Consider the following 111,947-nt stretch of genomic DNA (forward strand, 5'->3'; position numbering starts at 1 on the left):
CGGCCGCGGTGCTCGTCCCCGAGGGCCTGCTGCGCGACGACATGCCGGTGGCCGAAGAGGCGGTCCAGGGACGCGGACTGGCCCCGGCGGCGGCGCTGATCCCGCATCAGCGGCTGGACGGAGCCGGAGCGTGACGCCGTACTCACAAGTAGGGCTTCTCCGCCCGATCTTCACAAGAATGTACTGCGATCGCAGTACGCGTGGGGCTGGTGGGACGGTTAGGGTCGGTTGACGTTTCAAGCGTCAGGCGCCCACCACCCAGGGCGCCCCGGGCCGCCCCCGCGTGCCCGACGCTCCCCGTCAAATGCACTTCTGGAAGGGGACACTTCCGTGTCCGAATCCCCCACCCCCGCCACCCATCGTGGAAAGCGCTCGCTCTCCCGGCGCGGCGTGATAGCCGCCGGTGGTGCGGTGGCCGCCGGTGCCGCGGTGACGCCGATGGTGTTCGCGTCCACCGACTCCGGAGAAACGAACAACTCGACCGCCGGCTCCGGCGATTCCGGTACGACGCCGGAGAAGTTCCCCGCCACCCGCACCGAGGCCGCCACCGGCACCGGCGAGGCCACCACCGCCTTCGCCGCCTCCTATGTCGGTGTGCGCTGGTCCGGTGCGAAGCAGGGCGCCGCCATCCGGATAGCGGACGGCGACTGGCAGCCCCTCGCGAGCGGCTGCGCGATCGTCGAGGACGGCGGCACAGCCCTGATCGCCGCCCAGAACGCCACCGCGTACGAGGTGAAGGCTTCGAGCGACATCGACGGCGTGCACTCGCTGGCCATCGACACCACCGACGGTCCCGCCCGCACCTTCCGCGTGCCGAGCGAGCCCACGCGCGTGCGTGGCGTGCGCTACCTCTCGCGGCCGGCCTGGGGCGCCGACGAGTCCAAGCGGTTCAAGCCGGACGGCTCGGTCAACTCGCCCGAGAAGTACTACCCGCTGCAGATCATCACGGTCCACCACACGGCCACGCCGAACAACGACCCCGACCCGGCCGCGACGGTGCGCGCGATCTACGAGATGCACGCGATCACCAACGACTGGGGCGACATCGGCTACCACTTCCTCATCGACGAGGCCGGCAACGTCTACGAGGGCCGCTACTCCGGCGACGACGGCATCCCCGCCTTCAACCCGGACGGCGACCTCGTCACCGGCTTCCACTCCGTGGGCTACAACTCCGGCGCCCTCGGCATCGCCCTGCTCGGCACCCTCTCGGAGCAGGGCCCGACGGAGGCGGCCAAGGCCTCCCTGATCCGGCTGATCAAGGTCATCTCGCGCTTCAAGGGCCTGGACCCGCAGGCGCAGGTGACGTACGTCAACCCGGTCAACGGCACGAAGAAGGACACGCACGTGGTCGGCGGCCACCGCGACTACTTCTCCACCGAGTGCCCCGGCAACGTCATGTACGGCCTCCTCGCCGAGGTCCGCGAGGCGGCCGCGCGCCGCTGACACCGGCCACAGTGAAGCGCCCCGGGGATCGGCGTCCCCGGGGCGCACCGCCCGGCTCGATGGACCTCGGTCAGAAGGTCAGCTTCCAGCTGTTGATGTATCCCGTATCCGCGCTGTAGACGTCCTGGACCTTCAGCTGCCAGGTCCCGTTGACGGTCGTCTCACCGGACGCGTTCACCGTGTAGGTGGCGTCCACGTTGTCCGCGGAGTCGGAGGAACTGCTGTTCTTCAGGCGGTAGGTCGAGCCGTCCGGGGCGACGAGATCGATCACCAGGTCACCGCGGTAGGTGTGCACGATGTTGACGTACACCGACAGGTCGCTGGGCGCGCTGCCGGTGAGGCCGCTGACGGTGACCGGAGAGTAGACGGCCGAGCCCGCGTCCGGGATCGAGACGTCGGTGGTCGACTCGAAGCTGGAGCCGGTGTCGCCGCCCCCGCCGTCGCCGTCACCGGCCGGAGTGATCTGGAGCAGCAGGTTGGGGCTGCCGGTTCCGACGCTGGTCAGCGTGCCGGAGGAGGCCGCCGAGGTCAGCGCCGAGGCGACCGCGGAGGGCGAGGCGCTCGGGTTCTCGCCGAGGTGGACGGCCGCCGCTCCGGCGACGTGCGGGGACGCCATCGACGTACCCGAGTAGGTCGCGGTGCCGGAGTCGGAGGCGTTGGAGGCGGAGGTGATGCTCGACCCCGGCGCGAACAGGTCGAGTACAGACCCGTAGTTGGAGAACGACGACCGGGCGTCGGCGCTGGTCGAGGCGCCCACCGTGAGCGCCGCCGAGACGCGGGCCGGGGAGTTGGTGGAGGCGTTGACGTTGTCGTTGCCGGCCGCGACCGCGTAGGTGATGCCGGCCGCGATGGAGTTCTCGACCGCCTCGTCGAGCACCGAGTCGGCGTCGCCGCCCAGCGACATGTTGGCGACGGCCGGGAACCGGGCGTTCTGGGTCACCCAGTCGATGCCCGCGACCACGCCGTCGGTCGTGCCGGAGCCGTCGTCGTCGAGGACGCGTACGGCGACGATGTCCGCGTTCTTGGCGATGCCGTACGTCGATCCCGCGACCGTGCCGGCCACGTGTGTGCCGTGCCCGTTGCCGTCCTGCGCGGTGGAGTCGCCGTCGACGGCGTCGTAGCCGTAGGAGGCGCGGCCGCCGAACTCGCTGTGGGTGATGCGGACGCCGGTGTCGATGATGTACGCCGTCACGCCGCTGCCCGCGCTGTCCGGGTAGGTGTACGACGAGTCGAGCGGCAGGTCGGCCTGGTCGACGCGGTCCAGGCCCCAGGTCGGGTTGGTCTGGGTGGCGTTGATGCGGACCGTCTTGTTCTGGACGACCTTCTCGACGGCCGGGTCGGCGGCGAGCCGCTTGGCCTCGGTCTCCGTCATCTCGGTCGCGTAGCCGTTGAGGGCCTGCTTGTAGGTGCGCTCGACCTCGGCGCCGTACCGGGTGGCGAGCGCCCTGCCCTTGGCGGAGGCGGCGCGGAATCCGGCGTTGTCCTTGAGGGTGACGATGTAGCTGTCCTTGATGGCGCCGGGGGCGTCGGCGCCCTGGATGACGCCCTCGGCGGGGGCGGCCGACGCGGGGGCGGTGGTGGCGGCGCCGACGGCGAACAGGGCCGCGGCCGAGACGAGCGCGGCAAGGGCGGCGCGTCTGCGGCGGGGCGTGGGGGAGTGCTGCACGAACGACATGGGGGTGGGACCCCTTCTCGGGAGACGTGCGCGGACTGGGCGGTGGGGGGTGGCCGGTCCTGTGCGGATACGGTGGCGTTTTTGATGAGGGCACGTCAATTAGGGGAATCCCTACGCACGGGTAAGGGGGTGGGGGTGGTGTGGGCCAAGGAGTGAGGGAGGCGCGCGGCGATGGCTGCCGGTGCGCCCGACTAGGCTGGGAGGCTGACCCACGCGGCGGAGCCGCATGTCGACACAGCCCCCGGGCAGGAGAGAAATGGCCGTCAACCTGGTCAATGTCGAGAACGTCAGCAAGGTGTACGGCACCCGTGCCCTGCTCGACGGTGTCTCACTCGGCGTCTCCGAGGGCGATCGCATCGGCGTCGTCGGCCGCAACGGCGACGGCAAGACGACCCTGATCCGCATGCTGGCCAAGGTGGAGGAGGCCGACACCGGCCGGGTCACCCACTCCGGCGGACTGCGACTCGGCGTGCTCACGCAGCACGACTCGCTCGACCCCGAGGCGACCGTCCGGCACGAGGTCATCCGGGACATGGCCGACCACGAGTGGGCCGGCAACGCCAAGATCCGCGACGTGCTCACCGGCCTGTTCGGCGGACTCGACCTGCCCGGTTTCCCGCAGGGCCTCGACACCGTCATCGCCCCCCTCTCCGGCGGTGAGCGCCGCCGTATCGCGCTCGCCAAGCTGCTCATCGAGGAGCAGGACCTGATCGTCCTCGACGAGCCCACCAACCACCTCGACGTCGAGGGCATCGCCTGGCTCGCCCAGCACCTGCGCGAGCGCCGCTCGGCGCTCGTGTGCGTCACCCACGACCGCTGGTTCCTCGACCAGGTCTGCACCCGCATGTGGGACGTCCAGCGCGGAGACGTCTACGAGTACGAGGGCGGCTACTCCGACTACGTCTTCGCCCGCGCCGAGCGCGAGCGCATCGCGGCCACCGAGGAGGTCAAGCGGCAGAACCTCGTCCGCAAGGAGCTGGCCTGGCTGCGCCGCGGCGCCCCCGCCCGCACCTCCAAGCCGCGCTTCAGGGTCGAGGCCGCCAACGAGCTCATCAAGGACGTCCCCCCGCCCCGGGACAGCAGCGAGCTGATGAAGTTCGCCTCGTCCAGGCTCGGCAAGACGGTCTTCGACCTGGAGGACGTGACCGTCCAGGCCGGTCCCAAGATGCTGCTCAAGCATGTGACCTGGCAGCTCGGCCCCGGCGACCGCATCGGCCTCGTCGGCGTCAACGGCGCCGGGAAGACCTCGCTGCTGCGGGCAATGGCCGACGCGGCGCGCACCGAGGGCGAGGCACAGCCGGCCGGGGGTCGCATCGCCGTCGGAAAGACCGTCAAGCTCGCCTACCTCTCCCAGGAGGTCGCCGAGCTCGACCCGAACTGGCGGGTCCTGGAGGCAGTTCAGGCGGTGCGGGAGCGCGTGGACCTCGGCAAGGGGCGCGAGATGACCGCCGGGCAGCTGTGCGAGACGTTCGGCTTCGGCAAGGAGAAGCAGTGGACGCCGGTCGGAGACCTCTCGGGCGGTGAGCGCCGCCGCCTCCAGCTGCTGCGCCTGCTCATGGACGAACCCAACGTCCTCTTCCTCGACGAGCCCACCAACGACCTCGACATCGAGACCCTGACCCAGCTGGAGGACCTCCTCGACGGCTGGCCCGGCTCGATGATCGTCATCTCCCACGACCGGTTCTTCGTCGAGCGGACGACCGACCGCGTGTTCGCGCTCCTCGGTGACGCCACGCTCCGGATGCTGCCGCGCGGCATCGACGAGTACCTGGAGCGCCGCCACCGCATGGAGGCGGCGGTCGCCGCCGCTGCCGCGCCCGCTCCGGCCGCCGGCACGGCCGTACCGGAGAAGAGCGCCGCCGACCTGCGCGCCGCCAAGAAGGAACTGCAGAAGATCGAGCGGCAGCTCGACAAGATCTCCGAGAAGGAGACCAAGCTGCACGCCGAGATCGCCGAACACGCCACCGACTTCGGGAAGGTCGCCGAACTCGACGCGGAACTGCGCGACTTGGCCGGTCAGCGGGACGAACTGGAGCTGCGCTGGCTGGAGCTCGCCGAGGACGCGTAGCGCGAGAGGCCCGGGAAAGCGGGCCAACGCGACCCGGTGCCTCGTGCGCGGCGAGTGATAGAAAGGCTTGCTCGGCAACGGGCCGGGAACCGCCGGTGTGGCGCAAACGCGACGGCAGCGCAGGAGCGGCGACACAACAGTTCGCGAGGGGAGAGCCGCGTATGACCCAGCCACCGCAGCAGGGTGGCTACGGTGCGCCCCACACGCCACCACGGCCTCCCCGGCCCCCCGTGCCGCCCATGCCGCCAGGCCATGGCAGTCCCGTCGGGCCCGGCCCGGAGCTCGACCCGTATGAGCGGCTGCGGATTCCGTATGACTGGAACTCTGATCACGGCGTCCCGCAGGCATCCCCGCCCCCGCCCTTGCACTACCCGCCCGCCGGGCCGGGTGGCGGCGGGCGGCGGTCCAACGCCTGGTGGGCCGTCGTCGTCGCGGTGGTCGTGGCGGCCGCGCTGATCGCCGGCGGTGGTGTCCTGTACGTCTCCGGTGCCGAGGGCGCCAAGGACGACGCGGCGGGCTCCGCCGGCGGTACCGGCGGCCAGGTCGAGGCGGGCGGCGCCACGACGCCCAAGGGCAGCGAGAAGGTACCCGCCCGCACCGCCGCAAGGCTCCTCTTCCAGATCCCGTCGCCCAAGGACAAGGCCAAGGACAAGGCCGAGGCCGCCGCCGGCGCCGTCGTGCCCGGCTCATGGCTGACCGGGAAGGCGTACGTCAGGACGGGCCTTGCCGACATCACCGGCTACGACCCGGACAAGGGCACCAGGCTGTGGACGATCCCGCTGCCCGGCCCGGTGTGCGCGGTCACCGGCCACATCACCAAGGACCACCTGACCGCCATCGTCCACGAGCCCGCGATGCCGACCAGGGCCAGGCCGACGCACGGCTGCACCCAGGTCTCGGCCCTCGACCTCGACGCCGGCCGGAAGCTGTGGACCGGGTCCGCCCTGCGCGGCGACGCACCGATCCGGTTCGACAACATCACCGTCGGCGCGAGCACGGTCGCCGTCGGCGGCGCGGGCGGCGGCGCCGGGTTCGACATCGCCTCGGGCACGGCGCTGTGGACGCCGAAGGCCAACGACAGCTGTCACGACGCCGGGTACGGCGGCGGCCCGAAGCTGGTGGCGCTGCGCGAGTGCCGGTCCGACGGCCGCCTCCAACTGGACGTCCAGACCATCGACCCGCAGTCCGGGCAGGTGATCGCGGCGTACCGGATGACCGACGGCAGCGAGAACACCGGCAGCGAGAACACCGGCTCCGAGAACACCGGCTCCGAGAACACCGGCTCCGAGAACACCGGCATCGAGAACGTCGGCATCGTCTCGACCGACCCGCTGGTCGTCGCCGCGCACACGGGTGCGGCGGCGGGTGACGGCACCGCCATCACGGACTTCCTCTCCATCGACGGCAGGACCGGCAAGCTGCGCACGCGGATCTCGGCGCCCGGCGAGCGATACGCGGCCGAGTGCGACGTCATCGGCGGGATCGCGCGGTGCCCACAGGTGGCCGTCGGCAAGGACCGGCTGTACCTGCCGACGAAGGAGCATGACGGCGGCGCCGGGTCCGGGCCGACCAACGAGATCGCCGCGTTCGACCTGACCACCGGCAGGCGGACCGCACAGCGGGCGGACGCGGGCGACGGGTATGTGATCTCGCCCCTGCGGATGGACGGCGGCAATGTGCTCGCGTACAAGCGGTCGCCGCACGCCGCCGGGGGCGGGCAGGTCGTCAGCATCGACGGCCTCACCTTCGAGCAGACCAGGCTCCTGGAGAACCCGGCCACGGCGGCCGGCTCCGCGGTCGAGGCCGGCGTCCTTCCGCAGCGCGCCGAGTACCTCTACTCGCAGGGGCGTCTGTACGTCTCGGCGGCGGACCAGGTGATCGCGTACGGCACCGGCTGACCGACGTGAGGCGTACCGGCCGACGCCGTCGAATGCACGGAAAGCCAGAAATTCCGCCGTTCCGGGGCACTTCTCACCGGTAGGGGGAGCGCAATGTCGAACAAGCGTGTAGCTTCCGGGGGCATGAAGGGCGGGGGAGCCGGGAGGGGGCTTCCTTCCGCGCGGACCAGTGGGCATCCATAGTTGGGGCGTCCGGGCTGGCGCGACTGGTGCGGCCGGTCCTGGGTATTGATGGGGATCCATTGGGGGGACTGGGGGGTTGTCCGATGGGAGTGCGGCTCATGGTGGTCGACGACCACCGATTGCTCGCCGAGGCGCTGGCCTCGGCACTGAAACTGCGGGGGCACCGGGTGCTCGCCGCGGCGGCGCCCGCCGCGGGGGCGGCGGAGCTGGTGATCACGCGGGCGCCGGAGGTGTGCCTGCTGGGGACGGCGACGCCGGCGGAGCCGGGCATATTCGACCCGGTGGTGAAGATCAAGCGGGAGCGCCCGCAGGTGGCGGTCCTCGTGCTGGGCCCGGTGCCGAGCCCGCGCGGCATAGCGGCGGCGTTCGCGGCGGGGGCCTCCGGCTATGTACGGCACGACGAGCGCATAGAGGGCGTCGAGCGGGCGATCATGAAGGCGCGGGGAGGTGAGGCGGCGGTGGCGCCGCAACTGCTCCAGGGCGCGTTCAGCGAACTCCTCAACCCGGCCGCCCAACCGGACGACGAGGGGCAACGCCTGCTCCAGATGCTCACGCCCCGCGAGGTCGAGGTCCTGGTCCGGGTCGCCGACGGCGAGGACACCCGGCTGATCGCGGCGGGGATGGGCATCGCGCCGTCGACGGCTCGTACCCATGTGCAGCGGGTGCTGATGAAACTGGGGGTCGGCTCGAGGCTGGAGGCGGCGGCACTGGCGGCTCGGACGGGGTTGCTGGATCGGGCGGGTCCTGTGCCGCATTCACCTCCGGGGGCGGGAGCGGGGGAGGAGCCCTGACCCTGCCGGCGCAGCCGGGCGTCGGCATCGGTAGCAGGGCCCGGGACCGGAACGAGTGAGCGGGCCTCCCGGTTGTTCCGGTGGGAGGCCCGCCCGCGCGTGGGGATCAGTTCGGTCGGCTGTCTTCGTGTGACATGCGGCGGTCTTCGCGCGACATGCCTTGGATGAGGAAGCCGAGGGCGGAGACCAGGAGTCCCGCCGCGGCTGTCCACACGCGCCAGCTGCCGGGGTCCGGGACGAGGAGCAGGGCGGTCAGGCAGCCGAGGGCGACCGTCCAGCCCGCGAGGACCGACACCGACGCCGTGACGAGCCAGCCCGCGCCGAGGTCCAGCGCCCGGACTCGCCGCTGGGGGTCGGGATGGGCGGGCACGGTCAGCTGGGCCTCGGTGATCCGCTCGGTCACCGCAGCCGGGACCGCGCCGGGCAACTGCCAGCCGTCGTCGCCGACGAGGTCGGCCGGAACGTCCCGGCCCCGGCGCCGTCGGGGATTCCACAGCAGCCAGCCGTGCGTACCGAAGAGCACGGCTCCGGCGGCCTCGCTGGACATCTGGGAGTGGAAGGGGACCTCCGTGCCGTGGCCCTGGAGCACCAGGCCCTTCAACCGCCGGGTGTTCTCCCGCTGCTTGCGCTCGTCGGCCGGCGAAGTGCCCTCGGCCGGCGGTGCGTCGACGTGCTCGCCCGCCCCGGTGACGGTGATCCGCAGGGCCTGCCAGTCGGGGCCGACGGTACGGGCGCGGCGGCGGGTGCTGCCGGTCATCCACCAGCCGGTGAGCGGGCCGAGGGTCGCCAGGGCCCACAGCCCTGCGATCACCCACACGGTGCTGACCTCCACTTCCCGCCCGTCGAGCTGGCGCTCCACGTCCTCGCGCTGATCGTCACCGATGGCCCCCAGGCCGGGCCGGTCGGGGACGTACGCCACGTACAGGTCGTTGCCAACAGCCTCGCGCTGGTTGGTGGTCGCCTCGAAGGTCGCGGGCACCGGGTCGCCTCCGCCCGGCGAGGGCAGCAGGACGGTGAAGTCGGCCGTGGCGTCGGCGCGGCGGCTGCTGCCCTCCGCCACCTCGTTCTCGATCTCGGCGATCGGGAGCTGCCTGATCACCGCGCCCGCGTCGGCCAGTGCGGTACTCGTGCTCGAACCCCGCCCGTCGGCGGCGCCGAGCGTCGCCCAAAGGGCCACCAGCGCGGGAACGGCGACCAGCACGCCCACCATCCGGGCCGACTGCCGGCCCGCCCCGCCCAGCCGCGACGGCACCGTGCCCTCGCCGCGGCCCGGGGTCGCCGACGCGGCCCGCACGGCCTGGCCGTAGGTCTCCCGACGGGACCGGCCTCCCTCGCGGACCACCGCCGCGCCCAAGACCACCAGGCACACGGTGAGCAGTGCAAGGGAACCCCACTGGACTGCGTCGCGCACCGGCGTGGCCCCCAGGAAGAGCCACGCGGCGGTCAGCGCCACGAGGGCGAGGGGAGCCGCCACGGCGACGAATCTCCCGCAGTGGACAAAGCCCTGGCCACCGGTCGCCTGGCCGGCGCCGCCCCGAGTCTCGTCCACGGTCCACTCACTGCTCACCAGAACGCTCCGTACTCTCCTGGAGATGTTGCCGCGTTCCCCATGGACCTCTGCCCCCTCGGGCTGTCGCCCTGCCCGCTAATGGGCCTGCCCCGCCCCGCCGTTGAGGTCGGCCAGCGCGTTCACCAGCGTCCCCCAGCCGGCGACGGGGAAGCAGACTCTCAGCCAGGACCCGTCGTCGAAGCCGATGTCATGGGTGCCGTGCTTCTTGCCGTTCCGTCTCCGGATCCACGCCACACGCGTGAGGGGGACACCCCATCCGTACCGGCTCCCTGGCCCCGCCTTGCGGCCGTCCGGGGACTTCTGGACGTGGACCAGGTGCAGGCCGCGATCCCCGAGGAGGAGGACCGACAGGGCATGGCATCCCTCACGGGGTTGCAGTGCACAGGCCAACTGTCCCGCGATGCTTGGCCAGTCCCCGGACAGCGCCTGCTCGCTGCCCCGGTTGTCGAACGCGTCCACCGCCGCGTTCACCGGGTTCAGACGGTCCAGGAGCCGCTCGGCCCGGCCGGCTCGCGCCAGCAGGCGATCGGCGGTCGATCCGGCCTCCCGGAAAGGATCCGGCCTCAGGCGGTGCGGAGGCGTTGGCACTCCTTCGCCGATCGCCACGACGTGGGAGTCCACCGGTCGTTCCCCGGCGGGAAGAGCGGCCCTGGCCGGCCCGCGGGCCTCGCGGGCGACGGCGTGGTGGTCGGGACCCGAGATCCAGGCCTTGAAGCCCGACCAGGAGAGGACATCCGTGAATTTCACCCGAACACTTCTCTCGCTGATTCCCGGTTCGTCTTTTCCTCCGTCAACTGCCCGATCTTAGCAATGAGATGGTCATGGGCATGCCGTTAGGGTTGTCCATGTGAGGGGAGAGGCAACGAAATGAAGAGTGATTTCCCGGTACCGCAGAGCGTCCCGCTTCGCGCCGGTTCCCGCGCCGTCGACGATCCGCAGACGGGAGCGGTCCTTGTGACGACCTGGCGGCGCGGGTTGGTTCGGCTGGTGGTGTGGACGGTGGTGTGGGCGCTGCTCACCCTGGCCGTGATCGTGATCCGCGATCGCGACCTGGAGACGGTACGGGCTGTTTTCCTGCTCCTGATGTTCGTCAGTCTTCGTCCCTTGGCACTGGCCTCTCTCTCGATGCAGACCGTACGGGCGATCGACACGGCGCTGGGCCACCACTCCTGGGAATACTGCGAATCGGTGCGGAGGGTGCGCGGAACCAGGGTGCGCGGTGGAATTCCCGTGCAGATAAAGGTCGGTGCCGGTGAGGACGACTGGTCGCCGGTGATGAGGGCGCGGGCTCCGTTCCGGTGGCGGCGGTGGACGGCGGAGATGGAGAGCGGTGCGTGGTTCGCGGGTGATGCGGAGCGCGGTGGGGTCGTCGCGCTGCCCGGAGGCCGGGCGCTGACATGGGTGACCGTCGCGGCTCGATGAAGGCCGCTGGGGCCGAGGTGTAGGAGTGGACCTCGGCCCCATCGCGTTGCCGTCCGGCCGTTATTCGTTCGGCCGCTCTCCCGGCGCCACCCCCGACTCGACGTCCGGCGGCGCCGGAGCAATCGGCCGCAGCTTCAGCCACGCCAGGAAGAACAGGCCGAGGAGCAGCATGCCCAGGCCGGTCCACAGGTTGATGTTGACGCCCTCGGCCTTGTCGATCGCGGCGTCGTCGTCGGTGAGGCCGGTGATCGTGACGATGACGCCGTAGATCACGAACAGGCCCCCGATGATGCGCCGGATGTCGAAGAGGCGGGCGGCCGTCGCGGACTTGCCCTCCAGCTCGGTGACTTCCCGCTGGACGTCCTCCTCGGAGTACCGGTGGCGCTCGGAGTGCTCGGAGTTGTCGGTCATGGTCTGTCAGCCTCCGGTCGTCAGAAGGAGAACGGGATGTAGCAGACGGCCGCCAGCACCACCGCGCCCCACCCCAGCAGCGCGGGCTTGCGGTACCAGGCCTCGTCGCCCGGCGCCGGCGGCTCGGCCATGCCGGGGGAGCGGGTGCCGTAGACCAGGCCCTGGAGCTCCTGCTCGGGCTTCGGTGCGGTGAAGAGGGACACGGCCACCATGACGACCGCGCCGGCCACGAAGCCCGCGATCGCGGAGACGAAGTTCGCGCCCTGGTCGGAGGGGATGGAGATGACGTCCTGCTTGTAGAAGACGAAGTAGTTCACCATCGCCGCCGTCGTGCCCGCGAGCAGGCCCCAGAAGCCCGACTTCATCGACGCCCGCTTCCAGAACATGCCGACGATGAAGACCACGAACATCGGCACGTTGAAGAAGGAGAACAGCGTCTGCAGGTAGCTCATGATGTTGGAGAAGGACGACGCCAGGAACGCCGTGCCGATCGACGCCAGCACGCCGATCGCGGTGATCAGGCGGCCGAAGCGGACGTAGTACTCGTCCTCGCGGTCCTTCACCACGTACTTCTGCCAGATGTCCGTGGTGAACACCGTGTTGAAGGACGACACGTTCGCCGCCATGCCCGCCATGAACGCGGCGAGGAGGCCGGTTACGGCGATGCCCAGCACGCCGTTCGGCAGCAGGCCCTCCATCAGGTACGGGATGGCGTCGTTGTACTGGTAGCCCGAGTCCGCGGTGCCGAAGCCGGGGATCAGGGCCGCGGCCGCGAGGCCCGGGATCATCACCAGGAACACGATGAAGATCTTCGGGAACGCCGCGATCAGCGGGGTGCGCTGGGCGGCCGACAGGTTCTTCGCCGACAGGGCGCGCTGGACCTCGGCGAAGTTCGTCGTCCAGTAGCCGAAGGACAGCACGAAGCCGAGGCCGAGCACGATCGTCAGCCAGTTCGCGCCCAGCGGGTTCGCCTCGCCGATGCCCGTCCCGCCCCAGGCCGTGACGAAGTCGTCGCCGTGGGACTTCGTCAGGGTGTCCGTCAGGCCGTCCCAGCCGCCCACCTTCTTCAGGGACAGCACCGTGATCGGGATGAGGGCCGCCAGGATCACGAAGAACTGCAGGACCTCGTTGTAGATGGCGGAGGACAGGCCGCCGAGGGTGATGTACGCGAGCACGAAGAAGCCCGCCACGACGATGGCGACCCACTGCGGCCAGCCCAGCAGCGCCTCGACCACGATCGCCAGGGCGTAGAGGTTCACCCCGGCGATCAGGATCGCGGCGAAGGCGAACAGGATCGAGCTGAGCAGGTGTGCCGATTTGTCGAAGCGCAGGAGCAGGAACTCCGGGACCGAGCGGACCTTGCTGCCGTAGTAGAAGGGCATCATCACCAGGCCCAGGAAGACCATGGCCGGGATGGCGCCGACCCAGTACCAGTGGACGGTGTACGCCCCGTACTGCGCGCTGTTCGCCGCCATGCCCAGGATCTCGGTGGCGGCCAGGTTGGCGGAGATGAAGGCCAGACCCGTGACCCAGGCGGGCAGTGAGCGGCCGGAGAGGAAGAAGTCGAGGCTGGTCTTGACCGAGCGGCGGGCGGCGAAGCCGATGCCCAGTACCACGACGAAGTAGATGCCGAGCAGCGTGTAGTCGAGCCAGTTCGTGGGGAGCCGTAGCTCGGCGGCGAGGTGGATGGGGGATTGTGTGGGGATTTGCGTGGGGGTGTGCATATGTACTCGCTTCGTTTGGCGAACCGATACAGCGCGGAACCTACGCCCCTGTGTTCAGTGATTGAACACGTCGAGTGACGCTCTTTGTTTGATTGTGATGTTGACTGGGGTGGTGAGTTGTGTTTCTCTGTGTTTAGTTATGTTTGATGGGTAGCCCTGGGAGCCCGGCGTGAAGAAGACCTCGACCCGACTGGCCGACGGTCGTGAGCTCATCTACTACGACCTGCGGGACGACACGGTGCGGGACGCGGTCGACCGCCGTCCCCTGGACCGGACCGTCACGACCTCCGAGGTCCGTCACGACGTGCTGCTCGGCGACTCCGTCGCCATCGCCTCGCACCGGCAGGGGCGTACGTACCACCCGCCGGCCGACGAGTGCCCGCTGTGCCCCTCCGAGGGCGACCGCCTGAGCGAGATCCCGGACTCGTCGTACGACGCCGTCGTCTTCGAGAACCGCTTCCCCTCGCTCGCCGGCGACTCCGGGCGCTGCGAGGTCGTCTGCTTCACCTCCGACCACAACGCCTCCTTCGCCGACCTCACCGAGGAGCAGGCCCGCCTCGTCCTGGACGCCTGGACCGACCGGACCTCCGAGCTGTCCTCACTGCCCTCCGTGGAGCAGGTGTTCTGCTTCGAGAACCGGGGCGCCGAGATCGGTGTCACCCTCGGCCACCCGCACGGGCAGATCTACGCCTACCCCTTCACCACCCCGCGCACCGCCCTGATGCTGCGCTCGCTCGCCGCCCACAAGGACGCGACCGGCGGGGAGAACCTCTTCGACGCCGTCCTGGAGCGTGAACTCGCCGACGAGCGGGTCGTCCTCGAGGGTGAACACTGGGTGGCCTTCGTGCCGTACGCCGCGCACTGGCCGTACGAGGTCCACCTGTACCCGAAGCGCCGGGTGCCCGATCTGCTCGCCCTCGACGAGGAGGCGCGCTCAGAGTTCCCCAAGGTTTATCTGGAACTCTTGAGGCGCTTCGACCGGATATTCGGGGACGGAGAGCCTCCGACGCCCTACATCGCCGCCTGGCACCAGGCGCCGTTCGGGCAGCTGGAGGACTTCGAGGGCGTCGTGCGTGAGGACTTCGCGCTTCACCTCGAGCTTTTCACCATCCGCCGCACTTCCGGCAAGCTGAAGTTCCTCGCGGGTTCCGAATCCGGCATGAGCGTGTTCATCAACGACGTGCCGCCGGAGCGCGCGGCCGAGCGACTGCGAGAGGTAGCGAGTTCATGAGCGGGAAGTATCTGGTCACCGGTGGCGCGGGCTACGTCGGCAGCGTGGTCGCGCAGCACCTGATCGAGGCGGGCGAGGAGGTCGTCGTACTCGACAACCTCTCCACCGGCTTCCGTGAGGGTGTGCCGTCCGGGGCGTCCTTCATCGAGGGCGACATCCGCGACGCCGCCAAGTGGCTGGACCCCTCCTTCGACGCCGTGCTGCACTTCGCCGCGTTCTCGCAGGTCGGTGAGTCGGTCGTGAAGCCCGAGAAGTACTGGGACAACAACGTCGGCGGCACCATGGCGCTGCTCGGCGCCATGCGCGAGGCCGGCGTGCGCAAGCTCGTCTTCTCCTCCACGGCCGCCACCTACGGCGAGCCGACCGAGGTGCCGATCGTGGAGTCGGCGCCGACCCAGCCCACGAACCCGTACGGCGCCTCCAAGCTCGCCGTCGACCACATGATCACTGGCGAGGCGGCGGCCCACGGCCTGGGTGCGGTGTCGCTCCGGTACTTCAACGTCGCGGGCGCGTACGGCGAGTACGGCGAGCGCCACGACCCCGAGTCGCACCTCATCCCGCTGGTCCTCCAGGTCGCCCAGGGCAGGCGCGACGCGATCTCCGTCTTCGGCGACGACTACCCGACGCCGGACGGCACCTGCGTGCGCGACTACATCCACGTCGCCGACCTGGCCGAGGCCCACCTGCTGGCGCTGAAGGCCGCCACCCCGGGCGAGCACCTCATCTGCAACCTCGGCAACGGCAACGGCTTCTCCGTCCGCGAGGTCGTCGAGACCGTCCGCCAGGTCACCGGGCACCCGATCCCCGAGGTCGTGGCCCCGCGCCGGGGCGGCGACCCGGCGGTCCTGGTCGCCTCCGCCGACACCGCCCGCGAGCGGCTCGGCTGGAACCCGTCCCGCGCGGACCTCGCGGGGATCGTCGCCGACGCGTGGGAGTTCGCGCAGCGGCGCGCAGGATAAGTTCCACGGCCGCCCGGACGGCCGTAGGTTCTACGACTGTCCGGCCGGTCAACTCACCGGCCGGTTCGGCCGGTTCAGCATGGAAGGTCAGGGTCAGGGGATGAGCGTCGACACGGCAGCCGCGGTCGCCGAGCGGTTCAGGGAGCTGTACGGGGCCGAGCCGGAGGGGGTGTGGGCCGCGCCGGGCCGGGTCAACCTGATCGGCGAGCACACCGACTACAACGACGGCTTCGTCATGCCGTTCGGGCTGCCGCACACCGCGGTAGCGGCGGTCTCGCGTCGTGACGACGGCGTGCTGCGCCTGCACTCGTCGGACGTCGAGGGCGGCGTGGTGGAACTGCGCGTCGACGACCTGACGCCCGAGTCGGACAAGGCCTGGACGGCGTATCCGTCCGGCGTCGTCTGGGCGCTGCGCCAGGCCGGGCACGCCGTGACCGGCGCCGACATCCACCTGGCCTCGACAGTCCCGTCGGGCGCGGGCCTGTCGTCGTCGGCGGCCCTGGAGGTCGTGGTCGCACTCGCGCTCGACGACCTCTACGACCTCGGCCAGAAGGGCTGGCAGCTGGCCCGCCTGTGCCAGCGCGCCGAGAACGTCTACGTCGGCGCCCCGGTCGGCATCATGGACCAGACGGCGTCCGCCTGCTGCGAGGCCGGCCACGCCCTGTTCCTGGACACCCGGGACCTCTCCCAGAAGCAGATCCCCTTCGACCTGGCCGCCGAGGGCATGCGCCTGCTGGTGGTCGACACCCAGGTCAAGCACTCCCACAGCGAGGGCGAGTACGGCAAGCGCCGTGCCGGCTGCGAGAAGGGCGCTGCCCTGCTGGGCGTGGACGCCCTCAGGGACGTCGCCTACGACGAACTGGACGCGGCCCTCGACCGGCTCGGCGACGACGAGGAGGTGCGCCGCCTGGTGCGCCACGTCGTCACCGAGGACCAGCGCGTCGAGCGGGTCGTCGCCCTGCTGGAGTCGGGCGAGACCCGGGCGATCGGGCCGGTCCTGACCGAGGGCCACGCCTCGCTGCGGGACGACTTCCGCATCTCCTGCCCGGAGCTGGACCTGGTCGTGGACACCGCCTTGGCCAACGGCGCCCTGGGCGCCCGCATGACCGGCGGCGGCTTCGGCGGCTCGGCGATCGTGCTCGCGGAGGAGGCCGACGTCGAGACCATCACCAAGGCCGTCGAGGAGGCCTTCGCCTCCGCCGGCTTCACCGCACCGCGCGTGTTCGAGGCGGTGCCGGCGCCGGGGGCGCGGCGGGTGAGCTGACCCGCAGGGGTGCGCCAAGAGGTACGGGGCTGAGGGCGGCGTCTTCAGCCCCGTAGTCGTATTGCTGTTCCTGCCGGAGGTACTCCTGGAGGTCGTTCCAGTCGCCGAAGCCGCCACCCAGCGCGGCGCCTTCCAGGCTGCTGCCGTAGTTGAGCATGGCGGGCTCGAAGTCGCGTCGCGCCGGTGGGTTCAGAACTCTGTACCGCCACCCGCGAAGCGGACGGGCGACACGAGAGCGATGCGGATCAGACCGGGGTCGGGCGGCGGTGCGTCGTAGACGTAGGTGACGGTGAGGGCGGGCCGCGCGTCCGTGCCTTCGAGGCGTGTGGTGTAGAGCTTCATGTCTCCGACGGCGCTGCGGGCTCGCCGCCCGAGCGTCGGGTTCTTTTCCGGTTCGGCGCACAGGGCCTCGACGGCTTCGAGGGCGCCTGAGCCGATGGCCTGGCAGCGGGCGCGGGCCTCTTGCGTGATCTCGGCGATCACCTGGTGGTGCTCGTCAGTCACGGGGCGGTCCCACGGGCCGCGCGGATCTCGGCAACGGCAGCGGCCACTGCGGTGTCGAAGCCGGGATCCTGGCGGGTGACGATCCTGCCGCGGAACTCCTCGACCAGGCGGACGATACCGGTGAGGTCGGCGGGATCGGCGTGGTTGATCTCGCGGGCCAGCTCGGCCTCGAAGTCGTCGGCGTCTCCGGGGAATCCGTAGCCCATGGTGAGGGCGGCGCGGAGTTCGCCGATGGTGCGCATGGGGGGAAGATGCGGCGATCCGGAGTCAGCCGGATGTGTGGTCATGGCGCTTGAGGCTCCCTTTCGCGGTGTCCGTTTCACGGTACCCCGACCCACGTGGTCAGGACCTGGGGTTCTCCGACGCGCTGTTCGGGTCGGGCGATCCCGTACTGCGCGACCCCTAAGCCCTGGGGACCAGGTGTTTGGTCAGCGTGTACTCCGTGATCCCCGGCGGATAGTCCGGGATCACACACACCACGTCGTACCCCTGCTTCTTGTAGAACTCCGGCGCCTGGAAGTCCCACGTCTCCAGGCGTACGGCCGTGCAGCCCCGTTCGAAGCGGGCGACGCGCTCCGCGCGTGCGAGCAATTGCGAACCGATACCGGCACCGCGATGGCGTTCGTCGACCCAGAGGTAGGTGACATGGAGCCAGGTGGTCCAGGTGTGACCGACGAGACCGCCGACCACGGCGTCGCGCGCGTCCAACGCCCAGACCTGGAGCGGAACTTCCCGTTCACCTGGGGTTCCGCGCAGGGCGCGCAGGATCGGGGAGGCCGCGGTGTTGGTGTCCCGCAGCCGGCGGCGAAGCAGATCCTGGCGTGATTTGTCGACTTCTGTCTCCAGACGAAACATGCGGCTCACCATAAACGCGTCGGCCAACCAGTTCTGCGAATTACCTTCCGCTCCTGCCACCCGCCCGTACTCTGATGAGCAGCACCGGTGGGGGCCGGTGCTGATCAGGGGGCGAGACAGGTCGGGTACGACACCCGAAGTGGGGGTAGCAGTTCCTGCACGGCGGCGGCCGTGCGGTCATCCGCGCTTCGGGCGTCGTGCCCGCGACGGTGTTCGTCTCCCGGTGTCGTCCTCATGACGATGGGGTATCCCCTGCTCTTCGAGAGCTTGGGGAAGGGGGTTTCGTGGTTCGCATCCGAGTGCTGGTCGTCGACGACCATCGCATCTTCGCCGAGTCGCTCGCAGCCGCCCTGGCGGCAGAGCCCGACGTCGACGTCTCCGCCGCGGGCAGCGGTCCCGCCGCGCTGCGCAGCCTGGAGCGCGCGGCCGCCGAGGGGCGCCGCTTCGACGTACTGCTCGTCGACGCCGACCTGGGCGGCAACGTGCCGGGCGTCCGGCCGGCCGTGCCCGTCCAGGAGGTGGGCGAGGACGGGCTGGTGGACGGCATCTCGCTGGTCGCCGGGGTCCGCTCCGCGCAGCCCGCCGTACGGATCGTCGTCCTCGCCGAGAAGGACGACCCGCGCCGGGCCGCGCTCGCCCTGCAGGCCGGGGCGTCCGGCTGGGTGGCCAAGGACTGCTCGCTGTCCCGGCTGCTCACGGTCATCCGCGGCGTGCTCCGCGACGAGACCCATCTGCCGCCGGCCCTGCTCACGGGCGTCCTGCGGGAGCTGACGGCCGCGCGCAAGCACCGCACCGAGAGCGAGCGGCTGGTGGAGTCGCTGACGCCCAGGGAGCGGGAGGTGTTGCGCTGCATGGTGGCCGGCCTGGGCAGAAAGGCGGTCGCCGAACGCCTTTACCTCTCCCCGCACACGGTCCGCACCCACATGCAGAACGTCCTGGGCAAACTGGGCGTCCACTCGACACTGGCCGCGGTAGCGCTCGCGCGGCGGGCGGGGGTCGGTCCGGTCGACCTCGGGCCGGCCGGCCGAATCCTGCCGGAGGAAAGCAGCAGCGCCTGATGGACACCGCCGGGCGGCAACGCCCTTGAAGGGGCGCGGGGCTGTGTCGATTTGCGGCTACCGCCTAGCGGGCGCGAAAAGCCACAATGGCGCCGCACAACCGACGACCCATCGCGGCACTACCCACTCGGCACTCCCAGCGGAGCGTCTGACGTTTGCGCCTACCCCGGGATGTTGTCGAACGGAGCGGTCAGCTGGCGCAGCAAACCCGCCAGTTCCCCCCGCTGCGCCCGCGTCAGCTCCGCGAGGATCGCGCGCTCCTGGTCCAGCAGACCGGCGAGCGCCTGATCCGCGCGGTCGCGCCCCTCGTCGGTCAGCCGCACCAGCACACCGCGCCGGTCGCTGGGGTCGGGAAGCCGCTCCACCAGGCCCTTCTTGGCCAGGCGGTCGATGCGGTTCGTCATCGTGCCCGAGGTGACCAGGGTCTGCGTCAGCAACTGCCCCGGCGAGAGCTGGTACGGCGTCCCGGCGCGCCTGAGCGCGGTCAGCACGTCGAACTCCCAGGGCTCCAGGCTGTGCTCGGAGAAGGCCAGCCGGCGTGCGCGGTCCAGATGCCGGGCGAGTCTGCTCACCCGGCTGAGCACCTCGAGCGGTTCCACGTCGAGGTCCGGGCGCTCCCGGCGCCACGCTGCGACCAGCCGATCGACCTCGTCCTCCATGGCGATCAGTGTAGTGGTTGTGTCGACGTGAAGTCTCTTGACGTCAAGATATCTGCGGGGGCAGGCTGGAGAGCGACAGCCGGGAGGAACCGACAGGAGGCCCCGCCATGTCCGCTGCCGCCGCCCCCACCTGGGACCCCGCCCAGTACCTGCGCCACGCCGGCCACCGCGCCCGCCCCTTCACCGACCTCCTCGCCCACGTCCCCGACCTTCCCGGGCAAAGCCCCCGCATCGCCGACCTCGGCTGCGGCCCCGGCAACGTCACCGCCCTGCTCGCCCGGCGCTGGCCCACCGCCCACATCACCGGCTACGACAACTCCGCCGAGATGCTGGACAGGGCCCACGTCGAGCACGAGGGCCCGACCCCGGGCGGCGGCCGCCTCGACTTCGCCCACGCCGACGTGCGGACGTGGGCGCCCGGGGAGCCGTACGACCTGATCGTCAGCAATGCGACCCTGCAGTGGGTGCCGGGGCACGCCGAGCGTTTCGCGGACTGGGTGGGAGGCCTGCGCCCCGGCGGCACCTTCGCCTTCCAGGTCCCCGGCAACTTCGACGCCCCCAGCCACCGCCTGATGCGCGACCTCGCGTCCCGGTACGGCCTCACCGACACCCTCCGCCACGAGGACGCCGTGCTCACCCCGCAGGCCTACCTGGCGCGGCTGGCCGACCTGGGCTGTGCGGCCGACGTCTGGGAGACGACGTACGTCCACCTCCTGACCGGCGAGGATCCGGTGCTGGACTGGGTGAAGGGCACGGGATTGCGACCGCTCCTCACCGCGCTCGCCGACGACCCCGAGCGGCGGGACGCCTTCCTCGACGAGTACCGGGCCGCCCTGCGCGAGGCCTATCCGGCCGGTCCGCACGGCACCCCCTTTCCGTTCCGCCGCATCTTCGCGGTGGCCGGCAAGGGGGTGCGGTGATCGTCCCAGGGGCGGGGTTCAGGAGGTGCGGCCCAGGTGAGTGACGAGGATGTGGATCACCTCGTCGTCGATCACGTACAGGACGCGGTAGTCGCCCACGCGAAGGCGCCGGATGTCGACGCCGTAGGCGACGGAGTTGATGGGGCGCGGCGTCTCGGCGAGTGCGTCCACGGCTTCATAGACCGCGGCGAGTCCGGTCGGGTCGTCCTTGAGGAACCGGACGGCCGCGTTCGTGGCAGCCGGCTCCCAGATGATGCGGTAGGTCACGGGCGCAGCCCCAGAATGCGTCCGACTTCCTCGTGCGGGATGCCCTCGCCGAGCGTGCCCTCCGCCTTGCGCCGCTGATAATCCGCGACGGCCAGGGCGTCTTCGAGATCCTCTATCACCTGCGGCGAGACGAGCAGCGCCGCCACGTGCCCGTGGTCGGTGATGGCGATGGTCTCGCGGCTGTGCGCAGCGCGTCGGACGAGGTCGCCGAGCTGGGAACGGGCCGCGCTGATCGTGATCTCAGTCATGCGCACATGATTCCACAAGATGCACCTTGTGGTCTCCATAGTTCAGCTCTCGTCATACGACCCCGTGGGCAACCGTCTGGAGTTCTGGGAGCCGGTCGCCGCCGCGCCGGGCACCGCTGTTTGAGGCGCGCGGCGCAGGGTCACCCGCTGAAGCACAGCGACGTCGATCCTTGCGAGGAGTGAGGAACGTGGCGAAGGAAGAGAAGGCCAGGGCCAAGAAGGAAGAGGCCAAGGGCAAGGCCAAGGAAGCGATGGGCCGCATGGTCGGCAACGAGGAGTTGACCGCCGAGGGCAAGGCCGAGAAGAGGAAGGGCAGCGCGCGTCAGGCGAAGGAGAAGGGCAAGGACACCTTCAAGGGCTGACCGGCCCTGCCGGGCAAATGACAGCCGGCCCTGCCGGCAAAGGGCAGGCAGGCACGGGCTGCCGGGCGAGGACAGGCATGAGCCCACGGGCAATGACAGGCAACGACGCTCGGGGCGCCGCGCGTGTCAGCTCTTGCGGCGCCCTATCAAGTGCGGCTTCGCCTCCAGCCCGTCCAGCCCGTGCCACGCCAGATTCACCAGATGGGCCGCCACCTCGGCCTTCTTCGGGCGGCGCACGTCCAGCCACCACTGGCCGGTCAGCGCCACCATGCCGACCAGGGCCTGGGCGTACAGCGGGGCCAGCTTCGGGTCGAAGCCGCGGCTCTTGAACTCGCGGCCCAGGATGTCCTCCACCTGGGTCGCGATGTCCGAGATCAGGGAGGCGAAGGAACCCGTCGACTGGGGGATGGGGGAGTCACGGACCAGGATGCGGAAACCGTCCGTGTACTCCTCGATGTAGTCCAGGAGGGCGAACGCCGCCTGCTCGCACAGTTCACGGGGGTGGCCGGCCGTCAGGGAACCGGTCACCATGTCCAGCAGCCGGCGCATCTCACGGTCCACCACGACCGCGTACAGCCCCTCCTTGCCGCCGAAGTGCTCGTACACCACCGGCTTCGAGACGCCCGCCTTCGCCGCGATCTCCTCCACCGACGTGCCCTCGAAGCCCTTCGCGGCGAAGAGGGTGCGACCGATCTCCAGCAGCTGCTGGCGGCGCTCCGCACCGGTCATCCGGGTACGGCGCGCCCGCCGCTGCTTGTCATTGCCGGGGGTACTGCTGGAGTCGGTCGCCACGGCGTCAATCATGCCGCCTTTACGGGTTCCTTCCCGCGCCGGGAGCCGCCTTCCTCGGTGTTCCGGCGCGAATCGATACGCGAGCGTGACGGCCAGCGCACGTCGTAGGCCCAGCCGAGCATCTCGAACCAGCGGATGATCCGCGCCGAGGAGTCGATCTGCCCGCGCTCCACACCGTGCCGCGCGGAGGTCGGGTCGGCGTGGTGCAGGTTGTGCCAGGACTCACCGCACGACAGCACCGCCAGCCACCACACGTTGCCCGAACGGTCACGCGACTTGAACGGCCGCTTGCCCACCGCGTGGCAGATCGAGTTGATCGACCACGTGACGTGGTGCAACAGCGCCACCCGCACCAGCGAGCCCCAGAAGAAGCCCGTGAACGCGCCCCACCAGGACATCGTCACCAGACCGCCGATCAGGGCGGGCAGGGCCAGCGAGAGCATCGTCCAGTAGATGAACTGGCGGGAGATCGCGCGGATCGCCGGGTCCTTGATCAGATCCGGCGCGTACTTGTCCTGCGGCGTCTGCTCCTCGTCGAACATCCATCCGATATGGGCCCACCACAGGCCCTTCATCAGGGCCGGAACGGTCTCACCGAATCGCCACGGGGAGTGCGGGTCGCCCTCCGCGTCCGAGAACTTGTGGTGCTTGCGGTGGTCCGCCACCCAGCGCACGATCGGGCCCTCGACCGCCATCGAACCCGCGATCGCCAGCGCGATCCGCAAGGGACGCTTGGCCTTGAACGAACCGTGGGTGAAATAGCGGTGGAAGCCGATCGTGATGCCGTGACAGCCCAGGAAGTAGAAGAAGACCATCAGGCCGAGGTCGAGCCAGCTCACGCCCCAGCCCCAGGCCAGCGGCACCGCCGCGACCAGCGCGAGGAACGGGACGGTGATGAAGAGAAGGAGCGCGATCTGCTCGATCGACCGCTTCTTCTCGCCGCCCAGGGTGGCGGAAGGAATCGGGGTGTCGTCGTTCGCCTTCGGGGCGTCTTCGATCACATCGGAGCTCGTGGTCATGGGGCGTCCCCTGTGGGGTTCGAGGGTTTTGGCAGGTGCCGGGGTCGCGGGAACTGTTCCCAGGTTCCGTTACGACGGTGCCTACGGTTCCGTAACCTACGGCGTCGTAAGTATGGCAGTGCGTCGCCCGGCGGCAAGAGCCCGAGAGACTGCGCGTCCGCATGGACACCTATCCTTGGAGTCGGTCGGACAGCGCGGTCCGCTCTGATTTCTTCCCGGATGTCAGGAGCCGTATGCGGCACCCCGCCGCGCGACACCTGCGCCGGGTTCCCTCCAGATGAGCTTCAACACTGCAAGGAGCCGCACCTGTGAGCAGTGCCGACGACCAGACCACGACCAGCAGTGAGCTGCGCGCCGACATCCGCCGACTGGGTGACCTGCTCGGCGAGACCCTGGTCCGCCAGGAGGGCCCCGAGCTCCTCGACCTCGTCGAGAAGGTCCGCCGCCTCACCCGCGAGGACGGCGACGCCGCCGCCGAACTGCTGCGTGGCACGGAACTGGACACCGCGGCCAAGCTGGTCCGCGCCTTCTCCACCTACTTCCACCTGGCCAACGTCACCGAGCAGGTCCACCGCGGCCGCGAACTGCGCGCCAAGCGCGCCGCCGAGGGCGGCCTCCTCGCCCGCACGGCCGACCGCCTCAAGGACGCCGACCCCGAGCACCTGCGCCAGACGATCCAGCACCTCAACGTCCGCCCGGTGTTCACGGCACACCCCACCGAGGCCGCACGCCGTTCGGTCCTCAACAAGCTCCGGCGCATCGCCGCACTCCTGGAGACCCCCGTCCTCGAGGGCGACCGCCGCCGCCACGACACCCGACTGGCCGAGAACATCGACCTCGTCTGGCAGACCGACGAACTGCGCGTCGTCCGCCCCGAGCCCGCCGACGAGGCCCGCAACGCCATCTACTACCTCGACGAACTCCACGCCGGCGCCGTCGGCGACGTCCTGGAAGACCTCACCGCCGAACTCGAGCGCGTCGGCCACAAGCTCCCCGACGCCACCCGCCCCCTCACCTTCGGCACCTGGATCGGCGGCGACCGCGACGGCAACCCCAACGTCACCCCCCAGGTGACCTGGGACGTCCTCATCCTCCAGCACGAACACGGCATCAACGACGCCCTGGAGATGATCGACGAGCTCCGCGGCTTCCTGTCCAACTCCATCCGCTACACCGGCGCCACCGAGGAGCTCCTCGAATCCCTCAAGGCCGACCTCGAAGCCCTCCCCGAGATCAGCCCCCGCTACAAGCGCCTCAACGCCGAGGAGCCCTACCGGCTCAAGGCCACCTGCATCCGGCAGAAGCTGGAGAACACCAAGACCCGCCTCGCCAAGGGCATCCCGCACGAGGCGGGCCGCGACTACCTCGGCACCAGCGAACTGCTGCAGGACCTCACCCTGATCCAGACCTCGCTGCGCGAGCACAAGGGCGGCCTCTTCGCCGACGGCCGCATGAACCGCACCATCCGCACCCTGTCCGCGTTCGGCCTCCAGCTCGCCACCATGGACGTCCGCGAACACGCCGACGCCCACCACCACGCCCTCGGCCAGCTCTTCGACCGCCTCGGCGAGGAATCCTGGCGCTACGTCGACATGCCCCGCGACTACCGCGCCAAGCTGCTCGCCAAGGAACTCCGCTCCCGCAGGCCACTGGCCCCCACCCCGGCACCCGTGGACGCCGCCGGCGAGAAGACCCTCGGCGTGTTCCAGACCGTCAAGAAGGCCCTCGAAGTCTTCGGACCCGAGGTCATCGAGTCGTACATCATCTCCATGTGCCAGGGCGCCGACGACGTGTTCGCCGCGACCGTCCTCGCCCGCGAGGCCGGCCTGATCGACCTGCACGCCGGCTGGGCCAAGATCGGCATCGTCCCGCTCCTGGAGACCACCGACGAGCTCAAGGCCGCCGACACCATCCTGGAGGACATGCTCTCCGACCCGTCGTACCGGCGCCTGGTCGCGCTGCGCGGCGACGTCCAGGAAGTCATGCTCGGCTACTCCGACTCCTCCAAGTTCGGCGGCATCACCACCAGCCAGTGGGAGATCCACCGCGCCCAGCGCCGCCTGCGCGACGTCGCCCACCGCTACGGCGTACGGCTGCGCCTCTTCCACGGCCGCGGCGGCACCGTCGGCCGCGGCGGCGGCCCCTCCCACGACGCCATCCTCGCCCAGCCCTGGGGCACCCTCGAAGGCGAGATCAAGGTCACCGAGCAGGGCGAGGTCATCTCCGACAAGTACCTCATCCCGTCCCTGGCCCGGGAGAACCTCGAACTCACCGTGGCGGCCACCCTCCAGGCCTCCGCCCTGCACACCGCGCCCCGCCAGTCCACCGAGGCCCTCGCCCGCTGGGACGCCGCGATGGACGTTGTCTCCGACGCCGCCCACGCCGCCTACCGACGCCTCGTCGAGGACCCCGACCTGCCGACGTATTTCCTCGCGTCGACGCCGGTGGACCAGCTCGCCGACCTGCACCTGGGCTCCCGGCCCTCCCGCCGCCCCGGCTCCGGCGTCTCGCTCGACGGCCTGCGCGCCATCCCCTGGGTCTTCGGCTGGACCCAGTCCCGCCAGATCGTGCCCGGCTGGTTCGGCGTCGGCTCCGGCCTCAAGGCCCTGCGCGAGGCCGGCCTGGACACCGTGCTCGACGAGATGCACGAACAGTGGCACTTCTTCCGCAACTTCATCTCCAACGTCGAGATGACCCTCGCCAAGACCGACCTGCGGATCGCCGCCCACTACGTCGACACCCTCGTCCCCGACGAGCTCAAGCACATCTTCGACACCATCCGCGCCGAACACGAACTCACCGTCGCCGAGGTCCTGAAGGTGACGGGGGAGCGCGAACTCCTCGACGCGGCCCCGGTCCTCAAGCAGACCTTCGCCATCCGCGACGCCTACCTCGACCCCATCTCCTACCTCCAGGTCGCCCTGCTCAAGCGCCAGCGCGACGCGGCGGCAGCGGGCGCCGAACCCGACCCGCTGCTCTCCCGCGCCCTGCTCCTCACCGTGAACGGCGTGGCGGCCGGCCTGCGCAACACCGGCTGACCCCCCCACATACGGCGGTGCCCCCGAGTCACGCACTCGGGGGCACCGTTCGTTCTGGACGCCGACGTACTACGTCGCAGTCCTACGTCAGCTCTGGCCGGCCGCCTTGCGACGGCGGAACACCAGGTACCCGCCCGCCGCCAGCAGCGCGGCCGCGGCACCCGAGATCAGACCGACCGGGGCACCGTTGCCCGTCTCGGCCAGATCGCCCTCGGGAGAGCCGCCACCCGGCGCCGACGGGGACGAGGAGGCGGCCGGAGCGGCGCTGTCGCTCTCAGAGGGCGACGCCTCCGAGGACGGCGTGCCGGACTCCTCCTGCGACGGCTCCTGCGACGGCTCCGAGGACGTGCCGTTGGTCGGGTCCGGAGTGTCGCTCGGCACCGGGCCGTCCTCCGCCGGGCACGTGTGCGACAGGTTGAACAGCTCCAGATCACCGCCGCGCACCTCGGCCACCGCCGAGGTCAGCTCCGCACCCGGCTGCGAGGCCACGTACGCGTGCTTGTCGGACGGCGGACCGAAGTCCGTCACCACCTGCTGCCCACCCGGCTCGAACGTCACGGTCAGCTTCACGAAATCCGTGGAGTTCCCCGGCAGCACGAAGTGCCAGCCGTCCTGCCCCTCCGGGATACCGGGGCACTCGTCCCGGCTCTCCTGCGGAGCGCCACCGTCGTCGGTGGTCGCGGTACGCGGCAGATCCTGCCGCAATTGCACGGTGTACGTGTCGTCACCGGAACCGGTGGCGTGGGCGGCGGCCGGAACACAGAAAACCGCGGCCGCGGCGACGGCGGACAGGGCGCCGACGCGGTTGAGGGTACGCATGAGGCAGTAGTCCATCTTCGAGAAGGAACGGGAAGATGTGGAGGGGGCGGCTCAGCATCCTGCCATGACTTACCCCAGGTCAATCACGAACAGGAAACACACACATCCCCCACAGACAGGGAAACGACGAAAACGTCAGATTGTCACGAAAGCGGCCGTGAGCAGGGCAACCCCCGACCCCGCCAACAGCCACGCCACCCGAGTCCGCCCCAGCCCACCCGCCACGACCACCGACGCCAGCAACAGCGCACCACCCAGCGGAACCCAGGCGTACAGCACACCCGCCGGACCGGACCGCACGACCTCGCCGCTGCCCGGCTTGATCACGACCGTGTACGTCTGCCCCTTGCGCACGGCCACGCTCTTGTCGATGACGACCGACTCACGCGCCTGCGACCCCGCCGACATCGGCGCATACGGCCCACTGCAGGTGTCCGCACCGCACCGCGTCACCTTGATCGTGCCGCTCTCCCGCCCCTTCGTGAGCATCACATGATGAGCCGTGCCCCACGACGCCCACACACCCGCGATCAGAATCAGCACCGCGACCGTACCCATCGCCGCGAGCCGACCGAACCGCAGCGCGGCCACGGCACCCTGACTGGAGACAACGGCAGAAGGCATGGCCGCGATCCTTGGCCATGCCCCTACGCCCGGTCAACCTCGGCCCGTTGACGTGGGCGGACAAGTCACGAGTTGTACGTACTCTGCGCCCGCTCCAAGCCCTCGATCACCAGACACTCCACCGCGTCCGCCGCCCGGTCCACGAAGTAGTCCAGCTCCTTGCGCTCCGCGGAAGCGAAATCCTTCAACACGAAGTCCGCGACCTGCATACGACCCGGCGGCCGCCCGATCCCGAACCGCACCCGGTGATAGTCCGAACCCATCACCTTCGTCATCGACTTCAACCCGTTGTGCCCGTTGTCCCCGCCACCCAGCTTCAGCCGCAACGTGCCGTAGTCGATGTCCAACTCGTCATGGACCGCGACGATGTTCCCCACAGGCACCTTGTAGAAATCGCGCAACGCGTTCACCGGACCCCCGGACAGATTCATGAACGACATCGGCTTCACCAGGACCACCCGCCGGTTCAACGGCCCCGGCGGCCCGATCCGCCCCTCCACCACCTGCGCCTGAGCCTTACCGGCCCGCTTGAACTTCCCCCCGATCCGCTCGGCCAGCAGATCCGCCACCATGAACCCGACATTGTGCCGGTTCATGGCGTACTCGGGGCCGGGGTTGCCGAGGCCGGCGATCAGCCAAGGGGCACTCGGGTCGGTAGTCACGTCCACTTCTCCTTGCTGTGCTTTCCGGGGGATGACCCCCAGACCCCCAGACCCCCAGCAGCCAGCCGCTGCCCCGAACGGGAACAGCGGCTGACGAACCGATGACAGAGCCGAGGATCACACCCCGGCCAGACCCGGGAATCAGGCCTCGGCGACCTCTTCGCCCTCGGCGGCCTCGCCCTCCGGGGCCTCCTCGGCCTGCGCGGCCAGAACCTGGAGGACGACAGCGTCCTCCTCGACGGCCAGCGTGGTGCCCTTCGGCAGCGTGATGTCCTTGGCCAGGATGGAGGCACCGGCCTCCAGACCCTCGACGGACACCGTGACCGACTCGGGGATGTGCGTGGCCTCGGCCTCGACCGGCAGCGCGTTCAGCACGTGCTCCAGCAGGTTGCCACCCGCCGCCAGCTCGCCCTCGGTCTGCACCGGGATCTCGACCGTGACCTTCTCGCCCCGCTTGACCAGCAGCAGGTCCACGTGCTCCAGGAAGCCCTTCAGCGGGTCACGCTGCACAGCCTTCGGGATCGCCAGCTCGTTGGACTTGCCGTCGATGTCCAGGGAGATCAGAACGTTCGGCGTACGCAGCGCCAGCAGCAGGTCGTGACCCGGCAGGGTCAGGTGCAGCGGGTCCGAACCGTGGCCGTACAGCACGACCGGAACCTTGTTGTCACGACGGATACGACGCGCGGCACCCTTACCGAACTCGGTGCGCGTCTCGGCGGTGAGCTTCACCTCGGACATACGGATCACTCCTCGTAGAAGTACAAACGGACGTGGTCACCCGGCCACGAACGGCCTGCTACGAAGAGCGCGTCGATAACGGACCACCGAATCCCGAGAACGGGAACGGCCTCCCTCGCCGAGCAACTGAAGCAGTCTACTCGGACCAGGAGGCCGCACCCAAAAGGATCTCTACTGCTCGTCGAACAGGCTCGTCACCGAACCGTCCTCGAACACCTCACGCACCGCACTCGCGATCGTCGGCGCGATCGACAGCACCGTCAGCTTGTCCAGATCACGGCTCAGCTCACCCGGCGTCGGCAACGTGTTCGTGAACACGAACTCACTCACCCGCGAGTTCTTCAACCGGTCCGCCGCCGGACCGGAAAGCACACCGTGAGTCGCGGTGACGATGACGTCCTCCGCACCGTGCGCGAAGAGCGCGTCAGCGGCCGCACAGATCGTCCCACCCGTGTCGATCATGTCATCGACCAGCACACACACCCGGCCCCTGACCTCACCCACGACCTCATGGACGGTCACCTGGTTCGCCACGTCCTTGTCACGCCGCTTGTGCACGATCGCCAGCGGCGCACCCAGCCGGTCACACCAGCGGTCAGCCACCCGCACACGCCCGGCGTCCGGGGACACGACCGTCAGCTTCTCCTTGTCGACCTTGTCACCCACGTAGTCCGCCAGCAGCGGAAGAGCGAACAGATGGTCGACAGGCCCATCGAAGAACCCCTGGATCTGATCCGTGTGCAGATCCACGGTCAGGATGCGATCCGCACCCGCCGTCTTCATCAGATCCGCGATCAGACGCGCCGAAATCGGTTCACGACCACGGTGCTTCTTGTCCTGCCGCGCGTAACCGTAGAACGGCACGATGACCGTGATGGAGCGCGCCGACGCACGCTTCAGCGCGTCGATCATGATCAACTGCTCCATGATCCACTGATTGATCGGAGCCGTGTGGCTCTGGATCACAAAGCAGTCCGCACCACGCGCCGACTCCTGATAACGCACATAGATCTCGCCGTTGGCGAAGTCGAAGGCCTTCGTCGGGACGACCCCGACCCCCAACTGCTGGGCGACCTCCTCGGCAAGCTCGGGGTGGGCGCGGCCGGAGAAGAACATCAACTTCTTCTCGCCGGTCGTCTTGATCCCGGTCACAGCACTGTCTCCTCAGAGGTGTCTCAGCTGGGTGTCGAGCTGGTGGCGTGCGGGTGTGCACTTATCACGGTACGCCGTGTTTGACGCACCCGTTTCCGGTCAGTCCTCGCTCTCGACCTGCCGCGAAGCCGCCTCGGCCGCCTTCGCGGCCGCACTGCCCGGACGCTTACGAGCCACCCAACCCTCGATATTCCGCTGCTGACCACGGGCCACGGCCAGCGAACCAGGCGGTACGTCCTTCGTGATCACAGACCCGGCAGCGGTGTACGCACCGTCCCCGACCGTGACAGGAGCCACAAACATGTTGTCCGAACCGGTACGGCAGTGAGAGCCGACAGTCGTGTGGTGTTTGTCCTGTCCGTCATAGTTCACGAACACACTCGCGGCACCGATGTTCGTGTACTCACCGATCGTCGCGTCACCGACGTAGGACAGATGCGGGACCTTCGTCCCCTCCCCGATCGAGGCGTTCTTCGTCTCGACGTACGTACCGATCTTGCCCTTCGCGCCGAGCCGTGTCCCAGGCCGCAGATACGCATACGGCCCCACGGACGCGCCCGCCCCCACGACGGCACCGTCGGCCACGGTGTTGTCCACCCGCGCGCCCGCACCGACCCTCGTGTCCTTCAGCCGGCAGTTGGGCCCGACCTCCGCGCCCTCGCCGAGATGCGTCGCGCCCTGCAACTGGGTCCCCGGCTGGACGATCGCGTCCTGCTCGAAGGTGACCGTCACATCGACCCAGGTCGTCGCCGGATCCACGACGGTCACGCCGGCCAGCATGGCGCGCGTCAGCAGCCGGTCGTTGAGAATCCGGCGGGCCTCGGCCAGCTGCACACGGTTGTTGATCCCGGCGATCTCACGGTGATCGGCGGCCACGGAGGCACCGACACGGTGACCGGCCTCGCGCAGAATGCCCAGGACGTCGGTGAGGTACTCCTCGCCCTGACTGTTGTCCGTACGCACCTTGCCGAGCGCGTCGGCGAGCAACTGCCCGTCAAAGGCGAACACACCCGAGTTGATCTCCCGGATCGCCCGCTGCGACTCGCTCGCGTCCTTGTGCTCGACGATGGCCGTGACAGCACCGGAGGCACCGTCGCGCACGATCCGGCCGTAACCGGTCGCGTCCGGGACCTCGGCGGTCAGCACGGTGACGGCGTTGCCGTCGGCGGAGTGGGTGGCGGCGAGGTGGGTGAGGGTCTCGCCGGTGAGGAGGGGGGTGTCACCGCAGACGACGACCACGGTGCCGTCGACAGTGCCGCCGAGCTCTTCGAGGGCCATCCGTACGGCGTGCCCGGTGCCGTTCTGCTCGGCCTGCACGGCGGTGCGGACGCCGGGGTCGATCTCACCGAGATGCGCGGTGACCTTCTCACGGGCGTGCCCGACCACGACGACCAGATTCTCGGGGTCCAACTCACGCGCGGCGGCGAGCACATGCCCCACGAGGCTGCGTCCGCAGATGTCGTGCAGGACCTTGGGTGTGGCCGACTTCATACGGGTGCCCTCACCCGCTGCGAGAACGACGACGGCTGCCGGGCGAATGGCGCTCACGGGATGCCCTTCGGCTGTGGAGGAGGTGGGGTGACATCCGCAGGATACCGGGGTGTTTTGCGGGGGACATGGGAGCGGGCCCTGACTTGGCTGTCAGGGCCCGAACTAAGGTCTTGTGTGCTGTGGCTCCCCCGCAAGGATTCGAACCTTGTCCTGCTAGATCCAAAATCTAGTGTGCTGCCAGTTACACCACGGGGGACAGCGCTTCAGACCTTACCGGAGACGTGACTGAGCCTGGGCCACGATTCCGCTCCACCAGCCCTCGATGCGGTTGTACAAGCCCGCGCTTCTTGCCACCCCGATGACCAGGCAGCCGTGATAGTCGTCCCCGATGTTCTTGCGGACGGTCTTCGGGTTGTGCTTCTTGAGCGTTGGCTTCGCGAAGACAGAGACGTCGACGTCAGCGATCTCTGCCCAGTATCGGTGAGCCGCCTCGACGTCTGCGGACTCGTGGATGAGCACTCGGAAGCCCAGGCGCTCCCGGTCCACGTCCAGGAGGTCGAGCCAAGCCAGGTATACCTGGATTACGCCAGGATCGCTGTTGACGAAAATCGCGCGCTCGCGTCGGTCGTACGGCTTGCTCTTGGAGCCTTCGGCCCAGTACAGGGCTGCACCCGCCATGAACAGATCGCGGTCCGTCATGTCCCCGATCTCCCGGAGGGCCGAGAGCTTGGTCTTCTTGCGCTCCTCGTCTTCTGCGGCACGCCGCCGTGCCAGTCCTTCCCTCATCAGAGCCTGCTGTTCTTCCGGCGTGTAGCGAGGTTCGGGCCTTGGGAGATCTCGTACCCATAGCGACACCGAGCTCCGCGAACACCCGAGCTCCGCCTCGATCTGGTCGTATGTCCAGCCTTGGAGGCGCAGCTCCCGTGCCTTGGCGCGCAGGTCGTCCTTTGCGTTCGGCCGCTTCGTCCACTCCGGCGGCGGCTCCCCCTTCACCAGCTGGTTGAGGATGTCGTTGTTGAAGATCTTCAGCTCGTCCCGGATCTGCCGAAGGCTGTAGCCCTGCCGCCGCAACGCCGCCGCCCGCTCCCGCAGCCCTTCGAAGTCGGCGTATTTGCCGTGCGAATGTGCCATGGGCATACCGTCCGGGCGGAATGATCGCTTCCGGGGTCGAACGGTGTGCGATTCAGCAGTTCGAGGGATATCGGGCGGTTTCGCTTACGTTCGGTCACGGACTGTGGTGTAGGCCAGTCGTGAAAACTCCCCGGAAATCGGCGCCCGGCGGCCCGTAGGCTGGAGGGCATGACCACGACGGGGGAAGACCACGCCGAGGCCCCGCCACCGGGGGCGGGGCCGTGGTGGTGGGGCAGGCTGCGCAGTGCGGTGCTGGATGTCGGTCTGGGCGTCGCGTCCGCGTTGGAGTGCGGTGCCGAGGGGGTTCGGTTCGCGCGGGATGCCGGGGTTCCGGTGGCTTCGGGGGTGGTGTTCGGGGTTCTGGCCGGTTCGGTGCTGGTGCTGCGGCGCCGGTGGCCGATTGCCGTCGTGCTGGTGTCGATCGCGGTGATGCCGGCCCAGATGGGGTTCCTGATGGGCATCGTCGGTCTGTACACCCTCGCCGCTTCCGAGCTGCCGCGGCGGATCATCGCCTCGCTCGCCGGTATGTCGTTCGTCGGGATGCTCATCGTGGCGTTCGTGTGGGCGCGGCAGGGGGCGGCGAACGGCGATGTGACGGTGGGGGACTGGGTTGTTCCGTTCGCGTCTCTCACGACCGCTCTCGGTATGACCGCGCCGCCTCTCCTGCTCGGGTTGTACGTGGGGGCTCGGCGGCGGCTGATGGAGAGTCTTCGGGAGCGGGCGGACAGTCTTGAGCGGGAGCTTCAGCTGCTGGCCGAGCGGGCCGAGGAGCGGGCGGAGTGGGCGCGGAACGAGGAGCGGACCCGGATCGCGCGGGAGATGCATGACGTCGTCGCGCATCGGGTGAGTCTGATGGTCGTGCATGCGGCGGCGTTGCAGGCCGTGGCTCGGAAGGATCCTGAGAAGGCTGTGCGAAATGCCGCGCTGGTGGGGGACATGGGGCGGCAGGCGTTGACCGAGTTGCGGGAGATGCTCGGGGTGCTGCGCAGTGGGGGTGTGCGGGCGGAGCGGGCTCAGCGGGCCGTGGTTCCGCTTGCGGCGGTGGGGGTCGCTGCCGCTGCGGCGGCTGATCGTGGGTTGTCCGGTGGCGGGGACGACGGGGCCGCTGAGGGGCCTTGTCTGTCCGAGTTGGATGAGTTGATCGGGCAGTCGGCGGCGGCGGGGATGGTGGTGGATCTGTCCGTGGAGGGGGAGTCGCGGTCGTATGCGCCGGAGGTCGAGCAGACGGCGTTCCGGGTGGTGCAGGAGGCGTTGACGAACGTCCACAAGCATGCGGCGGGGGCGAAGACGCATGTGCGGCTCGCGCATCGGGTGTCGGAGATCGCGATGCAGGTGGAGAACGAGCCGCCGCCGGAGGTGGGGTCGGCGTCGTCGGCGCGGTTGCCGTCGGGGGGCAATGGCCTGGTGGGGATGAAGGAGCGGGTCGCCGCGTTGGGTGGGGTGTTTGTGTCGGGGCCGACGGATGCGGGGGGTTTTCGGGTGTCGGCGGTGATTCCGGCGGCGTAGTCGCAGGTGCGGTTGCCGGGGGTGCCGTTTCCCGGGGGTGCCGTCGTGGGGGTCAGCCGGCTGTGAGTCGTACGGGTTCTATGCCTGCGACCAGTCCGGCGAGGGCTTGGTCGATGTCGGGGCCGAGGTACCAGTCGCCGGTGTGGTCGAGGGTGTAGACGCGTCCTTCGGTGTCGATGGCGAGGAGGGCCTGGGTGTCGGTCTCGGCGCCGAGGGGGCAGACCTCGGTGTCGAGGGCGCGGCCGAGGTCGCCGAGGGTGCGGGCCATGTGGAGGCCGTGGAGCGGGTCGAAGTGGACGGTGGCGGGGGCGATCTGGCGGCCGGGGCCGGTGGGGGTGAGGTGGAGGCCGCCGAATTCGGCCCAGGCTTCGACGGCGGCGGGGAAGACGGCGTGGCGGTGACCGGCGGGTGAGGTGTGTTCGCGGAGGGTGTCGGCCCAGATCTCGGCCTGCTTGATGTCCCAGCGTCCGGGTTGCCAGCCGGCGGCGCGCAGGGCGGCGTCGACGGGGACGGGGAAGCGGGTGGTGGAGGTGCGGTCGGTGTGCATCTGCCCTTCGTTCGTCGAGTGTGCCGGGGCCGTGGTGGTGCGTGGCCGCCCGGCGGGGTGCGGTCTTACTGGTCTTGCGGGTCTTGCTGCGGGTGTGGCCTTGCGGGTTCTGTTGCTGGTGTGGTCTTGCGGGTTCTGCTGGCGGGGTGTGGGGGTCAGTCGTCTGCCGCTGTCGGGTCGACGATGCGGACGCCGAAGTGGGCGCTGAGCGCGGTGCAGGCGCGGCAGGGGGTGGCGAAGCTGCCGTGGAGGGGGTCGCCGTCCTCGCGGATGCGGCGGGCGGTGAGCTTGGCCTGTTTGAGGGCTTTGCGGGCTTCGCCGTTGGTCATGGGTTTGCGGGCGGCGCGTTTGCTGCGGGCGGCGTCGGCGGTGGCGATGTGGCGTGAGATGAGGATGGTTTCGGCGCAGCGGCCGGTGAAGCGGTCGCGTTGGCCGCTGGTGAGGGTGTCGAGGAAGTCCTGGACGAGGTGGTGCAGGGGTGGGGGCTGGTCGCCGCGGGCGGCGGTGCCGGTGAGGGTGGCGCCGCGGACGGAGAGGGCGGCGGCGACGGTGGGGAGTATGCCGTCGCGGCGGTGGCGGAGGGTGGGCGCGTTGGGGGTTGCGGTGGCGCTCCAGCCGATGCGGGGGTCGCCGGACCTCGCTGCGTCGGGTCCCGTCTGCGTGGTGTTCATGTCGTCATCCCCTCCCGAGCATCCCCCGGGCATGCTCTCGGACGTCACAGAGTGCCAAACGGCGTGGCGGGTGCGGAAGCTGGGGCGGCGCGACACGCCCGGGTTTGGGCGGGCTGTCACGGCGGGGTGACGGCTGGTCACGGAAGCGGAGGGGGTGGTGACCGGCGCCGGTGACCGGTGTCGTCGTACCGCATAGGCTGTCGGCACCGCTTTCCATGCGGTGACGTGTGGACGCAGATGAGACAGCCGATGCGGGGCGTTGTGACCGAGGGTGGTCGTGGCGGCCCGGATCAGAACGCCGCAGGGGGCAACCGCCATGACGACAGGTCGGCTCGGGCAGCAAGCCGCGCCGCCGAACGCGGCATACGCCGGGCAGGTCGTGCATTTCCCGGATCCGGTACGGGCGTCGCGTCACCCGAGAGGAGTACGGGTCGACGAGCGTGGTTACCCCGATTTCTCGCCGTATGCGCGGGCGGCCGCGGAGATCGCGGAGCCGCCGGAGGGCTTCGGGGTGGACGAGTTGCGGCTGACGGACTATGTGTCGGCGAACGCGGCGCTGGCGGCGTCGGGTCACGATCTGTGGGACACGGTGCCGTCGGTGGCGACGCCGCATGGCTGGACGTGGCATCACGTGGTGGGTTCGCGGCGGCTGGAGTTGGTTCCGGTCGAGGTGAAGGCGCTGCTGCGGCATCACGGTGGGGTCGCGACGTCGGCGGTGGATCAGGGCAAGCGGGGTACGCGGCCGTTGCAGGACACGCGGCCGGCGCATTTCGGGTTGCCGAAGTCGGGTGTGGCGGTGACGGAGTCGCAGGTTCTGGGGGTCGAGGAGGATCTGGGGTATCGGCTGCCGGGTGCGTATCGGTCGTTTCTGAAGGCGGCCGGTGGGTGTGCTCCGGTGGGGACGGCTCTGGACGCGGAGTTGGGGCTGCTGGTCGATCAGCCGTTGTTCACCGTTCGGGACGAGGCGGCGATAAATGACCTGGTCTATGTGAACAAGTGCCTGCGGGACCATCTGACGAAGGATTACCTGGGTGTCGGGTTCGTGCAGGGCGGGTTGCTGGCGGTGAAGGTGCGGGGCGACCGGCTGGGTTCGGTGTGGTTCTGCGCGTACGACGATGCGCGGGATGTGGATCCGGGCTGGTCGGCGGCCGAGCGGGTGGAGCGGTTGTTGCTGCCGTGCGGTGAGGACTTCGACGCGTTTCTGTCCCGACTGGCGGGTTCTCCGCCGGAGTTGGAGACGGTGGCGAATCTGATGGTGGACGGTGGGTTCGCGCGTGCGGTGCCCGTGGCTGCCGCGGCTGTGGGGGAGTGAGCTTCGCGATGGTGACGTTCGCGCAGGCGCAGGAGCGCGCGGAAGAGTGGATCAACGGGGATGTGCCGTCGTATCAGCATCGTGAGGTGCGGGTGCGGGAGTTCGAGCTCGGGTTCGTGGTGTGGGCCGAGGACCGTGCGGACGGGCCGCGTTCGGACGGGGGCGGGCAGCGGCTGGTGCTCGCCCGGGACAGCGGGGAGGCCACGTTGTGGCCGTCGCTGCCGGTGGGTGAGGTGATTCGCCGGTACGAGGAGGAGTACGGCCGTGGGGGAGCGGCCGCGCAGCCGGCGCCGGTTGCTCCGGCTCGGGTGGATCTGAATCAGACGTCGTTCTTGCTGACGCCGCCGGAGTGGTTGCAGGAGGCGGCGGACAAGTTGGGGATCGCGGATCAGCGGCGGGATGGCGGGGCTGCGGATTCGGGGTCCGGTGCCGGTTCCGGTAGTTCTGGCGGTTCTGGCGGTGGTGCCGGTGGTGCCGGTGTCTCTGGTGGTGTGACGGGTGGGGCTTCGTCGGTGCCTGGGCCCGGTGCGGTGCCGGGTGTGCCGGAAGGCGCGACTCCGTGGGCCGGGACGGACACCAGTGGCGATGGCGGTGAGGACCGTTCCGTGCCGTTGCCGGAGACGGTGTTCGCGCCGCCGTTGAGTGGTGACGATGCCGCGCCGACGGATGCCAAGACGGCACTGCTGTCGGGTGGCGTCCAGGTTCCGCCCCCTGCGGCCGATCCGGGGCTCGGCGCTCCGAACGCGCCGGGTGCGCCTGGTGGTGCGCCGCAGGGCAGTACGCCTCCGCCGGTGCCGGGCGGGCCGTCGTACGGCTATCCGCAGGGTGCGGGTGTGCCGGGTACGCCTGCGCCGGGCACGCCTGTGCCGGGTGCCACGCCGCCGCCACCGCCTGGGGCGCCGGTGCCGGGTGCGCCGTCCTACGGCTATCCGCAGGCTGGGTCCGCCGGTGGGGTGGGCGGGCCGGAGGCTCCCGGTGCTCCTGGTGCGCCGGGGCGGCCGCTTGCGCCCGACGCCGGGGACATCGCCGATGCGGCGACCAGCAAGGCGGCGCCTCCGCCGCGTGCGCGGGGCGGGGCGACACCGCCTCCGCCGCCGGGCGCGCCGGGGACGCCGGGTGCGCGGGCGGGCAGTACGCCGCCTCCTCCGCCGTCCGTTCCGGGTGTTCCCGGTGCGCCTGGTACGCCGGGGGCGCCTGCCGGTGGCTATGTTCCGACGCAGCTCGTGTCGGCGTTGGGGCCGGACGGGCCTGAGGGCGTTGCGGGACCCCGTGCCCCGCAAGGGCCTGGGGGCGCGAATGGGCCTGGCGCTCCGCAGCCGCCGGGTGCCCCTGGTGCGCCCGGCGCGCCGAATCCGCCCGGTACGCCGCCGGGCGCCGTTCATCATGCCGCGACAGTGCTGGCCGACCCGAGTCAGCTGGGCGGTCCGCCGCAGCCTCCGGGTGTGCCGGGTACGCCTGGTACTCCGGGTGGCCCCGGCATGCCTGGCGCTCCGCAGCCTTCCGGCGCCCCCGGTGGCCCGGGTGCCCAGGGCTCCGCAGGCGGCGCCCGCGGCGCCGTTCACCACGCGGAGACCGTGCTGGCCGCGCCCCCGGTGGGCGGCCCCGGTGTCCCTCCGCCCCCGCAGGCCCCCGGCGTCCCCGGAGCAGCCGGCGCGCCTGGCGCACCCGGGGCTCCCCAACCGCCCGGCGCCCCCGGCGTTCCGGGCATGCCGCCGACCCCGGGCACGCCCGGGCCTCCGCAACCCCCGGGTGTACCCGGCATGGCAGGAGCCCCTGGCGCGCCCGCCGCCCCCGGTGCTCCGGGGATGCCTCCGGCCCCCAACCCGCCTGGTGCTCCTGGTGCCCCCGGGCCCGGCGCTCCCGGCATGCCCCCGGCCGCCCCGCAGCCCCCGATGCCGCCGGGCGCCGTACCGCCACCACCCGGTCAGCCCGGTCAGCCGGGTCAGCCCGGTCAGCCGGGTCAGCCGGGTCAGCCGGGTCAGCCGGGTCAGCCCGGTCAGCCGGGTCAGCCGGGTCAGCCGGGTCAGCCCGGTCCGGCAGGCCACCCCGGTCCGGCAGGCCACCACCCCGGCCACCCGGCCCCGGCCCCGGCCCCGGCCCCGATCCCGGGCCGGCCTCCGGCCTACGGGTACCCCCAGCAGCCGACCGGCCAGCCGACCGTAGGCCCCGGCTACCAGGCCGTTCTCCGTTACCGCGCGCAGGACGGGTCGGAGCAGCAGCTGATCCGGCGTTCGGCGCCGGGGACGCCGCATCCGGAGTGGCAGATCTTCCATGAGCTGCGCGGTATGAACGTGCCGTCGGACCAGGTGCTGGAGCTGCACACGGAGTTGGAGTCGTGCGAGCTGCCGGGTGCGTACTGCGCGCGGATGATCCGGGAGCAGTGGCCGCAGGCGCGGATCACGTCCATCGCGCCGTACGGCACGGATCACGCGAGCCGTCAGCAGGGTATGCGGCAACTGCTCGCCCACCAGGGTGAGTTGCACCAGGTGGCCGACGGCCCTGCCCGCCCGGCGCCGGTACGCGCCCCGCTGCCGCAGGTGCAGCCGGCGCCGCCGGTTCCGCCGGAGGGCGTGGCGCAGGAGCTGGCGGCGGCGTTCGGGCCGGGGATCTTCCGGTTCGAGCAGGCCGCCGTGTCCCGGCAGGGCGTGCCGCCGGTCGTGGCGCACAGCCTCGTCGTCGGCGGGCTGCCGATGGACATCGGCCCGTTCTTCTGGGCGCAGGCCCAGCCGGGGCGGCCCGTTCCGACGCTGGCGGAGCTGGCGCGCGAGCGTGGGGTGCAGCCGGCGTCGGACGCCGGGTCGTACCTCGTCATGGGCAGCGACTTCGGCAAGGCGCTGTGTGTGCAGTACGGGACGGCGAACATCGTCGCGGTGCCGGTGGAGGCGGGGCCGGGCGGTGCGCCCGTACCGCCGCAGTTCGTGAACACGGGGCTGCCCGAGTTCCAGCGCTGTCTGGCGCTGCTGGGCCGGATGTGGCGGCTTCGTTTCGGCCTGAACCAGGAGCAGGCGGGCCGCTGGACCGTCGACTTCCAGGCCCAGCTCGCCTCCCTGGACGCGGCGGCGCTCGGCTCGCCGGAGAGCTGGTGGTCGGTGCTGCTGGAGCAGATGTGGGACGGGCTGCTGTGACACCGCCCGGCTGCCTGCGGCCACGTGACCTGCGGCAGGTGAGCTGCTGCCCGCGGCGGAGGTGACCTCACCCGGCGGTTCGCGGTGACGTGACGTCACCCGGCTGCCGGTGACGGCGGCTTGCGGATGTGAAGGGGCCGGCTTTCGGTTGTGCGACCGGGAGCCGGCCCTTTCGTATGCGCCCGTCCGCGCTTTTCCTGCGGGCCTCAGCGCCCCCGCCGTGCCCCGCGCGCGGAGTGTCGCGTTATGAGCGCTTCCACCCTATGCATCAAGATGTGCGCTAAATCATCATTTTTGTATCCCCGGCGGAGAGGGGTTCCAGGATGAGCAGCGCACCGGGTTCGCTCCACGCTTTCGTGGTCGTACGGGGGCGTGGCTACCGTCCCGACCAGGTCGACGCCTACGTCGACGCCCTCTTCCGGAACCGGGACGCCGCCTGGGAGCGGGCCGCTCGGCTCACCGTGCTCGCCAGGGAGATGGAGGAGGAGGCGGAGCAGCTGCGGGAGACGGTCGCGCAGCTCGCCCCGCAGACGTACGAGACGCTCGGGGAGGGCGCGCGGCGGCTCTTCGAGATGGTGCAGGAGGAGGCCGCGGCCCTGCGGGAGAGGGCGCGGCAGGAGGCGCGGAGCCTGGTGGAGGAGGCGCAGACGTACGCGGACGGCGTGCGGGAGGCGGCGCAGGCGCACGCCGATGCCGTGAGCGCCGAGGCCGATGAATACGTCCGTCAGCGGTTGCTCGCGGCCCGCGCTGAGGCCGGAGAGATCCGTCTCGCCGCCAAGCGGGCGTTGAAGGACGGGCGCGGAGAGGTGCTCGGTCCGCTGCGCGAGGTGCGGCAGCGCACCAGCGGGTTGCTCGCCGGGCAGGCCGAGGAGCAGGCCGAGCGGTTGGCCGAGGTGGAGCGGGAGGCCGAGGAACGGGCTGCCGCGCTGAGGGCGTCGGAGGTGGAGCGGGTGGCGCGGGCCGAGGCCTCGGTGGCCGAGGCGGAGCTGGTGCTCGCGGACGCCGAGGCCTCGGCGAAGCGGCTGCAGGAGGAGGCGCGGGCGCACGCGACGGCCGTGCTCGCGGAGGCCCAGCGGCGCGCGGACGAGATCGCCCAGGAGACGGAGCGGGTGCTGGTCGAGCACGGGAAGATGTGGGACGAGGTGCGCAAGCACATGGACCAGATGCGCAACAGCCTGATCACGCTGACCCGGCAGGCGGCGCTGGAGTGAGCGGCGAGTGGGCGGCAGGCGAGCGCGAGCGGCGAGCGAGCGACTGGCACACCGAGACGCAGCCCGACGGGCCCGCCGGGGCAGTGACCCGAAGGCCGTGCCGTCCTGCGGCGAGGGCCCGCCGATGAGCCGGAGGTCGTGCCGTCCTGTGGCGAGGGCCCGCCGATGAGACGGAGGCCGTGCCGTCCTGTGGCGAGGGCCCGCCGATGAGCCGAAGGCCGGGTCTTCCCGCGGCGATCGCCACGGGGTGGTGACCCAAAGGCCGGGCCACCACCCCGTGGCGATCGCCCGGCCTCCCGCTCAACTCCCCCTGCGCACCGCCCCCGCCAGAATCCACCCCTCCACTGCCTCGTACTGCCGCCGCTGGTCCTCGACCTTCCCGCGCCCCGACACGACCGTGCCCAGCCACCCGAAGAGGAAGCCGGCCGGAATCGACACGAGCCCGGGTGTGGTGAAGGGGAACCAGTTGAAGTCGGCGTCGGGGAAGGCGGAGACCGGTGAGCCGGACACCAGGTTGGTCCCCGGCATCAGGATCAGCACCACCGCCGAGCCGCCGATCAGGGTCCACAGCAGGCCGGTGCGTGTGTAGCGGCGCCAGAAGAGGCTGTAGACGAGGGCCGGGGCGATGGCGGAGGCGCCGATGGTGAAGGACAGGGTCACCAACGGCTGCAGGCTGCGGTGCTGGACCATGGTCGCCAGGATGATCGCCGGGACGCCCACCGCCAGTGCCGACAGCCGCGCCACCACCATCTCGCGGCGCCCGGACAGCTCCCGTACCCGCGTGGCGAACAGGTCGTGGGCGAGGGAGTTCGCGCAGGCGAGGATCATGCCGGCGACCGAGGCGAGCACCGTCAGGAAGATGGCCGTCGTGACCGCCGTGAACAGCAGGCTCTCCGCGGTCGAGACGTCCGCGCCGAAGGCGGCCCGCGACCCCAGCAGATACGCCGTGTTGCCCTGCGGGTCCGCCCCGGCGATCACCTCCCGCCCGATCAGCGCCGTCGCGCCGAAGCCGACCACCGTGATCATCAGCACGAACACCGCCACGCTGGACACCGCCCAGGACATGGACCGACGCACCTGACGCGCACCGCTCGCCGTGTACATACGCATGGTGATGTGCGGCAGCACCGCACCGCCGAGGACGACCGCGAGCTGTGAGCTGATCATGTCGAGGCGAGGATGCGGACCGCCCGCGAACTGCAGCCCCGACTCCAGGAACGCCGAACCCACCCCGCTCTGCTCGGCCGCCGCGTCGAACAGCGCGCCCGGATCCCAGTCGAACCGCGCCAGCACCAGTACGGCGACCACGGCGCCCGACCCGAGCAGCATCACCATCTTCAGGATCTGGATGAGGGCCGTGCCCTTCATGCCGCCGATCGCCGCGTAACTGATCATCAGCACGCCCAGACCGATGATGCACCCCGTCTTCAGGGAGTCGCTCGAGAATCCGAGGATGAACGCCAGCAGTTGCCCGGTCCCCGCCAACTGAACCAGCATCAGCGGGACCAGCGCGGCCAGCGTCACCACGCACGCCGTGACCCGCACCCCGCGTCCCGGCATCCGGCGTGCCAGCGCGTCACCCATCGTGAAACGGCCCGCGTTGCGCAGGGGTTCGGCCAGCAGGAACATCAGCAGCATCAGGGACAGGGCCGTGCTGAGCGCCAGCACGATGCCGTCGTAGCCGCACAGCGCGACCACGCCGGTCGTGCCCAGCACGGTCGCCGCGCTGATGTAGTCGCCGGCGATCGCCAGTCCGTTGCGCATGGGGGACAAGGAGCTGTAGCCGGTGTAGAACTCGTCGAGGTCGTCCCGGTCCGGCCCTGTCATCACGCACAACAACAGCGTGATGGTGGCCACGGCACAGAACGCGACCAGCGACATCGCCTGCGCGTCTCCGCTGAAGTCCGTCATCGTCCGGCCTCCCGTCCGCCAGCGTCCCGCTTGCCGGACTCCCGCCTGGCGTCCACCGCGGCCTCCTTGCGGATACGGTCCGCGAGCGGGTCGACGTAGCGGCTCGCCGTGTGCTCGTACAGCCATATCGCCAGCCAGGTGACGGGCAGTTGGAGCAGCGCGAGCAGCAGGCCGGTGGGCAGCCCGTCGGTGACCGTGCTCGTCATGAACCCGGGCGCGAAGGCGGACAGGATCAGGAAGAGGGTGAAGTACCCGAGCGCGGTGAGCGTCGCCACGCGCCGCTGCCAGCGGTAGGCGGTGCGCAGGACCCGCAGGTCGCTGTGGTGCCCGAGGGGCGGGTGGTCCGGGGTTCGGGGGCGTGGCGGTGCGGGGGGTTCCGGCGGGGGCGGGGGTTGCCAGGGGTAGGTGGCATACGACGGGGACGAAGTCGCCGAGGGGGCCGGGTACCGCGGGTACGGCGCGAACGGGTCGTGCCGGCCATGCCGGTCGTGCGGGTCATGCCGGTCGTGCGGGTCGTACGGGTGGTACGGGGAGGACATCCCGGTGCTCCTTGCGTGGCTCGGGTCCGGTGCGGCGGACCGCAGGGAGGTGGGGGGTGAGCGAGCCTCGCACGTTACTGCGCGGTACCGGGCCGACGCGAGGGTTTCACCAAACTGAGTGGTCGGTATGCGCTTACTACATCGAACCGTGTCTGACCTGGGGTGTTACCCCGGTTAACTCGGACTTTTGGAAACGGCTGTGCGGCTACCGCGTGCGATCCCGGAACTACTGGAGGTGAATGACGAGGGCGCCCCGCGCTGCCGGGCACCGCCTCGGCCCGCCCGCCGTCCTGCCTAGTCCCACCAGAACGACCAGGTGGTCCGCCCCACAAGGCTCCTCGCGTACTCGGGGAACGGCGAGGGCGGGTCATCGACGATGTTGTTCGCGGTGGAAAGCACATGCTCCAAGGCGAGCAGGTCCGCGTGCTCCGCTTCGACGGGCGGTCTCGCGACCGAGACGTGCAGCTCGTTGCCGAACACCGCCACGACCTCGGCGCCGAAGCGCTGCTCCCAGCTCCGTAGCAGTGCGCACAGGAGGGCGAGTGGTGCCCCCGCGGGCCGGCCGGTCAAGGCCAGTACATCGCTGCCGCGCTGGGCCGGGACGAGAACGAGGCGACACTCCTCCAGCCCGAACCGGCCCGTGTCGATGAGCCCGGCCAGCAGGCCTGACGCAGCCTCCCCGGGCGCCGGGCCCGCGGACGTGACCGGCACCTCCGGCGCCAGGCCCGGCCACTGTTCGAAGGGCGGGCCGGGGTCGTGGGGCCACGGCTCGGTTCCTTCGGGCACTGGGGCCGGCGTCGGGTCCGTCCAGAACGGCAGCCTCCTGCGGCGGTACTCGGCGAAGTCCGCGGCCAGCACCTCGTCCAGGCGGACGGCGTCGATGTGATCCGGGCCGAGGGGCCTTCCCATGGAGTCGGGCCGGCACAGGAGGGGAACCACACCGTGTGTTCTCTGCTTGTTCAGCAGGTGCGGCCACAGCCGTTCGACGTCGTCAGGGAATTCGTCGGAGACCCACGGACGTACGGGACCGCGGGACAGGAACCCGCCGGGAGGCAGACCGTCGGGCAGGGAATTCGGCATGGTCGCACGGTAGAGGGCGGTACTGACAACGCGGCCGTGGACGGCGGTCAGAGCGAGCGCGTATAGCGGATCCCGGGGCGGCCGTCGACGGTGAGCTCTTCGACGGCGGTGAAGGCGTTCCTCGCCAGGACGGCCCGGGAGGCGAGATTGTCCAGGGTGGTGACCGCGAACAGGGACGTCAGCCCGTACGCCGTACCGGCCATCCGGCACATCTCCGCCACCGCCGCCGTGGTGACGCCCCGGCCCGCCGCCCGCTCGCCCGTGCGGTAGCCCAGTTCCGCGCAGCCGTCCTCGACGTCGACCAGGTTGACCCGCCCGACGAGTTGCCCGTCGCCGTCCAGCACGACATGGAAGTGGCAGATCCCGGCATCCTGTTCGGCCAGCAGCGCCTGGTGCCTGGCGGTGAATCCGGCAGGGGTGAAGTAGGCGTCCCCGCGATCCGGCACCGTACGGGCGAAGTACTCGCGGTTCTCCCGCTCGAAGGCCAGCACCGCATCCGCGTGATCGGCCCGAAGCCGCTCCAACGTCACCATGACCCGCAGGATATGGACACGGATGTGCCCAACCGAAACTGTTTTGTCCGGCTGCTCGTCCTGGGGAAGCGAGGGCCGGCGGACGGGAAACCATGGTGGCTGGAGCGGGTGGCGGTATGGCGTCGACGGTGAAGGCGGTGGCGCCGTCGTGGGCGCGGGGGCGGGTGATCGCCGCGCTCGCCGTCGTGACGGCGGGGCTGCTGGCATTCCACCGGGCGGTGCCCAACTCCGTCGGGCGCCTGGGCAGTCTGCTGGAGGCGTTCCTCCCGTGGCTCGGCCTGGTGGTCGTCGTGCTGCTCGGCCTGGCCCTGCTGCGTCGTTCCGGGATCGCGCTGGTGTGCCTGCTGTTGCCGGTGGCGGCCTGGACGCATCTCTTCGGCGGGCTGCTCCTGCCCGCGGCCGAGCCCGGCGCGCACGACCTCGTCGTGGTGCAGCACAACGTCAGCGACGACAACCCCGACCCGGCGGGCACGGCCCGCGCGCTGGCCGGAGCTGAGCCAGATCTCATCGCGCTGGAGGAACTGGTGCCGCCGGCGCTGCAGACCTACGAGGAGGCCCTCGCCGCCGATTTCCCGTACCACGCCGTTCGCGGGACTGTCGGGCTCTGGTCGAGGTATCCGATCAGCGGTGCGCGGTTGGTGGACATCAAGCCCCGGGGGCTGGTGGACGACTGGCGGCGCGGGCTGCGCGCCGTGGTGCACACGCCGTACGGCGACATCGCGGCGTATGTCGCGCACCTGCCCTCGGTCCGCGTCGGGGTGACCGGCCTGGCGTCCTCCCGGCGCGACGAGAGCGCCGGACTGCTGGGCGAGGCCGTCGCCGCCGAGAAGCTGAGCAGGGTGATCCTGCTGGGCGACCTCAACGGCACGGTCGACGACCGCGGACTGGACCCGCTGACCTCACGGATGAACGTGGCGGAGCGGGGTTTCGCCCTCAGTTTCCCCGCCGCGCTGCCGCTGGCGCGGATCGACCAGGTCATGGCCCGCTCGGCGACGGTCGGCCGCATCCGCACCCTGCCCGCCACCGGCAGCGACCATCTGCCGGTCGCGGTCAGCGTCCGTCTTCCTTGAGGACCTCCTCGTCCTCGGGGACTGCCTTGAGCACCGGAAACCGCCTCGGCGCCAGCAGCAACAGCACCAGGAAGGCCAGTGCCGCCGCGCACGACGCCCCCAGATACACGGCGTGCACCGCGTCGGCGATGGCCCGCCTGGTGGCCTCGGGGGCCGTGCCGCCGGAATCCAGCGCGCGCGTGACCGAGTCCAGGTCGCTCGCCCCGCCGAGCCGCGACGCCAGTACGCCGTTCGCCACGGCGCCGAAGAGCGCGGCGCCCAGCGTCTGGCCCGTCTGCCGGCAGAAGAGGACGGATGCCGTCGTCGTCCCCCGCTCCGACCAGCCCACCGTCGACTGCACGCCCACGATCAGCGGCAGTTGGAACAGGCCCAGCGCCGCCCCCAGCAACAGCATCAGCAGCGTCGGCTGCCAGGCCTGCCCGGGATAGGGCAGGAACAGGAACGCCAGCAGGATCAAGGCCGCCGTGCCGATCCCCAGCATCGCCGTGTTGCGGAAGCCGATCCTTCGGTACACGTGCTGGCTGAAGGCCGCCGACACCGGCCAGCTCAACGTCCACACGGACAGCACGAATCCGGCCGCCACCGGGGCCAGACCGAGGACCGCCTGGGCGTACGTCGGCAGGAAGACCGCCGGTGCCACCATCAGCAGACCCAGCGCGCCCAGCGCCAGATTCACCGCCGCGATCGTCCGGCGGCGCCACACCCAGCCGGGGATGATCGGGTCGGCCGCCCGGCGCTCCACCAGCACCACGACCGCCGCCAGCGCGAGTCCCGTGCCGAAGAGGGCCAAGGACGGTGCCGACAGCCACGGCCACGCCACCCCGCCCTGCACCAGCGCCGTCAGCAACACGCCCCCGCACACGAACACCGCCAACGCGCCCGCCCAGTCGACACGCGCGCGCGTGGCCGCCCGCTCACGCTCCGGCTCGTGCAGATGGCGCACGATCAGCCACAACGCCACCGCCCCGATGGGCAGGTTGATGAGGAAGATCCAGCGCCAGTCGGCGTACGCGGCCAGGACCCCGCCCAACCCCGGCCCGGCCACCGCCGAGACCGCCCACACCGTGGACAACTTGGACTGGATCTTCGGGCGTTGCTCGAGCGGGTACAGATCCGCGGCCAGGGTCTGGACCGTGCCCTGAAGGGCCCCGCCGCCCAGCCCCTGCACGATCCGGAACGCGATCAGCGCCCCCATGTTCCAGGCCACCGCGCACAGCAGCGAGCCCAGCAGGAACACCGCCGCGCCCGCGACCAGCACCGGCTTGCGGCCGAAGGTGTCGGAGAGCTTTCCGTAGACCGGGAGAGTCACCGTCACGGCCAGCAGATAGCCGGAGAAGAGCCAGGAGAAGACCGAGAAGCCGCCGAGGTCGCCGACGATCTGCGGTACGGCCGTGGAGACGATGGTGGAGTCGAGGGCCGCCAGCGCCATCGCGAGCATCAGGGCCGCGACCACGGCTCCCCGTCTGTCGGTTCCGGTGCGCTGTGCGGTGTCGCGTATCGCGGGTGTCGTACTGCCCACCGGGTTTCCTCTCCCTTTGGTTTCCCCTTGCATCTATCGGCCGCCGAACAGCTTCCCACTTGCACCTCACGTCGCGGGAGGGCGGAGCCTGGATGCGTCGGACGGCGGAGGCGACCCCGAGAAGAGGTCCACCGTCCGGAGGACTGCCCCTAGGGGAACCTCCGTACGAGGTCTCGGGGAGGGTTCGTACCGCCGGAGGACGAGAGGGGCCACGGCTCGTCCTTAGCCTGGCTTTACGCCGCTGGGGGGCGGCTGACCGAACCGGCGGGGGTGGGGTTTTCCCCCGCACAAGACGGGGCCGGGCACCAGCGCGCCGGGCCCTTCCCCGCAACGAGACTGACGGGCGTAGCCAGTTCTCGTGATTCACCTGATTCATCCGCTGAGCGACTTACCCACCTGCTGACCGACATAGGAGACATACCGTGACATCGGCTGTGACCATTCCCAGGCACGGGGGTACTGGAAGGCGTACGGCCGTTGCCGCGCGGGCGCGCCAGGTCGTCAAGGCGTACGGGTCGGGGGAGACCCGTGTCGTCGCCCTCGACCACGTCGACGTGGACATCGCGCGCGGGCAGTTCACCGCGATCATGGGCCCCTCGGGGTCCGGCAAGTCCACCCTCATGCACTGCCTCGCCGGGCTCGACACCGTCACCAGCGGCCAGATCTACCTCGACGACACCGAGATCACCGGGCTGAAGGACAAGAAGCTCACACAACTGCGCCGGGACCGGATCGGGTTCATCTTCCAGGCGTTCAACCTGCTGCCGACGCTCAACGCCATCGAGAACATCACGCTGCCCATGGACATCGCCGGGCGCAGGCCCGACAAGCAGTGGCTCGCGCGCGTGGTGGACACCGTGGGACTTTCCGACCGGCTCAAGCACCGGCCCACCCAGCTCTCCGGAGGCCAGCAGCAGCGCGTCGCCGTCGCCCGCGCCCTGGCCGCCCGGCCGGAGATCATCTTCGGTGACGAGCCGACCGGAAACCTCGACTCGCGCGCGGGCGCCGAAGTACTCGGCTTCCTGCGGCGGTCCGTGGACGAGCTCGGGCAGACCATCGTGATGGTCACGCACGACCCCGTCGCCGCCTCCTACGCCGACCGCGTGCTGTATCTCGCCGACGGGCGCATCGTCGACGAGATGTACAAGCCGACCGCCGACGCCGTCCTGGACCGCATGCGGTGTTTTTCTGGGGGGCACCCCCAGACCCCCGACGTCGACGCCCGGGGGCGTACGTCATGACCGTCCTGAAGACCTCCATGCGCAACTTCTTCGCGCACAAGGGGCGCATGGCCCTGTCGGCCGTGGCGGTGCTCCTGTCCGTCGCCTTCGTGTGCGGGACGCTGGTGTTCACCGACACGATGAACACCACCTTCGACAAGCTCTTCGCCGTCACCTCCTCCGACGTCACCGTCAGCCCCAAGGAGGCCAAGGACGAGGACGACGGCGCCGGCACGGGTCGCCCGGCATCGCTGCCCGCCTCCACCGTGGAGCAGGTCGCGGCTGTCGACGGCGTCAAGAAGGCGGAGGGCGCGGTCGCCTCGATGAGCGTGACCGTCGTCAACTCCGAGAACAAGAACATGGGTTCCTCCACCGGCGCGCCCACCATCGCCGGCAACTGGACCCGGAACGACCTGAAGTCCATGGAGATCACCTCCGGCCACGCCCCGCGCGGGCCCACCGAGGTCATGGTCGACGCGGACACCGCCGACAAGCACGACCTGAAGCTCGGCGACGAACTGCGCACCATCGCCGCCACCGGCGACATCCGCGCGCGGATCGTCGGCATCGCCTCCTGGAAGGTGACCAACCCGGGCGCGGCCGTCGTCTACTTCGACACCGAGACCGCCCAGCGCACCCTGCTCGGCACGACCGGCCGTTTCACGCAGGTCTCCGTCACCGCGGCGGACGGCGTGAGCGACGCGCGGCTCAAGCAGGACATCGCGCAGGCCCTGGACGGCACGTACAAGATCCAGACGGCCGAGGAGACCGCCGACGAGAACCGCCAGGACGTCGGCGAGTTCATGAACGTCATGAAGTACGCCATGCTCGGCTTCGCCGGGATCGCGTTCCTGGTCGGCATCTTCCTGATCATCAACACCTTCTCGATGCTGGTCGCCCAGCGCACCCGCGAGATCGGCCTGATGCGGGCGATCGGTTCGTCCCGCCGGCAGATCAACCGCTCCGTGCTCGTGGAGGCCCTGCTGCTGGGATTCGTCGGCTCGATCCTCGGCGTCGGCGCCGGGGTCGGCATCGCGATCGGCCTGATGAAGCTCATGTCGATGGCCGGCATGAACCTCTCCACCGACGACCTGACGGTGAAGGTGACGACCCCCGTCGTCGGCCTGGTCCTCGGCGTCGTCGTCACCGTCCTGGCCGCCTACCTGCCCGCCCGCCGGGCCGGCAAGGTCTCCCCGATGGCCGCCCTGCGCGACGCCGGCACACCGGCCGACGGCAAGGCCGGCTGGGTGCGCGGCCTGCTCGGACTGCTCCTCACGGGCGCCGGCGCCTACGGACTCTTCGTGGCCGCCACGGCCGACAAGGCGAGTGACGGCGCGCTGATGCTGGGCGGCGGTGTGGTGCTGACCCTGATCGGCTTCGTGGTCATCGGTCCGCTGCTCGCGGGCGGCGTGGTCAGGGTGATCAGCGCGGTCCTGCTGCGGGCCTTCGGCCCGGTCGGCCGCATGGCCGAGCGCAACGCCTTGCGCAACCCGCGCCGTACCGGTGCGACCGGCGCAGCCCTGATGATCGGCCTCGCCCTGGTCGCCTGCCTGTCGGTGGTCGGCTCCTCGATGGTCGCCTCGGCGACGAGCGAGCTGGACAAGTCGGTCGGCGCGGACTACATCGTCATGGCCCAGCAGCAGCGCATCGTGCCGCAGGCCGAGAAGGCGATGCGCGAGACGCCGGGTCTCGCCCACGTCACCCGCTACAAGGAGATCGACGCCACCCTGACCTCGCCGGACGGCAAGAAGGACGACTCCGGCCTCACCGCCGCCGACCCGACCTACGCCGAGGACCTGCGCCGTACCACCACGGAGGGCACCCTCTCCGCCGCCTACGGCAAGGACGCCATGTCGGTCGGCTCCGACTACGCCAAGGAACACGGCGTGCACGTCGGCGACACCATCACCGTCGCCTTCAAGGGCGGCGAGACGGCGAAGCTGAAGGTCGCGGCCATCACGGACGACGACACCTCCATCGACCAGGGCGCGCGCTACACCAGCATCGAGACCCTGTCGAAGTACCTCCCCGCCGAGAAGATCCCGCAGAACGTGATCATGTTCGGCAAGGCGAAGGACGGCCAGGAGGAGGCGGCGTACGCGGCCCTGAAGAAGTCGCTGCACGAGTACCCGCAGTACCAGGTCCGCGACCAGACCGACTACAAGGAGGAGCTCAAGGACCAGGTCGGCCAGCTCCTGAACATGGTCTACGGCCTGCTGGCCCTGGCGATCATCGTCGCCGTCCTGGGCGTGGTGAACACCCTGGCCCTGTCGGTGGTCGAGCGGACGAGGGAGATCGGCCTGCTGCGCGCGATCGGCCTCTCCCGCCGTCAGCTGCGCCGCATGATCCGCATGGAGTCGGTGGTGATCGCCCTGTTCGGCGCCCTGCTGGGCCTCGGGCTCGGCATGGGCTGGGGCGCGACGGCCCAGCAGCTCCTGGCTCTGGAGGGCCTGAACGTCCTGGACATCCCGTGGCCGACGATCACCGGGGTCTTCATCGGCTCGGCGTTCGTGGGGCTGTTCGCGGCGCTGATCCCGGCGTTCCGGGCGGGCCGGATGAACGTACTGAACGCGATCGCGACCGAGTAGCCACCGCACACGGGGGTTGCGGGGGACGGGCCCGGTCCGGAGTGATCACCTTCCGGACCGGGCCCGCAGCCATGACTGGCGGCGACGAACGGCGAATGGCAACCGGCCTACCGGCCTACTCGCCCTGCCCGGTCTGCCGCTTGAGGAGTACGACGCCGTAGGCGGTGCCGTGGACCGTGTACCGGGCGTCGGGGTGGAGGGCCTTGGCGTAGGCCTCGACGTCGCGGTAGCGCTTGCGGGAGTTGTCGAGGGCGATGAAGTCGGGGTTGATGCCGCGCGTATTGGTGATCCAGAAGACGCGGCACCGTGAGGTGAGCCGGCTGATCGGAGCGATGTTCGCCTCGACGGACGCCCCGTCCGGCACCCCGGAGAGCAGCCGTTCGATGGCGCTCACGCGCGCGGGCTTGCGATAGATCTCGCCCTCGGTCAGGGCGGCCAGCGGCAGCGAGGTGGTGAGCGCGAGGGACGCGGCGGCGACGGCGGCGGGCAGGTGATGGACGTACGACCGCAGCCACGCGCGCGGGCTGCGCCGGGCGCTGTCGAGGGCGTCGACGAGGGCGAGGGTGACGACGGGCATGAGCACGGCGCTGTAGTGCCAGTCGGTGCCCCAGTACTCCGGGTAGGAGGACACGAACCGCCACCCGAGGGTGGGCAGGGCGACGAGCAGGATCGGGGACCGCAGGGCGAGCAGCCCCGCGGTGGGGATCAGCAGCCAGCCGAGCGTGCGCAGCTTGGTGTCGAGGCCGTCGAAGGGGCCGCCGCCGCCCGAGTCGTCGACCTTGTTCCAGTAGTCGTAGGTGCCGGCGCTGTTGAAGCTCGGTATGACGACCAGGAGCGTGACGGCCACGGCCACCACGCCGAGGACGGCGACGCCGATCGCGTACCGGGCGGCGCGCGGGGAGCCGCCCTGCCGGGCCCTGAGGGCGACGACCAGGGCGATGGCGGCGAGCGTCATGCCCAGGTCCTCCTTCACGAGGACGAGGGGCAGCGCCCACAGCAGGGCGGCACGATGGCGCCGGGCGAGCAGCGCCTCCAGGCTGAAGGCGATGAGCGGTACGGCGAAACAGATCTCGTGGAAGTCGAAGTCGACGGCCTGCTGCAGCCCCCACGACAGCCCGTACGAGACGCCGATCGCGAGCCCGCGCGGCCGCCCCAGCAGCCGGGCGGCGGCCCGGGTCACCGGAACGGCGGACAGGGCGAAGAGCGCGGCCTGCGCGACGAGCAGCGTGACCGGCGAGGGAAAGACCCGGTAGAGGGGCGCGAGGAGGGCGGTCACGGGGCTGAAGTGATCGCCCAGGATGTTGAAGCCCGGCGCCTTGAGGTCGGCCACGGGGGCTTGCAGATGCGCGTAGGAGCGGATGACCTGCTCGAATATGCCGAGATCCCAGGACCGCTGCCCCAGATGCCGGTAACGCCCGACGGAGACGACCGCATAGCCGACGAACAGCACCGCGGCGAGCAGCCACGGATCACGCCGGCCCGCGTCGGACCGCTCGGTCCCCGAGGAGCGGGGCGTGTCCTGCGCCGGTATGTGGGGTTCGCAGGAGGTGCTCGGCGTCGCGGAGGGAGCGGGGGAGGGCATGAGGGGACCTTACGCGGTGTACATGTGTGGCCTTCACTCGCAGGGGTGACTGCGGCACCTTCAAACCCCGACCTGTGTGTCTCAGCCCGTCCGGGGGCGGCAGCCCTCAGGGACGGCCGGGGTCGAAGGGGCAGCGCCCCTGGAGGACGGGACGGGTAGGGGCGGCGGGGGCGAAAACCCGCCCGCGGCAACCGCAACCCCGGGCACCAGAGAACGCACGTTATCCACAGCCCCCGCACCCGCCCGCGCAGCGACGTACGCTGGATAACCCCCGGCCCGTACCTCGCGTCGGGCCCTTCGTGTTGCCCACCCCGGACGGAAGCGCCCCCGAATGAGCCTGCACGGTCTGCTCGACGCCGTAGTCAAGGACACCGCCCTCGCGGAAGCGATCACGGCGGCCGCAGACGGCAACCGCATGCACGTCGACCTGGTCGGCCCCCCGGCGGCCCGCCCGTTCACGATCGCCGCCCTCGCCCGCGGCACCGACCGCCCGGTGCTCGCGGTGACGGCGACGGGCCGCGAGGCCGAGGACCTGGCGGCGGCCCTGCGCTCCCTCCTCCCCCCGGAGGGCGTCGTGGAGTACCCGTCCTGGGAGACCCTCCCGCACGAGCGCCTCAGCCCGCGCAGCGACACCGTGGGCCGCCGCCTGGCCGTACTGCGCCGCCTCGCCCACCCGCGCGCGGACGACCCCGAGACGGGCCCGGTCTCCGTCGTCGTGGCCCCCGTCCGCTCGGTCCTGCAACCCCAGGTCAAGGGCCTCGGTGACCTGGAGCCGGTGGCCCTGCGCACCGGGCAGACCGCCGACCTCAACACCATCGTCGACGCCCTGGCCGCCGCCGCGTACGCGCGCGTGGAGCTCGTCGAGAAGCGCGGCGAGTTCGCCGTACGAGGCGGCATCCTGGACGTCTTCCCGCCCACCGAGGAACACCCGCTGCGCATCGAGTTCTGGGGCGACGACGTCGAGGAGATCCGCTACTTCAAGGTCGCCGACCAGCGCTCCCTCGAAGTCGCCGAGCACGGCCTGTGGGCGCCGCCCTGCCGCGAACTCCTCCTCACCGACGACGTCCGCGCACGCGCGCGTGCCCTCGCCGAGGAGCACCCGGAGCTCGGCGAACTGCTCGGCAAGATCGCCGAGGGCATCGCTGTCGAGGGCATGGAGTCCCTCGCGCCCGTCCTCGTCGACGACATGGAGCTGCTGCTCGACGTCCTGCCCAAGGGCGCCATGGCCGTCGTATGCGACCCGGAGCGGGTGCGCACGCGGGCCGCCGATCTCGTGGCGACGAGTCAGGAGTTCCTGCAAGCCTCCTGGGCCGCCACGGCCGGGGGCGGCGAGGCGCCCATCGACGTCGGCGCGGCCTCCCTGTGGTCCATCGCGGACGTCCGCGACCGCGCGCGCGAGCTGGACATGATGTGGTGGTCGGTCTCGCCGTTCTCGGCCGACGAGACGCTCGACGCGGACACCCTCAAGCTCGGCATGCACGCCCCCGAGTCCTACCGCGGCGACACCGCGAAGGCGCTCGCCGACACCAAGGGCTGGCTCGCCGACGGCTGGCGCACGGTCTTCGTGACCGAGGGCCACGGCCCGGCGGCCCGCACGGTCGAGGTGCTCGGCGGCGAGGGCGTCGCGGCCCGCCTGGAGGCCGACCTGGGGGAGATCTCCCCGTCGGTCGTCCATGTCGCCTGCGGCTCGATCGAGTACGGCTTCGTCGACCCGGTGCTCAAGCTCGCCGTGCTCACGGAGACCGACCTGACGGGGCAGAAGGCGGCCGGCAAGGACGGCGCCCGGATGCCGGCCCGCCGCCGCAAGACCATCGACCCGCTCACCCTGGAGACCGGCGACTACATCGTCCACGAGCAGCACGGCGTCGGCCGCTACATCGAGATGGTGCAGCGCACCGTCCAGGGCGCCACGCGCGAGTACCTGGTCGTGGAGTACGCCCCCGCCAAGCGCGGCCAGCCCGGCGACCGGCTCTACATCCCCACCGACCAGCTGGAGCAGATCACCAAGTACGTCGGCGGCGAGGCGCCCACGCTGCACCGCCTGGGCGGCGCCGACTGGACCAAGACCAAGGCGCGGGCCAAGAAGGCCGTCAAGGAGATCGCGGCCGACCTGATCAAGCTGTACAGCGCGCGCATGGCGGCGCCCGGCCACGCCTTCGGCGCGGACACCCCCTGGCAGCGCGAGCTGGAGGACGCCTTCCCGTACGCCGAGACGCCCGACCAGCTGACGACCATCGCCGAGGTCAAGGAGGACATGGAGAAGTCGGTCCCGATGGACCGCCTGATCTGCGGCGACGTCGGCTACGGCAAGACGGAGATCGCGGTCCGCGCCGCCTTCAAGGCGGTCCAGGACGGCAAGCAGGTGGCCGTACTGGTCCCCACGACCCTGCTGGTCCAGCAGCACTTCGGGACGTTCTCCGAGCGCTACTCGCAGTTCCCGGTGAACACCCGGGCCCTGTCCCGCTTCCAGACCGACACGGAGGCGAAGGCGACCCTGGAGGGCCTGAAGGACGGCTCGGTGGACATCGTCATCGGCACCCACCGGCTGTTCTCCTCGGAGACCAAGTTCAAGGACCTGGGCCTGGTCATCGTCGACGAGGAGCAGCGCTTCGGCGTCGAGCACAAGGAGCAGCTGAAGAAGCTGCGCGCGAACGTCGACGTGCTGACGATGTCCGCGACCCCGATCCCGAGGACCCTGGAGATGGCGGTCACGGGAATCCGCGAGATGTCGACGATCACGACCCCGCCCGAGGAGCGCCACCCGGTCCTGACCTTCGTCGGCCCGTACGAGGAGAAGCAGATCGGCGCCGCGATCCGCCGCGAACTGCTGCGCGAGGGCCAGGTCTTCTACATCCACAACCGGGTCGAGTCGATCGACCGGGCGGCCGCCCGGCTGCGCGAGATCGTCCCCGAGGCGCGCATCGCGACGGCGCACGGCCAGATGTCGGAGCAGGTGCTGGAGCAGGTGGTCGTCGACTTCTGGGAGAAGAAGTTCGACGTTCTCGTGTCGACCACGATCGTCGAGTCCGGCATCGACATCTCCAACGCCAACACCCTGATCGTGGAGCGCGGCGACAACTTCGGCCTGTCCCAGCTGCACCAGCTGCGCGGCCGCGTGGGCCGGGGCCGCGAGCGCGGTTACGCCTACTTCCTGTACCCGCCGGAGAAGCCCCTCACGGAGACGGCCCACGAGCGCCTGGCCACCATCGCCCAGCACACCGAGATGGGCGCGGGCATGTACGTCGCCATGAAGGACCTGGAGATCCGCGGCGCGGGCAACCTCCTCGGCGGCGAGCAGTCCGGCCACATCGCGGGCGTCGGCTTCGACCTGTACGTCCGTATGGTCGGCGAGGCGGTCGCGGACTACCGCGCCTCCCTGGAGGGCGGCGTGGAGGAAGAGCCGCCGCTGGAGGTCAAGATCGAGCTCCCGGTCGACGCGCACGTCCCGCACGACTACGCGCCCGGCGAGCGCCTCCGCCTCCAGGCCTACCGCTCCATCGCCTCCGCCAACACCGAGGAGGACATCAAGGCCGTACGAGAGGAACTCACCGACCGCTACGGCAAGTTGCCCGAGCCGGTCGAGAACCTCCTCCTGGTGGCGGGCCTTCGGATGCTGGCCCGCGCGTGCGGCGTCGGCGAGATCGTCCTGCAGGGCAACAACATCCGCTTCGCGCCGGTGGAGTTGAGGGAGTCCCAGGAGCTGCGGCTCAAGCGGCTGTACCCGGGCACCGTCATCAAGCCGGCGGTGCACCAGGTGCTGGTGCCGCGCCCGAAGACCGCGAAGGTGGGCGGGAAGCCGCTGGTCGGGCGGGAGTTGCTCGGGTGGGTCGGGGAGTTCCTGGCGTCGATCCTGGGTTCGTGAGCCGGGCGGGGTGCGGTACGCGGCCGCCCGGACACGACCTAGTCGGCCGCGACCCGCACCTCCGTGTTCTGGCAGGCGTGCAGCAGCCACCTGCCGTCGTCCTGCCTGGTCATGACGTACAGCGGGGCGCCCTCCGTGTCGCCCTTGGGCGAGTGGTAGACCTGCCGGACCTTGACGGCCGCCACGTCGGGCCGCAGGAACTGTGTGTGCACGACCTCGTAGGTGACCTCGCCGTCCCAGGTCGCCGTGGGCAGCACGGCTCGGGTGAACTCGGCGATCGCGTCGAGGCCGATGAGGACCTTGCCGTGGGCCGTGGTCCAGAGGGCGTCGGGGTGGAAGAGGGCGAGGAAGCCGTCGGGGTCCTTGGCGCGCTGGGTGCGTTCGACGGTGGCGACGACCTGCTCGATGGCCTTGAGGTCCGCCTGTTCGACGGACTTGTCAGTGGTCTCCGTAGTCATGCGGATCACTGTGATACCTCATGTGGACTTGAGGTCAAGTGTCGTCCCGGAACTCCTTGCGGAACAGCATTGCCGCCAGCGTCCGGAACACCTCCTCGGGATCCTTGTCGCCGACCGGTCCGTCGAGGTTGTGGCTGAGGAGCAGCGTCGCGAAGCCGTGGGCCAGGGACCAGGCCGCGACGCCGGCCAGACGGGTGTCGATGCCGAGGTTCTCGGGCCGTACGGCGGAGACGGCGCCGCGCAGTGCGTCGCTGACGAGGGCGCGGGCCGTGGCCAGTTCGAGGTCGTCGGCGCGCAGCAGTTCGGGGGTGAACATCACCTGGAAGTGGGCGGGGTGCTCGCGCGCGAAGCGGACGTAGCGAACCCCCGCGTCCTTGAGGTCCCCGGCCTTGTTGAGCGTGTCCGCGAGCAGCCCGAGCCCCTCGGCGGCGATCGCCGTCAGTAGGCCGGTGCGGTCCTTGAAGTGATGTGCCGGTGCCGCGTGCGAGACGCCGGCACGGCGGGCGAGATCGCGCAGGCTAAGTGCGTACGGGCCGTCGACGGCGATGACGTCCAGCGCCGCGGTGACGATGGCGCGGCGCAGATCGCCGTGGTGATAGGGGCGGCGGACGGACGGTTTCTCGGGGGCCATGGTCAGCAGCGTACGCCCAATCTAGGCATTGACAAGTTCGGGTCGCGCCGGGCAATCTTGTCAGTGTCAAGTTGTGGGTCTCGGGATCCGCGTCATCAGACTGGGGGAGTCGCGTCATGATGAAGCACGACGGCGATCCGGCATCGGGTCGCGTACGTCAGCTGTGGCACCTGCTGGAGCCCCTGCACGCGGTGCTGTATTACGCGCCGGAGGTCTTCGAGGAGGCGACCGCGCTCGGTTACGCCACCGAGAAGCGCTGGCCGAGCTACTTCCCGTACCGGGCCGCGCCGTTGGGGGCCGTCGGGGCGGAGCAGGTCGCGTCCGCCTTCTACAGCTTCAGTCCCCGCATGGTCGCCGAGCACATCGGCCCCGCGTGGAAGATCGCCGGTCCCGAGGCGCTGCTGCGGGCGAGGGTGCGGGGGATCGACCGGGCCTACCGCGCGATATTCGGCGACCGGACGGACAGTCCCGAGCTGGCGAAGGCCGCGGCCCTCGCCCGCCGTGCCGCCGAGGCGGCCGACACCGCGGGCCGCCCGCTCGCCGCGGCCAACGCCGCCCTGGACTGGCCGGAGGCGCCGCACCTCCAGCTCTGGCACGCGGCGACACTCCTGCGTGAACACCGCGGCGACGGCCACATAGCGGCCCTGCTGGTGGCTGGTCTCGATCCCGTGGAGTCGCTCGTGTCCTTCGCGGCGATAGGGGCCGCCTCCGTGGAGCGCTTCGAGAGCCGAGGCTGGAGTCCCGAGGAATGGGCGGCCGCCAGGGGCCGCCTGACCGCCCGAGGTCTGGTCGACGCCGACGGTACGGCCACGGATGCGGGCCGTGAACTGCGCCGCACCGTCGAGGAACACACCGACCGGCTCGCCGCCGCACCCTGGCAGGTCCTGACGATCGAGGAGATCGACTGCCTCGTGGCGCTGCTCGGCGAGTTCTGGGTGGCGGTGCTGTCCTCCGGTCTGCTGCCGTCGGAGACGACGTTGGGGATCGGCAAGGTCTGAGCGAGCCCCGGTGAACCGGCGCGGGGTCGGATGCCGCCTTTCGGCAGTCGTGGGGGAGCCGGCAGTCGTGGGGGAGCCGGCAGTCGGCAGTGGCCGAAGGTCGGTGGTGGTCAGTCGCTGGTGACAGCACGAAGCCGCCCGCGGGAGGCGAGTCTCCGCGGACGGCCTCAGTTCTCAAGGTGGTTCGAGCGAAAGCCCGGCCGTACCGGCGGGCACCGGACCCGGCGTCGGGGGTGCGTCCTCAAGGGCTGCCCCGGGCCGGCGGCGTCCCCGGCGGCGCCGTGACCGGCGGGGCTCAGGTCCACCGTGGTCTGCGGCCTTACGGCTGCTCGGGCCTGTCGCGGTCCACGCCGAGTTCGCGCTCCATCCGCTGCTGCGCGTCGTCGACCTGGCGCTCGTACTTGTCGCCCGTCTTCTCGTTCGCCTTCCGCTCCGCCGCATCGGACATGTCACTGGCCCTATCCTGCGCGTGGCGGTTCTTGAACCTGTCGAAGATGCCCATGCAGAGCTCCTTCCGGAGGTGATTCACCACCGACGATACGCCCGAGTTGTGAAGTATGCGCGATTGGCCCGTTACTGGTCTGTACCTCTTGAATGCCGCCGCGCGCCGGGTCGCTACCGTGTTCGCGACGGTGTACCAGGGAAGGCCGTCCTGTGCGGGCGGAACGGGCAGCAAGGGGAGGGCGCGTCGTGATGCGTCTCAAGGGCGGGGCGGCGAGCGCCGCGGCGATGCTCGGCATGGTGCTGGTGCTGACGGGGTGTGAGAACGTCGACCTGCCCGTGGACAGCGAGCCCTCCGGCTCCGTCCCGGCCACGGGTACCGGCCGTGCCACCAGCCCACTCGACAACCCGGACGGGACGAAGCCGGGCCTCGCGCCCCTCACCTCGGACGCCGACCGCGCCGAGGCGCGGGCCCTCATCGAGAAGGTGACGACGAAGGGCCGCGGCCCCAGGACGGGCTACGACCGGGACGAGTTCGGCTACGCGTGGATGGACTCCGCGCCGGGCGGGGTCCCGTTCGCCCGCAACGGCTGCGACACCCGCAACGACCTCCTCAAGCGCGACGGCGAGGACGTCCGCTACCGCTCCGGCTCGGACTGCGTCGTGAGTTCCATGACCCTGCACGACCCGTACACGGGCCGGACGATCGAGTGGGTCAAGTCCCGCGCCACGGCCGTACAGATCGACCATGTCATGCCGTTGTCGTACGACTGGCAGATGGGCGCCTCCCACTGGCCGAAGGGCAAGCGCCAGGACATCGCCAACGACCCCCTCAACCTCATACCGGTCGACGGCCCGGCCAACAGCTCCAAGGGCGACTCCGGTCCCGCCTCCTGGCTGCCCCCGAACAAGCGGATCCGCTGCTCGTACGCGGTGCGCTTCGCCCAGGTCTCGCTCAAGTACGAACTGCCGGTGACGGCCGCCGACAAGGAGATGATGCTGCGTCAGTGCGGCGGATGACGTGCGGGGACGACGTGCGGGGGACGACGCGTGACGCAACGGCGCGAGGGGCTGCCGAGCGGTGGAGGCGGTGCGCCCGATGCGCCCGGTGCACGGAAAACGGCTGTCCGGTGCAGCCGCCCCGCGCTTACGGTGACGGCATGGAGCTGAAAGTATCGAGCCTCGCCGAACGCCCCGAGATGCTGGACCGGGTCGTCCGGATGGCGAACACCTGGCCGCAGTTCGCGATCCAGGACCTCGTGGGTGACGCCCACTACGGCCGGATCCCCCGTGAACTCCCGGAGTACGCGCTGTTCGCCGAGGACGAGCACGGGGAGGTCGTCGCCCACGCCTACAGCGTGCCGTTCGCCCTTGCCGCCGAGGGCCGTGGCCGGCTGCCCGCCCGCGGCTGGGCCCAGGTGCTGGTGTGGGCCTTCGACGACCTGCGCCGCGGCACCCCGACCGACACGGTCAGCGCCATTTCGGTCGTCATCGCCCCGCACGCCCAGGGCGCCGGCTTGTCCGCCTTGATGCTCTCCGCGATGCGCGACAACGCCCGGGCCCACGGCTTCCGCGAGGTCGTCGCCCCCGTCCGCCCCAACGCAAAGCACCTCGAACCGCACACCCCCATCGAGGAGTACGCCCGTCGCGTACGCCCCGACGGCCTGCCCCACGACCCGTGGCTGCGCGTCCACGCCCGCGCCGGCGCCACCATCGACTCCGTCGCCCCGGCCTCCATGACCGTCGTCGGCTCGCTGGAGCAGTGGCGCGGCTGGACGGGCCTGCCCTTCGACACCGCGGGCGACGTCGAGGTCCCCGGCGCGCTGGTGCCGGTGCGGTGCGAGCCGGAGCGGGACTGCGCGGTGTATGTCGAGCCCAATGTGTGGATGCGGCACCCGCTGTGATTCCGCGTCCGCGGTCACCCCGCCAGGGCTGCCGCACGGGCGAGTTCGAACGCGGGCTCGACGCCGAGTTCCTTTCGCAGGCGGCGCCGGAATTCCTGGTACACCTCCGTGGATCTTCCCGGCGCTCCCAGTGTCATGTGGGCGCGTGCAAGCACTGGCCGTCGAACCCGCTCTGGCGGCCACGGGGGACTGGCTGGCGGGCATCGACATCGGCCCGTGGCTGCCGTTCCCGGCGCTGAGCGACTTCCAGGGGCAGTCCGGCGGTGTCGCCTTCCCCGGCGGCCCCTACCTGGCCTGTCTCCATGTGGCGTGCCTGACGGCGGCGTTGCTGGCGGCCGCGATCAAGGTGCAGGACCGTCGGGAGCCGTGACAGCGTGCCCGTGGCGCACCGCGTGACCTCGAACCCCCCTGAACTCCGGGAAGGCCCCGATGCTCCCCGCAGCGGGAAGGCCTGCCCTTCCCGGTGCGCAGACGGGGCCGCATCGTCACCCAGCGGCATCTCCGCACGGCGCTGCGCCTCGGCGAGACCCTGCGCCTGACCGCCGACCTCGCCCCGTCGCCCGCCGACGCCGCGCAGCCCGCCAGCCGGCCGCTCACCACCCTCGGCGAACTCGCGCGCGGGGGCGCCCTGATGATGCGGACCGGCGGAAACGGCGGCCACGCGCGCGTGCCCGTTCTCACCGACCATGACGTGCTCGCCGGAACGGCCCCCTCCGGGACCCTGCCCGAGAGTGACGAGGAGGCGGTGCTCACCGAGCCCGGTGACGTCGTCGTGCCGGTGGTCGGCGGCGGCTCCATCGCGCGCGTGATCGACGAGACGACCGGCGGCGCCGCCCTGGGGCGCAACCTGGTGCTGCTGCGCCCCGATCCCACGGCGCTCGACCCCTGGTTCCTCGCCGGCTTCCTGCGCGGCACCGCCAACAACCGCCAGGCCAGCAGCTACGCCTCCACCGCCACCCGCCTCGACGTGCGCCGCCTCCAGCTGCCCCGGCTCCCGCTGGACGAACAACGCCGCTACGGCGCGCGCTTCCGCGCACTCGACGAGTTCGAACGGGCGCTCAGGCACGCGGGCCGGCTCGGCGAGCAGCTCGTCCGCGGCATGTACGACGGCCTCACCGACGGGACCGTCGCACCCGACTGATCCGGAAACCAGGCCACTGATCCGGAAGTCAAGCCTCCACTCGACCTGCGCCGTCGTGCGAAATGATCAGCACGACAACGGTTCGGTACAACCGGTGACCGTATGTCGGTGTCGACCTATACGCTCGAAGCGACAATCGCACGACCGAGGTTGTCCCGCACCGGGCAGGCGCGGTCGACCTCGTACGCCCACTTCAGGCATCAGGAGCAGCCATGCACGGCCACGGCTACACGCAGCCGGTGAAGCAGCCGCCGCCGACCGGGTGGCTGGTCTTCCTGCGCGTGTTCTTCGTCGTGATCTCGGTGCTGAGCTTCGGCCTGCTGATGTGGACGATGATGCTCCGCCTGGCCATCGTGACCCGCAAGGCGCTCGACTGGGCCCTGTTCGCGGCCTCGATCGTGGTGGAGATCCTCGGTCTCTACCTGATGGGTTCCGAGCCGGGCGACGAGATCCACACCGTGGGCGGCTGGACGGGCTTCGTCCTTGTCCTGGGCGGCTTGGTGCTCTCGATCTCGTACTACCTCTCCGCGGACATACGCCACTTCCACCAGCTCCGCTTCTCCGGTTACCCGGCGCAGCAGCCCCCGCCCCCGGCCTACGGCTATCCGCAGGCCCAGTCGCCGTACAACGCCGCGACCGTGCCGCAGTCGCCCCCGATACCCCACACGCCGATACCGTCGGCACCCCGCGACGCCGCCCCCCACAGCCCCGTACCGCCGCCCCCGGCCCCGCAGCGCCCGGCGCCCGCCCGCATCGACCAGGTGCGCGCCGAGCTCGACGAGCTCAGTGACTATCTGCGCCAGCACGACAGCCGGCCGGACGGCAACCACGAGGGCGGAAGGTGACCGTGGCGACAGGACGTGTCGTCGCAGGCCGCTATGAACTGTCCACGCTCATCGGACAGGGCGGCATGGGACAGGTCTGGACGGCGTACGACGGGCGGCTCGACCGGCGCGTGGCGGTGAAGCTGCTGCGTCCCGACAAGGTGGCGGGCCAGGAGGCGGACGAGCTGCGCCGGCGGTTCGTGCGCGAGTGCCGGGTCACCGCACAGGTCGACCACCCCGGCCTCGTCACCGTGCACGACGCGGGCAGCGAGGGCGAGGAACTGTTCCTCGTCATGCAGTACGTCGACGGCTCCGACCTCTCCGACCATCTCGCCGAGCACGACCCGTACCCCTGGCAGTGGGCGGTCGCGGTCGCCGCGCAATTGTGCGCCGTGCTGAGCGCCGTGCACGCCGTGCCGATCGTCCACCGCGACCTCAAGCCCCGCAACGTGATGGTGAAGCAGGACGGCACCGTCACCGTCCTCGACCTCGGCGTCGCCTCCGTCATGGACGCCGACACCACCCGCCTCACGCACACCGGCACCCCCATCGGCTCGCCCGCCTACATGGCCCCCGAGCAGGCGATGGGCGGCGCGGTCGGCCCGTACACCGATCTGTACGCACTCGGCGTGCTGCTCCACGAACTCCTCAGCGGCGATGTGCCGTTCTCCGGCTCGACGGCGCTCGGCGTGCTCCACCGGCACCTGTACGAGCCCCCGCTGCCCGTGCGCCGTATCCGCCCCGAGGTCCCCGAGGCGCTCGAAGCCCTGGTGCTGCGCCTGCTCGCGAAGGACCCGCAGCACCGCCCCGCCTCCGCGCAGGAGGTCTACGAGCACCTCGCACTGCTCCTGCCCGCGCGCGGCACGCCCACCGGGGCGCCCCTCGACCCCACCCGCCCCTTCCTGCGCCCCCACGCCCCCTGGCCGGACCGCGCCCGCACCCCGGCGCCCCAGCCCGCCCCGGTCTCGCCCGTTCCCGAGAAGGCCGAGAAGCCGGACGTCGCCCGCGCCGTCGACGAGGTCAAGCGCCTCCTCGGCGAGGGCCGCATCACCCAGGCCGTCGACATCCTCGGCGCGATCCTGCCCACCGCCGCCGAACAGCACGGCGAGCACTCCCCGGTCGTGCGCACCCTGCGCAAGCAGTACGCCGCCACGCTCATGGACGACGGCCAGTACCGGCGCGCACTGCCCGAACTGCGCCGCCTCGCCGACGAACGCGCCGCCGAGGCCGGCCAGGCCGACCCGCAGGCCCTGCGGTACCGCTACGACGCCGCCCAGTGCCTGGAACAGCTCGGCGAACCGGCGGCAGCGCTCGCCGAGTACCGCGCGCTGCTGCCGTACTACGAGAACCAGTACGTCTCCGGCGGCGACCCCGAACTCGCCCACGACGTCCGCCGCCGCATCGGCCACCTCCTCCTCGCCCTCGGCGACCGCCCCGCCGCCCACGACACCCTGGCCCGACTCCTGCTCGACGTGGAACGCCTGCACGGCCCGGCCCACCCGCTGGCGGGCGAGGTGCGGCGGACGCTGCAGTGGCTGGGGCAGGTGCGCGGCTAGCCACACGCGACCCGCAGTCCCCGCCCGACCCGTAGCCCCGGGCTTCTGGGCGAGGCAGGACACGCGCCAACCCGGTTACGGCTCTCGTGCCGGGAAGCGCACCACCCTGTCGGCCCAAGCACAGCGCAGCGCTCGGTGCCCGAAGTCCTGGTGAATCGTTGGTCGAATGGGTTGGCCAGAGCTTGCCCACTGCCTACCATCGATCACCGCAAGACTTTGTGCACCGTCGCACAAGCTCTTCCTCGGGAGGTCTCCTTGCACCGCCGCCGTCGCACCGCGCTCCTCCTCTCCGCCGCGATCGCCGCGGCGCCGCTCCTCACGGCCTGCGGAAACGATGCGCACCCTGGCGCGGCGGCCGTGGTCGGCGGCCAGCGGATCACCGTCGCGCAGCTGGAGAACAGGGTGGACGGGGTACGCGCGGCACAGCGCGCGGCCGTACCGGACGAGGCACAGTACGCGCAGGTCGTCGCCAAGTCCGGCACCCTCCCGCGCGACGTCCTGCACACCATGGTCCTCGACCGGGTGCTGCACCGCGCCGCCCAGGACGCCGGCGTGACCGTCACCCGCAAGGAGCTCCAGGGGATGCGTGCCGACCTGGAGAGCCAGGTCGGCGGCGCCAAGGCGCTGGAGGCGGCCTGGCTCCAGCAGTACGGCATCCCGCCGCAGCGCCTCGACGAGAACCTCCGCCTCCAGCTCGAGGCCCAGAAGCTCGCCACCTCGCTCGGCACAGACACCGGCAAGCCCGCCTTCTGGAACGCCCTGTCCGAGGCGTCCAGGAAACTCGACATCGACCTCAACCCGCGCTACGGCACCTGGGACGTCAAGAAGAGCAGCCGGGCGGACGCGAAGACGCCGTGGGTGCGTGAGGTGACGGCGGCGGGGATCCAGCAGCCGATGTGACGGCAGACGGCGGCCCCCGGCCTGTGGACAACTCGGGGTGCCGTCGGCGACGTGGGTTACGTTCGGATCGTGAACGCAACCAGCTCCGAAGCCGCCCCCGGCCGCATCGTCCTGCTCACCACCAGCCACCGGGTGGCGCCCGGCCTGCTGTCCTGGCCCGCGTGGCAGGCGCTGCACGGCGCCGACCGCGTGCTGTGCGCGGACGGCGCGCACCCGCAGCTGCCGTATCTGCGCGAGGCCGGGATAACGGTCGACGAGGCCGCCCCGACCGCCGAGGAACTGATCGCCGCCTGCGCGGGCGGCCACACGGTCGTGGTCGTCGCGACGGGCGAGGGTGAGCCGGCTCTGACGGACGGCCTGGCACGACTCGCGGGCTCGGGACGCGTCAGCATGCCGGAACTGGAACTGCTCCCCGCCTCCTACGACCTCCCGGGCGCCCGCCTCCTCGACCTCGTCCAGGTCATGGACCGCATCCGCGCCGAGTGCCCCTGGTCCTCCCAGCAGACCCACAAGGGCCTGGCGAAGTACGGCATCGAGGAGGCGTACGAACTGGTCGAGGCGATCGAGGACGGCGACCGCGACGAGCTGCGCGAGGAACTGGGCGACGTCCTGCTGCAGGTCGTCTTCCACTCCCGTATCGCGGAGGAGGACCCGCAGGCCCCCTTCTCCATCGACGACGTCGCCGGCGGCATCGTCGCCAAGCTCATCCACCGCCACCCGCACGTCTTCGGCGACGAGACGGCGACGACCCCCGAGGAGGTCAAGGAGCACTGGCTGCGCACGAAGGCCGTCGAGAAGCAGCGGGAGTCGGTGACCGAGGGCATACCCCTGGGCCAGCCGGGCCTCGCCCTCGCGGCGAAGCTGGCGTCGCGGGTGCGTACGGCGGGCCTGGAGGTGCCGTTGCCGTCGGGCGAGGGCGTCGGGTACGAGCTGCTGGCCATGGCGGTGCGGGCGGAGGCGGCCGGGGTGGACCCGGAGGCGGCACTGCGGGTTGCGGCGCGGGCGTTCCGGGACGAGATCCGTCAGGTGGAGAGCGAGGGCAGAGGTCCGGTGACCTGACACCGGACGCGGTCCGGTCCGTCCACGCCCCGGCAGCGTGCGCCTTCCGCCTGGCTGCTCTCCCGCCCGGGGACCACGCCGCGCGGAACGTGCTCGCCGGGCGGGCGGATACCGTCAAGGAGTGACCGACCGACCCAGCCGCACCAGCCCCACCCCCGAACCCCCCGACCTCTTCACCTGGGAGTTCGCCACCAACCCCTATCCCGCCTACGCCTGGCTCCGCGAGCACGCCCCGGTGCACCGCACGCGCCTTCCCAGCGGCGTAGAGGCCTGGCTGGTCACCCGCTACGGCGACGCGAAGCAAGCCCTCGCCGACAGCCGTCTGTCCAAGAACCCGGCCCACCATGACGAACCGGCCCACGCCAAGGGCAAGACCGGTATCCCGGGCGAGCGCAAGGCCGAGTTGATGACGCATCTGCTCAACATCGACCCGCCCGACCACACCCGCCTGCGCCGGCTCGTCTCCAAGGCCTTCACGCCCCGCAGGGTCGCCGAGTTCGCCCCGCGCGTGCAGGAGCTCACGGACCACCTCATCGACGGGTTCGCGCAGAAGGGGAACGCCGATCTCATCCACGAGTTCGCCTTCCCGCTCCCCATCTACGCCATCTGCGACCTGCTCGGCGTCCCCCGCGAGGACCAGGACGACTTCCGGGACTGGGCGGGCATGATGATCCGCCACCAGGGCGGGCCGAGGGGCGGCGTCGCGCGGTCCGTGAAGAAGATGCGCGGTTATCTCGCCGACCTCATCCACCGCAAGCGCGAGGCACTCCCCGACGCCCCCACCCCCGGCGAGGACCTCATCTCCGGCCTCATCCGCGCCTCCGACCACGGCGAGCACCTCACCGAGAACGAGGCCGCCGCCATGGCCTTCATCCTGCTGTTCGCCGGCTTCGAGACGACCGTCAATCTCATCGGCAACGGCACCTACGCCCTGCTCACCCACCCCGAGCAGCGCGCCCGCCTGCAGACCTCCCTCGCCGCCCACGACACCGCCCTCCTGGAAACCGGCATCGAGGAACTCCTGCGCTACGACGGCCCCGTCGAACTCGCCACGTGGCGCTTCGCCACCGAGCCCCTCACCATCGGCGGGCAGCACATCGCGGCCGGCGACCCCGTTCTCGTCGTCCTGGCCGCCGCCGACCGGGACCCGGAGCGGTTCGCCGACCCCGATGTCCTGGACCTCGGCCGCCGCGACAACCAGCACCTCGGCTACGGCCACGGCATCCACTACTGCCTCGGCGCCCCGCTCGCCCGTCTGGAGGGCCAGACCGCCCTCGCCACACTCCTCACCCGGCTGCCGGATCTGGAACTCGCCGTGGATCCGGCCGAGTTGCGCTGGCGCGGCGGCCTCATCATGCGCGGACTGCGCACGCTTCCGGTGGAGTTCACCCCGCTTGGGTGAGTTCGTCCGCCACCGCAGACGTGACGCGCGCTCAAGTCTGTGATCTTCACGTGATCTGCGCGGCATTAACTTGTGACAAGTGATCGTCTGCCGATAACTTCACGGATCAACGATGGCGCACAGGTTTTCGGGCGCCGTGTTCACTGCTGTCTCGCGAAAGGTCCCCGCATGCTCTCCGGGAACGGTCGTCACCGACGCCCCCGTCAGGCTCCGGCTCTCCTCGTCGCGGCCGGAGTGACCGGCTCCGCCATCGCCATCCCGCTCCTCGGCGCCACGGGTGCGAGCGCCGCCGACGGCAGCGTCTGGGACAAGGTGGCCGACTGTGAGAGCGGCGGCTCCTGGAGCGCCGACACCGGCAACGGACGCTACGGCGGACTGCAGTTGACCCAGGAGGACTGGGACAAGTACGGCGGCCTCGACTATGCCGCGAGCCCCGACCTGGCGAGCCGCTCCCAGCAGATCGCCGTGGCCCAGAAGATCCTCGCGGACCGGGGTGTCGGCGCCTGGCGCACCTGCGGACTGCTCAGCGGGCTCACCAAGGAGTCGGGCTCGGTCGACCTAGACACCGGCGTGGAGGAGGACTCCCCGTCCGAAGTATCCGGATCCTCCGGATTGCTCGATTCATTGAACTCATCCGGCTCATCCCAGTCATCCGGCTCGTCGGGTTCGTCCGGTTCGTCGGAATCCGATGAGTCGTCGAACAGCTCCTCGGACTCCTCGAGCTCCTCCAGTGCCTCGAATTCGCCCGGCTCGTCGAGCGGTTCTTCGGGTGATTCGTCCGAATCGTCCGAGAATCTCTCCTCTTCGCCTGCTTCCCCCTCCACGGCCGACAGCTCCGCAAAGTCCGGCACATCCGACGGCGCGGAGATCTCCCAGTCGCCCGACGGCTCCCCCACGGGGACGCCGACAAGTGACGACCAGGGCAACTCGGAGCAGGGGGCGGGCTCCTGGGGTCTTGTCGACACCGGCGCCGTCGACGCCGCGAAGGCCGATTCCGCGGCCGGCTCCGGGCGTCATCGCGGTGCCAGTGCCGACGAGAGCGGGGCTGCCGACGGCGCCGTCAAGTCCTCCGGCCGCCATGCCTCGTACACCGTCCGTGCCGGCGACACTCTCGCCTCGATCGCCGACTCCCTTGACCTCGACGGCGGGTGGCGGGCGCTGTACCAGGCGAACAAGCAGGACATCGGCGCTGACGCGAACCACATCTTCCCCGGTCAGACCCTCGAAGTCCCTGCCGAATAGGGCGAAAAGCAGCGGGAGTTCGCGCCCCACTTCGCTCCTGAATGTCCGTTTTAGCTGCAGTGAGAGATAGATCTCAGAAGCCCTGATCGTCTTTGTAATTCCGGGAATCGAGTGTCTACGGTCGTGATCGCTCGCCACCAGTGCGAGCCCCGACAGCCGTCACGCCGAATCCTGCCGGCGGCCGTACGGGAACAGTCGTCGCGTCAAGCGCCGTAGGCAGGAGCGGGGGACCCAAGGTTTGCGCCGGGTCCGGCAGTTGAGGCCCTTCGGGGCCGCACGGCCGGAGTCGGCTTGGGGTGAAGTCGCGCAGCGGGAGCCGGAAGGCGAACGTGCGCGGCCGGGCAACTCAACCGGCCCGAACCCGACAGCTCACCTCGCAGGCGTCGGTGAGGGGATCTCTCCATGCTGTTTTCCAGCAAGGGCAAGCACCGTCGTCCGTCCAAGGCCGCTCGCGCCATCGCCGTCGTCGGCGTCACCGGCGCCGCCGCCGTCGCCGCCCCGCTGATGGCGGCCGGCAGCGCCTCGGCCGCCACCGCCTCGGAGTGGGACGCCGTCGCCCAGTGCGAGTCCGGCGGCAACTGGTCGATCAACACCGGCAACGGCTACTACGGCGGTCTGCAGTTCTCCGCCTCCACCTGGGCCGCGTACGGCGGCACGAAGTACGCCGCCACCGCCGACCAGGCCACCAAGGCCCAGCAGATCGAGATAGCCGAGAAGGTCCTCGCGGGCCAGGGCAAGGGCGCCTGGCCGCACTGCGGCACCGGCCTGTCCAGCGCCGCCTACACCGGCTCCTCCGCCGGCGGCTCCTCGCAGAGCAGTGAGAGCACCACCCGCTCCACCGAGCAGCAGTCGGCCTCCCGCTCCGCCGAGCGTCCGGCCGCCGAGAAGAAGTCGAGCAAGACCGTCACCACCCCGACCGGCAAGAAGGTCAAGAAGGGCGACGGCGAGTACAAGGTCGTCAAGGGTGACACCCTCAGCACGATCGCCGAGAAGCAGAACGTCAAGGGCGGCTGGGAGAAGCTGTTCCAGCTCAACAAGGACATCGTCGAGGACGCCGATCTGATCTACCCGGGTCAGCAGCTGCACCTGAAGTAACAGTGCCTCGGTAGCTGAACCACTGCGCCCTCACATCCGTGGACCTCATAGTGAAGACCTCGTGAGGGCCACCCCCGTCCCCACGGGCTCCCCGCTCCGGTGCGTCTTCCCCCGTACGCACCGGGGCGGGGTTTTCTTTTCCCCCGGGACCCCGGAACTCCGCACCGCGTTTTTGTTCCGTTCGGAAACAATTCGCTCTCGGTTCCGTCCACGGGGCGGTCGACCGCTGGCCGATCCGCCGGAGCCGGTTAGGCTCATCTCGCAGCACCCACCGCGGTCTGCGTACCCGCGTCACATCCCAAGAAGGAGATGCTCGTGCCGTCCATCGACGTCGTCGTAGCCCGGGAAATCCTGGACTCCCGAGGCAACCCCACGGTCGAGGTCGAGGTCGGCCTCGACGACGGCAGCACGGGTCGTGCCGCCGTTCCGTCCGGCGCCTCGACGGGCGCCTTCGAGGCCATCGAGCTCCGCGACGGCGACACCAACCGCTACCTGGGCAAGGGCGTCGAGAAGGCCGTCCTCGCCGTCATCGAGCAGATCGGCCCGGAGCTGGTCGGCTACGACGCCACCGAGCAGCGCCTGATCGACCAGGCCATGTTCGACCTGGACGCCACCGACAACAAGGGCTCGCTCGGCGCCAACGCCATCCTCGGTGTCTCCCTCGCCGTCGCCCACGCCGCCTCCGAGGCCTCCGACCTCCCCCTCTTCCGCTACCTGGGCGGCCCGAACGCGCACCTGCTGCCGGTGCCGATGATGAACATCCTGAACGGCGGCTCGCACGCCGACTCCAACGTGGACATCCAGGAGTTCATGATCGCCCCGATCGGCGCGGAGACCTTCTCCGAGGCGCTGCGCTGGGGCGCCGAGGTCTACCACACCCTCAAGAAGGTCCTGAAGAGCAAGGGCCTGGCCACCGGCCTCGGCGACGAGGGCGGCTTCGCCCCCAACCTCGGCTCCAACCGTGAGGCCCTCGACCTCATCCTCGAGGCCATCAAGGAGGCCGGCTACACCCCCGGCGAGCAGATCGCCCTGGCGCTCGACGTCGCCGCGTCCGAGTTCTACAAGGACGGCTCCTACCTCTTCGAGGGCAAGGCGCGCTCCGCCGCCGAGATGACCGAGTACTACGCCGAGCTCGTCGACGCGTACCCGCTCGTCTCCATCGAGGACCCGCTGTTCGAGGACGACTGGGACGGCTGGAAGACCATCACCGACAAGCTCGGCGACAAGGTCCAGCTCGTCGGCGACGACCTGTTCGTCACCAACCCCGAGCGCCTGGCCCGCGGCATCGAGGAGGGCGCGGCCAACGCCCTGCTGGTGAAGGTCAACCAGATCGGCTCGCTGACCGAGACCCTGGACGCCGTCGAGCTCGCCCAGCGCAACGGCTTCAAGTGCATGATGTCCCACCGCTCCGGCGAGACCGAGGACGTCACCATCGCCGACCTGGCCGTCGCCACCAACTGCGGCCAGATCAAGACCGGCGCCCCGGCCCGCTCCGAGCGCGTCGCCAAGTACAACCAGCTGCTGCGCATCGAGGAGATCCTCGACGACGCGGCGGTGTACGCCGGCCGCTCGGCCTTCCCGCGGTACAAGGGCTGACCAGGCTGACCCATACCGGGTTAAGCCTTAGCCAGTCATACGTACGTCCCCGTACTCGGTCCCGTACCGTGTGCGGGGACGTACGCGTGTGAAACGGGAGGCGGGGAAAATGGCCGTGAAGGACCGGGACCGGTTCTCCACCGCGACCAGGATCCGGTTGCTCGGCGAGCAGACGGCGGCCCGTGTCTACCGCTCCCAGACCAAGCGGCAGGCCCGGCGCTCCAGGCTCACCGGACGCGCCGCGCTGCTCGCGCTGGTCGTCTGCTCCATGGTCGTGGCGCTCGCCTACCCGATAAGGCAGTACGTCTCCCAGCGCGCCGAGATCGCCGATCTGGAGCGGCAGAAGGAAGAGGCCGCCAAACGGGTCGAGCAACTGCGCGACACCAAGGCACGCTGGCAGGACGACGCGTACGCCGAACAGCAGATCCGGCAGCGGCTGCACTACGTGATGCCGGGAGAGACCGGCTTCATCGTGGTCGACCCGGACGCCGCCAAGCAGTCGAGGGCCGACGTCGCCGCGGCCGACCGCCCCTGGTACTCGAACATCTGGGACGGCATCGACAAGGCCGACGCCTCCGACCAGTGAACCGACAGATACTTCAGAGAGACTTTCGTACAGGCATGGAAACGCCCCCGCCGCCCACCCCGCGCACCGAGCCCACCGACGCGGACGTCGAGGCCTTCAAGCAGCAGCTCGGGCGTCCGCCGCGCGGGCTGCGCGCGATCGCGCACCGGTGCCCGTGCGGTCAGCCGGACGTCGTCGAGACGGCCCCGCGACTGCCCGACGGCACGCCCTTCCCGACGCTGTACTACCTGACGTGCCCGAAGGCGTCGTCGGCGATCGGCACGCTGGAGGCGAACGGCGTGATGAAGGAGATGACGGCGCGGCTGGAGACCGACGAGGAGCTGGCCGCCGCGTATCGCTCCGCCCACGAGGACTACATCCGGCGCCGCGACGAGATCGAGGAGCTGACGGGCTTCCCGAGTGCGGGCGGTATGCCGGACCGGGTGAAGTGCCTGCATGTGCTGGTGGCGCACTCGCTGGCGGCGGGGCCCGGGGTCAATCCGCTCGGCGACGAGGCGATCGCGATGCTGCCGGAGTGGTGGAGCAAGGGAGCGTGCGTGACGCTGTCCGAGCTGTCCGAGCTGTCCGAGCTGTCCGGGCAGTCCGGGGAATCCGGGGAGTCCGAGGAGGGCGGCCAGTGACCCGGGTCGCCGCCATCGACTGCGGTACGAACTCCATCCGGCTCCTTGTCGCCGACGTACACCCTGAGACCGGCGAACTCGTCGACCTGGACCGCCGTATGACCATCGTGCGGCTCGGCCAGGGCGTCGACCGTACCGGCCGGCTCGCCCCCGAGGCGCTGGAGCGGACCTTCGCCGCGTGCCGTGACTACGCGGCGATCATCAAGGAGCACGGCGCCGAGCGGCTCCGCTTCGTCGCCACCTCCGCCTCCCGGGACGCCGAGAACCGGGACGAGTTCGTGCGCGGTGTCATGGACATCCTGGGGGTCGAGCCCGAGGTCATCACCGGCGACCAGGAGGCCGAGTTCTCCTTCACGGGCGCGACGAAGGAGCTGACGGGGCGGGACGACGTGCACCGGCCCTACCTGGTCGTGGACATCGGCGGCGGGTCGACCGAGTTCGTCGTCGGCGAGGAACACGCCCGTGCGGCGCGCTCCGTGGACGTCGGCTGCGTGCGGATGACCGAGCGTCATCTCGTGCGCGACGGGGTGGTCTCCGACCCGCCGTCCGAGGAGCAGATCGCGGCGATGCGGGCCGACATCGAGGCGGCCCTCGACCTCGCCGAGGAGACGGTGCCGTTGCGCGAGGCCAGGACCCTGGTCGGGCTCGCCGGGTCGGTCACCACGGTGTCGGCGATCGCCCAGGACCTGCCCGGGTACGACTCGACGCGCATCCACCACTCGCGGATCAGCCACGACCGGGTCCGTGAGATCACCGACTGGCTGCTGCACTCCACCCACGCCGAGCGCGCGACCGTACCGTCCATGCACCCGGGGCGGGTCGACGTCATCGCGGCGGGCGCCCTCGTACTGCTCGCGATCATGGAGCGGATCGGTGCCGAGGAGGTCGTGGTGAGCGAGCACGACATCCTCGACGGCATCGCCTTCAAGGTCGCGGAGGACGCGGAGGACGCGTAGCGCGTGCGGTGCCTGCAGGGCGTGCAGTACGTGCAGTAGGTGCAGGGCATGCAGGACACGGAATGGCCCCGGTCCCTCGTAAGAGGAACCGGGGCCGTTGTCTGAGCCCATGTGCTGGGCCGGCGGTCAGTTACAGAGGAGGATGATGAGGCCGTCGCAATCGCCGCCGTCGCCGTGGTCGCCGTGGCCGTGACCGCCCTTGACCGGACTCGACTTGACGACCGTGGCCTTGGTGGCGACGGGGGCAGCGGCCGCGGCCGTCGCCGCCCCTGCTGCGAGAGCGATGCCGAGGGCAGCGCCGACCGAGACTATTCGCGCGGTGGCCCGCTGAAGGGCCTTGTGTGTAGTGATCATGGCTGCACGTTATGCACACTTTTCTCCGCTCGCGCGCGGAATGTGGCTGAAGGGTGAACGGTGATCCAAGTCGCTGCCGAAGGGTGGTTCGGGTCTCGTTTGTTACTCGACGGTAGCCTTCGACTGAGCAGGTCGGCTAGCGTATGAGCGTCTCCAGGGGGTGCTCGCGGACCCCTTCGTGTCCCCCTGTGGGTGCCCGCCGAAGAATGTTCGTGAAGTTCTTCACAAGGAATTGGGCCCCGTCGAAGCAAGGATGGGTCCCGGTTGACCCTTCCGAGGGGTGAACAGGCCCTTGAACATGTTCAGATGGACGGTGTAAGGAGGGTCCGGGAGGCGGGCTCCGGGCGGCGTTTCAGTCCGCTCACAGGGGGCCCGGCGAGCCAGAGAGGCAGCTCACGCGGCATTGACAACGGGTCGTACCGCAATCGGGTTCCCGATCGCGACCATGACCTGGGTCACGCGGGCCGGGGAGTGTAGCACAGGGGCTGCAAGAGCTTGTGAAGGGGCGCACGAGCGACCCCCCTGGGGCGGGTGGATACTCGATGGCATGAGCACCACGGAGCGTCCCAGGATCCTCGTAGTAGGCGGTGGGTACGTAGGCCTGTACGCAGCTCGGCGCATCCTCAAGAAGATGCGCTACGGAGAGGCGACCGTCACGGTCGTCGACCCCCGGTCGTACATGACCTACCAGCCCTTCCTCCCCGAAACCGCCGCCGGCAACATCTCCCCGCGCCACGTCGTCGTCCCGCTGCGACGCGTGCTGCCCAAGGCGGAGGTCCTCACCGGCCGGGTCACCACCATCGACCAGGACCGCAAGGTCGCCACGATCGCCCCGCTGGTCGGCGAGGCGTACGAGCTGCCCTTCGACTACCTGGTGATCGCGCTCGGCGCGGTCTCCCGTACCTTCCCGATCCCCGGCCTCGCCGAGCAGGGCATCGGCATGAAGGGCATCGAGGAGGCCATCGGCCTGCGCAACCACGTCCTCGAGCAGCTGGACAAGGCCGACTCCACGACCGACGAGGAGATCCGCCGCAAGGCGCTCACCTTCGTCTTCATCGGCGGTGGCTTCGCGGGCGCGGAGACCATCGGCGAGGTCGAGGACATGGCCCGCGACGCGGCGAAGTACTACAACAACGTGTCCCGTGAGGACATGCGGTTCATCCTCGTCGACGCCGCCGACAAGATCCTGCCCGAGGTCGGCCCGAAGCTCGGCCAGTACGGCAAGCAGCACCTGGAGGCCCGCGGGGTCGAGGTCTACCTCTCCACCTCCATGGACTCCTGCGTCGACGGCCACGTCGTGCTGAAGAACGGGTTGGAGGTCGACTCCAACACGATCGTGTGGACGGCCGGCGTCAAGCCCAACCCGGCCCTCGGCCGCTTCGGTCTGCCCCTCGGCCCCCGTGGCCACGTCGACTGCGAGACCACGCTCCAGGTCAAGGGCACCGACTACATCTGGGCCGCCGGCGACAACGCCCAGGTCCCGGACCTCGTCGGCCGCAAGGCGGGCAACGAGAACGCCTGGTGCCCGCCGAACGCGCAGCACGCGCTGCGTCAGGCGCGTGTCCTCGGTGACAACGTGATCTCCGGTATGCGGGGCTTCCCGCAGAAGGACTACGAGCACGCCAACAAGGGTGCGGTGGCCGGTCTCGGCCTGCACAAGGGCGTCGCGATGATCGTCATGGGCAAGATGAAGATCAAGCTCAAGGGACGTCTCGCCTGGTACATGCACCGTGGCTACCACGGCCTCGCGATGCCGACCTGGAACCGCAAGGTCCGTGTCTTCGCCGACTGGACCCTCGGCATGTTCCTCAAGCGCGAGGTCGTCTCCCTCGGTGCGATGGAGCACCCGCGCGAGGAGTTCTACGAGGCCGCGAAGCCCATGCCTGCGGCGCCGAAGCCGGAGAAGACCGAGGCGAAGGCCTCCTGACCTCCTCCGGTCGCTGAACTGATCGAAGGACCTCCCGCCATCCGTGGTGCGGGAGGTCCTTCGGCGTTCCCGGGGGCCGGCTGCGCCCACAGACCCCCCTTCGGCCCGAAGGGCCTCGTCCTCAAACGCCGGACGGGCTAAAACACGCGCTCGGGGGACTGTATTGGCGCCCCGCAGGTGTTTACGTGGTGTTGGACATTCCGGGATCTCCCCCATCACGGAGGTGTGCGCCATGGCAGATGCCGCGGTGCGGCTGAAGGGCCTTCTCGAACAGTTGCTGGGAGTTCCGCTCCCGGTGGGCATCCGCGCCTGGGACGGTTCGCAGGCAGGGCCGCCGGGGGCGCCGACCCTTGTCGTGAGGAATCGGCGCGCGGTGCGCCGACTGCTCTGGAAACCGGGTGAGTTGGGGCTCGCGCGGGCCTGGGTCGCCGGGGACCTCGACATCGAGGGGGATCTGTACGCCGCCCTCGATCATCTCGCGGGGCTCGTCTGGGAGCGGGGCGAGGACGCCCGGAGCCTGGCTCAGGCGCTTCGGGAGCCGCAGGTGCGCGCCGCCGTACGCGGGCTCATCAGGATCGGCGGGCTTCCGCTGCCGCCCGCGCCGCCACCCGAGGAGGTTCGCAGACCCGGCCATCTGCACACCAAGCGCACCGACAAACGCGCCATCAGCCACCACTACGACGTCGGCAACGACTTCTACGAGGTCGTCCTCGGCCCGTCCATGGTGTACTCCTGCGCCTACTGGCCGGCCCCGCCCCCGGACGGCACGCTCGAAACCGCCCAGCGCGACAAGCTCGACCTCATCTGCCGCAAGCTGGGTCTGCAGCCCGGGCTGCGGCTGCTCGACGTCGGCTGCGGCTGGGGCTCGATGGCGGTGCACGCGGCCCGCGAGTACGGCGTGAGCGTCGTCGGCATCACCCTCTCCCAGGAGCAGGCGGCGTACGCCCGCAAGCGCGTCGCCGACGAGGGGCTCACCGACAAGGTGGAGATCCGGGTACAGGACTACCGGGATGTGGCCGACGGGCCGTACGACGCCATCTCGTCCATCGGTATGGCCGAACACGTCGGCGCCGAGCGGTACCTGGAGTACTGCGATGTGCTGTACCGGCTGCTGAAGCCCGGCGGGCGGCTGCTGAACCACCAGATCGGGCGGCGGCCGCAGCGGGACGAATCGTCGTACCAGGTCGACGAGTTCATCGACGCCTACGTCTTTCCCGACGGCGAGCTCCAGCCCATCGGCGCCACCGTCACCCAGCTCGAACGTGCCGGCTTCGAGGTGCGTGACGTGGAGTCGATCCGCGAGCACTACGCCCTCACCCTGCGCCGCTGGGTCGCCAACCTGGAGGCCGACTGGGGCCGGGCCGTCAAACTCACCAGCCCCGGTCGCGCCCGCGTCTGGCGGCTGTACATGGCCGCCTCCGCGCTCGCCTTCGAGCGCAACCGCATCGGGGTCAACCAGGTGCTGGCGGTGAAGACCCCGGACGGGGGTGCCTCGGGGGTGCCGCTGCGGGCCCGCGAGTGGACCGAGTCCGGGCGGCGTTGATCCGGACGCGAGCGGAAGGGCCGGGCTCCCCTGTCGTGGGGAAGCCCGGCCCTTCGGTGTGTCACGCGGGTCGGGGCCTGGTCACTCGGCCTTGATCGCGTTCAGCATGTTCAGCTTCGCGGCGTTGCGGGCCGGCCACATCGCGGCCAGTACGCCGACCAGTCCGGCCAGCACCAGGAAGATCCCGATCCGGTCCCAGGGCAGGACCAGCGCGTAGCCCGGGACCTGGTCCGCGAAGGTCTCGCCGATCGCCCAGCCGAGGAACGAGCCGAGACCGATGCCGACCACCGCGCCGAACACCGAGATGACCACGGCCTCCAGCCGGACCATCCGCTTCACCCGGCGCCGGTCGAGACCGATCGCCCGCAGCATGCCGATCTCCTGCTGCCGTTCGAAGACCGACATCGCAAGCGTGTTGACGACGCCCAGCACCGCGATGATCAGGGCCATCGCCAGCAGGCCGTACATGATGTTCAGCAGGGTGTTGATGGCGCCGCCGAACTCGTTGCGGATGTCCTGCCGGTCCATGACGGTGATCGCGGGGTTGTCGCCCAGCGCGTCGATGAGGACCTGCTCGTTCGCCGCGGTCTGGCCGCCGTCCGTCTTCACGAAGATCTGCGGGATGGACGGCTTGACCTCGTGCGGGTTCACGACCTTGGTGTCGACGAGGACGGGGGAGAGGAACTCGCTGTCCTTGAAGACGGCGCCGACCGTCAGCGTGTCCTTCTTCTCGTCGCCGAAGGTGACGGGGACGGTGTCGCCGGGCTTCCAGCCCTTGCTCTTCGCTGTCTTCTCGGCGACCGCGATCTGGCCCTGGGCGAGCGTATCGATGTTGCCGCTGACGACGTCGACGGTCAGGACCCGCTCGATGTCGCCCGGCGTGACCGCCGAAGCGGACACGAAGTCGTCGTTCCCGAGCTCGAAGTAGACGCTCTGCTGCGGCGAGACCGCCGAGACGCCCTTGGCCTTCTCCAGCGCCGTCAGGGCGGACTGGTCGAGGTCGCCGCCGTTCGCCATCGAGACCATGTAGTCGGCCTTGATGTTGTCGGTGGTCATCTTGTCGATGGCCGTGCCGACCGTGATGCCGAGCACCGACAGGCCGGTCACCAGCGTCAGGCCGATCGCCAGCGCCGAGGCGGTGGCTCCGGTACGGCGCGGGTTGCGGACCGCGTTCTGGCCGGCCAGCTTGCCGGACACCCCGAACGGGCCGACGAGCAGCGGGCGGACGAGCGCGATCACGGGCCGGGACAGCAGCGGGATCAGGATGATCACGCCGACCAGCGCGAAGAACGCGCCGGCCCCGATGTACATCCGGCCGTCGTCGCCGCCGGCCGAGGCTCCCGCCACGATGGCGGCCGCGCCGAGGGCGGTGATGGCCGCGCCGATGGAGTTGCGCACCACCAGCGACTTGGTGGTGGCCACCGCGTGGACGCTGTTCATGGCCGCCACCGGCGGGATCTTCGCGGCCCGGCGGCCGGGCAGCCAGGCGGCGAACGTCGTGATCAGCACACCGACACCGATCGCGGCGAGCACCGGCGTGGCGGACAGGATCAGCGGGCCGTCCGGGATCTTCATGTCGAACGCGGCCATACCGGAGCGCAGTCCGACCGCGAGGCCGATGCCGAGCACGAAGCCGATCACCGAGGCGACCAGGCCCACCACCGCGGCCTCGGCGAGCACCGAGCGGGTGATCTGCCTGCGCGACGCACCGACGGCGCGCATCAGGGCGATCTCCTTGGTGCGCTGGGCGACCAGCATGGTGAAGGTGTTGGAGATCAGGAAGATCCCGACGAACAGTGCGATGCCCGCGAAGCCGAGCAGGACCTGCTTGAGGTTGCCAAGACCCTGTTCGATCTGCTCGGCCTGCTCGTCCGCGAGCGCCTTGCCGGTCTGGGCCTCGGCGCTGTCCGGCAGCAGCGGCTTGACCGCGGCCAGGAGCTTGGTGTCGTCCGCGCCGGGGGCGGCGGTGACGGTGACGCTCTCGAAGTAGCCGGGCTTGAGGTACTGCTTCTGGGCGACCGCGGTGTCGAAGAGGACGAGGCTCCCGCCGGCGTTCACCGCGCCGTCCTCGGTGGTGAACACGCCGCTGAGCGTGTACTCCTTCACCGGCCCGTTGGTCGCGACCCGGACCCGGTCGCCGACCTGGTACTCGCCCTTGGCCGCGGACTCCTTGTCCAGGGCGATCTGATCGTCCTTCACCGGGCCCGAGCCGTCGGTGAACGTGTAGGCGGTGTCCTTGCCGTCCTTGCCGGGGGCGAAGTTGGAGCCCTTGTTGGACCAGCCGACGCCGATCAGCTTCCCGTCGGGGTCGGCGACCCCGGCGAAGCCCTCGACGCGGCCGTACGCGCCGGCGACGCCGTCCACGGCGGAGATCTTGTCGAGGGTCTGCTGGGAGAGGCCGGGCTCTTCCTCGGGGTTGTCGGGGTCGGCGTGCGAGGTGACGGAGACGGCGACGTCGTCGTAGCTCTTCGCCGACTGGTTGCGGAAGGCGCCTGAGAGGGTGTCGGCGAAGACCAGGGTGCCGGAGACGAACGCGACGCCGAGCATCACGGCGAGCACGGTCATCAACAGCCGGGCCTTGTGCGCCAGTACGTTGCGCAGGGCGGTGCGGAACATCAGCTGGTGCGGCCCTTCGCGTCGAACTGCTTCATGAAGTCGAGGACGTTGTCCGCGGTCGGGCGGTACATCTCGTCGACGATCCGGCCGTCCGCGAGGAACACCACGCGGTCCGCGTACGCCGCGGCGACCGGGTCGTGGGTCACCATCACCACCGTCTGCCCCAACTCCCGTACGGAGTTGCGCAGGAAGCCCAGCACCTCGGCGCCCGAGCGCGAGTCGAGGTTTCCGGTGGGCTCGTCGCCGAAGATGATCTCGGGCCTGGAGGCCAGCGCGCGGGCGACCGCGACGCGCTGCTGCTGGCCGCCGGAGAGCTGGGAGGGACGGTGGCCGAGGCGATCGGCCAGGCCCACCATCCGGATGACCGAATCCAGCCACTGCTTGTCAGCCTTGCGCCCCGCGATGTCCATCGGGAGGGTGATGTTCTCCAGCGCCGTCAACGTCGGCAGCAGGTTGAACGCCTGGAAGATGAAGCCGATCTTGTCGCGGCGCAGCTTGGTCAGCTGCTTGTCCTTCAGGGACCCGAGTTCGGTGTCGCCGATGCGCACCGAACCGGAGGAGAAGGTGTCCAGACCGGCGACGCAGTGCATCAGCGTGGACTTGCCGGAGCCCGAGGGGCCCATGATCGCGGTGAACTCGGCCTGTCGGAACTCGACGGAGACCCGGTCCAGGGCGACCACCTGGGTCTCGCCCTGTCCGTAGATCTTCGACAGATCCGTGGCACGCGCGGCCACGGTGGTGGTCCGGCCGGCGATGGATGCGGTGGTCACGAGAGGAACGCTCCTGAAGGACGACGGTGTGTTCGATGGGACCCGTCCATCGTCCTGGCCCAGGACCGCCGTGTAGTCAGTCGCTGTTCCGGTTCCGAAGGCAGACTGCGGATGGACCAAAGAGCGCTGTGTCATACCTGAGGATGACGGCGGACCCTGACACGTGTTCGCGTCGGGAACAGGTGGAGCGTCCTCGTTTGGACGGTGAAATTCCGTCATTCCGTATGCGCCGTCAACCGTCGCGCGTAAGGCTATTGGCAAGTGCGGATGGCGCGTTCCGTGGGCTGATGCACCCTCAGACGTCAATAAAATAAGACAACATCGGTCCGCCCGTCCGCTGTTCGGGGGATGTATCCCGATAGGCTCGGAACCTCGATGCGGAGCCCATGGCCTGCCCAGATGGTGGAATGCAGACACGGCGAGCTTAAACCTCGCTGCCCCTTCGCGGGCGTGCCGGTTCAAGTCCGGCTCTGGGCACTTCCGACTTCTCTTCCTTCCTTCAAGAGTTGACCGCGCTTCAACAGTTCACCGCACAACCGTTGACAGTGGGCGAGTACGGCCGGAGACTCACATCAGGAGTTGGTGAATAAAACTTCACTGCACGAACAGGAAGGGAAGCGACCGATGCGCACCACCGTCGGCATCATCGGAGCGGGCCCCGCCGGCCTCCTCCTCGCCCGGCTGCTCCACAACGCCGGCATCGACTCGGTCGTCCTGGAGAGCCGCGACCGCGCCTACGTCGAGCACCGCCAGCGCGCCGGGATCCTGGAGCAGGGCACGGTGGACGTGCTGCGCGCGGCCGGCGCCGGGGAGCGCATGGACCGCGAGGGCCTGCGCCACGACGGCATCGAGCTCCGCTTCGACAAGAAGCGCCACCGAGTCGACTTCCCCGCCCTCACCGGCGGCCGGTCCGTGATGGTCTACGCCCAGACCGAGGTCTGCAAGGACCTCATCGCCCTCCAGCTCAAGGAGGGTGGCCCGCTGCTGTTCGAGGCGGAGGCCCTGGCGGTGGAGGGCGCGGACACCGACAGCCCGCGCGTGCGCTTCCGGCACGAGGGCGTCGAGGACGTCCTCGCATGCGACTACGTCGTCGGCTGCGACGGCTTCTGGGGCGTGTCCCGGGGGGCGATCCCGGCGGAGCTGACCCGGGTCTTCGAGCGGACGTATCCCTTCGGCTGGCTCGGCATCCTCGCCGACGTCGCCCCCTCGCACGACGAGCTGGTCTACGCCCGCCACGACCGCGGCTTCGCGCTTCTCTCCATGCGCTCCCCGTCCGTCTCCCGCCTCTACCTCCAGGTCCCCGAGGGCACGGACGCCGAGAGCTGGGGCGACGGGGAGATCTGGGACGAGCTGGAGCGCCGCTTCGAGACCGCCGACGACTGGCGGCTGGAGCACGGGCCCATCACCCAGAAGTCCGTCACGCCCATGCGCTCCTACGTCCACGAGCCCATGCGCCACGGCCGCCTCTTCCTGGCCGGCGACGCGGCGCACATCGTGCCGCCGACGGGTGCGAAGGGGCTGAATCTGGCCGTCGGGGACGTCGTCACCTTCGCCAGGGCACTGACGTACCAGAAGGAGACCGGCTCGGCGGAGCTGCTCGACGCCTACTCCGAGACCTGCCTGCGCCGCGTCTGGCAGGCCGAGCGGTTCTCGTACGACATGACGACTCTGCTGCACCGCGCGCCCGACGCCACGCCCTTCGAGGACCGGCTCCAGCTGGCCCGGCTCGAGCGGATCGCGGGATCGAGGGCGGCCGAGACGGACCTCGCCGAGGGGTACACCGGCTTCCCGTTCGGGTGATCGCACGGGCGGCCGGGGGAGTGATCTCCGACCGGTTCCGGCCGCGTACCAGCTTCGTCATGAAGGTGCCCCTCCGTGGCCGGGAATCACCCGGCCGCGTAGCGTGTTGCCGAGCACGACGAGGGAAAGATCCTCCCCAAGCACTAGGGTCAATCCTTTGCCTACCTATTACTCTTGAGCCAAGGCCACACACGGTGGCCATGGAGGAGTGAAATGAGGAGCAGCAACCCGGTCTTCTCGCGACGGGGGTTCAGCCGCGACAACGGCTACGCGGGCTTCAACACCGCGCCGCAGGCCGGGGGCGCCGCTGTCGGCACGCAGGGCAACCCGTACGCCCAGCCGCAGGCCGGCAACCCGTACGCGCAGAACCCTTACGCCCAGCAGGACCTCCAGCACGGCGCGCCGCCGCAGGCCCCGGCCACCACCGGCCGGATGACGATCGACGACGTCATCCTGCGCACCGGCACGACACTCGGCACGCTGATCGTCACGGCCGCGCTCGCGTGGTTCCTGCTGCCGGTCGACGCCGAGAACATCAACCGGTCCTACGGCATCGCCATCGGCGCCGGTCTGGTCGGCATGGTGCTGGCGCTCGTGCAGTCCTTCAAGCGCAAGGCCTCGCCGGCGCTGATCCTGTCCTACGCCGCGCTCGAGGGTGTCTTCCTCGGCGTCGTCTCCAGCGTCGTCGACGAGCACATCGCCAGCGGCGCGGCCATGCAGGCGGTGCTCGGCACGATGGCGGTCTTCGCCGCCGTGCTGGTGGCGTACAAGGCGGGCTGGATCCGCGTCAACCGCCGGTTCTACGGCTTCGTGATGGCGGCCGCGCTCGGCTTCATCCTGCTGATGGCGGTCAACCTGCTGTTCGCCGTCTTCGGCGGCGGTGACGGCCTCGGCTTCCGCAGCGGCCCGCTCGGCATCGTCTTCGGCATCGTCGGCATCCTGCTCGGCGCCTGCTTCCTCGCCCTGGACTTCAAGCAGGTCGAGGACGGCATCGCCTACGGCGCGCCGAAGGAGGAGGCCTGGCTCGCGGCCTTCGGCCTCACGATGACGCTGGTGTGGATCTACATGGAGTTCCTGAGGCTCATCTCGATCCTCAACAGCAGCGACTGATCTGCGACGGTTGTGCGACCGTCTTTGACGGTTGTGCAGCAAAGGGCCCCGGTTTCGTGCCGGGGCCCTTCGTCGTCTCTGCGCGCCTAGAGGAATTTGCGCGCCGCCCTCCTCAGGTCGTACTCGTGGACGATCGCCTTCGCGTGGCCGTACGCGAGGTCGTATTCGTGGCGAAGCCAGCTGACCTTCTCCTCGAAGCGGACGAGGGCCGGGCCTTCTTCTACGGTGCGGAGCCAGTCGGCGACTTCACGACCGGTGCAGTGGGGGATGCGGGCGAGCATGTTGCGGTGGGTCTCCTCGGAGAGGACGTGGGACATCGGCGCCTCCGGACGCAAAGGGGATGTAAGCCGGTCCTTCAGGTCACCGTGCCTGAGCGTTCGCCCGTTGGCAACAGTCGCGTACGCTCACGGCGTGGTTGATACGACGCGTCTGACCAGAGCCGTGGATCACTTCGCCGACCGGTTGCGGGCTGCGCCGCAGAGTCGCCTGCAAAGAGGGGCGGCGACGGAGGCCCTGCGCTTGGCCAGAGAGTTGGCTCGGTGGGCGCAGGTTGTGGAGGCGCCTGGGGTTGAGCCTCGGGAGATGCCTGATGCCGGGATGTTCGCCGCGGCCGATCAAATCACCGTTGCCGTGCATGACTTGGCGGTGGTTCTCGAGAACGACGAGCAGGTCTCGGAAGCGGTTCGGTTGGTCGAGGAGGCGCAGAAGAGGGCGGGGGTCTGAGGTTCATCGGCGGCTGCGGGCACGAAGAGCTACAGACTCGCTATGACCCTGTCCGCCAGGATGTAGACGTTCTCCTCGCCGCACGCGAACGTCAGCGTGTACGCGCCCGAGATTCCCGAGCCGCCCAGCAGTACCGGGGTCTCGCCCGCACGCAGCGCTGCCGCCAGGCGCTCCGCCGTCTCCCGGTGGCCCGGGGTCATGCACAGCGTGGTGCCGTCGGCGAAGACGTAGACGTCGAGGGTGCCGAGAGGGCCCGGGCGGACGTCGGTCAGTTCGGTGGCGGACTCGGCCAGTTCCTCGAGGGTGGCCACCGTGCGCTCGTGGTCGTTCACGGTCGGCGACTGGACCGGGACGAAGTCCGGGTGGGAGGGGTGGCGGCGGCGGGCCGCGGCCAGCTCGGGGGAGTCGCCGGCGAACTCCTCGGCGTCGGCGGTCGGCTCGGTCACCGGCTCCAGGTTCTCCAGGCCCGCGAAATCGGCCTGGCGGGGCAGGAACAGCTCGCTGTCGGACAGACCCAGCAGTGTGGGCGCGTCGGAGGCGTCACGGGCCTCCTGGGCGGCCCAGAAGGCGCGCGCCTCGGCGAGTTCCCGCTCGCGTTCCTCGGCGAGGGCCTCGGCGACTGCGGCGCGTATCTCATCGGCGTCGGCGGCCGCACGGGCCTGCGGGACGAGACCTCGGGCCGCTGCGGCGTTGTTCTGTGCCAACTCGGTGTGCAGGGCCGCGACCTGCCGGCGCAGCACCATGAGGGTGCGCAGGACGGCGACGCCCACGGCGCCGGTGGCGGCCGTGGTGAGCAGCAAGGCGATCGGCATGGCGCTCACTGACGTACTCCCGGTTCAAAGTCGACCCCCGACTTCCTACATCAGCTTGAAGGGCGGACTATCCAGCTGTCAGTGCGTAACGTCACGAAACGGACAGGACTTTGGGCCTGGGGTTTAGTGGTGCAAGGCGCTGAGCTGCGAAAATCCCTCTCCTTAGGGAGATAGGTCACATCCTGGGGGAGATTGGATCACAAAACGGCCCAGAACCTTGGAGTTTCCCGGGTTCTGGGTCGAAGGCTCACGCTGGGTCGTGAGTTGACTACTCAGGGGCCTGGGTCAAGGGCTTGACCGAGGGCTTCAGCTCAGGCGCTCGATGACCATCGCCATGCCCTGGCCGCCGCCGACGCACATCGTCTCCAGGCCGAACTGCTTGTCGTGGAACTGGAGGGAATTGATGAGCGTGCCGGTGATCCGGGCGCCGGTCATGCCGAAGGGGTGGCCGACGGCGATGGCGCCGCCGTTGACGTTCAGCTTGTCGAGGTCGATGCCCAGGTCGCGGTAGGAGGGGATCACCTGGGCGGCGAACGCCTCGTTGATCTCGACCAGGTCGATGTCGTCGATGGTGAGGCCGGCGCGGCGCAGGGCCTGCTGGGAGGCCTCCACCGGGCCGAGGCCCATGATCTCGGGGGACAGGCCGGAGACGCCGGTCGACACGATGCGGGCGAGCGGGGTGAGGCCCAGCTCGCGGGCCTTGGTGTCGGACATGATGACGACCGCGGCGGCGCCGTCGTTGAGGGGGCAGCAGTTGCCGGCGGTGACCATGCCGTCCGGGCGGAAGACCGGCTTCAGGCCTGCCACGCCCTCCATGGTGACGCCGGGGCGGGGGCCGTCGTCCTTGGAGATGACGGTGCCGTCGGGCAGGGTCACCGGGGTGATCTCGCGCTCCCAGAAGCCGTTCTTGATGGCTTCCTCGGCGAGGTTCTGCGAGCGGACGCCGAACTCGTCCATGTCCTGGCGGGTGATGCCCTTGACGCGGGCGAGGTTCTCGGCGGTCTGGCCCATCGCGATGTAGGGGTCGGGGAGCAGGCCGTCCTCGCGCGGGTCGTGCCAGGTGGTGCCCTCCTGCTCGGCCACGGCGGCGGTGCGGGCCTCCGCCTCGGCGAAGAGCGGGTTGTGCGTGTCGGGGATGCTGTCGGAGTTGCCCTTGACGTAGCGGGAGACCATCTCGACGCCGGCCGAGATGAAGACGTCGCCCTCGCCGGCCTTGATGGCGTGCAGGGCCATGCGGGAGGTCTGCAGGGAGGAGCTGCAGTACCGGGTGATGGTGCAGCCGGGGAGGTGGTCCATGCCCATCTGCACGGCGACGATACGGCCGAGGTTGTTGCCCTGCTCGCCGCCCGGGAGGCCGCAGCCGAGCATCAGGTCGTCGATGTCGCGCGGGTCCAGCTCGGGGACCTTGGCGAGGGCGGCCTGGATGATCGTGGCGGTGAGGTCGTCCGGGCGCAGGTCCTTGAGGGAGCCCTTGAAGGCGCGGCCGATGGGGGAGCGGGCGGTCGAGACGATCACGGCTTCGGGCATCACGGCTCCAGTTGACAAGGTGTGGCGCGCAGGGGCGGGCAGGGCTGTGAGGGAAGTTACCCGCACGTACGGGCAGGGTCACGGGTGTGGGGGTGTGACTCTGACCGCAATTTTCTAAGCGCTTGCTTTCCTCGTCTTGGAGTCCTTCACTGCGAGGGCGTCACCGGCGCCCGGTCCGGCTCCGGTACGCGGCGCCGGCGTCGGCGCTTCAGCAGTGCCCAGGGCCCCTTCGGTCCCGTCGGCATCGCTGCCGTCACCTCCGTGCCCGCCTCCGAGGCGGCCTCCGCGGCGGCTCGGGCGACCGGCAGGAAGCCCTCGCGGCGGGTGACGTCGGGGCGTTCCTCCTCCGCCGGCCACAGGCCGAGGGTTGCGCAGACCGTCGGCAGGACGGCCATCGCCGCCGTGGCGTAGCCCTCCGCCGAGGGGTGGTAGTTGTCGGGGCCGAAGAGCTCGCGCGGGTTCGCCGCGAACTCCGGGCCCAGCAGATCACCCAGCGACACGGTGCGGCCGCCCTGTTCGACGACGCCGATCGTCTGGGCGGCCGCCAGTTGGCGGGAGGCGCGCCGGGCCAGCCAGCGCAGCGGCTGCTGGACCGGTTCGATCGTGCCGAGGTCGGGGCAGGTGCCGACCACGACCTCCGCGCCGGCCGTGCGCAGCCGCCGTACCGCCGCGGACAGGTGCCGTACCGAACGCGTCGGCGGCATGCGGTTGGTGACGTCGTTCGCGCCGATCATGATCACGCAGACGTCGGGCACCAGTGCGGGATCGGCGAGCACCAGGGCCACCTGGCGGTCCAGGTCGTCCGAGCGGGCACCCGGCAGGGCGGCGTTGCGCAGCACGACCGGCCGTTCCGCCACCGCCGCCAGCCCCGACGCCAGCAGCGCCCCCGGCGTCTGCCCCGCCCGGTGCACGCCCTGGCCCGCGGCCGTCGAGTCGCCCAGCAGCGTCAGGCGCAGCGGCGGTTCGCCGGAGGTGTCGTAGGTGTGGCCGTACCGGCCGTCGGCGTTCGGGACATGGTTGTCCGTGCCGTTGCCCACGTGGCGCCTGGCCAGCCGCACCTCGGCGAGCAGCAGACCGACGGCCGCCGCGCCGACCAGGCCGATCCCGCCTCCGCCGTACGCGGCGCCGGCCGCGATCCGCCGGGCCACCCGCGCCCTCGACATGCTCGTCATGCCTCGCCGCCACCTCCTCGTAGCCGTACATCCACTGCTTGCCCCGCACGGACCGTGGCCCAATCCCAACGGCGAGTGAACGACCTTGACCGGCCCCGTGCAGGCGACAGGGCCTAGGCTGGCGGAACCACTACGACCACCCTTTTTGCAGCATCCGGAGACAACGGTGCATTTTCACGACTCGATGATCAGCCTCGTCGGCAACACCCCGTTGGTGAGGCTCAACAACGTGACCAAGGGCATCCGGGCGACCGTCCTGGCCAAGGTCGAGTACTTCAACCCGGGCGGCTCCGTGAAGGACCGCATCGCGTTGCGCATGATCGAGGCGGCGGAGGAGAGCGGCGCGCTCAAGCCCGGCGGCACCATCGTCGAGCCGACCAGCGGCAACACCGGGGTCGGACTCGCCATCGTGGCTCAGCAGAAGGGGTACAAGTGCATCTTCGTGTGCCCCGACAAGGTGAGCACGGACAAGATCAACGTGCTGCGGGCGTACGGGGCGGAGGTGGTCGTGTGCCCCACCGCCGTCGATCCCGAGCACCCGGACTCCTACTACAACGTCTCCGACCGGCTGGTGCGCGAGACGCCCGGCGCCTGGAAGCCCGACCAGTACTCCAACCCGAACAACCCGCTCTCCCACTACCACTCCACCGGCCCCGAGCTGTGGGAGCAGACGGACGGGAAGATCACCCACTTCGTGGCGGGCGTGGGCACCGGCGGGACCATCTCCGGTACCGGCCGCTATCTGAAGGACGTCAGCGACGGCAAGGTGCAGGTCATCGGCGCCGACCCGGAGGGCTCGGTGTACTCCGGCGGTTCCGGACGGCCGTATCTCGTCGAGGGCGTCGGTGAGGACTTCTGGCCGACCGCGTACGACCGCACGGTCGCCGACGAGATCGTCGCCGTGTCCGACAAGGACTCCTTCCAGATGACCCGGCGCCTGGCCCGCGAGGAGGGGCTGCTCGTCGGCGGCTCCTGCGGCATGGCCGTCGTGGCCGCGCTGCGGGTCGCCGAGCGGCTCGGCGAGGACGACGTCGTGGTGGTGCTGCTGCCGGACAGCGGCCGCGGCTACCTCTCCAAGATCTTCAACGACGAGTGGATGGCCGACTACGGCTTCCTGGAGGACGAGGGCCCGAGCGCGCGCGTCGGCGACGTCCTCAACGACAAGGAGCACGGCGCCATCCCCTCCCTCGTCCACATGCACCCGGACGAGACGGTCGGCCAGGCGATCGAGGTGCTGCGCGAGTACGGCGTCTCGCAGATGCCGATCGTGAAGCCGGGCGCCGGTCACCCGGACGTCATGGCGGCGGAGGTCGTCGGGTCCGTCGTCGAACGCGAGCTGCTCGACGCGCTGTTCACCAAGCGGGCCTCGCTCGACGACCCGCTGGAGAAGCACATGTCCGCCCCGCTGCCGCAGGTCGGCTCCGGTGAGCCGGTCGGCGACCTGATGTCCGTACTGGGCACGGCGGACGCGGCCATCGTGCTCGTCGAGGGCAAGCCGACCGGCGTGGTCAGTCGGCAGGACCTGCTGGCCTTCCTCGCCAAGGGCGGGAAGTAGCGGCAAACCTTCGGTGAACGGCCCGTGTCCGCGGCGAACTTGCGGTGACCGGGGCCGCTCGGACCGTCGCGGAACTGGTACGAGCGCGTCACGTCCGCGCAGCACCCGCTTAACACGGGTCCGGCACATTAGTGGGTGTCGGCAGGGCGGGAGCGGCTCCCCGCCCCGGCCGACGCCGAACGGCGTCAAGGACCTCCGGAGCGGCTCCCGGACCTCCATGGACGCCACGGACGCGTAGCCCGGCCCTGACCCGGCTTGCGTCCCTCGCGGGGACCGCCGTCGTCCCGCCCCCCGGCAACGGGGGTGCGGCGGTCCCCGCGCATATCTTTTTCAGCAGGCCTACGCGTTGGCCGTCGTCCGACTGGACAGCAACCGCAGCCTCTCCGCCGTCTCCGAACCCGGCTCCGGTGTGTAGACCACGAGTGTCTGTTCCGGTGACTCCGGGAGGGTCAGCGACTCGTACGGGAGGGTCAGCAGTCCCGCGATCGGATGCCGGACGCGCTTCACGCCGTACATGCACGCCTTGACCTGGTGGTCGGCCCACAGGCGGCGGAAATCCTCGCTCTTGAGGGAGAGTTCGCCGACGAGGTCGCGCAGGCCGGGGTCGTCGGGGTGGGCGCCGGCGCTCAGTCGCAGGTTGGCGACGGACTGGGCGGCGCACGCGGCCCAGTCGGGGTAGAGGTCGCGGCCCTCGGGTTCGAGGAAGAGCTGACGGACGGCGTTGGGCCGGGCGGAGTCCATGAGGCTGAAGCCGTGCACGGCGTCGGCGAGGGCGTTCCAGGCCAGGGTGTCCATGGCGGCACCGAGGACGAAGGCAGGGCTGCGCTCCATGCCGTCGAGCAGCCGCTGGACACCCGGTCGGACACGGGGCGCGCTCCGGCGGCGTTCGGCCTTCTTCGGTGGCCGGGCCACGGCGCGCAGATAGGCGTGCTCGGTCTCGTCCATGCCCAGCACGCGGGCGATGGCGTCGAGGACGGCGTCCGAAACGGTCGGCCCGCGGCCCTGTTCCAGGCGGATGTAGTAGTCGACGCTCACCCCGGCCAGCTGCGCCACCTCCTCGCGACGCAGCCCGGGGACGCGGCGCCGGCCGTACGACGGCAGCCCCACCTCCTCGGGCCGGATGCGGGCGCGCCGTGAGCGCAGGAAGTCTCCGAGGTCCCCGTCCATGAGGTCGATCGTACGGGAGCTCCTGGCGCGGAACCTGGTACTGGCAGACCCAGGAAAAGCTCATCCCTGGGTACGGTGGCCCGCGCGGCGGAGGGTCGTGGACGAGGCCGGGGAGACGCCCCGGCGGACTTCCCCGAGGAGCACCTCAATGTCGTACGAGAACCTGGCCGGCCGTACCGCCGTAGTCACCGGGGCCGCGAGCGGGATCGGCGAGGCCGTCGCCGTGACGCTGGCCGCGCAGGGTGCGAAGGTCGCGCTGCTGGCGCGGCGGGCGGAGCGGCTGGACGCCGTCGTCGAGAAGATCCGTGCCGATGGCGGACAGGCGCTGTCCGTGGTCGCGGACGTCACCGACGACGCGTCCGTCGCGGCCGCCGTGGAGCGGATCCATGAGGCGTACGGAACCGTCGACCTGGTCGTCAACAACGCCGGCGTCATGCTGGCGAACCCGATCGAGGACGCGCGCGTCGACGAGTGGCAGCGGATGATCGACACCAATGTCACCGGGGTCCTGCGGGTCACCGGCGCCTTCGCCGAGGACCTGACGGCAGCGGCCGCGCAGGGCCGCAGCGCGGACCTGGTGAATGTCTCGTCCATCGCCGCACACCTCACCGGCTTCCCTGGTTTCGCCGTGTACGGGGCCACGAAGGCCGCGGTCACCCACCTCTCAGCGCTGCTGCGCGACGAGTTCGGACCGCGGGACGTGCGGGTCACCAACATCGAGCCGGGGGTGACGCGGAGCGAGATCGCCTCGGGCCTCGACGACGGCCTGCGGGAGCGGGTCGGCGGGTTGATCGACGCGTTCGGCGCATTGGAGGCCGGGGAACTCGCCGATGTCGTCGCCTACGTCACCAGCCGGCCCCGGCATGTCAACCTGCGCCAGATCATGGTGCTGCCGACCCGGCAGATCTGAGCCCGCAGCCGATCGGAAAGGCTCAGTCCTCCCACTTGTCGTCGTCCCTGGCGGTCTTGCGGCGCCAGCCCCGGAACAGGCCGGGGTTGGTGCGCGCCGCCTGGACGACGTTGACGCCGACGATCCCGATCCAGGTGACCAGGAGGCCGGAGAGGCCGGCGACGCCGCCGCCTATGCCCGACAGCGGGATCGCCACGACGAGCGAGACGATGCCGAAGCCGAAGCGCTCGCCGAAGGAGTCCGTCGGCTTCGGCGACCGCCCGCCGCGGGCCACCACCATCTGCTGCTCGGCCAGCTGCCGCCGCAGCCGGCGTTCGACAGCCCCGTCGATACGCTGGTCGACCTTCTCCATGAACGAGTCGACCAGCGCGGACTCGTACTCGTCGCCCAGCTCCCTGCGGGCCTGCAGGGTGGCGTTGAGTTCCTTCTTGAGATCGGTGTCCCGCGCGTCCATTCCGGTCATGCGGTCCACGGTAGGGAGCCGGGGGGACGGGCGCACTGGGGTTAGCCCCCCTGTTGGTAAGGGGGTTTGGTAAGGGGGTGCGCCGTCACTTCACCAGGCCGTGCTCCTCGGCGTACGCGTTCGCCACGTCCTCCGGGTCCTTCTTGTCCTTGTCCACCTGCCGGTTCAGCTCGGTGAGCTGGGCGGTGGTGAGGGTGTTGCCGAGTTCGGCCAGGGCCCTGCGGACGGTCGAGTCGGCCTTGCGGTCGGCGATGAGGGGAACGACGTGCTGGCCGGGGATGAGGTTCTTGGGGTCGGTCAGGACCACCCAGTCGTTGGCCTGGATGTCGGTGTCGGTGGTGAAGAGGTTCGCCACGTCCACATCGCCCTTCCTGAGGGCGCCCTTGACCAGCGGGCCCGAGGAATCAAGGGACTTGAACTCCTTGAATTCCACCCCGTACACGTCCTTGAGACCGACCGCCCCCACCTCCCGCTTCTTCACCTCGGGCGCCGCGCCGATGACCAGCTTGCCGTTCTGCTTCCTCAGGTCGGCGAGGGAGACGAGGCCGTACTTCTCGGCCGTCTCACGGGTGACGACGAAGGCGTCCGAGTCCTCGGCCATGCCGTACGGCAGCACCTGCAGGCCGTTGGGCAGGGCGATGGTGAGGGCGTTCTGCATCTCGCCCTCCTCCGTCGCCGTCGCCTTGGGGGCGACGTAGTGCAGCAGGGCGCCCTGGTACTCGGGGAGCAGGTCGATGTCGCCGCCCTTGAGGGCGGGGATGAGGATCTCGCGGGTGCCGAGGTTGGGGCGGACGGTCACGTCGACGCCTGCCGCCTTCAGGACGGCCGCGTAGAGGTATCCCAGCACCTGGTTCTCAGTGAAGTTGGCGGTGCCGATGGTGATGCCGCCCTTGCTCGAGCCGCCGCCGGAGCCGGTGTTGCCCTGGCCTTCCAGGGAGGTGATGCCGCTGGAGCAGGCGGCGAGGGCGGGGACGGAGGCCGCTGCGAAGAGGCCGCCGAGGAGTGCGCGTCGGTTCATCGGGAGGTTCATCGAGAGGTCCCTAGGCAGTGCGGTGGCTGAAGAGGAAGCGCTGGAGGCCGGACAGGGCCAGGTCCAGGACCACGGCGACCACGGCGACCAGCACCGCACCGCCGAGCACCTGCACGAGGTCGCGCTGGGCGAGGCCGTCGAAGACGTAGCGGCCCAGGCCGCCGAAGGAGACGTAGGCGGCGATCGTCGCCGTGGCCACGACCTGGATCAGTGCCAGGCGCAGGCCCGTCATGATCAGCGGGAGGGCGAGCGGGAGTTCCACCTGGAGGAGGACCTGGTGGCCGCGCATGCCCTGGCCGCGCGCCGCGTCCTTCACGTCCGGGTCGACGGCCGTCATCCCGGCGTAGGTGTTGGTGACGATCGCCGGGACCGCGAGGGCGACCAGCGCGACGTAGACCGGGAGCATGGACAGTCCGCCGGCCAGGAAGACCAGCACGACCAGGCCGACGGTCGGCAGGGCGCGGCCGAACGACGCGAGGTTGATCGCCAGGAAGGCGCCCTTGCCGGTGTGGCCGATCAGCAGGCCGAGGGGAAGGCCGATCGCGGCCGCGATGAGGGTGGCGAGGAGGGAGTACTGGAGGTGTTCGGCGAGGCGGTGGGCGATGCCGTCGGGGCCGGACCACTGCTCGCCGCTGACCAGCCAGTCGCCGAGGTTCTTGAAGAGTTCGTACATGTCAGGCTCGCCGCCTCCGCCAGGGAGTGAGTACGTACTGCAGGGCGACCAGAGCTGCGTCCGCGACCACGGCCAGGAGCAGCGTGAGGACCACTCCGACGATCACCGGGGTCGGGAAGTTGCGCTGGAAGCCGTCGGTGAAGAGCTGGCCGAGGCCGCCGTCGCCGATGTAGGTCGCGACCGAGACCAGGGAGATGGACATGACGGTCGCGATCCGGACGCCGGCCATGATCACGGGGAGCGCGAGCGGGAACTCGACGGTGAGGAGCGTGCGCAGGGGGCGTGTGCCCATTGCCTTCGCGGCCTCCTTCACCTTCACGGGGACCGAGTCGAGGCCCTCGACGGTGTTCCGCAGCAGGACGACCAGGGTGTAGATCGTCAGGCCGATGACGGTGGTGGTGCGGGTGAGGCCCGACACCGGGAGGAGCAGGACGAAGATCGCGATCGACGGGATCGTGAACAGGACGTTCGACAGGCCGAGCAGGAAGCCGCGCAGGGGCCGGATCCGGTGGGCGACCACCGCGAGGGGGAGCGAGATCAGGACGCCGAGGAAGACGGCGGTGAGCGCGGCCTGGAGGTGGGAGAACGTCAGGGTGGTGAGGTCGTCGGTGTGGTCGCCCAGCCACGACCAGTCGATGGTCATGCGGCCACCCGCGCCTCGTGGTGGGCCCGGCCCGCGTGCTGGTGGATGTCGTCGCGGGACGAGACGCCGGTGAGGATGCCGTCCGCGTCGACGCGGGCGACCAGACCGGTGGGGGAGGCGATGGACTCGTCGAGCGCGGCGAGCAGGGAGTCGTCGTCCCGCAGTGGTCGTACGGGGATCTCGGCGTCCTGCGACTTCCAGTGCACGGGCGTGCGCCGGTCATCGAGTACGAGGCGCCAGTCGCCGCCATCCGGAGCGGGGCCCTGCGGGACGTCCGCGAGCGTCTTCAGCGACAGCAGCTTCAGGCCGCGCTCGGCGCCGAGGAAGTCGGCCACGAAGTCGTCGGCGGGGCGGGCGAGGAGCTCGGCGGGGGAGGCGCACTGGACGAGGTGGCCACCGGTGCGGAAGATCGCGATCCGGTCGCCGAGCCGTACCGCTTCGTCGATGTCGTGGGTGACGAAGACGATGGTCTTGCTCAGCTCCTTCTGAAGGCGCAGGAGTTCGTCCTGGAGCTGGGTGCGCACCACGGGGTCGACCGCGCCGAACGGCTCGTCCATCAGCAGCACGGGCGGGTCGGCGGCGAGTGCGCGGGCCACGCCGACGCGTTGCTGCTGGCCGCCGGAGAGCTGGTGCGGGTAACGCTTGCCGGCGTCGGCGGTGAGACCGACGGTTTCCAGGAGTTCCGCCGCGCGGGCGCGGGCCTTCCTCCGGCCGTGTCCCAGCAGCAGGGGCACGGTGGCGATGTTGTCGAGCACCGTGCGGTGCGGGAACAGGCCCGCCTGCTGGATGACGTACCCGATGGAGCGGCGCAGCTCGGCGGCGTCCTGGCGGGTGACGTCCTTGCCGCCGACCCGGATGGTGCCGGAGGTCGGCTCCACCATCCGGTTGATCATCCGCAGGGTGGTCGTCTTGCCGCAACCGGAGGATCCGACCAGGACGGTCACCCCGCCCTCCGGCATCTCCAGGGAGAGATCATGGACTGCTGTCGTGCCGTTGGGGAAGCGCTTGTGGACCGCGTCGAACTGGATCATGAGATGTCCCTTGCCCGGCTGTATAACGTCATGCAGAGTTCTTGGTAGCTGAATAGGTTGTCAACGGGTTGGTGTAAATCCGAAGTAACGGCTGACTGAAGGGCGAGATCGGATGTCCGGGTTGAGGGGAGTTTGGGCTTGATGTCGTCTCGGATCGTGGACACGCTGGGTGTGGTGTCGTCTGGGCACACCGGCCTGGTCGTCCTCGACGGGATCGGGCTCGGCGTCGAGGACGTCGTACGCCTCGCCGACGGGACCGCGCGGCCGGTGCCCGCGACCGACGCGATGAAGCGGGCCGAGGAGTCCTGGGACGCCGCCCGCCTCATCGCCGCGACCGGGCGCGTCTACGGCCGCTCCACCGGCGTGGGCGCCAACCGGAACGAGGACGTGCCCACCGAGGCCGCCGCCGAGCACGGCCTGCGCCTGCTGCGCAGCCATGCCGGTGCCATCGGCGAGGAACTGCCCGCCCGGCAGGTGCGGGCCATGCTCGCCGTGCGCGCCAACCAGCTCCTCGCGGGAGGTGCGGGCCTCAGGCCCTCCGTCATCACGGCGCTGTGCGAAGCGCTGGAGAACGGCGCCCACCCGGTCGTGAACGAGTTCGGCTCGGTCGGCACCGGAGACCTCGCGGCGCTGGCGCAGACCGGCCTCGCGCTGGCCGGCGAGCATCCCTGGCGCGGCTCCGGCGCCCCCGAGGCGCAGCCGCTCGACAACAACGACGCCCTCGCGTTCATCAGCAGCAACGCCCTCACCCTCGGCCAGGCGGCCCTCGCCCTGCACGAACTGCGCGGCCTCGTCGCCGCCACCCAGGTCGTCGCCGCCCTGTCGCTGCTCGCCGTCGACGGCTCCCACGAGGCGTACGCCGCCCCCGTGCACGCCGCCCGGCCGCACCGGGGCAGCGCCGAAGTCGCGCGCCGGATGCGGGAGCTGATCGGCGCCGAGGACCGGCCCACCCCGCCGCTGGGCCGTATCCAGGACCCGTACGGCTTCCGCTGCCTGCCCCAGATCCACGGCCCCGCGCACGACGCCGCCGACGCCCTGGAGGAGGTGCTCGCCGTCGAGATCAACGCGGCCGCCGAGAACCCCCTCATCTCCCCCGAGGACATGGCCGCCTACCACCACGGCGGCTTCTACCAGGCCCAACTCGCCCTAGCCCTGGACCATTTCAGGCTGGCCCTGACCCAGGTGGCCAGGCTGTCGACGTCCCGCCTGTCCACCCTCAACGAGCCCGCCTACACCCGCCTGAAGCCCTTCCTCGCCGACCACGAGCCCGCCTCGTCCGGCGTGATGATCCTGGAGTACGCCGCCGCGGCCGCCCTCGGTGACCTGCGCGCCTTCTCCGCTCCCGCCTCGCTCGGCCACGCTGTACTCTCCCGGGGCGTGGAGGAGCAGGCGAGCTTCGCCTCGCTCGCCGCGCGGCAGACACTGCGCGCGTGCGGCGCGTACCGTCTCGTCGTGGGCTGTGAACTCGTCGCCGCCGTACGGGCGTTGCGCCAGCGCGACCTCAGGCCCGACCCGGAGCTTCCGGTCGGCCGGGCGATGGAGCTGGCCGAGTCGGTGCTCGAGGACGACCTGGCCGACCGGCCGCTCACCGATGATGTGGCGGCGGCAGCAGCACTGCTGGACCGGTTCACGGAGATCTGGAGGGGGAGCGCGACATGAGCGCGGACAGGAACACGGGCGGGACGGCGCATGGGACGGACAGCCCCGCCGCGCGGCTCCAGACGCTCTTCGAGGGGCACCGGCTCACCCCGACCCAGCGCCGCATCGCGCACAGCATGGTGCGGCGGGCCGCCGACGTGCCGTTCCTGTCCAGCGTGGAGCTGGCCGAGCTGGCCGGGGTCAGCCAGCCGTCCGTGACCCGCTTCGCCGTCGCCCTCGGCTTCGACGGCTACCCCGCGCTGCGCAGGCACCTGCGCGAGGTCGCGCCCGTAGAACCGGCGGCGGACACCGGCTCGTACAACGAGTACCAGCAGGCCGTCGAGGCCGAGATCGAGAACCTGCGGCACCTGGCCGAGCTGCTGGCCGACCCGCGCCCGGTGCAGAAGGCGGGGCGCCTGCTCGCGGCCTCGCGCCCGCTGCCGGTGCTGGGTCTGCGGGCGGCCGCCTCCCAGGCGTACGGCTTCGCGTACTTCGCTGCCAAGGTCCACCCGGACGTCCGGCTGCTGCACGAGGGCGGCACGATGATCCACGACCGTATCGACGCCGCCGTACGGGCCGGGGCCACGACCCTGCTCTGCTTCGCCCTTCCCCGGCATCCACGAGAGGTCGTCGACACCCTGGCGTACGCCAAGGAGTCCGGGCTCACGGTGGTGACGGTGGCCGACTCCGCCTTCGCGCCGGTCGCCAAGGTCTCCGACCTGCTCCTGCCCGCCGCCGTCGGCACGGGCCTCGCCTTCGACACGGCCTGTGCGCCGATGCTGCTGGGCCGGGTCCTGCTGGAGGCGATGTGCGACGACCTGCCGGACGCGCAGGCGCGACTGGAGGAGTTCGATGTCCGGGCGGCGACGCGGGGGCTGTTCGTCGAATGAGCGTGCGTTTTCTTAAGACGAGTCTCACGTTCCTTCATTAACCTGCCCTCCCGACAGGACTGTGCCAGGGATGACGAGGAGGCGGAACGTGGCACGCGGAGGTCAGGGACTGGCTCGGGTGGCCGTCGTCGTACGGGCCGGGGCGGCGCCGCTGTGGTGGCTCGGGGTGTTCGCGGGGAGTGTCGGGGTGCTGGTGCCGGGCATCACGGGCCGCAGGATCGGCGTCATGGCGGGCGCCGCGCTGTTCATCGTCGTCGCCGCCCTCGTGTCGTACAGCCGCCGCAGGCGCTATACGGCGTTGGCCGGCGCAGCGGTTCGCGCCGGCAAGCACGACGTGCTCCAGGACCGCACTGTGGCCGTCCGCAACTGGCGCCGGGGGCACCGCTGGTGGTTGCTGCTGGCGTTTCTCGCCGCGCTGGGCAGCGCGTTCGCCGTGCCGGCGGCGGGCGGGCTGCTGCTCGCGGGGTGCGGGGCGGGGCTGCGGCTCAAGGCCGCGTGGCTCGGGCGGCGGGAGCGGGACGGGAACGTCCTGCTGTGGGTGCGGGTCGACTGGCTCGACGGGCGGGGTGGCCGTCCCGCGGGCAAGGCGGTGAAGGGCTATCGCACTACGGGCATCGCCGCGGGCGACGCGGCCCCGGGAGGGGCCCGCCGCCGCACCGCGGCGCTGGTGTAGCCCGTACCCGCCAGGGCGGGTCAGACCTCCAGGTCCTCCTCGATCTTCTTCAACTGGTGCCTGGCCATCGCCAGGTTGGCCCGCTTGGCGTCGAGCACCAGGTACAGGAAGAGGCCGTTGCCCCCGCGTCCGGTGATCAGCCGGATCAGGTGGTACTGGTCGGTCAGTGTGATCAGGATGTCCTCGATGCCGCCCTTGAGGCCGAGGTGCTCCATCGTGCGCATCTTGGCGCGGACGACGTCGGTGTTGCCGGCGGCGGCGACATTGAGGTCGAAGCTCTTGCTGCCGCCCAGCGTGCCGAGCGCCATGCCGCTGGTGTAGTCGACGAGCGCGACTCCGGTCGCGCCCTCGATCGAGGCGAGTGCTTCCTTCAGTGCGGTCTCGGTGTTGGCCATGGTGGTGGTTCCTCTCAACTTTCCGTAGCGGTACGCGCATTGGTGGTATTGGTGCCGGTGCGTGCGGCGCGCGGGGTTTTCGTGCGGACGGGGCGGGACTTGGCGGGCTCCTTGGCAGGGCTCCGCCTGGGAGGCGCCGCCTCGGCGTCGACGAGCTCTCCGATGCGGGCACCGGCGCGGCGGCCCTCCAGGTGCAGCCGGCCGACGTTGACGCCGTCGTCGGCGAGCAGGGTCAGGACAGCGGTGCGGCCCGCCGCGTACGTCGCCACATAGCCGTCCGCCCCGCGCATGAGCAGTTCGCGGAAGTCGCCCCGACCGGTCGCGTCCGTCACCCGGATCGCGACGCCGAGTGCGGCGGCGGTGAGCGCGGCGAGCCCGTCCGGCTCCACGCCGGGGGTGTCGTGGGCGAGGACGAGGCCGTCCACTCCGGCCGCGAGCGCTCCGGTCAGCTGGGGCACACGGGCTCTGAGCCGGCGGAACTCGTCGAGTATCGGGGCCTCGGCCGCCATCGGGTGTCTCCTCTCGGCGTCCTGGTCGGGCTTGCGGTCAAAGGGCCTCCAGCGCATCCCTGACCCTCTTCAGCAGCGCGATGTAGGGATCGGCGGCGTCGGGTGGGTGGTCGTCGGCGGGCGGCGGCTGCCAGGACACCAGCCCCGCCGCGGCCAGCCGCCGGATGTGCACCAGCGTGTGGAACGCCGGTCTGCCCAGCTCCCGTGCGATGTCCGCGGCCCTGCGTACGCCGTCCACCCGTTCCAGTACGGCGGCCTGCCGGGGCGGGACCGCGGGGGCCGCGATCGGGTCGGCCCGGATCAGGGGCGCCGTGTCCGTCGCCGGGTCGGGCCAGATGCGGCGCAGCAGGGCGCGGCGGCGCAGCGTCTCGCGCTCCAGGTCGGCGACCGGCACGGGGTGCACGGAGGCGAGCCAGTGCGCGGTGCCGTAGCGGAAGCGGCCGGGCGTGCTGCTGGGGGCGAGGGCGAAGTACGCCGCGTCGTACAGCGTGCTCACCTGGGCCAGCTCCAGCGCGCCCGGGGCGACGCCGTGCTCCAGGAGCCGCCCCCCGTCGGCGCTGTCCTCGGCGTCCCGCCAGGTCGCGGCGTCGAGGGTGCCGTGCGCGGTGAGGAGCACCCCGAGGCCGGGGGCGAGCGGGCTCTCGGCGTGCACGACCCGGCCCTCGACGAGGTGCAGGGTGCCGTGCTCGCGGGCCAGCACGCCGGTGGCCCGCTCCTCGGCGAGTCTGGTCAGCATGGGCGAGACCGCGCCCCGGGCCCGCTCGCGTGCCGCCGCCGCGTCCCGGACCGGCAGCCGGGGTGGCGGGGTGGTTCCGACCACGGTCATGCCAGCACCAGCCGCTCGGCCATCTCGCCCAGCCGGATGCGGGCCAGCGCGAGATTGCCGTCCGCGCGGGCCAGCCACAGATACAGCACCACACTGCTGTCGAAGGTCGTCGGCACGAACCGCAGCACGTGGTAGCTGTCCCGGTTGCTGAGGATCACGTCCTCGACGGGCGGGTCCGCCTCGCCGGCGCCGTCGTCGGGCCCGAACGCGTGCTGCTCGGCGGCGAGCCGCGCCAGCTCCGCCGCCTCGGCGGCCGCCGTCTCGTGGTCGCCGCCCGGAGGATCGCCCACGGTGCCCAGGGCCAGCCCGCTGGTCCAGTCGACCAGCGCGGCGCCCCGCGCACCGGGCAGCCGCATCGTCTCCAGCAAGCACTCGTCGATTCCGGGCACCGTCGCTCCCCTCCCGCCTGGGGTTCGGCTGAGTGACGGCCAAACTACGCAACGTGTGTGCGGCGAGTGAGCGTTCGGGCATTTTCCAGTGGAACATGCGCCGAGTGACTAGGGTGGGTCAACTGAGCCCGTTTTCAAGCAAGTTGATCACGTATGGCGCGCCGCTCGTCGTCGGTCGACGTCAACGGCGCTTCCGTGCGGGCAGGGTGGTGAGCGAAGCCGCGTGCGCCCCACCCGATTCGGCCACGATCTCGTCGAGCGACTGCGGCTCGCGCACCGTCGCGAAGGCGATGCCCCCCGCGTCGTCCGGCGCGAAGCCGTAGATGCCGGGCCGAGCAAGGGAGTTGTAGGCGTAGTGGTGCGCGAAGTAGTACGCCCCCGTGTCCAGCGCCGCCGCGTAGTCCCCCTGCTCCAGCAACGGCAGCGCGGCCCCCGCGGCCAGCAGGTCGCCCGAGAAGCAGGCCGGCCCGGCCACGTCCTGCACCACGTCCGGACCCTCCTTCGGGCGCCCCTTGCCGTCGTACGCGGCGATCCGCAGCGGCCAGCTCCCCGGCACGTACACCGTCCGCGTCGCGACCTGCACACCCGCGTGCGTCACCGCCACCGGCCGGCCGCCCGCGCTCTTGGCGTACTCCACGCGGGCCACGACCGTCCCGTGCTTGGCCAGCAGCGACCGCCCGAACTCGGTGACCAGCCCGTACCGCCCGTCGAACAGTCCCGGCACCGCCTCGCTCAGCAGTCGCGCGTACTGCGCGTACGTCGGCGTGGTCGCGTCCGACGCGAAGTTCACCGGCAGCCCGCCACCGATGTCGACCGTGTCGATCTGCCGCCGCCCGATCCGCCGGTTGATCTCCTCGGCCAGCGCGTACGTCTGCGCCACCCCCTGGGTCATCAGCGACAGCGGGATGCCCTGCGAGCCGGTGTGCGCGTGCAGCCGGGTCAGCCAAGGGCGGTCCGTGTACGCCTGGATCACCCACTCGCGCGCCCCCTCGTCACGCAGCGCCACCCCGAACTTCGAGGTTGCCGTCGCCGTGGACGTCGCCTCGATGGAACCCCCGCCGAGCTGCGGATTCACCCGGATCCCGAGCGGGGAGCGACTGGCGGCGGACCTTATCAGGCCGTCGATGCGGTCCAGCTCCTGCGGGTTGTCCGCATTGACGGCGATGCCCAGCGCCAGCGCCTCGCGCAGCTCCGCCGGCGTCTTGGCGGGCGAGTCCAGGACCGTCATCTCCGGGGCCAGCCCCGCCGCCCGCGCCAGCGCCAGCTCGCCCGGGCTGGCCACCTCCGCCCCGATGCCCTCCTCGCGCAGCAGCCGCAGCACCGGCACCAGCGGGGTCGCCTTCACCGCGAAGGCGTGCAGCACGGGTGTGCCAGGCGCCGTCACCGCGTCGAACGCCGCCCGCAGCTCCGCCGCCGACTCCCGGATGCCGGTCACGTCGAGCAGCCCGACGATGGGGGAGGCGGGCTCGAGCAGCCCCTGCTCCACGGCGGCGCGCACCGCGTCGTCGCGCCGGACGGACCGGTCGGCGTCCCACGCGGGAATCCCTGTCCCGTTCTCCATTCGGTTGCTCACAACATCCCCCGTCATGTCGTTGGACGAGCCCATGCATCCAGCCAAACACCGGCGACGCGCTAGCGCTGGCGCACGAACGTATTGACTAGTTCTATTCAGGCCGCCAGGATGTGAATATCCGTCGCAACAGTCCGCAGTCGAAGTTCGCAGTCACAGTCCGCTGGGAGGCAGACCATGTCAGGACCCCGCCCCGTCCGAGCACCGCGCGGTACGGAACTGAGTGCCCTGGGATGGCAGCAGGAAGCCGCCCTGCGCATGCTGCAGAACAACCTCGACCCCGAGGTCGCCGAGCACCCCGACAAGCTCGTCGTCTACGGCGGCACCGGCAAGGCGGCCCGCGACTGGCGGTCCTTCGACGCGATGGTCCGCACCCTGAAGGGGCTGAAGCAGGACGAGACGATGCTCGTCCAGTCCGGCCGCCCCGTCGGCGTCATGCAGACCCACGAGTGGGCCCCGCGCGTCCTCATCGCCAACTCCAACCTGGTCGGCGACTGGGCCAACTGGGAGGAGTTCCGCCGCCTGGAGGCCCTCGGCCTGACCATGTACGGCCAGATGACGGCCGGCTCCTGGATCTACATCGGCACCCAGGGCATCCTCCAGGGCACCTACGAGACCTTCGCCGCCGTCGCCGCGAAGAAGTTCAACGGCACCCTCGCCGGGACGATCACCCTCACCGCCGGTCTCGGCGGCATGGGCGGCGCCCAGCCGCTCGCCGTGACCATGAACGACGGCGTCGCGATCTGCGTCGACTGCGACCCGCGCGCCATCGAGCGCCGCATCGAGCACCGCTACCTGGACGTGAAGGCCGACTCGCTCGACCACGCCCTCCAGCTGGCCACCGAGGCCCGCGACGCCCGCCGCCCGCTGTCCATCGGCGTCCTCGGCAACGCCGCCGAACTGGTCCCGCAGCTCCTCGCGATGGGCGCGCCCATCGACATCGTGACCGACCAGACGTCCGCCCACGACCCGCTCTCGTACCTGCCGCTCGGCGTCGACTTCGACGAGATGGCGTCCTACGCCGCGAAGGACCCGGCGGGCTTCACGACCCGGGCGCGGGAGTCGATGGCGCGGCACGTCGAGGCCATGGTCGGCTTCATGGACGCCGGCGCCGAGGTCTTCGACTACGGCAACTCCATCCGTGGCGAGGCCCAACTCGCCGGTTACGAGCGGGCCTTCGCCTTCCCCGGTTTCGTCCCTGCCTACATCCGCCCCCTCTTCTGCGAGGGCAAGGGCCCCTTCCGCTGGGCCGCGCTCTCCGGTGACCCGGCCGACATCGCCAAGACCGACAAGGCGATCCTCGACCTCTTCCCGGAGAACGAGTCCCTCGCCCGCTGGATCAAGATGGCCGGCGAGCGGGTGCACTTCCAGGGGCTGCCCGCGCGTATCTGCTGGCTCGGGTACGGAGAGCGGGACAAGGCCGGTGAGCGCTTCAACGACATGGTGGCGAGCGGCGAGCTGGCCGCGCCGCTGGCGATCGGCCGGGATCACCTCGACTGCGGTTCCGTCGCCTCCCCCTACCGCGAGACCGAGGCGATGCTCGACGGGTCGGACGCGATTGCCGACTGGCCGCTGCTGAACGCCATGGTGAACGTGGCGTCCGGCGCGTCCTGGGTGTCCATCCACCACGGTGGCGGCGTGGGTATGGGGCGGTCCATCCACGCCGGGCAGGTGACGGTGGCCGACGGTACGAAGCTGGGTGGGGAGAAGATCCGCCGGGTGCTCACCAACGACCCCGGGATGGGTGTCATCCGGCACGTGGACGCGGGGTACGACATCGCGGAATCGGTCGCCGACGAGCGCGATGTCCGTGTTCCCATGCGCGAGGGTGACGACGCGTGACCTTCCACAGCATGTGGGCGGAGCTGCTGCCGCTGGGCCGCAGCTCCGCCTCCGGCGGCTACCGCCGCTTCGCCTGGACCGGAGCCGACCTCGAGTGCCGGGCCTGGTTCAAGGAGCAGGCCGAGACGCGTGGGCTTGCCTACGAGGTGGACCGGAACGGGAACCAGTGGGCCTGGGTCGGGGACCCCGCTGCCGGGGACGCCGTGGTCACCGGGTCGCATCTCGACTCCGTGCCGGACGGGGGCGCCTTCGACGGACCCCTCGGTGTCGTGTCCTCCTTCGCCGCGCTCGATGAACTGCGCGGCAGGGGCGTGGACTTCGTCAAGCCGCTCGCCATCGTCAACTTCGGCGATGAGGAGGGCGCTCGGTTCGGGCTCGCCTGTGTCGGGTCGCGGCTCACCGCCGGGCAGCTCAGCGTCGAGAACGCACACCGGCTGACCGACGGCGACGGGGTCAGCCTGCCCCAGGCCATGGAGGCCGCCGGGTACGACCCCGACACCATCGGCGCCGATCCGGAACGGCTCGCCCGCATCGGTGCCTTCGTCGAACTGCACGTCGAGCAGGGCCGGGCCCTGGACCTGTCCGGCGACCGGGTCGGCATCGCCAGCGCCATCTGGCCGCACGGCCGGTGGCGGTTCGACTTCCGGGGCGAGGCCAACCACGCGGGGACCACGCGGCTCGTGGACCGGCGTGACCCCATGCTGTCGTACGCCGAGACGGTGCTCGCCGCCCGCCGGGAGGCCGAACTCGCCGGTGCCGTCGCCACCTTCGGCAAGATCGCCGTCGAGCCCAACGGCGTCAACGCCATCCCCTCCCTGGTGCGCGGCTGGCTCGACTCCCGGGCCGAGGACCAGGCGAGCCTCGACCGGGTGGTCGGCGGCATCGAGAAGGCCGCCCGGGAGTACGCGCAGGCGCACGGCATCGACCTCGACGTCGTCCGGGAGTCCTTCACACCCGTCGTCGAGTTCGATCACGCCCTGCGTGACGAACTGGGCCGCATCCTCGGCAAGGACACCGACCTCACCGTCCCCGTCCTGGGTACCGGCGCCGGACACGACGCCGGAATCCTGTCCGGGAGCGTCCCGACCGCCATGCTGTTCGTACGCAACCCCACGGGCGTCTCGCACTCTCCGGCCGAGTTCGCCGCCGAGGACGACTGCGTGGCCGGAGTCATCGCCCTCGCCGACGTACTGGAAGGACTGGCCTGCACGTGACGCCCACCCGGCAGACCCGTACGTACTGGCTGGAGCACGCCTGGCTCGACACCCACGTCGAGCCGGGCGTCGCCCTCGACGTGAGCGACGGTCGCATCACCGCCGCCCGCACCGACGTCCCCGCCCCGCCCCCCGGCGCCGAGATCCTCCGAGGGCTCACGCTCCCCGGGCTCGCCAACGCCCACTCGCACGCCTTCCACCGCACCCTGCGCGGTACCGTCCAGGTCGGCTCCGGCACCTTCTGGACCTGGCGCGAGGTCATGTACGCCACGGCGGCCCAGCTCACCCCGGAGACCTACCACGCGCTCGCGCGGGCCGTGTACGCCGAGATGGCGCTGGCCGGGATCACCGCGGTCGGCGAGTTCCACTACGTCCACCACGCGCGGGGCGGCACCCGGTACGCCGACCCGAACGCGATGGGTGAGGCCCTCATCGCGGCCGCCGCCGAAGCCGGTATCCGGATCACCCTCCTCGACACCGCCTACCTCTCCTCCGGCTTCGGACAGCCGCCCAACACCCACCAGCTGCGCTTCTCCGACGGGAACGCCGAGGCCTGGGCCGAACGCTGTTCAGTTCTCAAGGAACGGGATCACGCGCGGATCGGTGCGGCCGTCCACTCCGTACGGGCCGTGCCCGCCGACCAGCTGGAGACGGTGGCGCGGTGGGCCGAGGAGCGGCGGGCCCCGCTCCATGTGCACCTGTCCGAGCAGACCGCCGAGAACGAGGCGTGTCTGGAGGTCCACGGCTGCACCCCGACCCAGCTCCTCGCCCTGCACGGCGTCCTCGGACCGCGCACCACCGGCGTCCACAACACCCACCTCACCGCCGAGGACATCTCCCTCATCGGTGGCAGCGGCACCGGCACCTGCATGTGCCCGACCACCGAACGGGACCTCGCGGACGGCATCGGGCCGGCCGTCGCCCTGCAGAACGAGGGCTCCCCGCTCTCCCTCGGCTCCGACAGCCACGCCGTGATCGACCTGCTCGAAGAGGCGCGCGCGATGGAGCTCAACGAGCGCCTGCGCACCCGCACCCGAGGTCACTGGACCGCGGCGGCCCTCCTGCGGGCGGCCTCCGCCGACGGCCACGCGGCCCTCGGCTGGGACGACGTGGGCACCCTGGAGCCGGGCGCACGCGCCGACTTCACGACGATCGCGCTCGACTCGGTCAGGACGGCAGGGCCGCTTCCGCGGCTCGGGGCCGAGACGGCCGTATTCGCCGCGTCGGCAGCAGACGTGTCGCATACGGTCGTGGCAGGTCGGCATGTCGTACGGGACGGGGTCCACACCCTCGTACCGGATGTGCCGCGAGCCCTCGCGGACGCCGTCGAAGCCCTGCGCGGATGACCGCGGGCCGCCCATCCGAGCGGCCCGAACCGGCCTCCGCCCCCGCCCCGGAACCCGACCCCACCGCCGACCAGGCAACCAAGGACGCCATGAGCAACGCGACGACCGTCAGCCCCGCCCACTCCGCGAGCACCGCAAGCACGCTCATCACCAACATCGCAGCCCTGGTCACCAACGACCCCTCCTCCGGTGACGGATCCCCCCTCGGACTGATCCAGGACGCGGCCGTCGTCATCGAAGGCGACCGCGTCGCGTGGACCGGTGATCAAAGCAAAGCACCCGCCACTGACAATCGGGTCGACGCAGGTGGCCGGGCGGTCGTCCCCGGCTTCGTCGACTCCCACTCGCACCTCGTCTTCGCGGGCGACCGGACGCAGGAGTTCAACGCCCGGATGTCGGGGCGGCCGTACAGCGCGGGAGGCATCCGTACGACCGTCGCGGCCACGCGGGCGGCGAGCGACGAGGAACTCGAAGCCAACCTCACCCGTTACCTCACCGAAGCCCTTCGCCAGGGCACCACGACCTTCGAGACCAAGTCCGGGTACGGACTGACCACCCACGACGAATCCCGCGCCCTGCGCATCGCCGCCGCCCACACCGACGAGGTCACCTACCTCGGCGCCCACATCGTCTCGCCGGACTACGCGGACGACCCGGCGGCATACGTCGCCCTGGTCACCGGCGAGATGCTCGACGCCTGTGCCCCGTACGCCCGTTGGATCGACGTCTTCTGCGAGAAGGGCGCCTTCGACGGCGACCAGGCCCGCGCGATCCTCACCGCGGGCAAGGCCAAGGGCCTGCACCCCCGCGTCCACGCCAACCAGCTCTCCTACGGCCCCGGCGTCCAGCTGGCCGTCGAACTGGACGCCGCCAGCGCCGACCACTGCACCCACCTCACGGACGAGGACATCGACGCTCTGGCCAACAGCCGTACCGTCGCCACACTCCTCCCCGGTGCCGAGTTCTCCACGCGCGCCCAGTGGCCGAACGCCCGCCGCCTCCTCGACGCGGGCGTCACCGTCGCCCTCTCCACCGACTGCAACCCGGGCTCGTCCTTCACCTCCTCCGTCCCCTTCTGCGTCGCGCTCGCGGTAAGGGACATGGGAATGACCCCGGACGAGGCCGTCTGGTCCGCCACGGCGGGCGGCGCGGCGGCCCTGCGCCGCGACGACATCGGCCACCTCGCCCCGGGCGCCCGCGCGGACCTGCTCCTGCTGGACGCGCCGAGCCATGTCCACCTGGCCTACCGGCCGGGCGTTCCGCTGGTCAGCGGGGTGTGGCGGCGGGGACTGCGGGTCGTCTGATCAGGAGGCCCCGGCCCGCCACCGCTGCTCCTCCCGCCCCGTCTCCGGCCACAGGGACAGCGACTTGTCGCCGTCCGGTGTCAGGGCGTGGTCCGGCGCAATGCCGGGACGGATCACCCCGCGGGAATCCACCGCGAACCTCAGGTTCTGCCCGTTGCGTCCGTAGACGGAGTCGCACGTCCAGATCCCGACGCCCCGGTACGTCGAGCCCCGGCTGTCCAGGCAGTAATCGGGGTAGGCGTACGACTGCAGCACGCCCCGTTCGGAGTCGACCCGCCAGCGTTGGTCGCTTGAGGACGTGCAGGTGGCCGTGACGACGTCCGTGCCGTCGTACGGGGCGCCGTCGATGTCCAGGCACAGGCCGGTGGCGATGTTCACGACCTGGGCGTAGGTGCCGTCGGGCGGGTGAACCGGGGAGGGGGTCGGCTTCGGGCGGGCGGTCTTCGTGGGTTTCGGAGTCCTTGTCGGGGACGGCGACTTGGACGTCCGCGACGGAGATGGAGACGGAGAGGGCGAGGGCGAAGAGGGCGACGGCGTGACCGACACCGTCGCGGTCACCGTCACCGCCACCGGCGGCACACTCACCGCGGTGCCCACCGAGCCCACCGGTTCCTGCGAGGAGGACGAAGCACCCTGCGCCACGAGGAAGAGCACCAGCGGCAGCAACGCCACCCCGAGCGCCGCCGACACCAGCACGACCCGACGGCGGTCCCAGGGCCGGACTCCCCTCGGCCAACTCCCGTCCACAGCAGGGCCGACGGCCTTCCGCTCCCCGGCGCCGCCCCCCGCATACGCCGCCCCGCCCCACGGCAGCAACCCCTCCGCCAACGCCGTGCGCGGCGCGTCCCGCAGGGCCGACAGTTCCTCGTACGCCGTCGTGCAATGGGGGCAGCGCGCCATGTGGGCGTGCAGGTCGGCGCTGTCGCGCGGGCCGTCCGGACGTACCGACTCCTCGATGAGGCGGCCGAAGTCGGGGCAGTCGACGTCGTCGGAGGCGGCGAGGCGGGTGCGCAGGCAGGCGCGGGCGAGTTGCTGGAGCGCCGGGGCGGTGCCGTACGTCACGTCCTCGCGGGTGAGGCCGAGGAGAGCGGCCGTCCGTTCCACCGGTTCGCGCTCCACGACCCCGTACCAGATCAGGCCCTGTGTGCGGGAGGACAGCGACTGGAACGCCGTGAGCATGGGCGGAACCGGGCCGGACGCGCCCGTCGTGTTCAGGACGAGCAGCAGGCTCGCGTCGAGACCGGCGGCCCGCTCGTCCATGGCCCATGACCCGGCCGACCGGGCGGTCAGCAGCAGGAGCCGGTGCCGCCAGGGGAGACCCGGGTCGACGCCGCGCGCGGTCTGACGGGCCGCGAGCGTGAACGCCTGGGCCGCCAACTGCCGTGCCATGGACTCGTTCGGAGTGCACAGGCGGGCGTAGGAGAGGACGGGCGCGAGGTGGCGGGCCCGGAGTTCCTGCAGTGCCGAATACGCGGTGGCCGTGTCGGCGCGCAGCAGCTCCGTCAGCCGCGCGTCGGACGCGCCCGCGTGTATCCCATGGCCACGATCCCCACCGTCGTCGGCCCGAGCCATCCGCCTGCCTCCTCGCAGCCTTGCCACCCGCGCGGAGACCTGACCTACCGGCGGGTATGACGGCTCATAGTGGAGGAAGGGGAGCCCTGGGGAAAGGGTTTCTGTGGGTAACCGGTGAATCAATCCCGAACGCACTGTGCCCGGTGTCCTGCCGACGAAATTCGGCGGGGCACCGGGCACAGTGCACGTCAACGCGAAGGAGACGCCGCTCCTCGACCGGTCATTCCTCGACCGTCAGCCCCTTCCGGAGCCGGATCAGTGTGCGCGACAGCAGCCGCGACACATGCATCTGCGAGATGCCGAGTTCGTCGCCGATCTCCGACTGGGTCATGCCCGCGACGAACCGCAAGGAGAGGATCTTCCGGTCCCGGGGCGGGAGTTCGGCGATCAGCGGCTTCAACGACTCGACGTACTCGATGCCTTCGATGCCGTGGTCCTCGTAGCCGATCCGGTCGGCCAGCGCGCCCTCGGCGTCGTCCTCCTCGGGCTGGGCGTCCAGGGAGGAGGCGGTGTACGCGTTCGACGCGGCCATGCCCTCGACGACCTCGTCGTTGGTCAGGCCGAGGCGCTCGGCCAGTTCCGCAACCGTCGGCGCGCGGTCCAGCTTCTGGGCCAGCTCGTCGCCGGCCTTGGCCAGGTCGAGCCGCAGTTCCTGCAGTCGCCGCGGTACGCGCACCGACCACGACGTGTCGCGGAAGAAGCGCTTGATCTCGCCGACGATGGTCGGCATCGCGAAAGTGGGGAACTCCACGCCGCGGCTGAGCTCGAAGCGGTCGATCGCCTTGATCAGGCCGATGGTGCCGACCTGGATGATGTCCTCCATCGGCTCGCTGCGCGAGCGGAAGCGGGAGGCGGCGAACTTGACCAGGGCGAGGTTGAGTTCGACGAGCGTGTTACGGACGTACGAGTATTCGTGGGTCCCTTCCTCCAGCGACTCCAGCCGCTCGAAGAGGGTCTTGGACAGGGCCCGCGCGTCCACCGGCCCCACCTCGTCGTACGGGGGGATGTCCGGAAGCCCGGCGAGGACGTCGTCCTGCTCCAGGCCCTGCTCGAAGGCCTGTTCGGAACCTACGTCGCTGCTGCGCTCGATGGGATCCAGATGTTCCGGTCGGGGTGCCGACGTCGCGTTCGGGGTATGCGATGCGTCGAGCCGGGGTGACATGATGTCCTCCATCGTTCTCGGCATATGGCTGCCGAAGCCTGTGCGTGCACTGCGGTGTGCGGCGCCTCCAAAGCCGGCCGAGTCGGTTACGTGTCTCTACTAGCCCTACCCGCTTTCGTGAGCCC

At 70.6% G+C, this 111,947-nt stretch carries 102 protein-coding genes, 2 tRNA genes, 1 pseudogene and 1 riboswitch (1 of these 106 running past the window's edge); of the genes and pseudogenes, 52 read left to right on the forward strand and 53 right to left on the reverse strand.

The window, feature by feature from the left end; all coding sequences use genetic code 11:
- On the forward strand, positions 1-134 hold the end of the coding sequence (locus ACIBAG_RS06445) for a nitrate- and nitrite sensing domain-containing protein (RefSeq protein ID WP_399101603.1). It extends 1,852 nt beyond the left edge of the window; only the last 134 of its 1,986 coding nucleotides appear in the window; the start codon falls outside the window, past its left edge; the stop codon is at positions 132-134.
- 196 nt (positions 135-330) lie between these two features.
- Positions 331-1,446, forward strand: coding sequence for a peptidoglycan recognition family protein (locus ACIBAG_RS06450; RefSeq protein WP_399101605.1), 1,116 nt, complete (start codon positions 331-333; stop codon positions 1,444-1,446).
- Between the two features lie 70 nt (positions 1,447-1,516).
- Here ACIBAG_RS06450 and ACIBAG_RS06455 read toward each other — a convergent pair whose 3' ends face one another.
- A complete protein-coding gene (locus tag ACIBAG_RS06455) occupies positions 1,517-3,121 on the reverse strand; it encodes a S8 family peptidase (RefSeq protein WP_399101607.1) in 1,605 nt (534 codons plus the stop codon).
- Between the two features lie 256 nt (positions 3,122-3,377).
- Between ACIBAG_RS06455 and ACIBAG_RS06460 the strand changes: the two genes are divergently transcribed.
- The 3 genes from ACIBAG_RS06460 (at position 3,378) to ACIBAG_RS06470 (ending at position 8,061) form a co-directional block, all read left to right on the forward strand.
- Positions 3,378-5,189 (forward strand): ABC-F family ATP-binding cassette domain-containing protein, encoded by a 1,812-nt coding sequence (locus ACIBAG_RS06460; RefSeq protein WP_399101609.1) that lies wholly within the window; start codon positions 3,378-3,380, stop codon positions 5,187-5,189.
- A 239-nt stretch (positions 5,190-5,428) separates the two neighbouring features.
- On the forward strand, positions 5,429-7,087 hold the full coding sequence (locus ACIBAG_RS06465) for a pentapeptide repeat-containing protein (protein WP_399101611.1): 1,659 nt from the start codon (positions 5,429-5,431) through the stop codon (positions 7,085-7,087).
- Positions 7,088-7,353: 266 nt separating this feature from the next.
- Complete coding sequence (locus tag ACIBAG_RS06470) at positions 7,354-8,061, forward strand: LuxR C-terminal-related transcriptional regulator (RefSeq protein WP_399101613.1); 708 nt, start codon at positions 7,354-7,356, stop codon at positions 8,059-8,061.
- Positions 8,062-8,167: 106 nt separating this feature from the next.
- Here ACIBAG_RS06470 and ACIBAG_RS06475 read toward each other — a convergent pair whose 3' ends face one another.
- Positions 8,168-9,628, reverse strand: a complete 1,461-nt coding sequence (locus tag ACIBAG_RS06475; protein ID WP_399101615.1) for a hypothetical protein — start codon at positions 9,626-9,628, stop codon at positions 8,168-8,170.
- A gap of 78 nt (positions 9,629-9,706) precedes the next feature.
- A complete protein-coding gene (locus tag ACIBAG_RS06480; RefSeq protein ID WP_399101617.1) occupies positions 9,707-10,378 on the reverse strand; it encodes a hypothetical protein in 672 nt (223 codons plus the stop codon).
- A gap of 120 nt (positions 10,379-10,498) precedes the next feature.
- On the opposite strand from ACIBAG_RS06480, the gene ACIBAG_RS06485 reads away from it, so the two are divergent.
- Complete coding sequence (locus ACIBAG_RS06485; protein WP_399101619.1) at positions 10,499-11,053, forward strand: hypothetical protein; 555 nt, start codon at positions 10,499-10,501, stop codon at positions 11,051-11,053.
- Between the two features lie 60 nt (positions 11,054-11,113).
- Here the strand turns inward: ACIBAG_RS06485 and ACIBAG_RS06490 are convergent, their stop codons facing one another.
- Complete coding sequence (locus ACIBAG_RS06490; protein WP_399101621.1) at positions 11,114-11,464, reverse strand: hypothetical protein; 351 nt, start codon at positions 11,462-11,464, stop codon at positions 11,114-11,116.
- A 20-nt stretch (positions 11,465-11,484) separates the two neighbouring features.
- Positions 11,485-13,188, reverse strand: coding sequence for a sodium:solute symporter family protein (locus tag ACIBAG_RS06495; protein WP_399101623.1), 1,704 nt, complete (start codon positions 13,186-13,188; stop codon positions 11,485-11,487).
- A 169-nt stretch (positions 13,189-13,357) separates the two neighbouring features.
- Between ACIBAG_RS06495 and galT the strand changes: the two genes are divergently transcribed.
- The 3 genes from galT (at position 13,358) to galK (ending at position 16,642) form a co-directional block, all read left to right on the forward strand.
- Positions 13,358-14,419, forward strand: a complete 1,062-nt coding sequence (galT, locus tag ACIBAG_RS06500; RefSeq protein ID WP_399101625.1) for a galactose-1-phosphate uridylyltransferase — start codon at positions 13,358-13,360, stop codon at positions 14,417-14,419.
- On the forward strand, positions 14,416-15,378 hold the full coding sequence (gene galE / locus ACIBAG_RS06505) for a UDP-glucose 4-epimerase GalE (protein WP_399101627.1): 963 nt from the start codon (positions 14,416-14,418) through the stop codon (positions 15,376-15,378). Before galT ends, galE begins: the two co-directional genes overlap by 4 nt.
- Positions 15,379-15,478: 100 nt before the next feature.
- A complete protein-coding gene (gene galK / locus ACIBAG_RS06510; RefSeq protein WP_399101629.1) occupies positions 15,479-16,642 on the forward strand; it encodes a galactokinase in 1,164 nt (387 codons plus the stop codon).
- A gap of 189 nt (positions 16,643-16,831) precedes the next feature.
- Here the strand turns inward: galK and ACIBAG_RS06515 are convergent, their stop codons facing one another.
- The 3 genes from ACIBAG_RS06515 to ACIBAG_RS06525 all read right to left on the reverse strand — a co-directional run bounded on the left by ACIBAG_RS06515 (position 16,832) and on the right by ACIBAG_RS06525 (position 18,013).
- Positions 16,832-17,146 (reverse strand): hypothetical protein, encoded by a 315-nt coding sequence (locus tag ACIBAG_RS06515; RefSeq protein WP_399101630.1) that lies wholly within the window; start codon positions 17,144-17,146, stop codon positions 16,832-16,834.
- Entirely contained in the window at positions 17,143-17,388 is a 246-nt protein-coding gene (locus tag ACIBAG_RS06520) for a hypothetical protein (protein ID WP_399101632.1), read from the reverse strand. The genes ACIBAG_RS06515 and ACIBAG_RS06520 overlap by 4 nt, the downstream gene beginning before the upstream one ends.
- A 160-nt stretch (positions 17,389-17,548) precedes the next feature.
- Positions 17,549-18,013, reverse strand: a complete 465-nt coding sequence (locus tag ACIBAG_RS06525; RefSeq protein ID WP_399101961.1) for a GNAT family N-acetyltransferase — start codon at positions 18,011-18,013, stop codon at positions 17,549-17,551.
- Positions 18,014-18,285: 272 nt separating this feature from the next.
- Between ACIBAG_RS06525 and ACIBAG_RS06530 the strand changes: the two genes are divergently transcribed.
- Positions 18,286-19,059: a response regulator transcription factor gene (locus tag ACIBAG_RS06530; RefSeq protein ID WP_194045202.1), complete on the forward strand. Its 774-nt coding sequence runs from the start codon at positions 18,286-18,288 to the stop codon at positions 19,057-19,059.
- Positions 19,060-19,220: 161 nt separating this feature from the next.
- On the opposite strand, the gene tamR is transcribed toward ACIBAG_RS06530, so the two are convergent.
- Positions 19,221-19,718, reverse strand: a complete 498-nt coding sequence (tamR, locus tag ACIBAG_RS06535) for a MarR family transcriptional regulator TamR (protein WP_031481467.1) — start codon at positions 19,716-19,718, stop codon at positions 19,221-19,223.
- A 107-nt stretch (positions 19,719-19,825) separates the two neighbouring features.
- Here tamR and ACIBAG_RS06540 point away from each other — a divergent pair, with 107 nt between their 5' ends.
- Positions 19,826-20,638, forward strand: a complete 813-nt coding sequence (locus ACIBAG_RS06540; RefSeq protein WP_399101636.1) for a trans-aconitate 2-methyltransferase — start codon at positions 19,826-19,828, stop codon at positions 20,636-20,638.
- A gap of 18 nt (positions 20,639-20,656) precedes the next feature.
- Here the strand turns inward: ACIBAG_RS06540 and ACIBAG_RS06545 are convergent, their stop codons facing one another.
- Both ACIBAG_RS06545 and ACIBAG_RS06550 read right to left on the reverse strand, forming a co-directional pair.
- Positions 20,657-20,905: a type II toxin-antitoxin system RelE/ParE family toxin gene (locus ACIBAG_RS06545; protein WP_399101638.1), complete on the reverse strand. Its 249-nt coding sequence runs from the start codon at positions 20,903-20,905 to the stop codon at positions 20,657-20,659.
- Positions 20,902-21,153 carry a type II toxin-antitoxin system Phd/YefM family antitoxin gene (locus ACIBAG_RS06550; RefSeq protein WP_126392795.1) on the reverse strand — a complete coding sequence of 84 codons (252 nt, stop codon included), beginning with the start codon at positions 21,151-21,153 and terminating at the stop codon, positions 20,902-20,904. The genes ACIBAG_RS06545 and ACIBAG_RS06550 overlap by 4 nt, the downstream gene beginning before the upstream one ends.
- Positions 21,154-21,341: 188 nt before the next feature.
- Between ACIBAG_RS06550 and ACIBAG_RS06555 the strand changes: the two genes are divergently transcribed.
- Positions 21,342-21,515, forward strand: coding sequence for a CsbD family protein (locus tag ACIBAG_RS06555; protein WP_078662712.1), 174 nt, complete (start codon positions 21,342-21,344; stop codon positions 21,513-21,515).
- 126 nt (positions 21,516-21,641) lie between these two features.
- On the opposite strand, the gene ACIBAG_RS06560 is transcribed toward ACIBAG_RS06555, so the two are convergent.
- On the reverse strand, positions 21,642-22,319 hold the full coding sequence (locus ACIBAG_RS06560; protein ID WP_399101641.1) for a TetR family transcriptional regulator: 678 nt from the start codon (positions 22,317-22,319) through the stop codon (positions 21,642-21,644).
- The gene (locus tag ACIBAG_RS06565; protein WP_399101643.1) at positions 22,316-23,326 is read right to left on the reverse strand and encodes an acyl-CoA desaturase; all 1,011 of its coding nucleotides are present in this window, start codon (positions 23,324-23,326) and stop codon (positions 22,316-22,318) included. The genes ACIBAG_RS06560 and ACIBAG_RS06565 overlap by 4 nt, the downstream gene beginning before the upstream one ends.
- A gap of 308 nt (positions 23,327-23,634) precedes the next feature.
- Here ACIBAG_RS06565 and ppc point away from each other — a divergent pair, with 308 nt between their 5' ends.
- Positions 23,635-26,364 carry a phosphoenolpyruvate carboxylase gene (ppc, locus tag ACIBAG_RS06570; protein WP_399101645.1) on the forward strand — a complete coding sequence of 910 codons (2,730 nt, stop codon included), beginning with the start codon at positions 23,635-23,637 and terminating at the stop codon, positions 26,362-26,364.
- An 87-nt stretch (positions 26,365-26,451) separates the two neighbouring features.
- On the opposite strand, the gene ACIBAG_RS06575 is transcribed toward ppc, so the two are convergent.
- The 8 genes from ACIBAG_RS06575 to ACIBAG_RS06610 form a co-directional block, all read right to left on the reverse strand.
- Entirely contained in the window at positions 26,452-27,183 is a 732-nt protein-coding gene (locus ACIBAG_RS06575; protein ID WP_399101647.1) for an LPXTG cell wall anchor domain-containing protein, read from the reverse strand.
- Between the two features lie 135 nt (positions 27,184-27,318).
- Complete coding sequence (locus ACIBAG_RS06580; protein WP_399101649.1) at positions 27,319-27,807, reverse strand: hypothetical protein; 489 nt, start codon at positions 27,805-27,807, stop codon at positions 27,319-27,321.
- 65 nt (positions 27,808-27,872) lie between these two features.
- Positions 27,873-28,475 carry an aminoacyl-tRNA hydrolase gene (gene pth, locus ACIBAG_RS06585; protein ID WP_399101651.1) on the reverse strand — a complete coding sequence of 201 codons (603 nt, stop codon included), beginning with the start codon at positions 28,473-28,475 and terminating at the stop codon, positions 27,873-27,875.
- Positions 28,476-28,610: 135 nt separating this feature from the next.
- A complete protein-coding gene (locus ACIBAG_RS06590) occupies positions 28,611-29,207 on the reverse strand; it encodes a 50S ribosomal protein L25/general stress protein Ctc (protein ID WP_399101654.1) in 597 nt (198 codons plus the stop codon).
- Between the two features lie 171 nt (positions 29,208-29,378).
- Positions 29,379-30,359 (reverse strand): ribose-phosphate diphosphokinase, encoded by a 981-nt coding sequence (locus ACIBAG_RS06595; protein WP_031481448.1) that lies wholly within the window; start codon positions 30,357-30,359, stop codon positions 29,379-29,381.
- Between the two features lie 99 nt (positions 30,360-30,458).
- Positions 30,459-31,907 (reverse strand): bifunctional UDP-N-acetylglucosamine diphosphorylase/glucosamine-1-phosphate N-acetyltransferase GlmU, encoded by a 1,449-nt coding sequence (gene glmU, locus ACIBAG_RS06600; protein ID WP_399101656.1) that lies wholly within the window; start codon positions 31,905-31,907, stop codon positions 30,459-30,461.
- Positions 31,908-32,030: 123 nt separating this feature from the next.
- Positions 32,031-32,106, reverse strand: a tRNA-Gln gene (locus ACIBAG_RS06605).
- 14 nt (positions 32,107-32,120) lie between these two features.
- Complete coding sequence (locus tag ACIBAG_RS06610; RefSeq protein WP_399101658.1) at positions 32,121-32,981, reverse strand: helix-turn-helix domain-containing protein; 861 nt, start codon at positions 32,979-32,981, stop codon at positions 32,121-32,123.
- Between the two features lie 168 nt (positions 32,982-33,149).
- Between ACIBAG_RS06610 and ACIBAG_RS06615 the strand changes: the two genes are divergently transcribed.
- On the forward strand, positions 33,150-34,487 hold the full coding sequence (locus ACIBAG_RS06615) for a sensor histidine kinase (RefSeq protein WP_399101660.1): 1,338 nt from the start codon (positions 33,150-33,152) through the stop codon (positions 34,485-34,487).
- A gap of 52 nt (positions 34,488-34,539) precedes the next feature.
- Here ACIBAG_RS06615 and ACIBAG_RS06620 read toward each other — a convergent pair whose 3' ends face one another.
- Both ACIBAG_RS06620 and ACIBAG_RS06625 read right to left on the reverse strand, forming a co-directional pair.
- A complete protein-coding gene (locus ACIBAG_RS06620) occupies positions 34,540-35,034 on the reverse strand; it encodes an SUKH-3 domain-containing protein (RefSeq protein ID WP_399101662.1) in 495 nt (164 codons plus the stop codon).
- Positions 35,035-35,189: 155 nt separating this feature from the next.
- Entirely contained in the window at positions 35,190-35,705 is a 516-nt protein-coding gene (locus tag ACIBAG_RS06625) for a YwqJ-related putative deaminase (protein ID WP_399101664.1), read from the reverse strand.
- Positions 35,706-36,021: 316 nt separating this feature from the next.
- On the opposite strand from ACIBAG_RS06625, the gene ACIBAG_RS06630 reads away from it, so the two are divergent.
- From ACIBAG_RS06630 to ACIBAG_RS06640, 3 genes are all read left to right on the forward strand, one after another.
- Positions 36,022-37,017 carry an SMI1/KNR4 family protein gene (locus ACIBAG_RS06630; protein ID WP_399101963.1) on the forward strand — a complete coding sequence of 332 codons (996 nt, stop codon included), beginning with the start codon at positions 36,022-36,024 and terminating at the stop codon, positions 37,015-37,017.
- A gap of 8 nt (positions 37,018-37,025) precedes the next feature.
- Positions 37,026-40,142 carry an SUKH-4 family immunity protein gene (locus ACIBAG_RS06635; RefSeq protein ID WP_399101666.1) on the forward strand — a complete coding sequence of 1,039 codons (3,117 nt, stop codon included), beginning with the start codon at positions 37,026-37,028 and terminating at the stop codon, positions 40,140-40,142.
- A 323-nt stretch (positions 40,143-40,465) separates the two neighbouring features.
- Positions 40,466-41,353, forward strand: coding sequence for a cellulose-binding protein (locus ACIBAG_RS06640; protein WP_399101668.1), 888 nt, complete (start codon positions 40,466-40,468; stop codon positions 41,351-41,353).
- A 300-nt stretch (positions 41,354-41,653) separates the two neighbouring features.
- Here ACIBAG_RS06640 and ACIBAG_RS06645 read toward each other — a convergent pair whose 3' ends face one another.
- The 4 genes from ACIBAG_RS06645 to ACIBAG_RS06660 form a co-directional block, all read right to left on the reverse strand.
- The gene (locus ACIBAG_RS06645; protein WP_399101670.1) at positions 41,654-43,264 is read right to left on the reverse strand and encodes a cation acetate symporter; all 1,611 of its coding nucleotides are present in this window, start codon (positions 43,262-43,264) and stop codon (positions 41,654-41,656) included.
- A complete protein-coding gene (locus ACIBAG_RS06650) occupies positions 43,261-43,803 on the reverse strand; it encodes a DUF485 domain-containing protein (protein ID WP_399101672.1) in 543 nt (180 codons plus the stop codon). The genes ACIBAG_RS06645 and ACIBAG_RS06650 overlap by 4 nt, the downstream gene beginning before the upstream one ends.
- A gap of 294 nt (positions 43,804-44,097) precedes the next feature.
- On the reverse strand, positions 44,098-44,883 hold the full coding sequence (locus ACIBAG_RS06655; RefSeq protein WP_399101675.1) for a DUF4253 domain-containing protein: 786 nt from the start codon (positions 44,881-44,883) through the stop codon (positions 44,098-44,100).
- Positions 44,884-44,930: 47 nt separating this feature from the next.
- Positions 44,931-45,416, reverse strand: coding sequence for a GNAT family N-acetyltransferase (locus tag ACIBAG_RS06660; RefSeq protein ID WP_399101677.1), 486 nt, complete (start codon positions 45,414-45,416; stop codon positions 44,931-44,933).
- A gap of 116 nt (positions 45,417-45,532) precedes the next feature.
- Between ACIBAG_RS06660 and ACIBAG_RS06665 the strand changes: the two genes are divergently transcribed.
- Positions 45,533-46,486 carry an endonuclease/exonuclease/phosphatase family protein gene (locus ACIBAG_RS06665; RefSeq protein ID WP_399101679.1) on the forward strand — a complete coding sequence of 318 codons (954 nt, stop codon included), beginning with the start codon at positions 45,533-45,535 and terminating at the stop codon, positions 46,484-46,486.
- On the opposite strand, the gene ACIBAG_RS06670 is transcribed toward ACIBAG_RS06665, so the two are convergent.
- Positions 46,467-48,005 (reverse strand): MFS transporter, encoded by a 1,539-nt coding sequence (locus tag ACIBAG_RS06670; protein WP_399101681.1) that lies wholly within the window; start codon positions 48,003-48,005, stop codon positions 46,467-46,469. The genes ACIBAG_RS06665 and ACIBAG_RS06670 overlap by 20 nt on opposite strands.
- A gap of 422 nt (positions 48,006-48,427) precedes the next feature.
- Here ACIBAG_RS06670 and ACIBAG_RS06675 point away from each other — a divergent pair, with 422 nt between their 5' ends.
- Together ACIBAG_RS06675 and ACIBAG_RS06680 are read left to right on the forward strand one after the other, a co-directional pair.
- Positions 48,428-49,246: an ABC transporter ATP-binding protein gene (locus ACIBAG_RS06675; RefSeq protein ID WP_399101683.1), complete on the forward strand. Its 819-nt coding sequence runs from the start codon at positions 48,428-48,430 to the stop codon at positions 49,244-49,246.
- Positions 49,243-51,813, forward strand: coding sequence for an ABC transporter permease (locus ACIBAG_RS06680; protein WP_399101685.1), 2,571 nt, complete (start codon positions 49,243-49,245; stop codon positions 51,811-51,813). Before ACIBAG_RS06675 ends, ACIBAG_RS06680 begins: the two co-directional genes overlap by 4 nt.
- 115 nt (positions 51,814-51,928) lie before the next feature.
- Here the strand turns inward: ACIBAG_RS06680 and ACIBAG_RS06685 are convergent, their stop codons facing one another.
- A complete protein-coding gene (locus tag ACIBAG_RS06685; protein WP_399101687.1) occupies positions 51,929-53,395 on the reverse strand; it encodes a DUF2079 domain-containing protein in 1,467 nt (488 codons plus the stop codon).
- Between the two features lie 331 nt (positions 53,396-53,726).
- Here ACIBAG_RS06685 and mfd point away from each other — a divergent pair, with 331 nt between their 5' ends.
- A complete protein-coding gene (gene mfd / locus ACIBAG_RS06690) occupies positions 53,727-57,257 on the forward strand; it encodes a transcription-repair coupling factor (RefSeq protein ID WP_399101689.1) in 3,531 nt (1,176 codons plus the stop codon).
- A gap of 38 nt (positions 57,258-57,295) precedes the next feature.
- Here the strand turns inward: mfd and ACIBAG_RS06695 are convergent, their stop codons facing one another.
- Positions 57,296-57,715, reverse strand: a complete 420-nt coding sequence (locus tag ACIBAG_RS06695; protein WP_399101691.1) for an SgcJ/EcaC family oxidoreductase — start codon at positions 57,713-57,715, stop codon at positions 57,296-57,298.
- Between the two features lie 34 nt (positions 57,716-57,749).
- Positions 57,750-58,346: a TetR/AcrR family transcriptional regulator gene (locus ACIBAG_RS06700; RefSeq protein WP_399101693.1), complete on the reverse strand. Its 597-nt coding sequence runs from the start codon at positions 58,344-58,346 to the stop codon at positions 57,750-57,752.
- Between the two features lie 116 nt (positions 58,347-58,462).
- On the opposite strand from ACIBAG_RS06700, the gene ACIBAG_RS06705 reads away from it, so the two are divergent.
- Positions 58,463-59,344, forward strand: coding sequence for a hypothetical protein (locus ACIBAG_RS06705; protein ID WP_399101695.1), 882 nt, complete (start codon positions 58,463-58,465; stop codon positions 59,342-59,344).
- Between the two features lie 319 nt (positions 59,345-59,663).
- Here the strand turns inward: ACIBAG_RS06705 and ACIBAG_RS06710 are convergent, their stop codons facing one another.
- Positions 59,664-59,846: an Rv0909 family putative TA system antitoxin gene (locus tag ACIBAG_RS06710; RefSeq protein WP_399101697.1), complete on the reverse strand. Its 183-nt coding sequence runs from the start codon at positions 59,844-59,846 to the stop codon at positions 59,664-59,666.
- Between the two features lie 191 nt (positions 59,847-60,037).
- Between ACIBAG_RS06710 and ACIBAG_RS06715 the strand changes: the two genes are divergently transcribed.
- Both ACIBAG_RS06715 and ACIBAG_RS06720 read left to right on the forward strand, forming a co-directional pair.
- Positions 60,038-60,805 (forward strand): HNH endonuclease family protein, encoded by a 768-nt coding sequence (locus tag ACIBAG_RS06715; RefSeq protein WP_399101965.1) that lies wholly within the window; start codon positions 60,038-60,040, stop codon positions 60,803-60,805.
- A 140-nt stretch (positions 60,806-60,945) separates the two neighbouring features.
- Positions 60,946-61,689 (forward strand): N-acetyltransferase, encoded by a 744-nt coding sequence (locus tag ACIBAG_RS06720; protein ID WP_399101700.1) that lies wholly within the window; start codon positions 60,946-60,948, stop codon positions 61,687-61,689.
- A gap of 14 nt (positions 61,690-61,703) precedes the next feature.
- On the opposite strand, the gene ACIBAG_RS06725 is transcribed toward ACIBAG_RS06720, so the two are convergent.
- Positions 61,704-61,826: a BTAD domain-containing putative transcriptional regulator gene (locus tag ACIBAG_RS06725; RefSeq protein WP_399101702.1), complete on the reverse strand. Its 123-nt coding sequence runs from the start codon at positions 61,824-61,826 to the stop codon at positions 61,704-61,706.
- A gap of 8 nt (positions 61,827-61,834) precedes the next feature.
- Here ACIBAG_RS06725 and ACIBAG_RS06730 point away from each other — a divergent pair, with 8 nt between their 5' ends.
- The 13 genes and pseudogenes from ACIBAG_RS06730 to ACIBAG_RS06790 all read left to right on the forward strand — a co-directional run bounded on the left by ACIBAG_RS06730 (position 61,835) and on the right by ACIBAG_RS06790 (position 74,666).
- A complete protein-coding gene (locus ACIBAG_RS06730; protein WP_399101704.1) occupies positions 61,835-62,059 on the forward strand; it encodes a hypothetical protein in 225 nt (74 codons plus the stop codon).
- A gap of 144 nt (positions 62,060-62,203) precedes the next feature.
- Positions 62,204-62,830 (forward strand): annotated as a pseudogene (locus ACIBAG_RS06735) (SAM-dependent methyltransferase); the annotation flags it as partial.
- A gap of 212 nt (positions 62,831-63,042) precedes the next feature.
- Positions 63,043-63,675, forward strand: coding sequence for a hypothetical protein (locus tag ACIBAG_RS06740; RefSeq protein WP_399101707.1), 633 nt, complete (start codon positions 63,043-63,045; stop codon positions 63,673-63,675).
- 38 nt (positions 63,676-63,713) lie between these two features.
- Complete coding sequence (locus ACIBAG_RS06745; protein WP_399101967.1) at positions 63,714-65,210, forward strand: protein kinase; 1,497 nt, start codon at positions 63,714-63,716, stop codon at positions 65,208-65,210.
- 255 nt (positions 65,211-65,465) lie between these two features.
- Positions 65,466-66,110, forward strand: coding sequence for a SurA N-terminal domain-containing protein (locus ACIBAG_RS06750; protein WP_399101709.1), 645 nt, complete (start codon positions 65,466-65,468; stop codon positions 66,108-66,110).
- Between the two features lie 69 nt (positions 66,111-66,179).
- Complete coding sequence (locus tag ACIBAG_RS06755; protein ID WP_399101711.1) at positions 66,180-67,169, forward strand: nucleoside triphosphate pyrophosphohydrolase; 990 nt, start codon at positions 66,180-66,182, stop codon at positions 67,167-67,169.
- Positions 67,170-67,290: 121 nt separating this feature from the next.
- Positions 67,291-68,571, forward strand: coding sequence for a cytochrome P450 (locus tag ACIBAG_RS06760; RefSeq protein WP_399101713.1), 1,281 nt, complete (start codon positions 67,291-67,293; stop codon positions 68,569-68,571).
- Positions 68,572-68,739: 168 nt separating this feature from the next.
- Positions 68,740-69,813: a transglycosylase family protein gene (locus ACIBAG_RS06765; RefSeq protein WP_399101715.1), complete on the forward strand. Its 1,074-nt coding sequence runs from the start codon at positions 68,740-68,742 to the stop codon at positions 69,811-69,813.
- A 198-nt stretch (positions 69,814-70,011) separates the two neighbouring features.
- A riboswitch (cyclic di-AMP (ydaO/yuaA leader) is annotated at positions 70,012-70,211 on the forward strand.
- Between the two features lie 4 nt (positions 70,212-70,215).
- Positions 70,216-70,908: a transglycosylase family protein gene (locus ACIBAG_RS06770; protein WP_399101717.1), complete on the forward strand. Its 693-nt coding sequence runs from the start codon at positions 70,216-70,218 to the stop codon at positions 70,906-70,908.
- 315 nt (positions 70,909-71,223) lie between these two features.
- Positions 71,224-72,504, forward strand: a complete 1,281-nt coding sequence (gene eno, locus ACIBAG_RS06775; RefSeq protein ID WP_399101719.1) for a phosphopyruvate hydratase — start codon at positions 71,224-71,226, stop codon at positions 72,502-72,504.
- 109 nt (positions 72,505-72,613) lie between these two features.
- Positions 72,614-73,090, forward strand: coding sequence for a septum formation initiator family protein (locus ACIBAG_RS06780; RefSeq protein ID WP_399101721.1), 477 nt, complete (start codon positions 72,614-72,616; stop codon positions 73,088-73,090).
- A 35-nt stretch (positions 73,091-73,125) separates the two neighbouring features.
- On the forward strand, positions 73,126-73,710 hold the full coding sequence (locus ACIBAG_RS06785; protein ID WP_399101723.1) for a DUF501 domain-containing protein: 585 nt from the start codon (positions 73,126-73,128) through the stop codon (positions 73,708-73,710).
- Entirely contained in the window at positions 73,707-74,666 is a 960-nt protein-coding gene (locus ACIBAG_RS06790) for an exopolyphosphatase (protein WP_399101725.1), read from the forward strand. Before ACIBAG_RS06785 ends, ACIBAG_RS06790 begins: the two co-directional genes overlap by 4 nt.
- A 126-nt stretch (positions 74,667-74,792) precedes the next feature.
- Here the strand turns inward: ACIBAG_RS06790 and ACIBAG_RS06795 are convergent, their stop codons facing one another.
- Positions 74,793-75,020 (reverse strand): hypothetical protein, encoded by a 228-nt coding sequence (locus tag ACIBAG_RS06795; protein WP_399101727.1) that lies wholly within the window; start codon positions 75,018-75,020, stop codon positions 74,793-74,795.
- Positions 75,021-75,567: 547 nt separating this feature from the next.
- Here ACIBAG_RS06795 and ACIBAG_RS06800 point away from each other — a divergent pair.
- Together ACIBAG_RS06800 and ACIBAG_RS06805 are read left to right on the forward strand one after the other, a co-directional pair.
- On the forward strand, positions 75,568-76,947 hold the full coding sequence (locus ACIBAG_RS06800) for an NAD(P)/FAD-dependent oxidoreductase (protein ID WP_399101729.1): 1,380 nt from the start codon (positions 75,568-75,570) through the stop codon (positions 76,945-76,947).
- A gap of 232 nt (positions 76,948-77,179) precedes the next feature.
- Positions 77,180-78,490, forward strand: coding sequence for a class I SAM-dependent methyltransferase (locus tag ACIBAG_RS06805; protein WP_399101731.1), 1,311 nt, complete (start codon positions 77,180-77,182; stop codon positions 78,488-78,490).
- A gap of 81 nt (positions 78,491-78,571) precedes the next feature.
- Here ACIBAG_RS06805 and ACIBAG_RS06810 read toward each other — a convergent pair whose 3' ends face one another.
- Positions 78,572-81,106: an ABC transporter permease gene (locus ACIBAG_RS06810; protein ID WP_399101733.1), complete on the reverse strand. Its 2,535-nt coding sequence runs from the start codon at positions 81,104-81,106 to the stop codon at positions 78,572-78,574.
- Positions 81,106-81,876: an ABC transporter ATP-binding protein gene (locus ACIBAG_RS06815; RefSeq protein WP_399101735.1), complete on the reverse strand. Its 771-nt coding sequence runs from the start codon at positions 81,874-81,876 to the stop codon at positions 81,106-81,108. The genes ACIBAG_RS06810 and ACIBAG_RS06815 overlap by 1 nt, the downstream gene beginning before the upstream one ends.
- Before the next feature lie 393 nt (positions 81,877-82,269).
- Between ACIBAG_RS06815 and ACIBAG_RS06820 the strand changes: the two genes are divergently transcribed.
- From ACIBAG_RS06820 to ACIBAG_RS06830, 3 genes are all read left to right on the forward strand, one after another.
- Positions 82,270-82,353, forward strand: a tRNA-Leu gene (locus ACIBAG_RS06820).
- A gap of 147 nt (positions 82,354-82,500) precedes the next feature.
- Entirely contained in the window at positions 82,501-83,676 is a 1,176-nt protein-coding gene (locus ACIBAG_RS06825) for a 4-hydroxybenzoate 3-monooxygenase (RefSeq protein ID WP_399101737.1), read from the forward strand.
- A gap of 213 nt (positions 83,677-83,889) precedes the next feature.
- Positions 83,890-84,786 carry a Bax inhibitor-1/YccA family protein gene (locus ACIBAG_RS06830; RefSeq protein WP_399101739.1) on the forward strand — a complete coding sequence of 299 codons (897 nt, stop codon included), beginning with the start codon at positions 83,890-83,892 and terminating at the stop codon, positions 84,784-84,786.
- An 86-nt stretch (positions 84,787-84,872) separates the two neighbouring features.
- On the opposite strand, the gene ACIBAG_RS06835 is transcribed toward ACIBAG_RS06830, so the two are convergent.
- Positions 84,873-85,103 carry a DUF4287 domain-containing protein gene (locus tag ACIBAG_RS06835; protein WP_031481361.1) on the reverse strand — a complete coding sequence of 77 codons (231 nt, stop codon included), beginning with the start codon at positions 85,101-85,103 and terminating at the stop codon, positions 84,873-84,875.
- Positions 85,104-85,197: 94 nt separating this feature from the next.
- Here ACIBAG_RS06835 and ACIBAG_RS06840 point away from each other — a divergent pair, with 94 nt between their 5' ends.
- Positions 85,198-85,509 (forward strand): hypothetical protein, encoded by a 312-nt coding sequence (locus ACIBAG_RS06840; protein ID WP_399101742.1) that lies wholly within the window; start codon positions 85,198-85,200, stop codon positions 85,507-85,509.
- A gap of 29 nt (positions 85,510-85,538) precedes the next feature.
- Here ACIBAG_RS06840 and ACIBAG_RS06845 read toward each other — a convergent pair whose 3' ends face one another.
- The 3 genes from ACIBAG_RS06845 to ACIBAG_RS06855 form a co-directional block, all read right to left on the reverse strand.
- Positions 85,539-86,321 carry a hypothetical protein gene (locus ACIBAG_RS06845; RefSeq protein WP_399101744.1) on the reverse strand — a complete coding sequence of 261 codons (783 nt, stop codon included), beginning with the start codon at positions 86,319-86,321 and terminating at the stop codon, positions 85,539-85,541.
- A gap of 306 nt (positions 86,322-86,627) precedes the next feature.
- The gene (locus ACIBAG_RS06850; protein ID WP_399101746.1) at positions 86,628-87,848 is read right to left on the reverse strand and encodes an acetyl-CoA C-acetyltransferase; all 1,221 of its coding nucleotides are present in this window, start codon (positions 87,846-87,848) and stop codon (positions 86,628-86,630) included.
- Between the two features lie 146 nt (positions 87,849-87,994).
- The gene (locus ACIBAG_RS06855) at positions 87,995-89,020 is read right to left on the reverse strand and encodes an SGNH/GDSL hydrolase family protein (RefSeq protein WP_399101748.1); all 1,026 of its coding nucleotides are present in this window, start codon (positions 89,018-89,020) and stop codon (positions 87,995-87,997) included.
- Between the two features lie 166 nt (positions 89,021-89,186).
- Between ACIBAG_RS06855 and ACIBAG_RS06860 the strand changes: the two genes are divergently transcribed.
- Positions 89,187-90,575, forward strand: a complete 1,389-nt coding sequence (locus ACIBAG_RS06860) for a cystathionine beta-synthase (RefSeq protein ID WP_399101750.1) — start codon at positions 89,187-89,189, stop codon at positions 90,573-90,575.
- 339 nt (positions 90,576-90,914) lie between these two features.
- Here the strand turns inward: ACIBAG_RS06860 and ACIBAG_RS06865 are convergent, their stop codons facing one another.
- Entirely contained in the window at positions 90,915-91,742 is an 828-nt protein-coding gene (locus tag ACIBAG_RS06865) for a helix-turn-helix transcriptional regulator (RefSeq protein ID WP_399101752.1), read from the reverse strand.
- 148 nt (positions 91,743-91,890) lie between these two features.
- On the opposite strand from ACIBAG_RS06865, the gene ACIBAG_RS06870 reads away from it, so the two are divergent.
- Positions 91,891-92,652: an SDR family oxidoreductase gene (locus ACIBAG_RS06870; RefSeq protein ID WP_399101754.1), complete on the forward strand. Its 762-nt coding sequence runs from the start codon at positions 91,891-91,893 to the stop codon at positions 92,650-92,652.
- Positions 92,653-92,674: 22 nt separating this feature from the next.
- Here ACIBAG_RS06870 and ACIBAG_RS06875 read toward each other — a convergent pair whose 3' ends face one another.
- The 5 genes from ACIBAG_RS06875 to ACIBAG_RS06895 form a co-directional block, all read right to left on the reverse strand.
- Positions 92,675-93,115 carry a hypothetical protein gene (locus ACIBAG_RS06875; protein ID WP_399101756.1) on the reverse strand — a complete coding sequence of 147 codons (441 nt, stop codon included), beginning with the start codon at positions 93,113-93,115 and terminating at the stop codon, positions 92,675-92,677.
- 85 nt (positions 93,116-93,200) lie between these two features.
- Complete coding sequence (locus tag ACIBAG_RS06880) at positions 93,201-94,133, reverse strand: ABC transporter substrate-binding protein (RefSeq protein ID WP_399101758.1); 933 nt, start codon at positions 94,131-94,133, stop codon at positions 93,201-93,203.
- A 22-nt stretch (positions 94,134-94,155) separates the two neighbouring features.
- Entirely contained in the window at positions 94,156-94,818 is a 663-nt protein-coding gene (locus ACIBAG_RS06885) for an ABC transporter permease (RefSeq protein WP_399101760.1), read from the reverse strand.
- 1 nt (position 94,819) lies between these two features.
- Positions 94,820-95,461: an ABC transporter permease gene (locus tag ACIBAG_RS06890; protein ID WP_399101763.1), complete on the reverse strand. Its 642-nt coding sequence runs from the start codon at positions 95,459-95,461 to the stop codon at positions 94,820-94,822.
- Entirely contained in the window at positions 95,458-96,492 is a 1,035-nt protein-coding gene (locus ACIBAG_RS06895) for an ABC transporter ATP-binding protein (protein ID WP_399101765.1), read from the reverse strand. The genes ACIBAG_RS06890 and ACIBAG_RS06895 overlap by 4 nt, the downstream gene beginning before the upstream one ends.
- 141 nt (positions 96,493-96,633) lie before the next feature.
- Between ACIBAG_RS06895 and ACIBAG_RS06900 the strand changes: the two genes are divergently transcribed.
- From ACIBAG_RS06900 to ACIBAG_RS06910, 3 genes are all read left to right on the forward strand, one after another.
- Complete coding sequence (locus tag ACIBAG_RS06900) at positions 96,634-98,151, forward strand: aromatic amino acid ammonia-lyase (RefSeq protein WP_399101767.1); 1,518 nt, start codon at positions 96,634-96,636, stop codon at positions 98,149-98,151.
- On the forward strand, positions 98,148-99,020 hold the full coding sequence (locus ACIBAG_RS06905; RefSeq protein ID WP_399101769.1) for a MurR/RpiR family transcriptional regulator: 873 nt from the start codon (positions 98,148-98,150) through the stop codon (positions 99,018-99,020). Before ACIBAG_RS06900 ends, ACIBAG_RS06905 begins: the two co-directional genes overlap by 4 nt.
- 88 nt (positions 99,021-99,108) lie before the next feature.
- Positions 99,109-99,693, forward strand: a complete 585-nt coding sequence (locus tag ACIBAG_RS06910) for a hypothetical protein (RefSeq protein WP_399101771.1) — start codon at positions 99,109-99,111, stop codon at positions 99,691-99,693.
- A gap of 20 nt (positions 99,694-99,713) precedes the next feature.
- On the opposite strand, the gene ACIBAG_RS06915 is transcribed toward ACIBAG_RS06910, so the two are convergent.
- The 5 genes from ACIBAG_RS06915 to ACIBAG_RS06935 form a co-directional block, all read right to left on the reverse strand.
- Positions 99,714-100,088: a hypothetical protein gene (locus tag ACIBAG_RS06915; protein WP_399101773.1), complete on the reverse strand. Its 375-nt coding sequence runs from the start codon at positions 100,086-100,088 to the stop codon at positions 99,714-99,716.
- A 14-nt stretch (positions 100,089-100,102) separates the two neighbouring features.
- A complete protein-coding gene (locus ACIBAG_RS06920) occupies positions 100,103-100,597 on the reverse strand; it encodes a roadblock/LC7 domain-containing protein (RefSeq protein ID WP_399101775.1) in 495 nt (164 codons plus the stop codon).
- A gap of 37 nt (positions 100,598-100,634) precedes the next feature.
- The gene (locus tag ACIBAG_RS06925) at positions 100,635-101,423 is read right to left on the reverse strand and encodes a transcriptional regulator (RefSeq protein WP_399101777.1); all 789 of its coding nucleotides are present in this window, start codon (positions 101,421-101,423) and stop codon (positions 100,635-100,637) included.
- A complete protein-coding gene (locus ACIBAG_RS06930; RefSeq protein WP_399101779.1) occupies positions 101,420-101,812 on the reverse strand; it encodes a hypothetical protein in 393 nt (130 codons plus the stop codon). The genes ACIBAG_RS06925 and ACIBAG_RS06930 overlap by 4 nt, the downstream gene beginning before the upstream one ends.
- Positions 101,813-101,993: 181 nt before the next feature.
- Positions 101,994-103,373, reverse strand: a complete 1,380-nt coding sequence (locus ACIBAG_RS06935) for a diaminopimelate decarboxylase (protein ID WP_399101969.1) — start codon at positions 103,371-103,373, stop codon at positions 101,994-101,996.
- 186 nt (positions 103,374-103,559) lie between these two features.
- Between ACIBAG_RS06935 and hutU the strand changes: the two genes are divergently transcribed.
- The 4 genes from hutU to hutI are packed head-to-tail and all read left to right on the forward strand — an operon-like array spanning position 103,560 to position 109,088.
- A complete protein-coding gene (gene hutU, locus ACIBAG_RS06940; RefSeq protein WP_399101782.1) occupies positions 103,560-105,224 on the forward strand; it encodes a urocanate hydratase in 1,665 nt (554 codons plus the stop codon).
- Positions 105,221-106,438 carry an allantoate amidohydrolase gene (locus ACIBAG_RS06945; RefSeq protein ID WP_399101784.1) on the forward strand — a complete coding sequence of 406 codons (1,218 nt, stop codon included), beginning with the start codon at positions 105,221-105,223 and terminating at the stop codon, positions 106,436-106,438. Before hutU ends, ACIBAG_RS06945 begins: the two co-directional genes overlap by 4 nt.
- A complete protein-coding gene (locus tag ACIBAG_RS06950; RefSeq protein WP_399101785.1) occupies positions 106,435-107,784 on the forward strand; it encodes a formimidoylglutamate deiminase in 1,350 nt (449 codons plus the stop codon). The genes ACIBAG_RS06945 and ACIBAG_RS06950 overlap by 4 nt, the downstream gene beginning before the upstream one ends.
- Positions 107,781-109,088, forward strand: a complete 1,308-nt coding sequence (gene hutI, locus ACIBAG_RS06955) for an imidazolonepropionase (protein ID WP_399101788.1) — start codon at positions 107,781-107,783, stop codon at positions 109,086-109,088. Before ACIBAG_RS06950 ends, hutI begins: the two co-directional genes overlap by 4 nt.
- On the opposite strand, the gene ACIBAG_RS06960 is transcribed toward hutI, so the two are convergent.
- Together ACIBAG_RS06960 and ACIBAG_RS06965 are read right to left on the reverse strand one after the other, a co-directional pair.
- Positions 109,089-110,660 carry a ricin-type beta-trefoil lectin domain protein gene (locus tag ACIBAG_RS06960; protein WP_399101790.1) on the reverse strand — a complete coding sequence of 524 codons (1,572 nt, stop codon included), beginning with the start codon at positions 110,658-110,660 and terminating at the stop codon, positions 109,089-109,091.
- Positions 110,661-110,880: 220 nt separating this feature from the next.
- Complete coding sequence (locus tag ACIBAG_RS06965) at positions 110,881-111,834, reverse strand: RNA polymerase sigma factor SigF (protein ID WP_399101792.1); 954 nt, start codon at positions 111,832-111,834, stop codon at positions 110,881-110,883.
- Positions 111,835-111,947 lie beyond the last annotated feature (113 nt).

This window comes from Streptomyces sp. NPDC051243 (assembly GCF_044455405.1).
GTDB lineage: Bacteria > Actinomycetota > Actinomycetes > Streptomycetales > Streptomycetaceae > Streptomyces.

Excerpts from the sequence above, each read along its gene's own strand:
- ACIBAG_RS06455 (WP_399101607.1), bottom strand. The coding sequence starts at position 3,121 with ATGTCGTTCGTGCAGCACTCCCCCACGCCCCGCCGCAGACGCGCCGCC.
- ACIBAG_RS06460 (WP_399101609.1), top strand. The coding sequence starts at position 3,378 with ATGGCCGTCAACCTGGTCAATGTCGAGAACGTCAGCAAGGTGTACGGC.
- ACIBAG_RS06465 (WP_399101611.1), top strand. The coding sequence starts at position 5,429 with ATGCCGCCAGGCCATGGCAGTCCCGTCGGGCCCGGCCCGGAGCTCGAC.
- ACIBAG_RS06470 (WP_399101613.1), top strand. The coding sequence starts at position 7,354 with ATGGGAGTGCGGCTCATGGTGGTCGACGACCACCGATTGCTCGCCGAG.
- ACIBAG_RS06485 (WP_399101619.1), top strand. The coding sequence starts at position 10,499 with ATGAAGAGTGATTTCCCGGTACCGCAGAGCGTCCCGCTTCGCGCCGGT.
- ACIBAG_RS06490 (WP_399101621.1), bottom strand. The coding sequence starts at position 11,464 with ATGACCGACAACTCCGAGCACTCCGAGCGCCACCGGTACTCCGAGGAG.
- ACIBAG_RS06495 (WP_399101623.1), bottom strand. The coding sequence starts at position 13,188 with ATGCACACCCCCACGCAAATCCCCACACAATCCCCCATCCACCTCGCC.
- galE (WP_399101627.1), top strand. The coding sequence starts at position 14,416 with ATGAGCGGGAAGTATCTGGTCACCGGTGGCGCGGGCTACGTCGGCAGC.
- galK (WP_399101629.1), top strand. The coding sequence starts at position 15,479 with ATGAGCGTCGACACGGCAGCCGCGGTCGCCGAGCGGTTCAGGGAGCTG.
- ACIBAG_RS06520 (WP_399101632.1), bottom strand. The coding sequence starts at position 17,388 with ATGCGCACCATCGGCGAACTCCGCGCCGCCCTCACCATGGGCTACGGA.
- ACIBAG_RS06525 (WP_399101961.1), bottom strand. The coding sequence starts at position 18,013 with ATGGTGAGCCGCATGTTTCGTCTGGAGACAGAAGTCGACAAATCACGC.
- tamR (WP_031481467.1), bottom strand. The coding sequence starts at position 19,718 with ATGGAGGACGAGGTCGATCGGCTGGTCGCAGCGTGGCGCCGGGAGCGC.
- ACIBAG_RS06540 (WP_399101636.1), top strand. The coding sequence starts at position 19,826 with ATGTCCGCTGCCGCCGCCCCCACCTGGGACCCCGCCCAGTACCTGCGC.
- ACIBAG_RS06550 (WP_126392795.1), bottom strand. The coding sequence starts at position 21,153 with ATGACTGAGATCACGATCAGCGCGGCCCGTTCCCAGCTCGGCGACCTC.
- ACIBAG_RS06560 (WP_399101641.1), bottom strand. The coding sequence starts at position 22,319 with ATGATTGACGCCGTGGCGACCGACTCCAGCAGTACCCCCGGCAATGAC.
- ACIBAG_RS06565 (WP_399101643.1), bottom strand. The coding sequence starts at position 23,326 with ATGACCACGAGCTCCGATGTGATCGAAGACGCCCCGAAGGCGAACGAC.
- ACIBAG_RS06575 (WP_399101647.1), bottom strand. The coding sequence starts at position 27,183 with ATGCGTACCCTCAACCGCGTCGGCGCCCTGTCCGCCGTCGCCGCGGCC.
- ACIBAG_RS06580 (WP_399101649.1), bottom strand. The coding sequence starts at position 27,807 with ATGCCTTCTGCCGTTGTCTCCAGTCAGGGTGCCGTGGCCGCGCTGCGG.
- ACIBAG_RS06590 (WP_399101654.1), bottom strand. The coding sequence starts at position 29,207 with ATGTCCGAGGTGAAGCTCACCGCCGAGACGCGCACCGAGTTCGGTAAG.
- ACIBAG_RS06610 (WP_399101658.1), bottom strand. The coding sequence starts at position 32,981 with ATGGCACATTCGCACGGCAAATACGCCGACTTCGAAGGGCTGCGGGAG.
- ACIBAG_RS06615 (WP_399101660.1), top strand. The coding sequence starts at position 33,150 with ATGACCACGACGGGGGAAGACCACGCCGAGGCCCCGCCACCGGGGGCG.
- ACIBAG_RS06620 (WP_399101662.1), bottom strand. The coding sequence starts at position 35,034 with ATGCACACCGACCGCACCTCCACCACCCGCTTCCCCGTCCCCGTCGAC.
- ACIBAG_RS06625 (WP_399101664.1), bottom strand. The coding sequence starts at position 35,705 with ATGAACACCACGCAGACGGGACCCGACGCAGCGAGGTCCGGCGACCCC.
- ACIBAG_RS06630 (WP_399101963.1), top strand. The coding sequence starts at position 36,022 with ATGACGACAGGTCGGCTCGGGCAGCAAGCCGCGCCGCCGAACGCGGCA.
- ACIBAG_RS06635 (WP_399101666.1), top strand. The coding sequence starts at position 37,026 with ATGGTGACGTTCGCGCAGGCGCAGGAGCGCGCGGAAGAGTGGATCAAC.
- ACIBAG_RS06640 (WP_399101668.1), top strand. The coding sequence starts at position 40,466 with ATGAGCAGCGCACCGGGTTCGCTCCACGCTTTCGTGGTCGTACGGGGG.
- ACIBAG_RS06645 (WP_399101670.1), bottom strand. The coding sequence starts at position 43,264 with ATGACGGACTTCAGCGGAGACGCGCAGGCGATGTCGCTGGTCGCGTTC.
- ACIBAG_RS06650 (WP_399101672.1), bottom strand. The coding sequence starts at position 43,803 with ATGTCCTCCCCGTACCACCCGTACGACCCGCACGACCGGCATGACCCG.
- ACIBAG_RS06655 (WP_399101675.1), bottom strand. The coding sequence starts at position 44,883 with ATGCCGAATTCCCTGCCCGACGGTCTGCCTCCCGGCGGGTTCCTGTCC.
- ACIBAG_RS06660 (WP_399101677.1), bottom strand. The coding sequence starts at position 45,416 with ATGGTGACGTTGGAGCGGCTTCGGGCCGATCACGCGGATGCGGTGCTG.
- ACIBAG_RS06665 (WP_399101679.1), top strand. The coding sequence starts at position 45,533 with ATGGCGTCGACGGTGAAGGCGGTGGCGCCGTCGTGGGCGCGGGGGCGG.
- ACIBAG_RS06680 (WP_399101685.1), top strand. The coding sequence starts at position 49,243 with ATGACCGTCCTGAAGACCTCCATGCGCAACTTCTTCGCGCACAAGGGG.
- ACIBAG_RS06685 (WP_399101687.1), bottom strand. The coding sequence starts at position 53,395 with ATGCCCTCCCCCGCTCCCTCCGCGACGCCGAGCACCTCCTGCGAACCC.
- mfd (WP_399101689.1), top strand. The coding sequence starts at position 53,727 with ATGAGCCTGCACGGTCTGCTCGACGCCGTAGTCAAGGACACCGCCCTC.
- ACIBAG_RS06695 (WP_399101691.1), bottom strand. The coding sequence starts at position 57,715 with ATGACTACGGAGACCACTGACAAGTCCGTCGAACAGGCGGACCTCAAG.
- ACIBAG_RS06700 (WP_399101693.1), bottom strand. The coding sequence starts at position 58,346 with ATGGCCCCCGAGAAACCGTCCGTCCGCCGCCCCTATCACCACGGCGAT.
- ACIBAG_RS06705 (WP_399101695.1), top strand. The coding sequence starts at position 58,463 with ATGATGAAGCACGACGGCGATCCGGCATCGGGTCGCGTACGTCAGCTG.
- ACIBAG_RS06710 (WP_399101697.1), bottom strand. The coding sequence starts at position 59,846 with ATGGGCATCTTCGACAGGTTCAAGAACCGCCACGCGCAGGATAGGGCC.
- ACIBAG_RS06715 (WP_399101965.1), top strand. The coding sequence starts at position 60,038 with ATGCGTCTCAAGGGCGGGGCGGCGAGCGCCGCGGCGATGCTCGGCATG.
- ACIBAG_RS06720 (WP_399101700.1), top strand. The coding sequence starts at position 60,946 with ATGGAGCTGAAAGTATCGAGCCTCGCCGAACGCCCCGAGATGCTGGAC.
- ACIBAG_RS06725 (WP_399101702.1), bottom strand. The coding sequence starts at position 61,826 with ATGACACTGGGAGCGCCGGGAAGATCCACGGAGGTGTACCAGGAATTC.
- ACIBAG_RS06740 (WP_399101707.1), top strand. The coding sequence starts at position 63,043 with ATGCACGGCCACGGCTACACGCAGCCGGTGAAGCAGCCGCCGCCGACC.
- ACIBAG_RS06765 (WP_399101715.1), top strand. The coding sequence starts at position 68,740 with ATGCTCTCCGGGAACGGTCGTCACCGACGCCCCCGTCAGGCTCCGGCT.
- ACIBAG_RS06770 (WP_399101717.1), top strand. The coding sequence starts at position 70,216 with ATGCTGTTTTCCAGCAAGGGCAAGCACCGTCGTCCGTCCAAGGCCGCT.
- ACIBAG_RS06780 (WP_399101721.1), top strand. The coding sequence starts at position 72,614 with ATGGCCGTGAAGGACCGGGACCGGTTCTCCACCGCGACCAGGATCCGG.
- ACIBAG_RS06785 (WP_399101723.1), top strand. The coding sequence starts at position 73,126 with ATGGAAACGCCCCCGCCGCCCACCCCGCGCACCGAGCCCACCGACGCG.
- ACIBAG_RS06795 (WP_399101727.1), bottom strand. The coding sequence starts at position 75,020 with ATGATCACTACACACAAGGCCCTTCAGCGGGCCACCGCGCGAATAGTC.
- ACIBAG_RS06800 (WP_399101729.1), top strand. The coding sequence starts at position 75,568 with ATGAGCACCACGGAGCGTCCCAGGATCCTCGTAGTAGGCGGTGGGTAC.
- ACIBAG_RS06805 (WP_399101731.1), top strand. The coding sequence starts at position 77,180 with ATGGCAGATGCCGCGGTGCGGCTGAAGGGCCTTCTCGAACAGTTGCTG.
- ACIBAG_RS06810 (WP_399101733.1), bottom strand. The coding sequence starts at position 81,106 with ATGTTCCGCACCGCCCTGCGCAACGTACTGGCGCACAAGGCCCGGCTG.
- ACIBAG_RS06825 (WP_399101737.1), top strand. The coding sequence starts at position 82,501 with ATGCGCACCACCGTCGGCATCATCGGAGCGGGCCCCGCCGGCCTCCTC.
- ACIBAG_RS06830 (WP_399101739.1), top strand. The coding sequence starts at position 83,890 with ATGAGGAGCAGCAACCCGGTCTTCTCGCGACGGGGGTTCAGCCGCGAC.
- ACIBAG_RS06835 (WP_031481361.1), bottom strand. The coding sequence starts at position 85,103 with ATGTCCCACGTCCTCTCCGAGGAGACCCACCGCAACATGCTCGCCCGC.
- ACIBAG_RS06845 (WP_399101744.1), bottom strand. The coding sequence starts at position 86,321 with ATGCCGATCGCCTTGCTGCTCACCACGGCCGCCACCGGCGCCGTGGGC.
- ACIBAG_RS06850 (WP_399101746.1), bottom strand. The coding sequence starts at position 87,848 with ATGCCCGAAGCCGTGATCGTCTCGACCGCCCGCTCCCCCATCGGCCGC.
- ACIBAG_RS06855 (WP_399101748.1), bottom strand. The coding sequence starts at position 89,020 with ATGACGAGCATGTCGAGGGCGCGGGTGGCCCGGCGGATCGCGGCCGGC.
- ACIBAG_RS06865 (WP_399101752.1), bottom strand. The coding sequence starts at position 91,742 with ATGGACGGGGACCTCGGAGACTTCCTGCGCTCACGGCGCGCCCGCATC.
- ACIBAG_RS06870 (WP_399101754.1), top strand. The coding sequence starts at position 91,891 with ATGTCGTACGAGAACCTGGCCGGCCGTACCGCCGTAGTCACCGGGGCC.
- ACIBAG_RS06875 (WP_399101756.1), bottom strand. The coding sequence starts at position 93,115 with ATGACCGGAATGGACGCGCGGGACACCGATCTCAAGAAGGAACTCAAC.
- ACIBAG_RS06880 (WP_399101758.1), bottom strand. The coding sequence starts at position 94,133 with ATGAACCGACGCGCACTCCTCGGCGGCCTCTTCGCAGCGGCCTCCGTC.
- ACIBAG_RS06885 (WP_399101760.1), bottom strand. The coding sequence starts at position 94,818 with ATGTACGAACTCTTCAAGAACCTCGGCGACTGGCTGGTCAGCGGCGAG.
- ACIBAG_RS06890 (WP_399101763.1), bottom strand. The coding sequence starts at position 95,461 with ATGACCATCGACTGGTCGTGGCTGGGCGACCACACCGACGACCTCACC.
- ACIBAG_RS06895 (WP_399101765.1), bottom strand. The coding sequence starts at position 96,492 with ATGATCCAGTTCGACGCGGTCCACAAGCGCTTCCCCAACGGCACGACA.
- ACIBAG_RS06900 (WP_399101767.1), top strand. The coding sequence starts at position 96,634 with ATGTCGTCTCGGATCGTGGACACGCTGGGTGTGGTGTCGTCTGGGCAC.
- ACIBAG_RS06905 (WP_399101769.1), top strand. The coding sequence starts at position 98,148 with ATGAGCGCGGACAGGAACACGGGCGGGACGGCGCATGGGACGGACAGC.
- ACIBAG_RS06915 (WP_399101773.1), bottom strand. The coding sequence starts at position 100,088 with ATGGCCAACACCGAGACCGCACTGAAGGAAGCACTCGCCTCGATCGAG.
- ACIBAG_RS06920 (WP_399101775.1), bottom strand. The coding sequence starts at position 100,597 with ATGGCGGCCGAGGCCCCGATACTCGACGAGTTCCGCCGGCTCAGAGCC.
- ACIBAG_RS06925 (WP_399101777.1), bottom strand. The coding sequence starts at position 101,423 with ATGACCGTGGTCGGAACCACCCCGCCACCCCGGCTGCCGGTCCGGGAC.
- ACIBAG_RS06935 (WP_399101969.1), bottom strand. The coding sequence starts at position 103,373 with ATGGAGAACGGGACAGGGATTCCCGCGTGGGACGCCGACCGGTCCGTC.
- hutU (WP_399101782.1), top strand. The coding sequence starts at position 103,560 with ATGTCAGGACCCCGCCCCGTCCGAGCACCGCGCGGTACGGAACTGAGT.
- hutI (WP_399101788.1), top strand. The coding sequence starts at position 107,781 with ATGACCGCGGGCCGCCCATCCGAGCGGCCCGAACCGGCCTCCGCCCCC.
- ACIBAG_RS06960 (WP_399101790.1), bottom strand. The coding sequence starts at position 110,660 with ATGGCTCGGGCCGACGACGGTGGGGATCGTGGCCATGGGATACACGCG.
- ACIBAG_RS06965 (WP_399101792.1), bottom strand. The coding sequence starts at position 111,834 with ATGGAGGACATCATGTCACCCCGGCTCGACGCATCGCATACCCCGAAC.